Genomic DNA, 84564 nt, shown 5'->3' with positions numbered 1-84564 from the left:
GAGGGACGGGAGGGGTTTGGGTCTCTTTCGGGAAAGGGGTCGGGTGCGCCGCTCCCTTTCGCTCCGTTGGGCCCCTTGGCTTTCCTTCCCCAAAAAACCGCCGCCCCCTTGCGAACGCGGGGTGGCGATTTCGCGCGAAATCGCCGTAGCCGGGCGCCCGTCGGGGGGAGCGGGCCGGGACAACGCCCCGACCGCTGCTCGCACTTTCGGGCATTCGGGCGGCCCGAAGGCGAAGAATTTCCGCTCTGCACGTATCGACCCGGTTTCAGATCGGATTTCGACGGTGCCGAATCAGTCGAACGGTGGAATGGTGGGCCCCGCAGTTGATCAACCGAGGACACGACGATGGTCCGATATATCCCGCGGCGGCCGACCGGCTGCGCCCGGGACTCGTGAGTGCTTTGGAGCGTCATAGCAATCCAAAGCGCTCACGAGCGCTTGCGGACCACTGGCAGGTTCGGTGATCGACAGCGCACCCCACAGGTCCACTTAGGACACCAGTTCTGGTTTTGCGAGGTAGCGAACTTTGACTGCCAGGAAGCTCCACTGGTGGCGAGCCGCTGTGGTCACGGCGAGCGTCACCGGGCTGCTGACCGGCGCAGCCCACACTGCCCTCGGCGCCGGCCCGAATGCCACCCCCATGACCCCGGCCGCGCCCGACACCGTCGAGCAGCGCGCCTTCGAATCGGCCGCCGCCGAGTTCGGCATCCCGATGCCGCTGCTGATGGCGACCTCGTTCCAGCTCACCAGGTGGGAAGACCACAACGGTGAGCAGAGCGTGGCCGGCGGCTACGGCCCGATGCACCTGACCGACATCGACCCCGACGAGCTCCGCAGCGAGAACCCGAAGCTGCAGAAGCTCGGGGACCACCCGACGCTGCACACCCTGACCGAGGCCGCGGCGCTGGTGGGCCTCCCGCCGGAGCAGGTGAAGCGCGACCCGGAGCAGAACATCCGGGCCGGTGCCGCGCTGCTGGCCCAGCGCGCCAAGAACCTCGGCGAGGGAGACCTGCCGAACAACATCGGCGGCTGGTACCCGGCGATCGCCGAGCTCAGCGGCAGCCCGCAGGCCAGCGGCGCGCAGTCCTTCGCCGACGACGTCTACGACGTGCTCGGCCAGGGCCGCGCCCGCACCACGTCGACCGGCCAGCGGCTGGCATTCGCCAAGATCCCGGAGGTGTTGCCGGACCGGGATCTCACCGGCACCAACCTGAAGAACGTCAAGGACGCCCCGCTCGGCCCGAAGCCGGAGTGCCCGACCGAGCTGGACTGCCGCTACATCCCGGCGGCCTACGCCCCGACCGATCCGCAGGATCCCACCGGCGGCTACGGCAACTACGACACGGCGAACCGGCCGAAGGACGTCAAGATCGACTCCATCGTCATCCACGACACGGAGACCTCGTACCAGACGGCGATCTCGGCGTTCCAGAACCCGGCGCACGGCGCGGCGTCGCACTACATCGTCCGCTCCTCCGACGGCCAGATCACGCAGATGGTCCCCACCAAGGACATGGCGTGGCACGCCGGCAACTGGGACCGGAACATGCGCTCGATCGGCATTGAGCACGAGGGCTTCGCCGCCGAGGGCGGCAAGTGGTACACCGAGCAGATGTACCGCTCGTCGGCGGAGCTGGTGAAGTACCTGGCGGACAAGTACGACATCCCGCTGGACCGCGAGCACATCGTCGGCCACGACGACGTCAGCGCCGACAACCCGGCGAAGGCGGGCGGTGAGCACTACGACCCGGGCCCGTTCTGGGACTGGGCGCACTACATGAAGCTGCTGGACGAGCCGCTGGACGGCGACACCGGCGGCGACGACGTGGTGACCATCTTCCCGCGGTTCGACGCGAACCGGCCGGAGGTCGTCGAGTGCCAGAAGGACAAGCCCTGCCAGACACTTCCGGCGCAGGGCGCGAACTTCCTGTACCTGCACACCGAGCCGCGCGATGACGCGCCGCTGATCGGCTCGCCCACGGTGCACCCGGACGGCTCGCCGGGCACGACCAAGATCGAGGACTGGTCGGCCAAGGCCAACACGGGCCGGCAGTACGCGGTGGCGGAACGCTCGGGCGACTGGCTGGCCATCTGGTTCGACGGCAAGAAGGCCTGGCTGCGCGACCCGGGCGGCACGAACACGGCACCCGCCGACGGCGCCGACCTGGTCACGCCGGTCCGGGACCAGATCCCGACCTACGGCCTGTCGCTGCCGCAGCCGGGCGACTACCCGTCCGGCATCGACCCGCGCAAGATCAAGCCGCTGCCGTACAAGGTGCCGGCCGGTCAGGTGTACGTCGCGGGCGAGGAGACCAAGGCGCTCGACTACAACGTGGTCTACGACGGGCTGAACGACCCGGACAACCACGAGGTGATCGTCGGCGACGAGGTCTACGTCCCGATCTCGTACAACTACCGCTGGGTCTACGTGAAGGAATCGGACCTCAAGTCGGTCTGATGACCCCGGCGGAGCGCCCTGCCCAGCGGGGCGCTCCGCCGACCGCCTAGTGCTGCCCGTGCTCTTGCAGGTGGCGTTGGAGATCGTGCAAGTGCTCGTGCGTCTCGCAGATCACGTCGTCCTCCGCGCAGTGGTGGTGGTCCTGCTGCTGAAGAGCGAGCTGCGCCGCAGGCGCAGGACTGGCCGCGAACGCAGCCGGGGCGAGGCCGGACAGGAGTGGCACCGCCAGCAAGATGCCGAGCGATCCGCGCAGAACAGTACGCATCACCGATGCTCCTTCGGTTGATGTTCGCCGAGACTCGGAAATCTCGGCACTTTCCGAACCGAACGGCTGGAAATCGGCTCCGCCGACCGAGCCTACGTGCCCGCGCGGACCGAATCCCGAGCCCAAAGGTCCTTGACACCAGTCGTGTCCGATGTAGACATTCGACGCGATTTCCGGGATGCCCCATCCCCGGCACACTGGCGGGATGAGCGTGCGGCCCCTGGGACTCATCGGCTCGGCGGCAGGCGGCGCGGAGCGGATCCGCCCGGCCCTGATCGAACCGGCCATCGCGCGGGGCGCCCCGCCGATGACTTTCGCACCTGCTGTCGACCGCCTAGCGGTTCTGCCCGTGTTCGTGCGAGTGGTGCTCGTGCTCGTGCTCGTGCGCGTGCATCTCGCAGATCACATCGCCCTCCGCGCAGTCGTGGTGGTGCATCTGCTGAGGGGCGAGCTGCGCCGCCACCGCAGGCGCCGGACTGACCGCGAACGCGGCCGGGGCGAGGCCGAACAGGAGTGGCACCCCCAGCGCGATGCCGAGCGATCCGCGCAGAACAGTACGCATCACCGATGCTCCTTCGGTTGATGTTCGCCGAGACTCGGAAATCTCGGCACTTTCCGAACCGAACGGCTGGAAATCGGCTCCGCCAACCGAGCCTACGCGCCCGCGCGCGCCGAATCCGGAGCCCAAAGGCCCTGGTCCCCTGTGGACATCCACCGCGGTTCCCGGATGATCCGTCCCCCGACATACTGGCGGGATGAGCGTGCGGACCCTGGGACTGATCGGATCGGCGGCAGGCGGCGTGGAGCGGATCCGCCCGGCCCTGATCGAACCGGCCATCGCGCGGGGTTGGCGGGTCGCGGTGACGCTCACGCCCGCGGCCGGTGCGTGGCTGCGGGCGCTCGGCGAGGTCGAGCGGATCGAGCAGGTCACCGGCCTGCCGTGCCGGGTCGAGCCCCGGCTGCCCGGCGCCGGCCGCCCGCATCCGCCCATCGACCGCTACCTGGCGTGCCCGGCGACGGCGAACACGGTCGCCAAGCTCGCCCTCGGATTAGCCGACAACCAGGCCCTGACCACGCTGGGCGAGGCGATGGGGACCCCCGGGATCCCGGTGGTGGTGTTCCCGAAGATCAACGTCACGCAGGTCCGCCACCCGGCGTGGAAGTCGCACGTGGAAACGCTGCGCCAGGCCGACGTGCAGCTCCTGACGGGCGACGACTACTGGCCCCTGCAAGGCCCCAGGAGCGATCAGGCCCTGGAGATCCCCTGGCTCAAGATCCTCGACGCGGCGCTCGACGACTGAGCCCGACCCTCAGCGCCCGTGCTGCTGCATGTCTTGCTGGTGCTGGTGTTGTTGCTGGTGCTCCTGACAGACCCAGTCGTCCTGGTTGCACTGATCGGTCTGCTGCTGCGGGGCGAGCTGCACCGCCACCGCAGGTGCCGGAAGGGCGGCGAACGCGGCCGGGGCGAGCGCGGCGACTCCGAACAGGAGAGGCAGCGCCAGCGCGAGGCCGAGCGAACCGCGCAGAACAGTACGCATCACCGATGCTCCTTCGGTTGATTATCGGAGAGGCCCGCACAATCCCGCCGGACCCCGGTATGTTCCGACCGAATCGCTAGAACCCGGCTCCGCCGAAGAACTGTACGCGCGCACGAGCACCGGCCCCTGAGGCCAAAGGCCCTGGAAACCGGCCGTGAACGGTCGAGGCACGCACAAGTTGGGGTGACGCCAGTGGACGACGACTTGACGCTCGCGGACGTGGTGGACGGCGCCATCGGCAGGTGGCGGCGAATGCGGAGCGAGTCCGCCAGGCAGGTGGCCGACCGGGACTTCCGGACCTGGCTGTTCGAGACCCTCCCGGAGCAGGCGGCGAGCTCAGGCCCGTACGACCCGCGCGACCACGCCTTCGTCGTGTACGAGACCGTGACGGCGCTCTACCGCGCCGGCGACATCGCCGACTCGTTCCTGCTGCTGCGCTGGTACGGCGAGCATTACGCGCACCACCCGGACCCCGAACTGGGCGCGCGGGTGATCGACATGCTGACCGACCTGTGCGCCTACACCGGGCAAGCCGATGCGGCGGGCAACGCCGCCGCAGCCGGCGTCCTGCGCGACGTGGTGGACGCCGTCCGCAGGCCGGTGGACGTCCGGGTGGAGCGCGCGCTGTGCCGGGCGCTGGCGATCCACGCGCACCTGCGCGGCGATCACCTCGCGACAGGCAAGAACCTGTCGGGCAAACGCGAGGAACAAGCGGCGCTGTGGACGGAGATCTTTCGGCGGTACCGGCACAATACGGATCCTGAACTGCGCGGGAGAGCGGCGCAGGGCTTGTACAACACGGCGCTGGTGTCGCTCCAGGAAGGCGATGAAAGGGCCGCCCGGGAGAAGTTCGACGAGCTCCTGAAGTCGTTCGGCCGGGATCGGGGCGGGAATCCCGACGTGGACGAATGGCTCAGCCGGGCAGAGCACGCGGGCGCGGTGCTGGACGGGTTCGCGGTCGGCGAGCCCGAGCTGAACCTCGACTACCTGCGAAAGCAGCGCGATTGGGACCGCAGGAGGCGGCGCAGGGGCTTCGGCCTGCCGTGGCTGCTGGCGGGTGCCCCGCGGAACCACATGGCCAAACTCGTCCGCGCCGCCCGGGAGAAGCACCTGAGCTCGGTCGGCCAGGTCCGCAGCTGGCTGTGCTCCGGCGAACCGTTCGTGCTCCTGCTGCGCAACTTCGGCCTGGCCGAGGAGTCGGGCCTCTCGTCGACGCTCGCGTCGGCCCTCGAGGATCCCGGCGATCCGCAGGGCGACTACGTGCAGACCATCGTGTACCGCGACTGCGGTCCCGCACTGGCGGAACTGGAACTCGCGGTGCCGATGATCACGGTGGCCAGCACGAAGGCGGGCGAGCTGGAGCTGTCGTCCGCGTTCGGCCAGTTCGTCCCCAGGGCCGCCCTGTACCTCCCGGATGCCACGTGGTTCGAGACCGTCGCGAAGCTGATCCCGCTGGCCGCCCAGATCATCGTCTGGGCGGCGGAGCTGACCCCCGCCCTGGCCCAGGAGATCACCTGCCTGGAGGAACACGGCCGCACGGCCGACGCGCTGATCATCGTGGACGAACCGCCCTCGACGATGCAGAAGGCGTTCCTGCCGCGCAGCGGGAACGAGGTGCTGACGACGAACCACCCGGCGCTCGCGGCGTTCCCGAACGTGGTCGACGCACGCGAGTTCAAGAACCTGGGCGTCGCGGATTCCCCGCCCCTCCAACAACTTCTCAACGCACTGGAGGCGGCCCGCGCGGTCCCGATCGAGCAGCGCATCGAACGAATCAGGACCCACCTGGCCTAGGCGGTCGTTCCAGGATGGTGCGCGCGCACCCGTGAGCAGTGACCGTCCGGGCGCAGGGCGGGGCCAGGCACCGGGGCAGGCAGGGGCAGAAAGTCCTTGGTCCGGCCCGCTCACCGGGTGCAGTCTGGCGCTGTGCCCGGGGAGGACTTCGAGACGGCGCTTGCGGAGCTTGCGGATTTCCCGCTGGTGGAGGCGATTTTCGGCCGCCGCTCGCGGCGTTTCGCCCTGGGCGACGAGATCCCGGACGGTCCGCTCGCCTACCGCTCCAGGCGCGAGCCGATGCCGCTGACGGACCTGGAGCGGATGCTCGTGCTGAGCGCGATGGGCGGCACGACCGGCTGGCACTACTCGATCACCCGGAACGCCCGCTACGCCCCGCACGTCGCGAACTACGCCGGCGCCGCCGCCGGACGCACCTTCCCGTCCGCGGCCGGGGTCCACACCGCCGAGTTCTTCTTCACCGACGACTCCGGGCTCTACTTCTTCCCGACCCGCGACGCCGGCGCGCTGGTCGACCCGGCCGTCGAGGAGATCACCCCGGAGCTGGTGGTCGAGCGGCACCGCGAGCGGCTGCGCCGGCTCTCGCCCGGGCGGCTGTACCTGCCGGCGGAGGAGCCCTACCTGGAGGGGCACAACACCTGGTGCGTCAACGTTCCCGGTTCGCTGCTGGTCATCCCGGTGGCGGACATCGCCCAGCACCTCGTCGCCATCCTGTGCTTCTTCGCCCAGAACGGCTACGCGATCTACGACGACGTCAACGATCGCGAGATCCCCGGGCTGGCGGAGTTCGGCGGGCTGGTCGACGTCGAGGAGCCGTTCCCGCTCACCTTCGCCGAGCAGTACGGGCTGACCGAGGCGACGGCGGAGCTGGCTTCCGCCTGCTACGCGGGCGTGCTGATGCTGCAGGCGATGGGGCTCGGCGGCTGGATGTTCGACGGGATCGACCGATTCGCGATGCTCGGCGCCTCGGGCGATCCCGGCGTCCCCGGTCTCGGGTTCCGCTACGACGAGGACGAGCGCTGGCCGACCCCGAACCCCACCGGCCGGGAAGGCGTCTTCGAGGCCTGCTGCCCACCGCGGTACCGCGACATGGCGGCGGCGGTCGAGGCGTTCGCCGAACGCAAGTTCGGCCCCGGCGGGCCGTTCCACCGCGACACCCCGGGTGCCTGGATCGACACCCCGGGCTTCCGCGGCAGCGCCCTGGTGCACGACGCCGAGTTCAAGGCGTGCGTCGCGCTCCAAGCGCAGTACGTCCTGGACACCTTCGGGAAGTTCCCCGGGACGGTGCCGACGGTGTTCATCCTGAACTACGTCCAGGCCCACCACCTGGACCTGGACTTCTACGACCGCTTCTTCAAACCCGGCGCCTACCTGCACACCCACGCCACGCACATGCAGAAGTGGCACGGCGGAGGCGAAGATCCTTGACCACGAATCCCCGGGCCGACAGCCGCTGCGGATCGCGGGCGAGGAGCGTCAGGCCGGGGGGAAGTTCCACAGCTGGGTCAGCGCTCCGGACCGCTGGTCCATGACCGACCAGTAATTGCCGCCGGTGTTGAACGGAGTCACGACGCGGCCATCCGCTCGGGAACTGATCAGGTGTCCGCCGCCGACGTAGGGCAGCTCCCATTGCTGGTTGAGGCCTTGTGCGCAGCTCTGCTGCACGACCGCCGTCCTCCCGTCGGGCGCGTTGTAGTTGCCGACCGCGAGGCAGAGGTTCGTGTCGATGTTCCGGATCTGGTAGTGGCCGGCGCCGAGGGCCTCCGGCCGCCACAGCTTGCCGCCCGGAGCCTCCTCGACGGCGTTCGCCCAGGTGACGATGTTCTCGGCCTTGTTCGCACCGTATCCGGTCGGAATCAGCTTCTGACCGGAACTCACGTTGACGATCCGAACAGCGGTTTGGCGAACGTCACCGGCCCCCTGGCGCGCTTCGTCGGCCTGCGCCGCGGAGACGGCCCCGACAGCGGGGAGCAGGACCGTGGCCGCTGCTGCTGAAACGACCTGGAGGATTCGCGAATACATGAAAGCCCCTTCCTGATCTCATTCGGACACGAGCACTTCCGCCGTTGCCCCGCGCCGACGTTCCCGCCACCGCCGGGAAACCGCCGAACGAGCACGACCAACGGGTGTCCCCCACCCGCACGGGAACCAGTCCGCACGTGGACGTCCTGGTGCTCACCAGCGCGAGCACCATCCAGGCACTGCTGCGCGCGGACCTGACACCGGTGGCGGTTTCGCGCGAAACCGGCGCCCTGCACTCCAGGCGGCCAACGCCCCGCGCGTGCCCGCGCGGCATTCCGAGACGCCCGACGGCTGAACAGTTCAGTTCTTGCTGATATGTCACTGAGCGCTGTACTGTTCCGCTCATGCTGACGTGTGAGACGCGGGGCGCGGCGCTGGCCCGGCTGGGCAAGGCGCTCGCCGATCCGACTCGTTGCCGGATCCTGATCGCGCTACTCGACGGGGAGAGTTATCCGGGCGTGCTCGCCGAGCAGCTGGGGCTGAGCCGCTCGAACGTCTCCAACCACCTGGCCTGCCTGCGCGGTTGCGGGCTTGTCGTGGCCACCTACGAAGGCCGCCAGGTCCGCTATTCCCTGGCCGATGCCCACCTGGCGCGCGCGCTCGGCGAGCTGGTCCAGGTCGTGCTCGCCGTGGAAACGGATCAGCCGTGCCTCAACGACGCCCAGGCGGCGGCGATCGAGCCCGGGGTAGCGCGATGAGCGGGGATGTCCGGCGCGGGTCACCGGTAGAGCCGGACGGCTGCGTCGACGGCTGCTGCGCGGCGGACACCACGGCCGACTCGCAGCGACGCGCGGTGCTGGCCCGTCGGGTTCGGTGGCTGGTCGCCGCGACGATCACCTACAACGTCATCGAGGCGGTCGTGGCGATCTCGGCCGGAACGGCGGCCTCGTCGACGGCGTTGATCGGCTTCGGCCTGGACTCGGTGATCGAGGTCGCCTCCGCAGCGGCGGTGGCGTGGCAGTTCTCCGGCAGCGACCCCGAAGCCCGGGAACGGGCGGCGCTGAAGGTGATCGCGGTGTCGTTCTTCGCACTGGCCGCCTACGTCACGGTCGAGTCGGTGCGAACCCTGCTCGGCGCGCAGTCGGCCGACCACTCGACGGTGGGCATCGTGCTGGCCGCGGTGTCGCTGCTGGTGATGCCGTTCCTGTCGGCGGTCCAGCGCCGCGCCGGCCGGGAACTCGGTTCGGCCAGCGCGGTCGCGGATTCCAAGCAAACCCTGCTGTGCACCTACCTGTCGGGCGTCCTGCTGCTGGGGCTGCTGCTCAACAGCTTCCTCGACTGGTCCTGGGCGGACCCCGTCGTCGCCCTGGTGATCGCGGCGGTGGCGGTGAAGGAAGGCCGAGAAGCCTGGCGCGGCCACCACTGCTGCTGACCGCCGCCTCGCGCTCAGGCGTTGGTGATCGATGCGTCGTCATCGGCGCAGCACTGCGCCTCGGTCGCACCGAAGGTCTGGGAGTCGGCTTTGACGACGTAGACCTCCCAGGGTTCGCGGCCGGGCCCGTGGACCCAGACCTTGTCCTGGCGGGCGTAGCAGCAGGTGGTGTCCTCCTCGACGTCGGTGAACAGGCCGAGCGCCTTGAGCCGTTCGGTGGCGGCGTCGACCTGCTCGGTGCTGTCGACCTCGACGCCGAGGTGGTCCATCACCGTGTCCTGGCCCGCCTCGCCCTCCAGCAGGACGAGCTTCAGCGGCGGTTCGGCGATGGCGAAGTTGGCGTAGCCGGGCCGCCGCTTGGCCGGCTCGGCGCCGAAGAGCTTCGAGTAGAACGCGATCGATCCTTCGAGGTCACCGACCCGGAGGGCGAGCTGCATGCGTGACATCGCATCCCCTTGCTTAGATGTTCATCTAAATATACGACCACAGCTTGAACCTCTGTTTCGACATCTGTCAAGATAGATGCATGTCGAAACAAGGTCCCGAGGATGCGACCCAGTGCTGCTCGCCGGTGATGCGGGAACCGCTGAACGCGGAGCAGTCGGCCGAACTGGCCCGGGTGTTCAAGGCGATCGGCGAGCCGGTGCGGCTGCGGCTGCTGTCGCTGATCGCCTCGCACGCGGGCGGGGAGGCGTGCGTGTGCGACCTGACCGGGGCGTTCGAGCTGTCCGGGCCGACGATCTCGCACCACCTCAAGGTGCTGCGCGAAGCCGGGGTGATCGAGGGCGAACGGCGCGGGACCTGGATCTACTACCGCGTGCGCCCCGAAACCCTGCGGGCCGTCTCGTCCGTGCTGGTGCCGGCCGACGCCGAGGCGGTCACCGCATGACCCGGGCGGCGGAGGCCCCGGTGGCCGCGCGCTTGTCGACGCTGGACCGGCTGCTGCCGGTGTGGATCGGCGCGGCCATGGTGGCCGGATTGCTGGCCGGGCGGTGGATCCCCGGCCTCGGTCCGGCCTTGGACGCCGTGCAGGTGGACGGCATTTCGCTGCCGATCGCGCTGGGCCTGCTGGTGATGATGTACCCGGTACTGGCCAAGGTCCGCTACGACCGGCTGGCGACGGTCACCGGCGACAAGCGGCTGATGGTGTCCTCGCTGGTGCTCAACTGGGTCGCGGGCCCGGCGGTGATGTTCGCGCTGGCCTGGGCGTTCCTGCCCGACCTGCCCGAGTACCGCACCGGCCTGATCGTCGTGGGCTTGGCCCGCTGCATCGCCATGGTGATCATCTGGAACGACCTGGCCTGCGGGGACCGGGAGGCCGCCGCCGTCCTGGTGGCGCTGAACTCGGTGTTCCAGGTGATCGCGTTCGCCGGCCTCGGCTGGTTCTACCTGTCGGTGCTGCCGGGCTGGCTCGGCCTGCCGCAGGCCGGGCTGGACGTCTCGGCGTGGCAGATCGCCAAGTCCGTCCTGATCTTCCTGGGCATCCCGCTGGTGGCCGGGTACGCGACCCGCAAGCTCGGCGAACGCGCCAGGGGCCGGGACTGGTACGAAACCCGGTTCCTGCCGAAGATCGGCCCGGTCGCCCTCTACGGGCTGCTGTTCACCATCGTGATCCTCTTCGCCCTGCAGGGTGACCAGATCACCGACCGGCCCTTCGACGTCGCCCGCATCGCCGTGCCGCTGCTGGCGTACTTCGCGATCATCTGGGCCGGTTCCTTCGCGCTGGGCAAGGCGATCGGGCTGAGCTACGAGCGGTCGGTGACGCTCTCGTTCACCGCGGCGGGCAACAACTTCGAACTCGCGATCGCGGTCGCCATCGCCACCTTCGGCGCCACCAGCGGGCAAGCCCTGGCCGGGGTCGTCGGCCCCCTCATCGAGGTGCCCGTGCTGGTCGCCCTGGTCTACGTCGCCCTGGCCGTCCGCCGCCGGTTCACCGACCCCACCCCTGATCACCTGGAGCGATCGTGACCCGCACCCCCGAAGTCCTGTTCGTCTGCGTGCACAATGCCGGACGATCCCAGATGGCGGCAGCCCTCCTGCAGCACCACGCCCGGGGCGAGGTGGCCGTGCGCTCGGCCGGATCCGCCCCCGCGGAGACGATCAACCCGGCCGTCCTGACCGTCATGGGCGAGCTCGGCATCGACCTGTCGAACGAGATCCCCGCGAAGCTGACCACCGACGCCGTCGAAGCCGCGGACGTGGTGATCACCATGGGCTGCGGCGACGCCTGCCCGGTGTTCCCCGGAAAGCGCTACCTGGACTGGGAACTCGCCGACCCGGCAGGGAAGGGCGTCGACGAGGTCCGCACCATCCGGGACGAGATCGATCGCCGAGTCCGCCACCTCCTGACCGAACTCTGAGCCCGGCCTTCGGCGTTTTCCGTTGGTGGCCAACGACTTCGCGCGCCCCGTTGAGTCCAGGTTCGCCGATTCTTCCTCGCCTGCCGGTGTTTCCCGCCGAGCGCAGCGGCCGGCGGGGAGAGAGGCCCTACTTCGTGATCATCAATGTCGGCCGTTCGTGGCATGCTCGCGCCTCAACGCTCCGACGAGAGAAAGCGACGACATGACCCTGCTGGACGACCACGGATCAGCCCGCCCGCTTCCGCCCGACCCGCTGAGCCCGGTGCCGGAGGAGGTCGAGCGCGGTCTGGCGGCGTACCGGGCGGGCGATTCCCAGGAAGCGCGGACCCTGCTGACCGAGATCGCCGACGCGGGACGCACCGCCGTGTCCGGGCATGCCGCCATGGCGCTGGCGGGCATCGAACTCGGCGAGCACGGGCTCGGCGACTCCTGCCGGCAGCGGCTGAAGCTGGTCGCTGCGGGAGAAGACCCCTGGCTGGGCCCCTTGGCGGCCGTGATGCTCACCCCGGACTTCCAGTCGTGCACGTCCGCGGACTCCGGCCGAGTGCTCCTCGGGAGCCTCGCCGCTCAACTGACCGGCGCGCTGGAGGCGGCCCGGAACGGCTTCGAGCAGGCCGCCGACGTCCACGAGGGCACGGATGCCGGGGACGTCGCCAACATCCTCCTCGGCAACCTCCTGCTCCAGAGCGGTGACCAGGCCGCGGCCCTCGAGCCGCTGCGGAACGCGCGGCAGATGTGCGACGGCCTGTTCGCCGGCTACGCGGGTCACCTCGAAGGGCATGTGCTCATCGGGCAGGACGAAAAGGGACGCGCGGGCCAGGTGCTCAGCTACGCGCACAGGGAGTCCCACCCGGCCAGGGGCGGCGGCGAGGGACTGCACCCGTGGGTCGCCGTCCGGTTCGGCGAACTGCTGGCGGGCGACACGTGGCTGGACCTCGTGTACGACCAGATGGAGAACAGCGGCGTGAGCGAAGGCGTCGTGGTCCGGGAGCCCTTCGAGTCCGCCCTCACCTTCGCGGAGGTCAGCAATCCGGCACTCGCCGACATCGGATTGCACCTGTTCCCAGGGGATTTCGAACCGGTGCGCACGGCCCTGGATCGCCTGAAGACCTGGAGCGACGAGCGGTACGAGCGAGCCCGGAGGCTGGTGCTGACGCTCTACACCCACGTCGAGGACGGCCGGGACGAGGAAAGGACCCTAGGTCTGAAGGAGCTGCGGGAGACGCTGAGCCTCCCCAAGCCCCGCTGAGAGCGCTACGGGCGGAAGACCCCGGCAGCAAAGAACCCCAGGTCTGCGCCTGGGGTTCTTTGCTGCCGAGTCGCCCGAAGGGCGTGCACGTCGGCGGTGACGCCAAGAGGATGCGGGGGCCCGGTCCAGGACAGGCCCCCGCATCGGTCGCTACAGCCCGCAGGAGCCGCGGTCGAGCTGGAAGAACCTGGCGTTGGCCCAGCGGCACAACCACATTCCGACCATGACACCGGCGATCGTGACGAGAGCGGGCAGGTAACCGCTGGCGACCTGGATGATCGGGATCGCCGGGCAGCCACCCGAGATCGCCCAGCCGGTGCCGAACAGCACCGCCCCGGGGATCACGCCGCCGTGGATTCGCCCTGCCGTGCGGCGGACGCCCACCACGGCGAAGATCACCACGATGATCGCCACGGCCCCGGCGAAGGCGTACAGCATGCGGGGGTCCTGGAAGGTGAACATGCGGTTCAGCTCGGTGTAGTCGCCGAACCCGATGTTGGTGACGACGAAACCGAGAGCCAGCCCGGTAATGATGTTGGCGACGAGCACCGCGCCCCTGGTACGCATCAGATCACCTTCCACAGCAGGAACGAAACGACAACAGCGGTGCCGAAGAAGACGGCAGTCGCAACGAGGCTGACCGGACGCAACCGCCCGCAGCCGCTGAGTCCGTGGCCGGAGCTGCAGCCACCGGCCAAGCGAGTGCCGAAACCGACGAGGATGCCTCCGACGAACAGCACGCCGATCATGACGTTCGAATCGGCGGTGACGAGCTGGCGGAAACCCTCGCCCATGTCGAAGCGGACCTCGAACCGGCCTGCGACGACGGCGGCCACCCAGCCGCCGACGAAGATCGACAGGAGCAGGGCGGCCTGGGTGACCAGAGGCGCCGAGCGCACGGTCTGCGTCGTGCTCTGCTCGCGCGCCGCGGATCCGGCGTCCTGGCCGTGCGGCCGCGCGTCACCGCGCATCACGTCCGGCGAGGTGGGTGCTTCGGAGCGGGTCCCGAACTCCGCGGCGGTCGCCGCGGCGAACGCTTCCTCGAGGGCGCGGTCGTCGGCGAACTGGGCCTCCTGCCGCTCGATGCGGCGTTCGGCACGCCAGTGCAGGACGCGATCCCACGCCGAGGACACCCCGAAGGACCGATCCGTGATCAGCGTGTAGTTGATGGTGACCAGGGCGAGCCCGATCGCGCCCGCCCACCAGGGCCAGTAGTTGCTCATGCGGGGCCTCTCATCCACTCGGCGAGTCGGGTCCACCAGCGGCGTTTCGGGCCCTGCTCTCGCGCGGGCCGTGTTACCCGGTCCGAGGTCGGTGGGGTTCTTGGGACTTGCGGGGCCCGCGAAGGGGCCGACGGGGGTTGCGGGGGCTGCGGCTGTGGCTGTGGCCGTGGGGGCCGGGGGGACTGAGAGCGGAATGACGACTCGCGAGGCCTGGTCAGGTCTGGTCTCGGCGCCGGTTCGAACCAGGCCACGGTCTCCGGCGACTCGGAGATGAGCGGGGCCGGCGGGGTCGGTTCGGCCGTGGCGGACCGCTCGGCGGCCTTCCTGATGTGCCCCACGTCAGCGCCGTTCGGGAGCAGTGAGATCGGAACGAGCTGGCCCCGGGACGCCAACTTGTACCGGGCGCAATCACGCCACCTGTCATCGCTGTCGCAATAGGATTCGCGCCAGCCGCTCAAGCTTGCTCTTAACAACGGGAAGAGGGGGCAGGATTGGGCGTGGGAGCAGCCCATATCACTCCGATCTGACCTGCTCATACCGCCTGGTCGGGGTAGGCGATATGGCGCGATCTTGTCGTTCTTGTATTTGCGCGATCCGACCAGCGATCGCAGTGTGTAGCGGAATGCGACACACCGTAACGCGATCCCCCTCCGGGCTATTAATCCAGCGGATCCCCGAACTCGTTACTCCCGTTACGCGCCCGGCAAAAAGACGAATCTCAATCAAAAAGGCACGATGACCAGCGATTTTCCACACTGCTCACGATTAAATAACAAAATACCGGTGAATTTAGTTACTGCACCGTGATACGAGAGTTCTCAAACCGATGCCCGAACATGTGGAATTCGTCCTACTTCAAATCGCCCGGATATGCCACCCGCCCGCGGCCGAATTCGGGGGAGGCGGCAGGCGGTGAAGTCATTGCCGTGACGTCCTGACTCACCTGTCACACGCGCCCCTAACTGGTCAAATGTGGCACGCCGGACGAAGTCGCGGACTATTCGCCGGTCACCGACGGCATGGCCGAGGAACCTTGGTTCGCATTACCACAACCGACATGCGATTGCTTCGGGTGCATGATCGGTACGGCGCGACCTGGATCCCACGCCGCTCAGGCCATGGGCAGCGGCCGGATCGGCTCGGCCATCCGGTCGGGAATGCCTCCTCGACCGGATGGCGGTGGGATCAGCTCTGGCAGACTGGCGCATACCTACCCCTGGGCGCACCTCCGGTAACAGAGGGTGACGGCGGCTCGGGCAGCTACCGCAGGAAGGATCGGGCCAGTGCAGGAACTTGGCTCCAGCGCATTCGACCTCGCGTTCCGTGGCCGGCGAGTGGTTCGAGACCGGGCATTGGTGATGGCGATCGTCAACCGGACTCCCGATTCGTTCTACGACCGGGGTGCCACGTTCGAGGAGGACGCGGCCAAGGCGGCTGTCGATCGTGCCGTTGCGGAAGGCGCCGATGTGATCGATATCGGCGGCGTGACCGCGAGTCCCGGCGCGGAGGTCGATGCCGAGGAGGAGATCCGGCGGGTGCTGCCCACCGTCGAGTGGATCCGGGCAACGCATCCCGACGTCTTGATCAGCGTTGATACCTGGCGGCACGAGGTCGCCGATGCGGTTTGCCGGGCCGGCGCCGACATCATCAACGACGCGTGGGGCGCTGCCGACCCGCAGATCCTCGACGTGGCGGCGGCCTACGAGGCCGGCTACGTGTGCACCCATTCCAACCGCGTCCCCCGGGCGGAGCCGGTTCGCTCGGATTACGAGGATGTCGTCACCGCGGTGCTGGACGAGACGGTGCGACTGGCCGAGCTCGCCGAATCCAAGGGCGTCCCGCGCGGTGGCATCCTCGTCGACGGCACCGGATACGGGAAGAACACACCCGACCACCTGGCCCTGGTGGCGCGGGTGCAGGAGATCGTGAAAACAGGCTGGCCGGTGCTGATGGCGCTGTCGAACAAGACCTTCGTTCGCGAAAGCCTCGACCTCGACGTCGCCGACCGGGACGAACTCCTCACGGGCACGTTGGCGGCCACCGCGATCGCGGCCCGCGTCGGAGCAGCGATGTTCCGCGTGCATCAGGTTCTGCCGACTCGGCGCACGCTGGAGATGGTCGCCTGCATCAACGGCACGCGGACTCCGGCGCGAGAGCAGGAATGGATCTCGTGATGAAGCAGATCTGGCCAGAGCACGCCGACCTCGACGATCAGCGGCTCGAACGCCTCTACACGTACCCCGAGGGCCGCCGATGGCTGGTCGTCAACTACGTCTCCAGCGCTGACGGAGCCGTTGAAGTGGGCGGCCGCGCGCGCCGGCTCTCCAGCCCAGCCGATCAGAAGGTGCTCAAGCTCGGGAGCGATCTCGCGGACGTCCTGCTCGTCGGTGCCACGACCGCGATGGTCGAGGAGTTCCGCGGCGTGCACCCGGACGAGTCCACGCTCGAACTGCGTCGTCGTCACGGGCTCCGGGATGTCCCGCCGACCGCCGTGGTCACGACCGGAAGGTCCCTGCCCGTCGATGCTCCGGTGATCACCGAGGCCGCCACGCCGACCCTGGTGATCACCTGCGCCAGCGCGCCGGTGAAGAAGCAGAAGGCCTGGGAAGAGGCCGGTGCCGAACTGCTGATCGCCGGGGAGAACACCGTCGACCTCGCCGCCGCCACCGAGGCGCTGGCCGAACGCGGCCTGAACCGGATCGACTGCGAAGGCGGCCCGCACCTCTTCGGCGGACTCCTCGCCGCTGGGGTGGTCGACGAGCTGCGGCTGACGATCTCGCCGCTGCTCGTCAGCGGCGAGCACGGGCGGATCGCCACCGGACTGCCGCTCGACCCCATCGACATGGAGCTGGCCTCCGTGCTGACCGAAGACGGCGCGATGCTGGTGCGCTACCTCGTGCGGAACCGTCCGGCACAGCTCTGAATCGGCGCGGTCAGGCCGGCACGAGCTCGCACCAAGACGTCGATCTGGCCGAAAAGCATGGCAACCGGTCGGCGACCGACGAGGCGGCGATGCCCTGCGGGCCGAGTCGGGGTGTTTCCGCCGGGAGCGGAACCGCTGCCCCGGGGCGCGGGACCGGTGCCAGGATGACGGTATGGCGGACATCCTTCCCTTCCACCAGAAGCGCACCCGCATGCCGGATCGTGAACCGGAACCGCTGTGGCGCGAGGTGCTGGGCCGGAGCCTGCGTGCGACCAGGGAGGAGCAGGGTGGCCGCCTCGTCGACATCGCGGAGCGGGCCGGCATCTCGCCGCAGTACCTGTCCGAGATCGAACGCGGTCGCAAGGAGCCCTCGAGCGAGATGATCGCCGCGGTCACGGGTGCGCTGGGTGTCGACCTGGCCGACCTGCTCGCCGGCATCGCGGGCGACGTCCGGCAGCGCCGCGGCGCGGGTCCCGCGGTCGGGCGCCGTCCCGCGGGACCCGTGCTCATGGCCGCCTGAGACGCGATCTCAGGTTCGGTGGTCGAGGACGCGGTCCGCGAGCCCGTAGTCGACGGCGCCCGCCGCGTCCAACACGCGGTCCCGGTCGGTGTCGTGCCGCAGGTCCGCGACATCGCGACCGGTGTGCGCCGAGAGGATGTCCTCCAGCTGGGTGCGCACCCGCACCACCTCGTCCGCCTGGATGATGAGGTCCGGGATGGCGCCGCGGCCCTGCGCCGCGGGCTGGTGCAGCACCACCCGGGTGTGGGGCAACACGGATCGGTGCCCGGCCTCGCCCGCGGCCAGCAGCACCGCACCGGCCGCAACCGCCTGGCCGACGCACGTCGTCGCCACCGGCGCCTTGATGTAGCGCATCGTGTCGTACAGCGCGAGCATCGCGGACGGGTCGCCGCCCTCGCAGTTGATGTACAGGTTGATCTCTCGTTCCGGGTTGTCCGCCTCCAGGTGCAGCAACTGGGCGATCAACGCGTTCGCCACACCGGAGTCGATCGCGGTGCCGAGGTAGACGATCCGCTCCGACAGCAGGTGCGAGTAGACGTCCATGATCCGCTCGCCGGCCACGCTGCGCGTGATGACGTTGGGAATGGTGTAGGTGCTCATTCGCCGGCTCCCGTCGCCGCGCCGAGCCCCAGTTGGTGCGTGCGCACGGGCACGAGCTGGTCGAGGCTGTCGACGATGTGGTCGATGAAGCCGTACTCGCGTGCCTGCTCGGTGGTGAACCAGCGGTCGTGCAACGAGTCGGCGAAGATCCGTTCGATCGGCTGGCCGGTGTCCTCCGCGATGATCCCGAGCACCGTGTCCCGGGTGTGCCGCAGGTCGTCCGCCTGCACCTCCACCTCGACCGCCGATCCGCTGATCCCGGACGAGCCCTGGTGCATCAGGATGCGGGCGTGCGGGAGGGCGAAGCGTTTGCCGGGTGTGCCCGACGACAGCAGGAACTGTCCCGCACTGCACGCCAGTCCCAGCGCGAGCGTGGCCACGTCGCACGGCACGAGCCGCATCACGTCACGGATGGCCAGCATCGCGGAGACCGAGCCGCCCGGCGAGTGGATCCACAACGCGATGTCCTTGCGGGGATCCTCGCTCGCGAGGGACAGCAGCTGGGTGGCGAGCACTGTCCCGTTGTCGTCGTCGAGCGGGCCATCGAGGACCAGTACCCGCTGGCTGAAGAACCGTTCTCGGAGTCGGTGGTCGAACAGTGGCTGCTTCTCGTGATCCGTCATGCCCCGACAATGCCGCCACCCCGGTGCACATCTCCGGTTTCGCTGCTGTGAGCGGATCAGCCCTCAGCAGGCGGGCACCGAATTGTCCACTGTGGACATCGTGGGTCGGTTAGGGTCAGCCCGTGATCAATGTCTTGGCTGGGATCATCGGCGCGCTGCTGGGCTTCTCGGGCGCCTTGCTCGGGGCTTGGATCAAGAGCAGGGGTGAGCAGCGGAAGTGGCTGCGTGACCAGAAGCTGTCCGGTGCCGCAGAGATGGTCAGTGCGGCCACCAACATCTACGAGTTCCAGAGCGGCAGCAAGCACTGGCAGGCATCGTTAGAACCGAGCGAGTTGCGCGAGTGGCAGTCTCAACTCCAGAGAGGCCGCGCGGTCATTCACCTGCTGTGCACGCAGGAGACCCGTGATCACGCGAACTCCTACGTCCAAGCGTGCTGGCGAGCCAAGACGCCTGACAAGGAACACCACGACAAGACCATCGCCGCACTGCAGGCGTTCACCACTTCACTGCGCAAGGAGATCGGCGCATGAACCGGACGCCCAGGGGCCACCGCCAGGCACCCGGAGCCGACATCTCGATCCCACCATAGGGTGAGTGCGGCCAACGTTCGACACGATCGCGCGGCAGTATGAGAAGTTGCCATCATATTTCGGAAACATGCGTGGTGATGCACCGTGCGAGTCATGCCTGGGCGTTTGGCCAACATTGGGCTCATCAGCGCCTGCTGCTTGCTCGCAGCCGGTTGCCCCGCACCAAACGACAGAGACACGCCCTCGCCCGCACCGGAGGAAACCTCCGAGCCCGCAGAGGGCGGAGACCCCGTCGAGCCGTTGCCGCCTCCTCCTTTGCGCACCAAGACGCCGCCCAACGGCATTGTCCCCCCTCCGCCGGAGCCGACCCCCACCCAGACTCCGGGAGCCGACGGTGACGGCGAGCCCCCAGGCCCCGATACACCTCCGGATGAGGGGCCGCCCGCAACGTGATGCCCGCCATTCGTCAGGAGCCCGGGGACTCCGCGGTGCGCATGACTTCTCTCAAGCTGGTAGCCGCGGAAGCTTCTCTCCTCGCCGCTTTGATGTTCTACTTCGGAGCGATCTACACCGGCCGCTACTACGCCTATTTCCAGCTCTCCGCACTCGACATCGGGATGAGTTTCACGGACTTCGTAATCCAGAGCACCCGAGTGCTGACAGAAACGGTTGCGTGGCCGCTTATTTTTGCACTGGTCGTAATCAGCATTCCTGCTTCGCCGAGAACCCTGCCGTTGACCCGTCGCCTTTGGCGCGCAACCTCCTCGGCATGGACGGCGCTGGCCCGCTACCACCTCGCACTCGTGGTTGCCGGATTGGTCGTCTTCGCCGCCGGAATCATCGACTTTGAGGCGGTTTATCCATTCTATCCGCTGGCCTTCGCGCTAATCGCCGCGGGGCTGCTGCTGGGACAAAGTCGAGCCGCCCAGCGCGGAGCCCGCTCGAGAAACGCACTCGGCAAGGGAATTCCTGTCTTGGTCGCTGTCTTCTTCCTGGTCTGGGGAATTGCTTTGTTCGCAGGGCAGGAAGGCACACGACAGGCGGTGTACGACGCGCAACACATCGAAGAGCGAACCGAAGTAGTGGTTTTCAGCAGCCAGCGCCTGAGCCTGCGAGGCCCGGGGGTGGAGCCGAAAGACCTGGGCGAAGTGACCGACCTGCGCTATCGCTACACAGGTCTGCGGCTTCTCGCCGCACGCAACGGGCGGTACTTCGTGGTACCTGTCGGTTGGAACCCCAATACCAGCTCCACCTTCGTCTTCCGGGAAACCGACGATACGAGGATTGAGCTGAGACCAGGAGTTCGGGGAGCCTAGGAAATCCGTGTGGCAGTGGGTGACCGCCGAAGCCGTGCCGCGATTGGAACTGCAGATGATCTCCCGGGCAAGATGGCGACATGCTGGTCGACCACTTCCCCCTGCTCGGGCTGCGGCTGACAACGCCACGGCTCGAACTGCATCTGCCTTCGCCTGAAGAGCTCGGCGCTCTAGCCGACCTGGCCGCCGGCGGCGTCCATGACCCGGAGGTCATGCCGTTCAGCGTGCCCTGGACCGACCAGTCACCGGCCAAGGTCGCTCTGAGCGTCATCCAGCACCACTGGACGCAACTAGGCGACTGGACCCCGCAGGACTGGTCGCTCAACCTCACCGTGTTTCACGCCGGTGTAGTCGTCGGACAGCAGAGCATCGGGGCCCGTGACCTGTCCATCACCGGTGAGGTGCGCACGGGCTCGTGGCTCGGACAGCGCCACCAGGGACAGGGAATCGGCACCGAGATGCGCGCCGCGGTGCTGCACCTCGCCTTCGCCTGCCTCAACGCAGAAGCGGCGATCTCTGCTGCAGTTGAGGACAACGTCGCCTCCCGCACCGTGTCCACCAAGCTCGGCTACCAACCCGACGGGCTCCAACGCCGCGCCCTTCGTGGACAGTTGACAATTGAGCATCGACTACGCCTGACCCGAGCGGAGTGGGAGCGGCATCGCACCATCCCGGTCGACGTCGAGGGACTTGACCCGTGCCTACCACTACTGGGCCTCAACGCCACGTAGCCGAAGTGTCCAACATCAATTGACACCAGACAGACTGCGGCCTAGCCGTTGGCGGCGACAAAGGTGCCCCGACCATGGACAACCACGACCACCCCGCGTTCAGCAAGATCCACAACCGCTCGTCGCACAGCGCCGCGAGCCAGTGTCGATGACGCAAGATCACTACTTCGGCTGGGGCAGGAGTCGCGGGTAGCGCCGCGGCTCTGAAGTTCGTGGGCTCCGCCGAGTAGCGAGGAAAAGTGGCAATTCAGTGGCAACCGGGGCCCACCAACACGAAACCCCAGGCCGTTTGACCTGGGGTTTTGGTGGGTCGCCAGGGGATCGAACCCTGAACCCGCGGATTACGGGGCGACGCTTGCCGATGTTTGACGTTGGACGTCGGTAGCCCTCGTCAGCTGGTCGAATAACGAAAGAAAACGGCCATTGAGGATGGTCGCTCAGCGTCGTTTGTCGTTGTCTTGTGGGGGTAAAGTGTGGGCTCTGGGTGTGCACTGCTGGTCGAATGGCTGCCCGTCGATCGAAACTTCTGAACCTAGATGGCCCGGGGGCTGCACTGCTTCCGAATGCAGTAGCAGTCTCCCCCTAACGGCCGCAGGGGCGATCATATCGGGGGCGCCGACGTGATCCGAAGGGTTTCTAGCTAACCGATCACGCCTCACCCACATGGAGCACTGGCCACACGGCGATCTGGACGTTTTGTGGGGGAATCGAACCTTGAACCCCCGGGTCGCCCGTTCACAACGTCCCCCTACAGCTAGCCAAGGGGCGGGCCCAAGACATGCAGAAGCCCCCTGAACACCGTCAAATCGGGCCGCGATCCTTGACAGAGGTAGCAACTCTACGAGCTAATCGCCGATGCCCCGACTTCCAGTTACGAGTGCTTGATGGGCCGCTTGCCTCTAATGGTCGCTACAGCAGTTCCACAAAGTACTGTATGTTGGCGATGTGATTGCTCGTCGGAAAGGTTATGCAGTGGCTCAAATTGACGGCGGTGGATCCGCCCTTCGGCCAGCGGACATTGAACTCGCAGAAGCACTCAAGGACACTGCTGTCCGCGAAAAGTACAACGAGATACTGCAGATCCGCGACCTTCTCCGAGGATGCTTTATAGACAACAATTACGTAGTCCCTGACGCGCTTATACGCCCCATCCGACTCACCGAACTCGGCGAGCGCGTCCGGCAAGGCGTGCTCGATCGGCGTCGCCGCACAAAGCCTAATGAACTCAAAATGGCGGAATTCCTCGCCTTCGGATGCGCTGACGGATTATTCGTATCACTTGAATCCGATATAGACGCAATGCGAAAGGCCCTTTCCGTTGAAGCTAAAATGCGAAAAATACATTTCCCGTATATCTTCGGCCGAGAGCTTCACGACAACGCGGCACAGATGTATCCTGAGCGAACTAGACTCAATAACCGAGAAACCTTGAACCTACTTCGATCTCTTCCGATCGGCGTCTTTCAAGGGGGGCGTACAGTCGTCGGACCATTTGGATGTCTCGCCTCCGACGAGATGCGCGCGCTGCCATTATCCGACGATTATGAGGTTCCAGGATACCTCTGCTCAGACGAGACATGCGAAGCTATACACCCGATTTACCTCACGACTGGGGATACTGCGATCGCAAAGACACGCGGTGTGGTCGGGGATTACATCAGAGATCATTATTCTGGAGTAGCTAACGAGAACGCACGTCTCGTTACGGAAGCATGCATGGAACTCGATAACCCTTTCCGAATTCACTCTTACGAAGCTCTCATAGAAACGATTGCGGACGGGCTCACTCTCGACGAGACACGTATCGTATGCGACAGGTTGCTTCGTCGCAAGTTCCGCGAGTCAGATTCTCAGAACGATCTGTCGCGCAGGCTCGGCGTGGTTATAGGAAATCCTGCAGACTTTGTCGCTGCGCTCGATAAAGCAAGCCTACTGCAAGTGCTACTCCTACACAGGGACGCAGAAATCATGGAGGCCATTGACCGAGCGATCTACTCAGGCGGACTGGAAATCCCCCCTTACGAATTTCGGAACCGGAAATTCCTCCGTTGGACTCATGGCCAACACAGACTGCGGGCCGAAATCGGTACGCACGGCGTGCGTTTTACGGCTCCGGCACATACCGGTCTCGCCGCTAAGCAATTGCACCAACTTTTGCACCATCTTTACTACAGCTCCGGACTCTTCGATCCGAAGGATTTACAGTATGCACTCGACCAGCCAGATGGCCTAAGCGAGCAGGAGCTACTCGGTTTCGCAATACGTCAGCTCAGCCCCAAGTCTGCATTAAGGGACCTCGTACTCGGGACTCGCAAGTCTGCTTTAGCTGCAGCCAATTTCCTAGGTGTTATAGACGCCGATAGCATCGATCGCGACATGCTACTTGAGAGGATGCTTTGGAAGTTGGGCGTTGATACCACTGCGTCAATCTTTGTGGATTTGGAACGTATCGCGACTCAAGAATCTGAGTTGACGGAGATTCTTAAAGACCCGGCGGCAGCTGAAGAAACACTACGTGGATCCATATCAAATCTGTTCACCGCAACCGAGGACGCCCTGGCGCGCGCCCTTATATTCTCAACGTGGGCCTTGACAACTGATCATTATCTGGAATCTGACTCTTTCTGGTACGATCCCAACGTATCAGCAAGCCTTCTCGAATTTCTCGACATCCACGCACCGGTCCCCAACTCCGATTTCGCGCTTAAACGGAACGGCAAGAACACACTTGTTCCTCTGGCGTCCGGATTTGCACGACTAGCAAAGGCGCTTCGCGGCTTGCCTGAAAGTGACTACCAGCGACCAGCGCACCAAATTCCCGCAGAATGCCGCTGTACACCGAAGCCCTTTGCCTTTCCTTACACGATCCCGTTCCTCAATCTAACGACAGATGGCAGGGCATCCGTACTGCAATCACTCCAGGGCGTGAGCCAACTCCTCCAAGACTCTGCAGTCGTGAAAATCCGCAACGCCACACTCCATGGCAATAACGATTTCCCGACCAAATCTGAGATTGCGGTAGCGATTGAGCGAATCGCATCTTGGCGAGAAGGTGTGATTGCTAGCGGTATCTATCCGCAGGTATACCTGCTCGAGAGAGAGCATCGGGACTCCTTTGGCAGATCAGAATTGACGTATCGAAATGGCGCAAACAGCTTGCAGCTATACTTTCCGTCCTGGGCTGTTGCCCCTGGGATGCCAACTCGTGAATCGCGTATAGTCGCTATGCCTTCGGCGATTATATCTTCGGCCGGGCCTCTAAGGTTCAAGATCAGCAACAGACCAGGAGGGGACCCGTACTGGAAGGATTGGCCTAAGCGATGGCGAGTTGCCGCGAACTACACGAGCACTGAGCACAGGAGTACTACACCATCTGCCGATGAGGCCGGGGCGGCGGTAAACGAGTAGCCCTTCAAGAAGAAGTAGGCAGGCAACATATCTTCTCGTGGCGGTTACAGTCCCGGCTATACCAGCTTCGATAACTCCAGAAGCACTGATTATGTCACGGTGACGCCGCCGAAGAGTTACGACGGAGATTCCGAGGACTCGACCACAGCCAGGCAACCCCGTGTATGACGTTACGGCTCGATACCTGCTGGAGTAGTGAGGCGACGAACTCGGCTGCGCGCCCAGCACCGTTCTTCGACGGCTCGCCCAGCCGACCCAGTGAAGTCAGGACATCCGTGGTTCAAATCTCCATCTCGGCGGATTCTGCGGGGCCGCCTGCCTTCCGCTCGCGCCATGACGAGGCCGCCGACCTTTCCGCTCGCGCCCGGTCGCCACCGATGGCCGGCCGGGACCGGTGAGCGCAGCGAACCGCACGCCCGGCCGGCCATCAGCGGCTTGACCGGGCTCGCATACAGGAAGTCGGCGGCCTCGTCCTGGCTCGCATACAGCAGGCAGGCGGCCCCGCAGGGGCCGCCCTTGATGAAGTAGAGAAAGTTTAAACACACGTGGGCTAGGGCCCGACAAACTGCGGCCTAGCCGGAGCACCGAGACTTTGATTTCAAAGCCAACAAAGTAAGCGGTTGACACTGCGCGGATGCCGGTCTGGTCGGTAGCTTTCTGCTGCCTTCGAGGCGGCGGTTACTTTGCTTGACCCGGCGATAGGGGGAGTATGCCCTCGCGCTGCAGCACCTTTCGGATCTCGTCGAAGGCGGGGCTGATGTCCCCCTCGGGGAAGCGGATCTGCCCCAGCCCGGAGATGTTGGAAAACACCTCGCAGCCATCCTCAAGCAGAACGATCGCCTTCGTGAAGCCGAGCCTCCCCTGGAAGAGCCCAACCTCATGGACTACGTTTTCCCTGGCGCGCACCTTGCCCTCGGCAGTCTCGTCCTCTGCCGTCATCAAAAGGAACGCCATCCGAGCGTTGTCAAGCATCTCAGAGAGTCTCTCTTTAGTGCTCAGCCCGGCAGTTGGGGTGCGGTCGAATACCTCCCACTCAAGACCCTCATCTTGGAGCCACATGCCGAGCCGTAGGTATTCCCTCGACCTTCCGCCATGCCCGATGAAGATCTTGCTACCGAGCTGTATCAACACCGCCTCCGCGCTCGATTCGACCGCCTGGAGGTGGTGTCCCAGTCTCGTGCACACCTCAGCGAGACGTCGTGCGGCACTGTAGGGCGATCGCACGTGCATCAATTCGGCGATCACTTGTTGGTGGCCAGCCACCTGCCAGCCGTCCTCCGCAGCCTGCATATCCCGAACGGGGAACTGCCCACTGGTGACGTTCATCAGCGAGGCGCCAATCGCGTCAATCGGAGGCAGCGAGATCCGCTGGAGCTCCTCGCAGTTTTCCTTGAAATAGTCATCATGCGGTGGACTGACCCGCACCGCAGCCGAGCGTGCCCGATGAATAAGCACTTCCACCGGGCTCCTCGCGGCATCCGACACCTCTCGGGACGGAGCCAAGTCAGGGTTCCCTGCCAGCTTCTTAATACTGGCGACAACATCGTCAGAGTCGTACCGCTGCCAGTCGCCGATCGTGCCGTGAAACGCGCCTCGAAATCCCCATTCGCGGCTGAACTTTGCCCCGGCAGGCGGCACCTCGAAGTCCGCATAGTAGACGTTGGCCTGGTAACCGAGACTGGACTTAGACCACGACCTGCCGACCTGCTCAGCGGCGGATTTCAAGGCGGAAAGCGTCTCCGCGTCAAGGTCAGCCTCGCGCTGGGCGAGCAAGCTCGCCTCATCCGCAATCGATAGGAACTCCAGACTCAGATCCGTCATCGCTGCAGCCTACTCGGGGACCGGCGAAAAGAGATTGTGATCGACAACCTCATGGCAAGTCAGAGCGGTTTGCGGTCAGTGGAGCGCCAAGGTCCCGGGATCTTGACGCCGGCGGCGCCTTCAACTAGTCCCGGTCGGTGTCCGCGCAGGCCAGATGACGGGCTCCCGGCTACATGTCCTCGACCCGCGCAGGCCGTTGCAGCTCAAGAAGGGCACGGCCACGGTTGAGACCACTCGCATCGAAGGCAGGAGGAAGAAGCCTCCACGCGCGCTGACCCTGAACGAACGCGTTCAGGGGCTCGCTCAACTCGAATCGGATCAGAAGGCCGTCCGCTGGGACGTTCCGGACCTGTCCCGTTTCATGCTCGCCACTGGTGTTCGTATCGGCGAGGCACTGGCGGTTTACTGGCTCGATGTCGACCTAGAGGCGGAGGGGCGTTAGGGGCGACTTCAACGTGGTCCGGGTCAAGGGCAAAGGGTTGATCAGGAAGTCCACCAAGACCGAATACGGGGCCCTCGTGGGCGGTGGAGATGCTGCGTCGGCGCCTCGCCGAGACCGATGTCCCGGACGGCCCGGTGTTCCCGGACAGCCTCGGCAGGCTCCGTGACGCGTCGAATAAGCGGCGAGTGCTCCGCGAGACTCGGGGTAGTGACGGCTTCGCGTGGGTGACCTCGCATGTATTCCGCAAGACCGCTGCGACGATCTTGGATGCGGCGGGGCTGTCCGCGCGGCTGATCACCGATCAGCTCGGACACTCGCGGCCGTCGATGACGCAGGATGTGTACATGGGCCGGAAGGCAGTCAGCAGGCAGGCGGCGGACGCCTTGGAACGCGCCCTGAAGAGCTAGGCCCGCTCGAAAGGTGCACCAAAAGTGCACCGGACGATCACCAAACACGAAACCCCAGGCCGTTTGACCTGGGGTTTTGGTGGGTCGCCAGGGGATCGAACCCTGAACCCGCGGATTAAAAGTCCGCTGCTCTGCCAGTTGAGCTAACGACCCGCGTGCCCAAGGTTACAAGGTCCGGGCGATCTTGTGCGGTACCGGTCGCCGCTTCTTCGCCGATGAAGGTCACATCCGCACCCGCCTCGCCCTGCGGTGAGGGGTTCCCCCACCTCTCCGGCCCGTGACCAGAGCAGCGGCCGGAGGTGAACTTAGGTTCGGCGCCGAGGCGCTGCACCCGTTGCCGGCCGGTTCCGGGGAAGCCTGATCATGTGATTGCATCACTGCTGGTCAGGGAGTTTTGAAAACTTCTTTCGGCTCATTGACAACCTCGTCGGGCAGTACACGTCTTACGGGGCAAAGGGGAACGAAACAGCTTTACGAAGGGGTCAACAATGCAGCTCAACCGCACTCGGACGCTCGGCGCGATCTCCGGACTCGTCGGGGGCGCCCTCCTGCTCGCCGGATGCGGCCAGCCGGCTGCCGCGCCGCAGACCCCCCAGGGCACCACCGATGGCTCCGCGGCGGCCGCCGGGATCGCCCCCGGCGAGTTCCACCCCGGCCAGTCCGCCGGTGACGGCAAGTCGACGAGCGACTCCAAGCCCTCCGCCGGCACGACGGCCGGTGGCCAGGCGTCCGGCAGCGGTCAGCGCACCACCGGTGCCAAGTGCACCTCCAGCGACTTCAAGGTCGACCTGAACGTCCAGCCCGACCGCCCCGGCGTCCTGCTGATGGCCGTCACCAACGAGTCGCAGAAGGTCTGCGACCTGAACGGCTGGCCGACGGTCACGCCGCTCGACATGTCCAACAGCACCGGCGACGTGCCGACCCAGCAGGTCGAGATCCCGGGCGGCCCGACGGACTTCAGCCTCGACCCGGGCCAGACCGGCTTCGCCGGCGTGCTCATCGAATTCGGCGACAAGGGTGACTCGAACACCTTCGTCGCCACCGGCTTCCAGGTCGGCGTGCCGGGCGCCAGCGACGCGGTGAACGCCACCATCTTCGGCACCGACGGCACCAACACCGGGAACGGCGGGCTCTACGCGGAGTTCCCGATCAAGTCGATGAAGGTCGGCACGCTGCAGCCCGCCGCTCAGGGCGTCACCGTCTTCGACTGATCCTGGCGGGTTCGCCGGTCGGCGGCAGGGGAATAGGGGCTTCTCCGGGGGCGTTCCACAGGCGCCGTTGACGCTGACGTTAGGAGCGCTTCAATGCCGCTGACCGGCGAGTACGAACCCAGCCCGACGGAGTGGGTGCGCAACCAGGTCGAGGAGTACGAAGGCTCGGGCGGCACCAGGGGAACCACGATGCGCGGGCTGCCGGTGATCGTCCTGACCACCAAGGGCAACAAGTCCGGGAAGCTCCGCAAGACCCCGCTGATGCGCGTGGAGCACGACGGTTCCTACGCCGCCGTCGCTTCCCTCGGCGGGGCGCCGAAGCACCCGGTCTGGTACTACAACGTGCTCTCGAACCCGACCGTCGAACTGCAGGACGGGCCGACGCGCCGGGACTACGTGGCGCGGGAGGTCACCGGGGACGAGAAGGCGCTGTGGTGGTCGCGCGCGGTCGCCGCCTATCCGGACTACGCGGACTACCAGGAGAAGACCTCGCGCGAGATTCCGGTGTTCGTGCTGGAACCGGCTGCTTAGCAAGATCGGGGCGCGACGGCTCGTGCCGTCGCGCCCCGATCATCGCATCCACAGAGGACAGAATCCGGCTGGATCATCCTTGAGTGGCAACCACTTCCAGTAGCCACCGAGGTCAGGCCGGGGTGCAGGTGGCTCGGACCTGGGTCGATGCGATGTGGGCGCCTTCGCCGTCCGCGCCGCCCGCGTAGTCCTCGCCCCGGTCGTGCAGCTTCACCGAGATCTTGCCCTGGGTGATCTGGTACGACCCGAGGTCCATCCACTTGCCGAGGTTGGTGACCTGGTTGATGTCCTTCACACCGATCACGTTCGCCGCGCCCTGCTCGAACGAGTTGAAGATCGAGTAGTGCGCCTTGGTCGCGCCGACGTTGCGGCGGTCGCCGTCGTTCGGGATGTAGACCGACAGCGCGCAGGTGCCGGTCGTCAGTTTGCCCGACACGTCGAAGGTCCACTTCGCGGAGTTGCTGGGGCCGGATGCGTCCAGGTCGCCGGACATCGGCATCGCGTCGAAGGTGCCGCGGCAACGGCCGTCGGCGGCACCGCCGTTGCGGATGTACCAGCCCTCGCTGCCGTTCGAGTGGTAGCCGACCGCCTGGTACTGCTCCGTCGCGGTGTTCGAGCAGCCCGCCCCGGCGATGAGCGTGCCGCTCCCGCCGCTCGGCCCGCTCACCTTCGACTGATCCGGCGGGGGCAGCGGGTCCTTCCCCGTCTCGGCGGGCTCCTCGCCCTGGGCTGGGGGGACGTCGTTCCCGGCGGTCAGCTCGGGCCGCGGGGCCGGTGCCGGCACCGGTTCCGCCACGGCTTCATGCCCCGGCAACGACTCCACCGCGTCGATCGGAACGCCGTCCCCGGCCAGCCCTGGGGTGTCGTCGTCACCCGAGAACAGCACCGCGAGCACGAACGGCACGGAGACGAGGATCACCGCCGCAGCGGCCAGCGAGATCAGCGAAACCTTCGACGGCAGGCCGACGTCCTTGCCCGGCTGGGGCGGAACGTCAGCGGCGGGCGCCGGTTCCGGCCGCGCCGCGCCGGAAAGCGAAGCCAGCGGGACCTTTTCGTAGGACGGCTCGTCGGGTTTCGCCGATTCGACCGGAGTGCCCTCCGCCGGCACGTAGAGCCGCAGTTCCGGCGGCAACGAATCCAGAGAGCGGTCCTCGGGCGACCCAGCGCCCCCGTTCCGGTCAGTATCCGACGCCACACCTACTCCAGAAATCGGGGAAGGCGACGTTCCCAAAAGGGACACCGCGTTTCAGCCGTAGCCTATACTTTGCCCCGATCTGGGGGGAACCTGCCGCTGATGCACCTTTACCAGATGTAAACACCTGGTCGACAGCAACAGAAACGAAGGTCATGCACGACCTCATCTTCGTCGCGCTCGTATCGCTGTGGTGCTCGGTGGCCGTGGGCCTGCTCGGCGCCTGGATCCTGTGGTTCCTGCGGCGGGGGTCGCTCGTCGTGATGATGATGATGCTCGCGGTCATCACCGTCATCTCCATCGGTTTCACCTTCGTGGTGCTCGCATTCCTCGACCTTTTCACCGTGCGCGGCATGACCGCCGTGCTGCTGGCGTGCATTCCGACGGCCGCGGTGTCGGTGATGCTGTGCCTGCTGCTCGGCAGGCGGATCCTGCACGGCAGCCGGAACCTCGCGCGCGCCACCCGCACCATGAGCGAGAACGGCCGGTTCGCGGCGCCCGCCCAGTCCGGCTCGGCGGAGCTGGCCGTGCTGACCCAGGAACTCGCCGCGACCAGCGCCGCGCTCACCGCCTCGCGGGAGCAGGAGCAGCTGCTGGAGGCGTCGCGGCGGCAGCTCATCGCCTGGGTGTCGCACGACCTGCGCACGCCGCTGGCGGGCCTGCGGGCGATGACCGAGGCGCTGCAGGACGGCATGGCCCGCGACCAGGACCGCTACCTGGGCCTGATCCTGCAGGAGACGCAGCGGCTGGACCACCTGGTCGGCGACCTGTTCGACCTGTCCCGCATCCAGTCCAACTCGCTGACCCTGTCGCTGACGCCGGTGTCGCTCGCGGACCTGATCAGCGACGCGGTGACCGCGATCGAGCCGCAGGCCCGCAGCTGCGGCGTGCGGCTGGTGCCGGGCGGCATCGAGCCGGTCGCGGTGCGGGTGGACATCCGCCAGATCAACCGGGTGCTGGGGAACCTGCTGAGCAACGCCGTCCGGCACACCCACCCCGGCGGCGCGGTCACGGTGTGCGCGCACGCGGCGGAGGGCCGGGCGGTGCTGTCCATTTCGGACGCCTGCGGCGGAATTCCGGAGCCGGACCTGCACAAGGTCTTCGAACCGGGCTGGCGGGGAACCCCGTCCCGCCCGGCGGGCAAGGACGTCGGCGGCGGGCTGGGGCTGGCGATCGTGCGCGGCATCATCGAGGCGCACCACGGCGACGTCGCCGTCCAGAACGTCGAGGGCGGCTGCCAGTTCACCGCGTGCCTACCACTGGCCGGTTGAGACTCGACCCCGACGACCCCGCCGCAGTTTCCATTGAAACTGCGGGTCTTCGGCGTGTCGGACCCCGACTCGCCGGGGCCTGTGGACAACTTCCGCAATTTCAATGGAAATCAGAGGTCTGATTTCCATTGAAATTGCGGAGGACCGAACCTTGGGTGCCGCCGTGTGGGGCGTGGACGGGGCGTTGTCGGGCGAGGCGTTGTCGGGCGAGGCGTCGTCGGGCGGGGTATCGGCTGGGGATCAGGCGGCTGCTAGAAGGGGTTCCCGTCGGACGACTCCCAGTTCGATCGCCTTGCGGGTCAGCTCCGCCTTGTTGCGGACCTCCAGCTTGGCCCGGATCCGCTTGACGTAGGTGTCGACCGTCGCTCCGGACAGGCCCATCCGCCGGGCCGCCTGGGAATGCGTGTAGCCGTCGGCGATCCAGCGCAGCACCTCCTGCTCGCGCCGGGTGAGCACCTGCTGCGCGGGCTCGGCCGGGGCGCCGCCGCCGATCAGGGCTGCCCGGGAACCCGACGCGACGTACACCGCACCGCGCGCCACCACGCCGAGCGCGTCGTAGAACTCCTGGTCGTCGCAGCCGTCGCCGATGAAGCCCAGCGCGCCGGCCCGCAGCAGCTCCGGGACCTGCGCGGCGGCCTGCTCCGGCAGCACCACGAGCACCCGGTAGGAGCGGCTCAGCCGCGAAACGCAGTGCACCAAGGCGTCCGCCGGCAGCGTTCCACCGTAGGCGAGCACCGCGACATCGGAGGCGCCGGACAGGCGCTCGGGAGCCTGGTCGAGCAGCCGGGAGATCTTCTCCTGCAACTCGGGGCGGTCGGCGAACACGGTCACGTCGGACAGCACACGAACCAGCAACGTTCTTCACTCCCGGTGTCGCCGGTTCGCGCCGCGGCACAGACGTCTTCGGCTGTTCGTCGCGATTCGGCGGAATTGGTGGGGCTAGGGAATTTCCGACTAGCCCGCGGCCTCTCTGGCACCAGGAACGCTACCTGCGGAATGGCCGGGATCGAAGAGATTCCAACGGTCTGTAAACGTCAGTCGGACCTTGTAAGAATCTGTAAGGGTCGCGCGCCCGCGGTAATCGATCGCGCACTTTCGGTAATGCGCGACTGCACCGCACACTCTGGGCGCGGGAGTGAGTGTGCGGTGCAGCGCGTTCCCGGCCCGCGGGAGGAGCCGGGAGATCGGGTCACCAGCGGCGGTGCGCTCCGGTGCCGAGCGGCCGGATGGCCGGCAGCACGGCGGTCTGCGCCGCGGCGACGTCCGCGACGTGCGGGCGGGGCGCCGTGCGCATGGGCACGGTTTCCCGGGCCGGCAGGGGCAGGGCCGGGAGCAGCTGGGTGTCGCCGTTCAGCCGCGCGCCTGCGCGGCCGTCGAGCAGGTCGACGCAGGTCAGGTCGCCGTTGTGCGACTCGATCACGTCCCGCAGGGTGCGCCGGTCGGCCCGGGAGACCGGGAGCTGCCGACGCTCGGCGAACGCCGCGAGCGCCTGGGCGGCCGCGAGTTCGTCTCCGTTGTCCAGGTGGTTGGCAACCGCAGCGCTGAGGTTGTCCGACATTTCCGGTGCGAGGTGCAGGAACACCTCGTCGAGCTCGTCGAAGCCGTCCATCTCGGCGGGCATGATCACGCCCTGATCCCAAACGAACACGGTTTCCTCCTGAATTCGCCGACTTTCGTCAGGCGCTGCAGTCGATCTTCATCTGCGCCGCGGCGTGGTGCGCGTAGGTGGGGCCCTTGTCGGTCCAGTCCTTGCCGCGGGAGTGCAGCTTGATGGTCAGCCGTCCACCGGTGACCGCGAACCGTCCACCGTCGACCCAGCTGCCCTGCCGGCTGGTCTGGAAGACCCGGAAGTCGCCGGACGGGCCCTTGGTCTCGTCGCCCTGGTAGACGGTGTAGTAGCTCGGGTAGCCGCCGACGTGCTGCAGGTCGCCGCGAGGCACGAACACCGACACCTGGCAGCTGCCCTGCTTGACGTCACCAGTAGTGAACCGCCAGACCGCGGAGTTGTCACCGTCCCGGTTCGGGTCACCCGACATCGGCAGGGAGGAGTACGAACCGTCGCAACCGTCGGCCGCGTGCGCGCCGCCGCTGTTGAGCCAGCCCTGATTGCCGTTGGCGTAGTAGCCGGGACGGCTGAAGCTGCCGCTCCCGCAGCCGGGCCCGGCGAAGCCGGAGAAGACGACCGGGTGGGCGGCGGTGCGCGCGGGGTCTCCCGGAACGGCGGGCTGCACCTCACCGCGCGGGATCTCCCCAGCAGGCGGAGGAGGCACCGGCGCGCCGTCGTTCGGGCTGCCCGGCGGCGGGGGGCCTTGGACCAGGTTGCCGGCCGGGATGCCCGGCGGCGGGACCGGCTGCTCCTGCGCCATGCCCGGGATGAAGCCGGACTGCGCCTGGGCGTCGTCCTCGTAGGCCGCCGGATTCGGCAGGGCGCGCGAGGGGGTGTCGTCGTTCTGGAGGAGGCCCGCGATCAGCACCGGGACGGACAGCAGCACCAGACCTGCCACGGCCGCGGCGGCCACCACCGGCTTGGACACGCGGTTTCCGGGACGCGACGGGACGTCGGCGGTCTTCGCGGTCTTGGCGGCGGCGACGGGCTTGGCCTTGGTGGCCGTCGCCGTGGCGGCCGCGGTCGCAGCCTCGGCCTCGACCGCCGTGGCCTTGCCGGTGCCGGCGTCGGCGACCGGCTCGGACAGGGCGGACTCCTTGATGGCGGGCATCATCTCGGTGTCCGCATTGGACGTCCGCAGCTCGCGATCGGCAAGGTAGGCGACGCCGCTCTCGCTCGCGCCGTAGTACTTGTCCTGCTCCCACGGGTGGTCGCCCTCGGTGGACTGATCTTTGCTGCCGCTCGGGCTCATCTCTCGCTTCCCATCGGTCGAGTCTCTGCCGGCCGCTCCCGCCGGGTCGGGGTTGTGCGGTTCGCGCTGCGGAGCCGTCTCACCCGGAGCACCGACCGCGCCAGGGCCCCGGGCATTGAGCCTGGTCAAGATCGCGCTGCTCGACAAGTAACCGAATAAGGGACAGGGGCGTCAGGGAAGCGCACTTGCACGTTCGGATAGCGCAAGGGTTCCGGCCGGGCTGTGGCGCGGAGCCGACCGGATCGGTTGATCTTGGCGCATGGCCCTTTCCCCTTTGGACGGTCCGACCGGCGGCTACCGCAACGCCCCCACGTCGGCCCCGGAAGCCGGGTACGTCTTGGCCGCACCACCGGAGTGGACACCGGCCGGTGGTGTGCTTTCGGTCGACCAGACCGAGTTGCGGCGCGCCGTCGCGTTGTTCCGGGAAGCGGCGGCAGCCGCCGGACGCGCAGCGGGGAGGGCGCCGCGAGTCGCGGAGCAGGGCCTGCCGCCGTGGGGCGATGATCCGCTCGGAGCGGCGTTTGGCGGCGGCTACCGGGATCCGGCCGAGCAGGCGTGCACGGCGCTGGACGAGCTGGCCGGGCTGCTCGGCGACGTCGCCGAGCGGCTCGTCGCGGTCGGGCGGACCTTCGCCGAAACCGAAGCGCAGAGCGTCGAGCACGCCCGGAGGTGGCCGGCCGATGCCCGCGACTGACGTACCGGACGATGTCCAACGGCTGCTGGAGGTGCTGGTCGGCAACGACTGGCCGGAGGGCGACCCGGACGAGCTGCGGGCGATGGCCACCAGCTGGCGCGACGTCGCCGAGCACCTGAACGGCGCCGCCGATTTGGTCAACAAGGGTGCGGCGCAGGTTGCTCTCGCACTGACCGGAGAGACGGCGGAGTCGTTCCGCGCGTTCATCGCGCCGTTCCTCGGCGATGAGGGCTATGTGCGGCAAATGGCTCTGGCCGCCTCCGGCTTCGCCGACGCGCTGGACGGGATGGCGCTGGAGATCGAGACGCTGCGGATCATCATCATTGAGCTGCTGATCATCCTGGCCATCGACATCGCGGCGCTGATCGCGGCCGCGGTGGCCACCTTCGGCGCCTCGACAGCCGCCATCCCGGCGATGATGGCCGCCACCCGGGTGACGATCACGACGGTGCTGCGGCAGGCGATCACCCAGGTGCTCACTCACCTTGCGGCCTCGGTGCTGAACCAGGTCGGGGTCACGTTCTTCGCGCAGTTCATCCAGATCTGCCAGGGGAAGCGGAAGGGATTCGACGGCGGGATGCTGGCGATCGCGGCGCAGAACGGCGCGATCGGCGGAGCCGTCGGCATCGGGGCGGGAGCGCTCGGCAACGCGATCAAGGTCGGCGGCGCGAAGGCACTCGACGGCAAGGTGCCCGGTACGCACCTGTTCGACGGATCGCCCGCGAACACCTGGAAAGGCGCAACGGCCAGGTTCGGAGCCAACCTGCCGCTGAACGCGGGATGGGGCTCGGCCGTCGGCGCGGCGGAAGCGGCGGCGCAGGACGCCGCATCGGGCGCGAGCGGGGACGAGGTGTACGGAGCGGAGAACGGAGCGTTCATCGGAGCGGTGGACGCGGGGAGGGGAGCGTACAACCCGCACGGGAAGTTCTCGACGTCGACGAGCGTCTACCTGGACAAAGCCCTGAACCTCCCGTGGCGGGACAAGAGCACGCCCCAGCCCGCCCCGTCACATCCGAATCCGATCCCGACTTCGTCGGAACCGCCGAAGCTCCCGGAAACCCCGAAGGAAGACTGGACCGCCTGGACCGACGAAACCATCGAAGCGCTGAACCGCTAACCGTCGGCGCCAGAAGACCCGTGTGCATTTTGCGTCGCTATAGCAGCACAAAATGCACACGGGTCCCAACAAGGCAGAACGTTCACCGACCGGGAACGACCAGCCGCCTCAGCGCTCGAACCGGCCGTCCTTGACGGCGGTGATGAACGCCGACCACTGCGCGTGGTCGGTGGTTAAGTGCCCTGCTGCACGGTTCTTGCTGTCCCGTACGGCAGCACCATCGCTGATTCGGCCAACTTCGACGCAGTTCGTCTGGGCGCTGCTGTAGCTGGACTTGCGCCATCCGAGTGGTACGTACGGCACGGTCATGATGTCGTCTCCAATTCCTCGATGATATCGGCGATGAGCTCCGCTGAGGTTTCGCAGTTCATCGCGGCGTCTCTCACGTTGTCCACGGCTTTCTGGTACGCCGCCACGTCTTCCGGCTCGTGGAAGAACAGTGCCGCACGTCGATTTTCCAAATGCACGACGGTTGGTTCGTCCTGGCTGTCGATGAGCACGAACGGCCCCTCCAGCGCCGGATGCCATCCCGCGGTCGATGACACCACTTGGAGAGTCACATTGGGCCGGTCGGCGAAGTCCAGCAGGTGGCGGAGCTGATCGATCACTACGTCATGGCCGCCGATTATCTGCCGAATAGCTGGTTCTCCTACAAGAGCGAGCAGGTTCGCCGGGCGGCGACGGGTCAGCACTTCCCGGCGACCTACACGGACGAGCACGCGGGTTTCGATTTCGGCAGCGGGCACCTCGGCCGCGACCATGATGGCGCGGGCGTAGTCCGCAGTTTGCAGCAAGCCGGGCATCAGCAACGGCGCCACGTCGGTGATGTGCGTCGCGGAACGTTCGAAGTCCAACAGCGCGGCCATTTGCCGTTCGCGGTCGCCGCTGCGCACGGACAGCCAGTGCGGCGCGTTGGTGCCGCGAGCCATTTCGAGTAGTTCTGCCCGGTCCTTGCCGTTCACCCCGACAGCCGCGAGAACTGACGCGACGTCTTCCGGGACGGGCGAACGCATGCCGGTCTCCCAGCGCGAAATCGCACTGTGCGACATGTCCAACTTCTCAGCGAGCCCGCGGACGGTGAAGCCGGCCGCTTTGCGCGCTTCGCGCAGTCGTGCACCCAGCGCCTTTGCTTTTGGTGTCCCATTGGTGCCAGCCATGCACCACAGCATAAGTCGACACGCAGGGCGTTGATCTGTCGCTCTTTCGATACCTTGATCTCTTGGTGCCAATGGTGCCAGTGTGATGGCACCAAACGTTCGATGGCACCAAAGTTGATGGATTCAGATTCTCGGGAGGCAGTGATGACGACGTACAGGCCGTACCCCTTCCACTGGGTTCCGGCTGCTGGGCTGCGGCATGCGAGTACCGATCGGCGGCCTGATGCCGCTTTGGCTTATCCGACCGGGACTTCCGTGTCGACGCTGTGTCGGCAGAAGTTGTCGGCAGACAACTCCGAGCTCGCGTGGTTGTGGTCTACGTGCGGTGACTGTGACGTCGAGGCACACCGGATAGCCCGAACCCTCTACGTCCCTGCTACCGGAAGGACTTTCTGACGTGTTGGCCATGCTTCCCGGAATCGCTGGGATCACCGGTGTTGTCGCGCTCTACCTGATCACCACCTGCTGGAAGTCCTACCGGCCGCAGCACGCCGGTGGCGGCGAAGGCGCCCTGACGGTGTGGCAACTCATCGCCGACGTCGAAGCCGAGCGACAACGGGATCAGGGCGGCCGGCACCGGCTCCGCGAACCACAGCCGCCACCGTCCACATCGGAGGATGAGCCGCCGTCGCTGGAAGTTCAGAGGCGAATACTGGACGCCCTCAGGCGCCTCTGACGACACCAGACCCGGGCCCGGCCGCCGATGCCCCCGACCTGCGGCGAACGGGTCCTGCGGGCCGGTCGGCGCGACTCCCCTCCCCACGCGCCGACCGGCCACCCCACCTCCTGGCCAGCAGGCCCGAGCCCGTCGCGATTTTGCCTAAAATCGGAAAGCCCTGAACCCGACGGGGTGGGACAGGGGGGACCCCGATTTTGCCTAAAATTGGGAGTTTCTGGACCACGCGGGTGGGTTTCCGATTTTGCCTAAAATTGGAAACCTGGGCCGTGAGTGCGTTGGGGCGCTATGGCACCCCAAACACTCACGGAACCACGGCGCTTGCTACTTCAGGTCCGATCCCTTCGCGACGACGACCCCGTAGATGTCTCCGATCGTCGCCAGCGCGCTGTGGTGGATCTGCTCGGCGGACAGCTCGACCCCGGCTCCCGACAGTGGCCGCGTGGCACACGCGTCCGCGACGACCGTGGGCGAGTAGCCGCGCAGGAACGCGCCTTCGCTCGTGAAGGTGACGCACATGTGCGTCATGAACCCGACGATGATCACGTTCTTGCGGCCCGTCGCCGCGACCCTCTCCTCGAGATCGGTGCCGTGGAAGGAGTTCGGCGCGTGCTTCACCACGACGGGCTCACCGTCGACCGATGCCACGCGGGGGTGGATCTCGCCGATCTCGGCGCGGATGTCGTAAGGCGTGCCCTCGCCACTGTCGTGGACGACGTGGATCACCGGCGTCCCGGCCTCACGCGCCCGCGCCAGCAGCGCCGCAGCGGAATCCAAGGCCTCGCTCCAGCCCTGCAGCTCCATCACGCCACGGGTGTAGGTGTTCTGGTAGTCGACCAGGATCAGCGTGGCGTCGGCGAGGGTCGCCGGTGTTTCGCCGAAGCCGTTGAGCTGGCGCAGCGTCGTGGAAGCCATGGGCAAGAGCCCTCCTCAGGTGGGGTTTCGGGATCGCTCGGCGCCCTGGCGGCGCCGACGTGATCGACGCTACGATCGCGCCGAGGTGTCTGCAATGACGCCCGACTTGCAGATCTGGACATCGCGTTGGAGGGAGAGCCCGTGCCCGCGCTGAAGCGGCTGATCGTCATCGTCGTCTTCGACGGCGTCGACCTGCTGGACATCACCGGCCCGCCGGAGGTGTTCGCCCTGCTGCAGCGGGAGGTCGACACCGACACCGGCTACCGCGTGCTCCTGACCGCCGAGACCACGGATCCGGTCACCACCGCGGCGGGCGTGCGCGTCCTGCCGGACGCCACGTTCGACGAGGTCAGCGGCCAGCGCATCGACACCCTCCTGGTTCCCGGCTCGGTGCGCATCGACGCCGACCAGCGCGTGACCGCCCTGACGGACCCGGAGGTCACCGCCCGCGTCGAGCAGCTCGCCGGCACGTCGCGCCGCATCGCCTCCGTGTGCGTCGGCGCCCACATCCTGGCCGCCGCGGGCCTGCTCGACGGGAAGCGCGCCACCACGCACTGGTCGACCGCCCACCAGCTGGCCGCCGACCACCCCGCCGTCACCGTGGACGCCGACCCGATCTTCATCCGCGACGGCGCCGTGTGGACCGGCGCGGGCATCAGCTCCTGCCTCGACCTGTCCCTGGCCCTGGTCGCCGAGGACTTCGGCGAGCCCGTCGCGCTTCGCGTGGCCCGCCATCTCGTGATGTACCTGAAGCGCCCCAGCGGGCAGAGCCAGTTCTCCGTGCCCCTCGAACCGGTCTCCACCACGCGCCGGATCGAGGACCTGCGGCACTACATCACCGCCAACCTGACCCGGCCCATCGGCCTCGCCGAGCTCGCCGAACACGCCCGGGTCTCCGAACGCCAGCTCGCCCGCATCTTCAAGGCGGAACTCGGCATGACACCGACCGCCTACATCGAATCCGCCCGCGTCGAACTCGCCCGCAACCAGCTGGAATCGACCGACGCGACCCTGGACCGCATCGCCACCACCTGCGGGTTCGGCACCGTCGACACCCTCATCCGCGCCTTCCGCCGCCAACTGGCGACCACGCCGAGCGAATACCGCAGCGGCTTCCAGATGTCCATCTGACCGTCCGGCGCCTCGCGAGTGCGCGGTGTGGGGCGCCGTTTTCGCGCGAAACCGGCGCCCCGCAGGCGTGGAGAACGCCGGTTTCTCGCGAAAACGGCGCACAGCGCGACACTATGCTCCAACCATCACACGGGTGTCAGGGAGTTGGGCGTGCGCATCGGGGAACTTTCGGAGCGGACCGGCACTTCGCGGCGGTTGATCCGGTACTACGAGGAGCAGGGGCTGATCGTCGCCGACCGGTCCCCGAACGGCTACCGGGAATTCGCGGAGTACAACGTGGACCGGGTGATGCAGATCCGCGGGCTGCTCGACGCGGGGCTGCCGACGCGGATCATCAAGCAGATCCTGCCGTGCCTGGACAAACCCCGGGTCATCTACTTCCCCGACGCGACGCCGGAGATGATCGCGACCCTGGAGCACGAGCGGGACCGCATGACGGACTGGATCAGGTGCCTGACCAGAAACCGGGACGCGGTAGGGGAATACCTCGACGCGGTCCTCGAGTACAACCGCACCGGCGCAGCCCCGGAAGCGACCGGATAGCTCAGGCGTCGGTCGGCTGCCCCTCGTTCTCCATGCGGACCATCGCCACCCACTCGCGACGGGTCGGCGTCCGCGCCTCCGGACCGGATTCGGCGATGTGCGCCCGTAGCCCGGGAGGCAGCGCGATGCCGTGCTTATCCAGGTAGTACGTGGTCAAGTCCGACCAGATCCAACTGCCGTCGGTGCGCAGCCCGATCGGGACGATCGGCTCGCCATCGTCGGCGAACACATCGGGCACCAGGTCCTCGTCGTCGGTCAGCCGCTCCGCCGAGTTGAGGTAGGCGATCTGCCCGTCGCGTTCGGCTCCGGCCGGCTCGCGCTCTTCGCTCTCCTCGTCGAACTGCGCCAGCTCAACGGTCGGCTGCGGGCCGACGCCGTAGATCTCCCGCCCCTGCACCAGCGCCGGTGCGTGGTAGAAGGGGTCGAGCGGGCTTTCCGAGCGGAACACCTCGACCTGCGGGCCGGCGAGGCCGGCTTTCCAGAGCCGGTCCGCGAGCTCGGCCGCCATCAGGTGCGGGTGCAGGCCCTTCTCGGTCTCGACCAGGTGAATCAACCGGGCGGTCCGCTCGTCCCCGCCCTCCGGCAGCCGCCACACCTGCCACCCGGTGTGCTTGCCGGGCTGGGCCTCCAGGTACTCGCGGACGACCGCGGCGCAGATCTCGGCGACGTCGGCGTCGTCCTCCCGGTCCGCCCAGAAGTCCCAGGTCACCAGGGTGAAGTCCACCTCTTCGTCGAGCCGGGCGACCCGCGCGGCGGTCACCTCGTCGACGCCGTCGAGCAGGATCTCGCGGCTCTCCGGCGGCAACGACCGGCCCCAGTCCAGGAACACCTGAGCGATCAACCGCACGGCGTGCGACCACTGCCCGGCGGCCAGCCACTGCCGTGCCTGCCACACCACGTCGTCGGGCAGCATCGGCGAGAACTGCAACAGCAACTCGTGCCGAGCCAGGTCCTGCTCTTCCATTCCGAACCCCAAACCTCAAGTGCCTACCAACAGAGTTCCCGGTCCCCCGGCATCGGTTCAAGTAACCCATACCGGGACGCGCGCTTGCGCCACGTCGTCCGGCGTCGGCGCGATCAGCGGGTTCTGCCCCTCATCGGCGGCGATCCCCGGGAACCCGCACCGATCCCCCGGTGCCTCCGCTGCTTTCGCCCTCGCGCAGCGCTGCGCGCAGTTCCTTGAAGATCTCCGCGAGTTTCCTCGGATCGGGCTCGGGCCTGGAATCGATCAGCGTCTGGACGAGGCGTTCGCGGAACGACTGCAGCGACTCGCGGAACGCCCGCAGGTGGGCCTCGACCTCGGACGGGTCTGCCCCGGCGGCCCGACGTTCCATGACGAACGCCTTGATCTCCAGGTTCACCAGGCCCACGATCTCGTCATCCGCGATCTTCGCCCGCTGCGAGCGGCGTTCTTCCGCCGCGGGATCGTGATTCTGGCCCGCGGCGGGATCGGTCGCCGTGTTCGTCGCCGCCGTCGACGTGGACGGCCCCGCATGGTTGCTGGAAGATCCGGCGACCAGTTCCCGGTGCGTCGCCTCCCAGTCGCTTCGTGCGCGAAGCTCCGCGCGCAGCTTTGCGAGCAGTTCGTTGAAGCGCGCGTTGTCGACGTTGTAGACCGCGTCCGCGATGGGCTGCTCGTACCGCTTCAGGGATTCGTCGTCGACAACGTCCAGGAGCTGTTCGACCCGGCGCTCGCGAACGTAGCTCTGCACCTCCACTTCGATCAGCTGCTCGGCGACCTCGGGCATCTTCTCCTTGGCGTCAGGAAGCTTCTCCCAGTTCTGGGGATCTTCCGCCCAGTTCTTGCCCTTCTCGCGGTCCAGCCGATCCCACATCTCGCCGGTGAGCTCTTCGCCCCCGGTCAGCGTCTCACTCGGCTTGGCCATGAACCGCGGGTTCAGCACGAACTCGCCGAGCGCGTACGTCCGGCCGTCCCTGTCCGCGTAGCCCGCCTTGGTGGTCTCGACGCCGACGACGGCTTCCGGGTGGATGCCCAGCGGGAACGCGACCTCGCGCTCGTGGTGGAACCTCGTGGCCAGGCCGATGGTGTGGTTCACCGATATACCGCCGGGCGCGAAGATCGAGAACCGCAGCACCTGGTCGGCGCCCTTGATGAAGTTCGCAGCCCGCGTCGTGCTCACGTACATCGACGGCTCGTTCGCGGACACGTATTCCGGCAGCTCGACGTTGTCCCCGTTGGCGTAGGTGTTCTCCGGGTTCCTCGGCCGGAACCCGTGCCGGATGACCTCCGCGAGCGTTTCCCAAGCCCTGGCGACGCGGAACAAGATCGCGAGGTCCTGGCGGAACAGCGGGCGCGGGACGATCTTGCGGTAGATCTCCTCGACGAACTCCGGCGTCACCGTCGACCGGTCGATGGCCGCCACCTGCAGCAGGTCGGCCGGTCGTTCCGGAGTCGGCAGGTGCTGCTCGAACTCGACAGGTTGCGGCACGCCGACCTTGGTGGTGAACCTGAACAGACCTCCGTTGCCCGGATCGCCCGAGTACCAGCGGTACGCGCCGTCTTCCAGGCGGGCCACCATCCTGGACGGGTTCCCGGTGGCGGGGATGATCTCCACGATCCCGTTCGCGTGCGCGGTCCGCCGCCACTGCCCGTCCGCGCTCACCTGGACGACCTGGTCGCCCTGCGACTGCGGTTCGCCCCAGCTCTCCCACACCGCGTGCTCGAGCTCCGCGAACTTCTTCCGCGTTCCCCGCCCGACGGTCCGGGCTTCGAGGTGCGCCCCCGGTTCCGCGTCCGGGTCGTCGGCGTTCTCGTTCAGCTCCGCGACGCCGGTGTTCTCGTCGTAGGTGAACCTGACCCGGTACTGAGCCGGCTCGTCGGATTCGGTCTCCTCGTTGAAGCGCTTGCCCCGGTGCGCGAACTCCAGCGTCACCTGACCGCCTTCGCCGTCGGACCAGGTGCCGAGGTGCGCCGCGCCGACGCGGTCGAGGAGCAACACCAGATCGCCGGCCCGGAACCGCATGACTTGACCAGCCTCATTACCGCCGTACAGCAGCGGTTTCGGCGACTGCCACGGGCTCGAACCGCCGGGTTCGGTGCTCATCGCCGCCGTCGACGTTGACGGCCCGGAATCGTCCGCCTCGGTCGATGCCGGGGTCTGCGACAGCGCTGCCCAGATGTCCGTCGCCAGGTCATAGGACGCCGTCTCGGGGTTCCCGGTCGCCACTTCACCGGTTTGCGACCCGTTCGCGCCGTCCATCGGCTGCCGGCCGCCGCCGACCTCATCCGCGCCCTGCACCGGATCGTTGTGCGGCGTGGTCGGGGCGATCTCCTGCAGGACCATCTGCCCGTCGGTCGACACCACCCGGAAGCGGGTGCCCGCAGGGATCCCGACCCGGCCTTCCCGGACGAGGTGCGCCGACTGCCAGGCATGCCCCGGCGCGGGCCGGAACACCACAGTGCTGGTCGCGCCGATCACGCCCGAGGAGGCGAATGCGCTGGTCGGCAGGCTCACCTCGGCCCCGGGCTGGAGGTCGCCCAGCCAGCCTTCCCACCGGCTGGCACCCGAAACCTCGTCGCCGGTGAAAGCCGGGAACCGGCGCACGCCGTTGTTGACGAAGGCCTCGACCAGCATCGCGAGCGGGCGGCTCGCCCGGAGGTCGGCGTGGAAGTCCGGATATGCGGTGACGACGCCGTCCGAGGCCGCCAGGTGCGCCGCCGCGAGCTCCAGGTCGGACGTTTCGAGGTGCTCGGGAATCGACGGGGCACCGCCGAGAGTGGTGTCGAGGAACTCCTCGACCGCGAACCTGGCACGGCACAACTCGTTGCCGCCCCAGAGGTTCTGGAAGGTACCGGCGTCGCGCGGGCCGGGCCGGAATCCGTCCGTGATCCGGGCTTGGGCGAGCTCGACGTCGCGCCAATCCGGTCCCACGTCGTGGCGCCATCGCGCGAGCAGGTCGGTCACTTCTCCGGACGTCCAGTCCTCCGGGGTGCTCGACCGACCGGTCTGCCGCAGGTAGTACGCCCGGAACTGCGCGAGCGCGCCCATCCGGATGCCGTGCGACACGAGCGTCCGCAAGCCGTGGAAGACCGGGTCGTTCGCCAGAGCCCGACCGCCTTGCGTCTGCAGGTGCCTGGCGAGGCGCACCGGGTCCACTGCGGGGATCACGCCGTTGGCCACCAGCTGCTGGTGCACATCGGTCCACCAGGTGCCCTCGTTGAGCAGGAAGCCCCACGCGTCGCTCGGGGGCACCGCCAGGAATCCCTCCGGGCGGGCGGCGATGACCGACGTGGCGGCCCGCAGCTCCGGCCCGAGAACGCCCAGCCGCATCGGGTCGGTCAGCTGCATCTCGTGGGCCAGGAGGATCAGCGGACCGGCGTTCTCCTCGTCGATGCCGAGCTGCTGCGCCACATCCCGGAGCTCGTCCGGGAGGTGGCCGAGGTGCCCTGCGTAGGCGCCGAGCATCGCGAGGTCGTGACCCGCGTTGAAGTCGGCCGCGAGCTGGGCCAGGCGTTGCACCACGTCGGGGCCGGACCGGCGCAGATGACCGAGCCGGTCGCGGTCGGCCAGGGCCGATGCGAGCAGCGAGATCATCTGGCGAGCCGCGGCAGGGTCGTTCTCGTTCCAGGTCACGCCGACCGGAGTGGGCCAACCACCGTGCATTTCGAGCGTTGCCGCACGCAAGCGGTCGAACGGATCGGCGGATCCGCGGACCACCACGCTCAGCGAAATGGGATCCATCACGGCCGACGACGAGGTCGGTGCCACGGTGAAGACACCGAGCACCGCCAGCGGACCGGCCGCGCCGAGCTCGCCGGTGGCCGCTTCGCGCACCAGCTCGAACAGGAGCTGACGGTCCTGCGGCGACGGGAACCCCTGCAGGGCGGCGATGTCGCGCAGGTCGTTGATCAGCTGGTCGCGGATGTTGTCGTCGTGGATGTCCCGGAATGCCGGGAAGAACGGCCGCAGCACTTCGTAGGAGGTCAGCTGGAGGGCGCGCACCGCGGTTCGGATGGCGTCCGGGGTGTTGTCGATGTCCTCCCCGGGCAGCTGGGGGTGGAACTCCGCGTCGTAGACCGGCGGCTCGCCGACCGGGTTGGACGCCGGCGCCGCGGTGGTCACGCCGTCGAAGGCCGGCGGCTCTGCGTAAGCCGGCAGTTGATCCGGGCTGTCGGTCAAGGCGGCGAGCCGGCCGGCCTCGAGCTGCTGCGGATCGACCACTCCTGCCATGTCGGCGATCTCGGTCGCGAAGTACTCGGCGAGCAATGGCGGCGGGATCGGGGGCAGCTCCCGCAGCTGGGCCCGGACCACGTCGGCGGTCTTCCCGGCGCTGAAGCCGTCGGAGCGGATCCAGTCGGCGCCCAGGTGCGCGACGTAGAGCGGCTCGATGCCCAACTCGACGGCGACCGCCAACAGCCGCGCGGCGCCCGCGCCGTCGCCGGAGTCGAGGTAGTAGCGCCGGGCAGCGGCCGGGATCTCGTCCGGAACCCGTCGCAACGCCTGGCTCAGCCTGGCGACCTGGTCGAAGTCGAGGCCGTGGTTCTGGACCAACCGCCGGAGCCGCTCGACGTCGCGCGGCTCGTCGAACCACGACTGGTTCCGGAGTTCCTCGCGGACCGGCGGTTGCTCCTGCCACCAGGACTGCGTCCGCGGGCTGCCGCCCTCGACCGCCAGGCCCTGCCGCCACTCGCCGACCGTTTCCGAGGTGATCTCCCGGCCGCCGGCCGTCAGGAACTCCCGTGCGGCGGCGAACTCACCCGGTCCCGCCTGCGAGAGGTGCTGGAAGGCCGACAGGTCTCCCCGGTCGAGGCCGACGGCATCGGCCCACCAGTCGACGAGGCTGTAGACCACCGAGTTCTGGTCGATCGCATGGCTGAACCGGGCGAGCTCGAACCTGTTCTCCCGGATGTGCTCGCCCCAGCCGCGCGCCATCTCCTGGATCTGGTGGCTGTTGAAGCCACCGGCCGGCAGGCCCTGCTGGGCGATGAAGTCGCGCCGCGCCGACGGCGACATCTCGAGGTCGACCGTGGCGTGCGACATCGCCAGCAGGTCCCCGGCCCGGTAGAGCGCGGGCGGCAGGCCGAGCAGCCAGGCGGCGATGAGCGGCTCCGAGCGGTGGCGGCTCCGGTAGCGCAGCAGGTGGACCGGGTCGTGGCTCGGACGCCCGTCGCGAATGCCCGCGAGCAGATGCCCGAAGCGGTTCCCGGCGCGGGCGCCGGCCATGGTGAGCCGGTGCTCGCCGAGGTAGCGGTGCAAGTCCTCCAGCGCTCGCCGGTCGATGCTCGTGATCTGGTCGCGGAACGCCGTGAGATCCGCGGGCACCATGCCGAACTCGCCGAGCAGGTCGCGCACCCGCCCCGCCAGGGTCCTCGCGGCCGCGGGCAGGGAATCGGCGTCCGCGGGCAGCGGGGGGAATCCGGCCGAGTTCAGGTCGAGCAGTTCGAGGTCGGCGTGGTCGATCCCCAGCAGCCGCGCCGTCTGCTCGCGCAGGGCCTCGCGGAAACCGCCGTCCGCGAGATGATCGCCGGTCCCCCCGTAGTAGTCGTCCAGGTCGATCTGCTCCGCGCCCGGCATCGCCGGGCCGACACCGCCGTGGTCCCGCTCCACGGTGGAGAAGCTCAGCATGGAATGCCCGCTGTCGTCTTCCGACGCGGAGCTCTGCGGGGCGGCGCCGGGGAGATTCCGCACCCAAACCTCCGCCGCCTGCGCGATCACCTCGGAATCGAGGTTCCTGCCGCTCCGATCGCCCTGCTCGGATCGCGACAGCACCTGGTCGTAGAAGTCCCGCAGGTCGCCGGTCGCCCGGTCTGCGGGCAGCCTGCGCAGCCCGTTGTTCAGGAAGGAAGCGAAGCTCCGCAGCTCCGTTGCGACGGAGGACAGCGGTGTCGAAGCCTGCCGGAAGCCATCGAAGAAGATCCCGACCAGTGCGGAGTTCTCCGCACCCGGGATGAGTTGGCCCAGCCGGCTCCTGACGGAGTCCAGCAGCAGGTGGTCCGTGTGCGGGTCCAGCTCCGGCTCGGCGTAGACGTTCGACTGCGACGCCGCAGGGGCTTGGGTCTGCTCCTCGGTTTCCGGTCGCACACCGGCTGATTCGTCGCCGCCGGGCGATGAATCGTGCTGCGTGCTCGACTCCGCTGCCGGATCGGTGTGATCCTGCTCGGGCTCGTTTCGGGACCCGCCCGGCGCACCGGGGTTGTTCGCCGGCCGTTCGATCCCGGCCGTCAGCTTGGCCCGCAGGTCCGCTTCCAGCTGTGCCTTCCGCTCGGAGTCGCCGGTGTGCAACGCGTCGGCGTAAAGCCGCACGAATTCCTCGTACGCGCCGATCGAGTTCAGCGCCCGGTCCCGCTGCGCAAACGAGCTCGGCGCCTGATCCTGGTCGGCCTCCGCGATCTCCTGCATGATCTGCGTGTAGCGCTCGCGAGCGGTTTCCAGCAGGCGCACGGGCATCTTGCCCTTGTCGAGACGCAGCTTCGCGTCCGCTTCCAGCGGCGCCTTGTCCGACGTGCTCGGCCCGGACTGCGAACCTTCGTCGCCGCGCGGGCGCTTGGGCTGCGGGGTGTCGTCGTCCAGTGGCCGCTTGGCCGGCGGGGCCGGATCCGGCTCGGTTCGGCGCTGCTCGGCCCACTCCCGCAGGACGTCGCCCGGGGACCTGCCCTCCTGGCGTGCGCGGGCGAAGAACCCCGCCGGGTCGCTCGCCCACGGCTGCGGGGTCCCTCGCTGTTCGGCGAGGAATTCCAGCAGCAGGGGGCGCTGCTGGACACCGAGAGCGTGGGCGTCGAGCAGGGCCAACAGCCGTGCGACGCCGCCCCACCCGCTGATGTCCGGAAGGTGCAAGGCGAGCTCGGGGCCCATGCCCAGCTGGTCCGCCCACCACGAGAGGATCATCCGCGCGGCCGCATCCTGATCGCCATTGATCAGGTTGGTCAGCGACGTGCCCTTTGCTCGCAGGTGTTCCTGCAACGCCGGCAGTTCCCGCGAATGCACCCCACCCGGCTGCAGCAGGGCCGCCAGCCGGGCCAGCGCCGGCCCGTGGGTTGCGCCCACCGGCAGGCCCGCGCGCAGCAACCCGGCTCGGACATCCGCTACCCACTGGTCGACAGGCCGGTCCTGGTCGGCGAACTCGCGCAGCTCCACGCGGAAGAACCCGAGCTGGCACAGCCCAACGCCGAGGTGCCGGGCCGCGTCGAACAGGAACGCCCCACGCCCATCGGGGATCCCGGCCTCATCGGCCACGGCCAGCAGCTCCCCGGGCGCCCGGTTGTGCCGGCGCACGTAGTCCAGCAGTGTGTCGGTGATGCCCACGCCGAGGCGGTGCTGGAGCCGCGACATCGCCGCGATCGCGTTCGGGTGCACCGAATCGAGTCGGCGCCTCGTGATCAAGTCTGTGACGAGGTCGTGCAGGCCGGCGCGCAATCCATCCGGGTCATCCGGATACGCCTGATCGTCCAAGCCCTCCAGGTACTCCTGCTCCGGCACCAGTTCCGTCCAGCCGCCCCGGTCCGCGTACAGGCTGGCCAGTTGCACGGGATGCGCGTTCCCCAGCGCGTAGAGCACCTGCATCAGCGGACGGGCTCCGGGGCCGGACCTGGTGGCCTCGTCGAGGATCCCGAACAGCGTGCGGCGGCGCTCGCCGTCGTGCGCGCCGAGCAGCGCAGCGAGGTGGTGCAGGTCCTGGCGCAGCCTGGCGTGGTCGGCGTCGCCTGCGCCGTCGAACGCCGCCTGGAACGACGTCAGCTGCCGCGGGTCGAGGCCCAGCTCTCCCGCCAACTGCGCCGGGATGCTCACGGGCATCGGCTGCGGGTCGACCGCCGGAGCGTCCAGACCCGAGTTCGAGTAATCCGGCAGGGCGGTCGGCGCGGGGGCTGCCTCCTCGTCATAGGGCGGCGGGTTGGTCGCGGCGAGAGATTCGTAGGGCGGCGGGTTCCGGAACCAGTTGTCGACCCGCGCCGCGAGGTCCTCCTGGGAGAGCTCCACCAGGTCGATGTCGGCATCGACCATCGACTGGAGGAAGGCGTCGAGCTCGGGCCCGAGCGCATCCACGGGCAACCTGCCGAACCGGCCGAGAACGTGCTGGACGACCTGCTGCATCCCGATCGAACCGGCGAGCAACGCCGGCACGGTGCTGTCGAAGTGGGTCATGATCTGCCGCAGCCGCAGCAGCACCGCCCGGCCCGAGATCTGCTCGCCCAGGTCCACACCGTGCAGGAACTCGTTCACCGCGGCCCAGTCCGCCGGAGTGCGCAGTCCTGCGTCTCGCAGCACCCCCTGCGCCTGGGTGAGGAAGCTATCCGACAGAGCCTCGTGGTTCTGCCCGTGCGAGCGGACCAGGATGTCCAGCACCTGCAGGTCGCCGCCGAACAACGCCACCAGCCTCGCCGGTTCCATCCGGAGACCCGCAGCGGCGCGCAGCAGGGTCAGCGGGCGGATTTCGAATTCGCGGGCCAGCGCGGGGATTTCGGCCGGCACCCGGCCCAGGTCCTGCCGCAGCGAGAACACCAGGTTCTCGATGGTTGCCGCCTCTGCCTGGTCGGCGAGGCCCTGCAGCAATCGCTCCAACCTGCCGGCGGCGGACCGGTGCTGCTGCCACTGCTCCAACCGTTGCGCGCGGAGGTCGGTGTCGGCGCGGAGATCCGCCACGGTGTTTCCGCGCGATTCCAGGAAGTCCGTGAAGTCCGCCAGTTCGCCGGCGTTCACGATGCCGGTGCCGGCGAACCAGGACAGCTCGTCCAGCTCGAGGTCCAGCGCCTCCACCCAGGTCCGGACGTCCTGCACGGCCACGGCTTCCGGCAGCTCGGACGGGCTCCGGCTCAACCAGGACAGGTCCAGCTCGACGCCCTCGCCGAACGCTCGCTCGCCGAGCAGGCGCAGTGCGAACCTCGGCAGAACGTGCCAACGCTCGGCGGCGCGGTGGATCATCGCCGTCCAGTCCTCGCCGCGTCCCCGGGCCGTGTCCACCGCCCACGTCGCATGGGTGAAATCACCGGGCTCCAGGGCCAACGCCCGCATCTGCACGGTGAGCTCGGCGACGGTCAGCCCTGCGGGGACGGGAGTTTCCGGGTCCAGGTTCCAGCTCCAGCGCGCCACGACGTCCCGCAGCGCCGCCGGGTCGGAGCGCAGGTTCGCCGGCTCGTAGCCGTGCTGGTACAGGTATTCGGCGAACTCCCCGAGTTCGGTGTCGTCCATGGACTCCGCAAGACCGCGGAACGCCGCCAGGTCGGCCGGCGCCAGGCCGTGTTCGCCGAGCAGCTCCCGGATCTCGTCCGGCTCGGAATCGGCGGCCAGCACCGCGAGGTCCCCGACTGCGACCCCGAGCTGCTCGGCCGCATCCTCCCTCGCCTGCTGCTCGCGGAAGTTCCGCCACTCCTCGACGAGGCGCCGCTGGTCGTCGGCCGGCAGTGCGCTCCAAGCCGGCAGATCAACGCCTTCGTCGGGCAGGTCCTCCCACTGGAGATACCCGTCGAAGTCCTCCCACTCGTCTCGGGTGAGACCGTGCTGCCGCGCCGCTGCCAGGAAGCCGTCCAATCCCTCGTTCAGCCCGAGGCCGTGGAGCTCCCGCAGCAGCGCTCTCGTCATGCCGTCCTGGTCCTGGTGCAGCCGGCGGAGCTCCGGCACGAACTGTTCCAGCAGCTCCGGGCGGACGTGCAGGGCGACGGCCAGCACGGCCACGTGCCGGTTCGACACCTCCCAGCTCTCGGCCAGCTGCTGAACGCTGTCCGGCACCTGCTGGATCGCGCCGAACCACAGCATCAGGTTGGCGGCAGCCTCGGTGCCGGGCTGCGTGTGCAGCTCCTGGAGCAGGTCCAGCGCCGATGGCAGGTCGAACCAGTCGCTGCCCGGCGGCACGTGCTCCCGGGCGCCCGGGCCGAAGAACGGCTCGATCAGGTCTTCGGGCGCCGAGATTCCCGCGATCAGCGCCGACAGGCCCGGGATCTGCAGGTCGGCCGGGCGCAAGCCCAGGCCGGTCAGCCGGGGCAGGTCCGCTGGCGTGAACCCGGCCACCGCCAGCCGCTGCCACAGCGTCGTGTCGGCCGCCTGGAACCAGGTCTCGTTGAACAACGACAGGCCTTGCGGGGGGAGATTCATCCGGCTCAGCCAGGTGTTGATCGTCCCCCAGACGACATCCGCACTGACCGCCGGATCACCGCTCATCATGGCGATCTCGGCCCTGGCCGCGCGAAGCACTCCGGGCGGCACGCCCAGCCGCACGGCGATCCGCAGCAGATCCCCTGGCGGCAGGCCGGTTTCCGCGCCGACCCGGGCCAGCTCGGCATCGGTGTCGCCGATCGGCCCGTGGCTCTGGGCATACCGCGCCAGCGCCGACCATTCGTCGTTGGGCAGCCTGTGGTGCTGCGCCGACCCGGCGATCGCCTCCGGTGTGCTGCCCGCGTCCCGCAGCGCCGCGAGGTCTGCCTGGGACAGTCCCAGTCGCCAGCGGGCCACCGTGTCGCGCCCGGCCACCAGCCCTTGCTCGCGCAGCTGGTCCGGCGAGATGCCGTCAGCACGCAGCCGCTGGGTGAAATGGGCCAGGTCGGCACCGGTGAGCCGGTTGCCGAGCCCGGTGAACCAGGCCAGGTCGGCCCGGCGCAGCCCGGCGTTGGCGAGCAGGTAGTCGACTGCGGCCCGCCGGGCGCGCGGGTCTGCCTGCGCGGTCGGGTCGTCGACGACGACCAGCGCATCGGCCGCCTGCTGCTGCGCGTCCGGCTCCTGCTGGTTCGCGGTCATTTCCTGACTTTGAGCGGCGAGGTGGCTGCCGGCACCGGCCGGTGTTTCCGCGTCCGCCGCGATGTAAATCGCGTCTGTGGCCGTCGGCGTCACCTCCACCAGATCCAAGCTTTCGAGCCAGTCGCTCAGAACGGCCGGTTCCGCATTGGAGGAGGAGCCCTGCAACGACGCCGCGCCGGACTGGCCCGTGTCCTGCTGGTCACCGGAGTCCGTCCATGGGGTACCGGTCGAATGCTGGCGGCGGGAACCACCCGGCGTCCCGGGGACGGAACGCGGAATCGGAGCGGAAAGCCGGTGCCGCAGCCCCGATTCCAGCCGGCCCTGCAGCGGGACGTCGCCTTCGCGCAGCGCATCGCGGTACTCCCGCACGAACCTGTCGTGCTCGCGAACCGAGTTCAGCGGCACATCCCGGGCGAAGACCGACCGATCCGCCAGCACCGCCGCCATGATCTGCTGGTATTTGGCCTCCGCGGCGTCGGAATGCGCATCCGAGCGGTCCTGCTGACCGCGAATCGTCCAGTGGCCGATCGTGCGCTCACTGCTGGCGAAGTCGTCGGCGTTGAACAGCGCGTCGAACGTTCCCGCCTCCTCGTCTGCCAGCCCGTACCGGTGCAGGTCACCGACCTCGGCGTATGCCGGGACGAGATCGACATCCGTGCCGGTGTTCCCGGTCGGTTGCCGCTCCTCGGGGTTCAGGGTGTGCAGGATCGCGTCTGCCAAGCTCTGGTCCGGCTCGGCCGCGACAGGGACGTCATCGGCGGACTCCGCCGGCGAATCGGCAGTCCGGTCGTTCGGGTGCGGGTCCTCGATGTCGCCCGGATTCCCGGTGGTTTCGGCGCCTTCCGGGTGCTGCGCCGCTTCGTAGGCCGGGGGAGGGTACGGCGGGGGGCCGGCTTCGCCGCGCTGCGGCAGCCGGTCGAGGTAGTGGCGGTCCAGGTAATCCGCCCAGCGCGATGAATCGGTCAGCCCACGGGCGTCCAGCAGGTCCCGCAGATCCGCCAGCCCCGTCCACCGGTCCTCGATGTCGAACGAGACCGCCGCGTCGTTGTGCAAGAACGCCGCCAGCGGGTGCGGATCCGCGCCGAGCTCTGCGGCCAGCCACGACAACGTCCGAGCATCCAGCTCGTTCGCGTCCGCCGCGCGCGGCAGCTCGTCGGGAACCCGGCCGAGGGCCTGGCTCAGCCTGCCCAGCAGGGCCGCGTCGAGGTCGTGGGTGAGCACCAGGTCACGCAGCCGCTGGGTGTCCCGTGCGGGGTCGAACCAAAGCTCGCCCCACAGCTGCGGGAAGTTCTCGCGGGACCACGCCTCGTGCTCGGCGCCCTCGTCTGCCAGGTGTTGCCACCATTCCCGGACCGGGTGGTCGCTCCGGCCGGGGTTCGCATCGAGGTATGCGCGGAAGCTCGCCAGCTCGCCGGGGCCCACGGCCGGCAGCCCGCGGAAGAGCCGCACGTCCCCCGGCTGCAGGCCGGCCAGCTTCAGCCAGCCCGCGATAGCGCGGGCGCCGGCGTTGTACGGGCTGTTCGCATTCCTGTCCGGCCAGGAAAGCCGAACTTCCGGGAAGCTCACCCCGAGCCAGGAGAGCCGAAGCTCCGGGAAGACGTCGGCGCTGGAAGCCGTCGTGAGCTTGTGCACCTCGTGCGGTGGGATTCCCCAGTTGTGCGCTGCGGTCCACAGCTCATCGCGGGGCGGTCGCCCGTTGTTGCACAGCCAGTCGACCCCCCGCACCAGATCCGCGCGGTCCGCTGCGTTCAGCCTCCGCGCATTCGCGAAGGCGGCCATGTTCTCCAGGTCGGAGGAGCGGTGCGTTCCCGGGGGCAAGCCCAGCTGCCAGCTCGCGATCAGCGGACGCAATCCGTGCCGCTTCGGGTGGTGGGCGATCGAGATGGCCTTCATGACGTTCGGCCATGCTCGGGCCGCGTGGCCGAACCGGCCGCGGCGCGTCCCGTCCACGTTCATCCCGTGCTTGGCGAGGTACTCCTTGAAGGCGTGCAGTTCCGCACGGCCCAACCGCGCGACCTGGCCGCGGAACGCTTCGAGATCCTTCGCGCTCAGCCCGGGCTCGCGGAACAGGTCGGCGGGATCCGGGCTCAGCCCGGACTCGCGGAACAGCTCGGCGACCTGTTCCGGGTAGGGCCCGCCGACCGGAGCCGTCTTCAACAGGTCCGGATCCTGGGTGCTCGGCTCCGCCGACGCCTCGGCCTGCGGCGAGGCGGTCACATCGCCCGTGGGGTCGTCGTTCGCGGCTCGCGCGGCGATCTCGTCCCGCAGTGTGCGCGTCCACGCATCGACGGGGTCGGCGCCGTTGGCCACCAGCGCATCCACCCGTAGCTGCGCGTTCGCGGCCGCGCCCAGCTCCGCCAGCGACTCCGATCTGACGCCCAGCCGGCTCGCGACACGCCCGCTCACGTCATCGAAACGCCACCGAACCCGCACCTTGGAGTCCTGCGCATGGTCGTCCGAGGGCGCCCGCCGCGACGAGTCGCCAGGGCCTTCGTCGCCGCGCGGACGCAGCGCGTCGTGCTGAGCGGTCAACGACGACGATGCCCAGTTCGGGTTCCCGCCGGGCCCCCTCACCTGCTCGTGGTCCGGTAGCTCTTGGAACTGCTGCTGGCGCGGGCCGCTGGGCTTCCGCAGCCTCGCCTTCAGCTCGTCGACCAGCTGCGCCTTCTCGGCTTCGCCCTCGGCGCCCACGAACTTCTCGATGAACTCCTTCTTCGCGGCATCGAAGATGCCCATACCGAGCTTGCCGGACTCCCGCAACTCGGCCAGCGCCTTGAAGTACTCCGCCTCGGCGTGAGAAGCCTCCGCGACGGCCGGGCTCACGGCCTGGTTCTGCGGCACGTCGGGGTGACCGGCCAGCAGGTCGTCGAACGGCCCGCCGACCGGCTGCGCCGGACGCTTGCCGAGCGCCTTCTCGCTCGGCCCGGTCGTACCGTCCTGCTCGGGCGTCTCCGGGATTCCGGTGTCGGACTCCTCGTCCACCTCGACGATCGTGGAAAGCCTGTGCGAGGTGACCGACGGCTGTTGCTCGATGCTCTGGTGCAGCAGGCCTCCCGGCACGGGCAGGCCGAGTTCCAGGGCCTCTTCCAGGCTGAACGTCAGCGTGATGCCCGCCGGCCTCTTCGCGGTCTGCTCGTACGGCGGCTTCGCGCCGCTGCCGCGCTCGATGGCCGTGACCTTCGACGTGTAGAAGACGTCGAAGGCGAACGCGACGAGCTTCTTGGGGCCGTCGTCGGTCCGGCTCTGCAGGTCGAGGCCGTCGAGGGTGTCCGTGGTGGCCGTCTCGCTGCTGGACAGGCCGTTGTCGGCGCTGAAGTAGGCGAATTCCTCCGGGTTGTCGCCGCGGAGCAGCGTCGTGTCGCCCAGTCCGGCCTGGCGGCCGTTGGTGCGTTCCACGACCGATTCCGACGTGCCGGTGAGGTACCCCTGCATCCGCTCGTTGCGGGCCGTGTCGATCGTCCCGCGGAACTTCGCGTTGTACAGCCCGGCCTTCAGCCCGATGTCGAAGTCGGTGGCGAGGAACTTCTCCCCGTTGGCCCGCTTGAACCCGGTGAAGTCCGACAGGAATTCCTTGATGTTCGGGCGGAGCAGCTGATCGGAGGTCAGCGTGTCCAGCTCGATCCACAGCGGGCCGAGCTTCCGGCCGAAGCGCTTGGCGATCCGCTGGTCGTGGTTGGTGTTCTCCCCGTCGCGCTCGGTGGTTCCGCCGGGGCCGGTGGCGATGCTCGCGAGGGATTGCACGACGTTGCCGGCCAGGAAGTCGGCCAGGCCGTCGCGAAGCACCTCGACCGCCACCACCGTCGAGGATTCGAGCACCTCGGCGGTGTGGTCGACGTCTTCGGACGTGGGTTTCGCACCGATCTCCAGGCCGCCGGCGCCGACGGGCCGGGACGAGACGCCGAGCAACTCCGCCGGCAGCCGCAGCTTCACCGGCACGTCGAGCGTGCTCAGCTCGTCGGCCAACTCGACCAGCCCCGCGTCGGGGTCGCGGAACGTCCTGGCCGGCCACGCCCCGTCGCTGATCGTGGTGAAGAAGTACGGGGGCTTGCGGTAGGACAGCACCTCGAACTTCAGCCGCACGTTCATCGACACCCGGACGTTCGCGGCGTCGAGCTCGCGCCGGTCGCCGCGCTGCACCGCCGTGGACGACGACAGTTCGCTGCCCCTGGTCCGGCCGCTGAAGCCGATGGAACCCTGCGGACCGGAGGTGGCGTTGTCGCTGCTGGTCTTCAGCAGCATGTTGTAGCTGAGGCCGACACCCACCGACTTCGTCGAGCCGTGCTGCAGCTCGGAGCCGGACGACGCGGAATGTTCGGCGAAGAAGCGGCGGCCGCCGATCTCCTCGACCCACGCCTTCTGATCCCACTTCGCCGAACCGCCGTCCTGGCCGTGGTTCTCGCCGATGACCTCCTCGACCGAGATGCGGATGGCGCCGACGCGGTCGCCGAACTTGAGGTTGTGGCCGAACGGGATGATCAAGCCGCCGTTGAGGATCTCCCGCTGCACCGCCTTGTGGGACAGGTCGAAGGCGAGCTGCAGGGTCGGCTTCGTGGCGCCCGGTTCGCGGACCGGGGTGCCGCTGGGCAGCACGTCCGGCGCCACTGCGGCGAGGACCTTGAGCACGTGCTCTGTCAGCGCCTTCGAAGCGAGGTTCTCCAGGCCGATATCGGCGTTCAGCGCCTCGCCGATGTTCGCCAGCACCGGCACCGGGCGGAGCTCGCCCTTCGGCTGCGCGTCGACGGTGCGCAGGCCGCTCTTGAACGCGTCGTAGTCGGCCTGCGACATCACGCCGAGGACGCTGCCGCGCTGCAGGACGAGTTTGGTCTCCGTCGCGCCGCCGACCTGGTAAGGGGCGAGGAACTTGTTGCGCTGCGCGCTCCCCTGGTGGAGCTGGTGGCTGTGCACGGTGATCTTGACGAGCGCGTCGGCGCGCACGTAGACCTGCTCGGTGTCCTCGCTGCCGTAGGTCGCCTTGTGGCCGCCGCTGAGGAATCCCTGCTCGCCGGCGTCCCGCCGCGCGGAGAACTCCAGGTTGCCCTCGACGTTGAACAGGCCGCCCTGGAATCCGCCGCCGGCTTCGAGCCCCTTGCCGCCGCCCGCCTGCATGCCCCGGTTGACCGAGGTGCTGTGCTCGAACCGCACCGGGTTGCCGGGATCGACCTGGCCGACCTTCTCGGGGTTGTGCGTCGTGATGTCCACGATCACGGTGTTCTCCCTGTTGTAGAACAGGAAGCTGCCGCGCTTGATGCCGTTGGCGACCAGCTGGTGGGGCTTCGCGAAGGCCGCCTGGAGCGTGGTGTTCAGCCGCTGGTCGTCGAGGTCGGCCACGAACTTGGGCCGGTGATCGCCCCGCACGTTCTCGACGATCCACCGGTCCAGGCGCGACTTGGCCCCGAGCGAGGCCTGCTGCTGCATCCGGGGCGAGAACTCCCGCAGGAGATCGGCGATCTGCTTGGTGTCGCCCTGCAGGACGTGGATCCGGTCCGGGTCGATCGCGTCGCCGAGGTCCTGCAACGATTCGCTGTCCGGCGAGAGGATCTCGGTGGTACCGGGCTGGATGGCCGCGACCAGCCCGGGGTCGGCCAGGGACTTCGGGACGTCGTACTGGGCGACGGTTTCGATGGTCGTGTCGCGGTTGCGCAGCACCTTGCCCTTGCGGCTGATCTCGACCTCGACGTCCAGGTCGAACCGCTGCAGGAGGCGCGTGCCGGGCCCCTTGTAGCCGATCTTCTCGATGTCGGAGTACTCCGCCGAGGCGGTGCTGGAGACGTGGCCGATGCCCTTGGCCTTCTCCGTGAAGTTGAAGCTCGCCCACAGGTTGCCGCCGAACTTCGAGAAGTCCAGGAACGACTGGAAGCGGGCCCGGAGGGTGAGCGCCTCGCTGATGGCGCTCTCGTACTTGGACTTGGTGCCCAGCCCCGCGGTGCTGCGGTGCGTGCCGGCCAGCCGGGCATCGACTCCCTCGGTGCGCAGCACGTCCCCGTGCTTGCCGGTGACGACGACCGAGATCTGGTAGCCGTCGACGAGCTCACCGGACACCCGGTAGGCGGTCTTCTCCTTGTCCGTCGCCCGCTGGTCCGCGCTCTCCTGCAGCTTCTTGAGGATCGCTTCCGCGTCCTCCGGCGAGAGCTCGAGTCCGGTGTCGCGCTCGTACATCGCTGCGAAGTCCTGCAGCGCCGCGAGCGGCTTCTTGTCGCTGTGGAACGCGAACTCCCGGTCGCCGACCTCGAAGGTGGTCGAGATCGGGTTCGATTCGATCTTCGCGAATTCCAGCACAAGCTTGGCCGGGCCGAGCTTGCGCACGAAGTCCTGCAGCTTCTGCAGGCCTTCGGCGCGTTGCACGTCGGACAGCCTGGTGTCGCTCGACAGGGCCGACGTGCCGGCGCGGAGCACGTGATCGGCGACGTGATGCGAATCGATCAGCTTCCCCATGTCCGACAGCGGCCCGCTGCGAGCCAGGGCGGCGAGGTTCTGGAGGTGCTGCCGCTGCTCGGTGCTCGGTGACGGATCGGGCAGCGGGGCCAGCGGCTTCGACGGCACGCCCTGGAAGGCGTCCACCACGATCTGCTTGAAGTCCGGGATGTCGTTCTCGCGCACCGCCAGGACCAGCATGAGCGGGGCGTTGCGCTTGAACTGCTCGACGGCGGCCCCGCGATTGGTGCTGGTCGACATCGAGAAACCCATGTCCAGGGTCACGACGAACAGCCCGTGCGGTGCTCCGCTCTGCGCCTTGAGCTTCCAGGCGTTCTGGTACAGGCCGCGCCGGGCCAGCTCGTGGCTCCACTGGGCCTTCACGACCCCACGCCCGCCGACCTGGACCGGCAGGACCTCCATCAGCATGCTCACCTTGCGCAGGACGTGGGAGTCGAGGCCGATGGCGAAGCCGGAGGTCGCGCTGTCGCTGAAGAAGAGCGCGGCCCCGTCGCGGTGGGTGGTGCCCGAGTGGGTGTAGTCGGTGATGGCGATCTGCTCGACGGCCAGCATCCGCGGCCGGAACTCGACCTTGGCGTCGACCCGCATCGTGTTCGGCAGCAGTGTGTTCCGCAGCAACCGCAGGGCCGGGTCCACCGGCTTCAGCGACTTGGGCAGCACCGGGCTGTTCTGGTCGACCGGCACCACCGCCGGGACGTGGATCTGGTTGTACGGGGAGAACAGGGAGAGGTAGAAGTCCAGCAGGCCATCGCTGGACAGGCGGGCCCCGATCTCGTCGATCAGCTGCTCGGCGTGCGGGAACAGGTCGGCGAGGTGCTCGAGCACGGGCACCCGGACGTTTCCGCTGCCGCTGACGGCCACGATCCGGGCGGTCAGGTTCTGCAGCTCGAGCGGGATGACCGGCGGCCGCACGCCCGGAGCCGCCCCGAGCGCCCAAGAGGCGTCCATCCGGGTACCGAGCGCTTGCTCCGGGAAGCCGAACTCGATGCTCAGCGGCTTGGCGATCCCGGCCGGACCCTCATCTTCCGGGACCGGCACGGTCAGCGCATCGACGAACTCCGCGCTCGTGACGCCCTTCTCCGTGACGGTGGCGTGCAGCTCGAATTCGGCCGCGAAGAACTCCGTGATCTTGCCGAGCTTGCGCTCGTGCACCAAGCTTTGCGAGCTGGCCACGCCCCTGGTGTTGTTCCCGGTGTGGGTCAGCTGCGCGGTGAACGACACGAGTTCCTGGCCCGGCGCGGCGGCGCTGAGCTCGCCGGCGCTGATCCCGACCGACTGGGTGTGGCTCGTGCTGATGGAGCTCTTGCTGCTCGGGTTGCTCTCGAAGCTGGCGCCCTGCACCGAGACGGCGCCCGCGGAGAGCTTGCCGACCCGGCTGAAGCTGCCCGCGACCGGCCGCAGGGTCAGCCACAACTTCCGGCCCCCGGACAGCGGCACCAGCAGCTTGTCGGTGTGCGAGCCGTCGGTGTGGGAGCGCAGGAATCCGATCACGCCGGTCTTCCGCATGACGCGCGTGAGCGTCTGCGCGATCGCCTCCCCGTCCTCTTCTCCGTTGAGGCGGGCGGCGGCACCGGGCAGCGGGGCGTTGAGCAGCTCGCTGCCGCGCAGCTTCTCGGCGATCGACTTGACCAGCAGGTCCTGGGCGCTCTCGCTGTGCTTCGCGTCGACCGGGAAGTCGCCGACCTTGGTCACGTTGGCCGCGGAGGAGATGAGCTGGTACTTGCTGAACTCGACCGGCCCCGGGGTGCGCTCCTCCTCCGGTGCGGTCTCGGTGTTCGCGGCTTCCGATTCCGGGATCTCGTCCTGCGACCCGGAATCGTTCGCCGGTTCGTGCTCGGTGACGGTCGCGGCAGTCTGCTCGGAGTTCTCCGGCGCCTCGGAGTTCGCGCCGTTCACCGGCTCCTGACGCTGCACCGGGCGCTTGCCCAGCGCCTTCTCGCTCAGCTCGCCCGGCTTCAGCGGCAGTGCCTTGCTCAGATCCGGCTCGCCCGGCGTCGGCGGCAACGCCTTGTCCAGGTCGGCGAACAGGTGGGCATCGCGCATGGGCACGTCGAAGACGTCGCTGCCCTCGTAGAACCAGCTCCGCTGGTAGGGCGGGCTGAATTCCCGCTGCCCGCGCATGCGGTGCCGGACCTGGACGTCCCACTTGGCGTCCGCCAGGAACTCGGCCCACTCGGCCTTGGAGATGCCCTCGCCGGCATCCATCTTGACCTTGAACTGGCCGCCGTCCCGCGCGGTCTCCTTCAGGTACAGCAGGTTGGTACTGGCGACCGAGGCCAGCTGCCCGGCCTGCGACGCATTGCCCAGGCCGGCCTGGAAGCCCAGACCGTCGATCTCGGCGACGTCCTCGGTCATGTTCCGCTGCTGCTTGAACTGCGCCCGCGGCACGTCCCAGGACAGCTGGAACTTCGGGCCGAGCAGGTGCTTCTTCAGCCGGATCTCGTACTCCACGGCCCGGCCGCGCCCATCGGGGACGGTGATGTTGAAGACGTAGCCCTCGCCCAGGAACGACTTCGCCTTGCCCAGCAACGAAGTCGGGGACACGGCGGTGGTCACCGTGAGCCAGCTCATGCTGCCTTCGCCGACCCAGCGTTGCGTCGGGACGTGGATCCCGTCACCGTGGGAGAGCGCGCCCTGCATGGTTTCCACGATCTTGTGCGCGATGTCGTTGGGCAGCGCCTTGGCCAGCTGGAACGACGCCAGGTCGTGCGCCGCCTGCGTGACGTCGCGGCCCTCGGGTTCGGTGGCCGCCTCGCCGGGCACGACCTCCTGCCCCGCAACGGGCCCGCCGGACTTGCTGTTGCGCAGCGCGGTCGGGAACTCGAAGGTCGCCGTGCCGCCGAGCGTTTCGGTGACCGCCTTCTTCCGCGACGGAACGTCCCAGAACGTCTTCGGCAGCAACTTCTTGAGCAGCTTGGGCCCGTCGTCGAACGTCGAGGTCAGCGCGATCGGCAGCGCGGACATCTCGTGGAGCTCCAGCACCACCCGAACGCCCTTGCGCACGGCGGTGTTGGGCCCCGGGCGGGTGCGGTGCTGGGTGACGTCGGAGGTGCCGGTGGAGACTTCGTTGCCGCTGGCGGAGTTCACGCCGGCGGACAGCGTCTGCCGAACGGTGTTCCCGTTGGCGTCCACGGGCAACGCCGGGTTGGGGTTGAACCCGGCGAACGCCTTGGTCTGGTGGGTGCTCTGCTCGTCCTCGGCGGACCCGCCGGAGAGCTCCACCGACCCTCCGGGCTTGCCGGACATCTCGACGACCTGGGCGGCCGGGTCCTCCTCGATCTTGAGGGTGACCGAGCGGTACTTGTTGCTGAACCAGCCGGACCGCGGGAACTCCCAGGTGTACCCGCCGTTGGCGGCTTCCCGGAGGACTCCGAGGTTGTTCGCCTTTTCGAGCTCCTGGACCGCTGGGAACGGCGGGGCAGGCCGCCGTTGCGCGGTCGGCCGACCTTCCGCGGCCGGCTGCCAGTACGGGACCAGGTCGGGGAACTTCTTCCCCACCTGCTCGATCACCCAGTCCGGGACCTGCTGCCCGGGCTCCGGCTCGAAGTCGATGAGCTTGACGTCCTTGTGCAGCGGCGACTTGCCGATGTCGCTCAGCACCGGGATGGGTTCGTGGACCGGGGTCTCGTGGATCCCGTCGGTGTCCGGCACGAGCCAGAGCGCGCTCTGCGGGAACAGGACGGTCTGGTCGGCGTGCCCGGCCCTCGGGTCGTACGGGTCGAACGCGTCACCCTTGACGTTCGGCTGGCCGAACAGGTGCCGGTACGAGTCGTACTCGGTCCTGCTGACCAGGTCCACCACGTACACCTTGTACCGGGTGTGGATGCCGGGAGCCGTCGACTTCGAGTTGCCGGTCTGCGTGGTCTTGTCGCCGACCTCGCCCTGGTGGCCGTAGCCGCCGCCCAGCGCGCCGACGCCGACCAGGGCGGTGGCCACGATCTCCCCGGTGCCGGTACCGGACTTGCCGGAGTGCACCGACTGTTCCGCGGTGGTGGTCGACGTGCTGGTGATCGCGTCGATGGTCTTGACGTAGCGGGCGTTGACCGCCTGGTACCGGCCGGAGGCGATCTCGATCTTGTCGTACACCGCGCCGCGGTTGACCCCGGTCACTTCCCGCTGCGCGCCCTTGAACTTCGAACTCGCCGCCAGGTGGTGGAACTCGGGCCGCAGCGCCGACGCGTGCTCCGGTTCCTTCGGCTTCCGCCCGAGGCGGTTGAGGAACCGCGCCCCGGACCCGCCGATCACCTTGGCCTGCAACTTCCCGAAGGCCTTGTTCTCCTGCGCGTAGGTGTCGACCGACGCGAGCAGCATGCCCTTCGGCGCCGGTTCCAGCGCGCCCGGGTTCTCCTGCACGTAGGTCTGCACCGCCTCCGCGCCGATCACCGGATCGCCCGGCCGCATCTGCTGGTAGGCCTCGACCAGCGCCTCCGGCACCGCGTAGTCGGCGCGCGCCTTGGCCCGGACCTCGCCGAGGTCGGTCGAAGGCCGCAGGTCGGAGGGACGGACGGCGGCCTTGATGCGCTGGCCGAGGGACCGGTGCCTGATCTCGGTGACGTCCGCGACGAAGGTGACTTCGCGCCGCACCTTGGTGGCCGGCCCCTTGAGCTGGACCTTGGTCTCGGTGCCGGCCCCGGACAGGTCTCCGCTGATCGCGTTGGCGCTGTAGCCGCCCTGGACCCCGACCGCCGCGCCGCCGTGCATCGTCTTCAGGTAGCCGTCGCCCAGCTTGATGCGGAGGAGCGCAGCGATGGAGAAGGCACCGCCGAGGGTGTTCTTGAGCCTGCGGCGCTGGCTCGTTCCCTCCGTCAGGGTCCCGGAGATGATCGACTTGTCGGTCTGCTGCTCGGACACCACCTTTCCGAGCACGGCGTGGACGCCGACCTGGTAGGCCACGCCGTCGGCGACCTCGATGGTCACCGCGTAGGGCTTCTTCGGGACCTCGCCGTCGCGGTGGGCCATGTTGCCGAACTGCAGCGCCAGGTTCGACCAGTCGAGCTCGCCGAGCTGCCGGTCGATCTTCCGCAGCGTCGCGGCCGTGGGCTCCCCCGGCAGCCGTTTCACGATCGCGTCGCGAACACCGGTGATGAGCTCGTCGGTGTCCTTCAACGAGATCAGGCCGGACAGCAGCCCGTTGCCGGCCACCGCCTTCTCCAGGGCGTTCAACCGATCCGGGCTGGGTGGCTGGGACACCTCCGGCGTCCGCTCCGGACGCGGCACGCGGTCGCGCGCGCTCTGGAGCGCCTTCTCGAACGCCTCGACGTTCTCCTTCGCGACGGCGATGAATTCGGTGCCGTCGACCGACTTCAGGGTCAGCTCGGTGAGGCGCTCCGCGCCGAGCTCGTGGGCCTCCAGGTCGACGATCCGGCGGACGTCGAGCTGGTAGATCGCGAGATCGGTGTCGGTCTCGGCCTTGCTCTTCTCGCCCCACGACGCCTTGTCGGTGATGATCTCGTTGCGCTTGGGCCCGGCGGTGATGGCGCCGTCGGGACCGATCTCGCCGCCCAGCGGCATCCCGTCGACGGTCTGCGGGGCGCGAACGCGCAGCCCGGCCTCGGCGCTGCTGCCGATGCTGCTCTCGTGCATGGATTCGAACAGCCGCCGGACGTTGACCCCGGCCGGCAGCTCGACCGTGCCGAGGGACTTCCAGTCGAGCACCTCGTTCTTGATGTGCAGCTTGACCGAGGGCGGCTCGGTGGTCGGCCGCAGCGGATTGCGCGGGAGGATCTGCCCGTGCGTGGCGTGATGGGTGATGGTGCGGCCGTGCACCAGGCCCTTGACGGAGCTGTCCAGGAACGTGGCCTCGGAGAGGCTGTACTCCAGCGCCTTCCGCAGCCTCTTGTTCTCCGTCACCCAGGACGGCAGCTCCGGGCTGGTGAAGACCGTCTTCTGCAGGTCGCCGAGCTCGATGCCGAAGATGCCGGTGATCAGCCCCGACAACTCGGTCGGCATCGGCACCGGATCGCCGGTGCGGGTGTTCGCGGTATCGCCCAGGTCCGCCGGCCGCATGTCCATGAGGAACGCGTCCGAGTACACCGCCCGGAAGGTCCCGAGGTGCTCCGCCCCCTTGGAGCCCTGGTCGTCCTCCCAGGTCAGATCGGCGCGGACGTCGACGTACTTCTTGGGAAAGCCGAACTTCAGCGTGTTCGCCAGGGCGTCGGCGAACCGCTCGCCGTACTTGTGCACGCGGTCCGCGCCGAACTTGAACACCGGCAGGACGTGCGCGACGTAGGAGGCGATGGACAGTCCCACGCCGACGACGAATCCGGTCGGCGCCTGACGTCCGATCTCGATGCTGGTCTCGTTCTGGTAGCTCTCCTCCTGCGCGGACTTCTGCGGATCGGTGTCGGGGAGGACCGCGTTGGAGGGAACCTCCAGGACCTCGGAGCGCACCATCTTCAGGTGCAGCCCGCGCCGGTCCTCGACGATGCCGTCCGCCGTCTGGCGCACCGTGTCGAGGTCGAAGTGCCAGCCCTGCGAAAGCCGTTCCAGCACACCCTTTTCGCCCAGGTTGAAGGCCGCGTCCGTCAGCTGCCGGTGCAGTGAATTGCGCGTGGTGTCCTCGCCGAGCGGAACCTTCTGCACGATCGTGTCCACGAACTGCTCCACGACCTGGCCTCGGTCGCGCACGTTCGACGGCCCGGCCGGCACGCCGAAGACGGAGACCAACCGGGAGAACTTCGAAACGATCCCGCGCGTGGCCAGGTCGAACGGCACCTTCGCCGCCTGCTTCGGTTCCGGCGGAGCCGCCGGCAACGGCTTCGTCACCGGTTCGGTGGGAGTGGTGACGATCTCGCGCGATTCCGGTTCGGCCGCGCGCACCGGCATGGTGGCCGGTTGCGTGTACTCGGCGAGTTGGTGGGTCTTCGTCCCATCGCCGAACTCCAGGTACTTCATGGCCGGCGGAGGGAGGTCTACGGGGGATTCCCTGAACGTTCCGCCCGCGGCGGGAACCGTCGAGACGTCCGTCACGGACTTGACCATTTCCGCCAGTCCGGGGCGGGACGCGAGGTAGCCGAGCGCAGCGGTCCAGATGACGTCGGGCTGGTCGTGCTTGGCGACCGTTTCCGCCACCAGCGTCAGGTGCAGGTCGCCCTGCCTGTTGTACAGCTCGCGCACCAGCGTCTGGACGACCTGCTTGGTCAGCTCGACGGTTCCCGCTTCGTCCTGCAGGGTGATCTTCGGCTTCGGTGAGTCCGTCTGCGCCGGGGGCGTCGAGTCGAACCACGAGGATCCGCTCTGGAGCTTCTCGTCGGAGACCTCCGGGAAGCCCGTCCTGTTTGCCAGGCCGATCTTGGTGGCCAAGGCGTTCAGCAACATCTCCGGCCCCGTCCGGAGCATGACGGAGTACCGGCGGGGCAGCATGTTCGGGACGTTGTAGTAGGTCCCAGGGCCGAGTCCGTCGATGAATGCCAGCGAATCCGGGTACAGATCTTTCTGCGTCTTGCGGTAGTTCTCGGCGATCAGATCCAGGTAGACGTCCAAGACCGGGTGCCCCGCCGGCGCCAGGACGAGGTCGTTGCCCGCCTGCGCACCGCTCACGTGCAATCCGTACGCCTGCACCGTTGTGAAGTTGCCGAGAACCTTTTCGAAGAATTCGTTGCCGGTCTTGTACTCGCCGTCGCTGTAGACGCCGCCGAAGCGCCGAAGCAGCTCCAGCCGCACGATGTCGCTCGCGGCGGCGTAACCCGTCCTGGTTCCCTTCGCCAGCTCGGCCAGGAACTGCGTCTGCAGCTTCATCGGCCAGTCGCTGTTGAACTCCTCGTGGACGTTCACCAGGACGACGCCGTGCTCCTTGGCCCAGGCCACCATCCGCTGCGCCGCCGGGTCGTCGAGCCCGTTGCGCGACACGTCCGTGAACAGCACGGCCCGGCCGCCGCTCTCCTCGAGCTCCGCGGCCGAGTCCTGGAGGTTCTGCATCATCTCCGCCTGGCCGCGCGAGTCCCCGACGAGCGGACCGCCGAACCAGATCGAATACCGGACCTTGGGCAACTCCAGCTTGTCCGGCAGCGGGGGCAGACCATCACCGGCCGCGGCCTGATCGACGGCATCCTTCGCGGGCGCCTTACCTGCGGGCTCGGTCCACGCCTCCGGGTCGGCGGGCTCGTGCTCCGCCACCTGCACGGAGCTGTCGGCGATCGCCTCCGGAGCGAACTTCTCGCTGGTCAGCTCGCTGGGCGGGGCGGCCAGGTCCAGCATCTCCAGCCGACGGATCTGCTTCGGAGTGCTCAACCCCCGGTAGTCGTGGCCGGCGGTGAAGGACGGCGGCTGCTTGGCCTGCAACAGCCCGAACAGATCCGGTTCCAGGACGGACGACGAAGGCAGGTCCTGCGGCGTGACCTCCTGCAGCCTCGACCTCACGCGCTGTGCCTCGGCCTCGACGTCGACCTGCCCGGTGGGAGTGGTGTCGAGCTGATCGGCCTGCTGGGAGCCGAGGTCGTCGGTCTCCAGCGGTGATGTCTGATCGACCGCCTCCGGCTCGGCGGCATCGGCCGGGGCAGGCTCGCCGGGTTCCGGCGTGGCTTCGCTCGTCTCCGTCGTGTTGTCCGGGGCGCGCCGCAGGCCGGCACCCGAATCCTCGACGAGCTGCGCCGGGTTCTGGTTCGACGAGATGCCTTGGAGCGCGCCGGATTCGAGTGCGATCTGGTAGACCTGCTTCAGGTGCCGGTCCAGCACCGTCGCCTGCGGGCCCGGCTTCGAGCCCATGATGTTGAATTCCGAGTCGCGTACTCGGGACTGCCCCTCGGAGCGGTTGAAGACCGGCGCATCGACATCGGTGTGCGTGAAGACGGCCTCGTCCGGGAGCCCGAAAGCGTGCAAGATCTCGTGGGCGAACAGCTTCGGATCGTCACCGATGACCCACTGGTCCTGCTTGGTCTTCGGCTTGGCCGGCTTTCCGCCGTTCTCCGCCGGCTGCCGCTGGGGCTCGACCAGCTTGACGACCATGTGGGCACTGCCGCGGTCTTCGGTGAACTCCACGCGCGCGTGGAACTGCTCGCCGGATTCGAACCGGTAGCCGCGGTTGGCGACGAGGTTCAGAGCGGATTCCGCCGGGCCCCGCACCGCTTTGCGCTGCGCTTCCGAGCCGTCGAGGTAGATCTTGTGCGTGAACTCCAGGACGGGCTTGCCGCCGACCTGCATCTGCCGCAGGTCGTACGCGATCACCCCGGTGATGTGGTCGAGCCGGATCGGCGGCCGGTTCTGCAGCTCCTCCCGGTGATCGTCGCCGAGCATCTCCAGGAGCTTGGCGGACGGGCCGGAGTCCCCGGGCTTGCCTTCGATGACGTCGTACGCCGCGTTGACGACCTTGGCCGGGCTGTGCTTCGCCCGCTCGTCGGTCAGCTGCTTCTCGGTCAGCGGCTGGTCGGCCTTGGGCGGTTCCAGGTCTTCCGGGCCCCGTTTCCCGCTCTGCTCCTCGACCGCTCCGTCGGAGTCGTCGACGATCGACGTCGCGCGGTCGTCTTGCTTCTGATCGCCCACGAGCTGGTTGCCGGACCCGTCCGGCTCGGGAGCAGCAGTCGACACCGGACCGGCTTCGGTCGCGTACTTGTCGTAATCGTCGAGGGAAACCTTCGGGTCGTCGAACGCGGACCAGTTCAGATCGGGGTTGTACTGGCCGTTGGAGGAGTCGGTGCTCGTGGGGATCTTCGGCGCCGCCTCGGTGACCTGCGAGACCGGGTTCTGCTGACCGGTGCTCCGTTGGCCGGGATTCGGCTGTGCTCCGGGGTTCTGGGGGTTCGGCGCAGCACTGGTCGACGTGGTCGCCGGGCCCGTGCTCGTCGTCATCGAGCTTGGCGGAGCAACGGCGCCAGACGAGAACGCGACCTGGTGGTCGCCGCTCGAACCGCTGCCGGACAGCGGCTCGCCGGTCACCGGATCGATCAGGTCCGGGTCGGCGTCGAAGTGGGAATCGCCGTAGTCCGAACCGGCATCCGACATCCAGTCTGCGTAACTGCCGGTGCCGAGCAGGGGCTGGGTCTCGATGTTCGCGGCGCCCTCCAACACGTCCAGCGGATCGTCGTCGACCACAGTGGACGTGTCGGAGAGGACCGAGCTGTTGTCCCCGAAGTTGCTCGACTCTGTGCTGATCGCACTTCCGGCTCCCGACGAGCCGCCGGCACCGGTGTCGACCGGTGCGATGAGGCTGTTGCCGCCGGAGTCGAAGAAGTTCTTCATCATCAGCGGGAGGGTCAGGTTGTTCTGGAGCAGCTGTTCCTTGACCTTGTCGGCGACCAGCGTTTCGCCGAGCATCTCGGCGGCGCCGGAGACCGCGCCACCGGTGAAGCTCTCCCAGCTCGGGTCCCATTCCTCACCGTTCACGGCGCTGCCCGCACCGTCGCCCAGGAAGCCCTGGAGACCGAAGATCGGCGAGCCCGCCACCGAGCCGATGATGTGGGACGACACGCTGCCCCGGACATTGTTCAATCCACTGTGGATCGAGTCGGAGTATCCCTTGGTCAGCGCGTTGAACGCATTCTCGCCCAGCTCTTTCCGGTAGGGATGCATCGCTGTGGCCAAGCCGAGCTCGAAGCCGCCCTGACCCGTCTTGCCGGCGTTCTTCGTCACCGCCTCGCCGAAGGCTTCCCCCGCGTTCTTGGCGCCCTCCTTGCCCAGAGCACCGGTCAGGTGCTTCTCGAACGCGGTGTTGACCGCCTCCTTGAACCGGAACCCGGCACTGGCGGTCAGGGACTGGAGCCCGCCCTTGCCGATTCCGTGCGACGCGCCGTTGCCGAACCCGGTCAGGAAGTGGGTGCTGAAGTTCTTCGTCGTCGCCGCCAGGTCGTCACCCAGCTTCGGGAGCGACTTGGACAGGCTTTCCGTCGTCGACGTGCTCGTTTCCTTCAGCGACTTCGACAGGGCAGTGGCCTCGATGTCGCTCGATGCTTTCCCGAACTGCTTCGTGATGCTGTCGGCGGCGTGGTCGCCGACGTTCAGGAGCTTCTTGCTGAACTCGGAGGTGAGGTTGAACTTGCCGAGCCCCTTGCCCAGGTGCTTCACCGCGGTCTTGCCCAGCGCGCCGGCGGCCATCGAGGCCACGCCGCCGATCGAGCCGGACACCGCGGCGCCCTTGAGCGCCCCGGTGGTCAGGTCCTGGTTCCAGCCGTGCTGCAGGCCCTGCTTGATGAGCTCGGACTGGATCGCGAGGTCCAGCAGCCACCCGGCGACCAGCTCGAACGCCAGCGACATGATGGTGGCGACGATCAGCTGCACCAGGAACCTCAGGATCGTGCTGGTGATCGCGCGGATGACCGGGATCTTCAGCAGCGATGCCCCGCCGGTGGCCCACGCCATGGCGATCGCGCCGGCGATCTCGATCGCCATCAGGATCAGCTGGCCGATCGCCTGGGCCTTCATGTACCTGACCTGCGAAGAGGTCTGGAACAGGAAGTCGCCGAACGAATCGGCGGCCGCCGCCACCTTCTCCAGGGTGCTCAGGCCGCTCGCGTCACTGGTGATGTACTGCCTGGCGTACTGGCCGAACTCCTCGGCCGCGTCGCCCGCGAAACCCGCGTTGATGGCGGCGACGTAGTCGTTCAGGTGGCGTTGCAGCGATCGCAACGCTTCGGCGGCGGCCTTGTACTCCCCGTCGAGATCCTTGAGCTTGTCTTCGTCGGCCTGCGGCCATTCGGAGCCCGTCAGCCCGGCGAAGACCTTGGCTCCCTCCGGGTCGAGGTACAGCGACACAGCTGACACCCTCCCCGTTCAGCCACCCGCTCCCGCACCTGGGAGCACCCTGTCGAAACCTTGAGAAATCGAGCTCCAGAGCCGAGCACTAACCCCCGAAGGACTTGTTCGCGTTGTGCACGTTGTCCTGTTCGGTGTTGTCCGTCATGTTGTTGAACTTCTGGCCGTTCTCGCTGGTCTGCTGCAACGCCTCTTTGAAGGTCTTGCTCAGGTCCCGGAAGTTCGCGAACAGGTGAACACCGTTCTCCTTGACGCTGTCGGTGATGTCTCCCTCGCTGCCCGACGCCGCCATCGTCTCGGCCTCCAGGCGGTCCGCGTAGGAGATGAACTTCTCCATGTCGGCGGTCGCCTCGCCGAGCATCGGGAAGTCCTTCCTGAGCTGCTCGGTGACGACGAACTTACTTCCCATTGCCGCGCTCCGGGTTCAGCGAGTCGGTGACGTCCTTCTGCATCTCCATCAGCGGCGCCAGGAACTCGCTGAAGGGCGACGCGCCGCCCAGCGATTCGCGCAGGTCGGCGATGTCGCCCAGCTGCGGCGCCATGGTCTCGTTGACCTGGTGGAGCATGTCGGCGCGGGCCTGCTCCACGACCTTCACGACGGCGTCGGCGAGCTCGGCCCGGGCCATCGTCCGGTACCGGTCGTCGTGGAACTCCAGTTTGGACAGTTCGCCGCCGGCCTTGACGGTGGCGCTGACCATCCGGTCCTTGGCGCGGGCCGTGGCGGTGCGGCTGAGCAGGTCCTGCTCGGCCTTGCGCATCTCCTGCTGCTTCTCGGTGATCTGCGCGAGCGCCTGTTCCATCTGCGCCTGCAGGTTGCCGAAGTTCACGGTATGCCTCCCATCACGCGTTCAGCGGCCGATGGCGGTGGTGAAACCGCCTTGGCTGCCCCATTTCTCCGGGTCCTCCGTCAGCCAGGTGTTGCGCTGCCGCTCCTTCTCCTGTCCGCCGGCGGCCCCACCGCCGCCCATCGGCGGTGGCATGACCGGAGACTGCCCGTTCGCGCCGCCGCGCCCCCTCGGCCCGGTCTCGGTGTCCGGCGTCGACGGCTTGCGCAGCGTGTCGTCCAGAGCGGAGCTGTTCGTCGTCGAACGCTTCGCCGGATCGCCGATCTCCGGAGGACCGACGGGCCCGACGGTCTTCGACCCGAACGGGCCGTTCAGCGGAATCCTGTTCTTGAACGGCCCGCCCGCCGGATCGACGGCACCCAGGAACTTGCCGTTGGGACCGAGGACGTGGTTGCCCTTCGGGTCGAGGACCTGGCCGTGCGGGTTGACGGAGGATCCGTACGGGCCGTAGAGCGGCCTGCCGTCCGGGCCGGTGGCGAACGACCCATCGGGGTTGCGCAGCATCTGGTTCGGCCGGATCGCGGAGTCCGGGTCCACCTTGATCGGCTTGCCGTCCGACCCGGTGAGCAGCGTGCCGTCCGGCTTGGTGATGGTGCCGTCGACGTTGATCTTCGAGCCGTTCGGCACCGTCAGCGGGGTGCCGTCCGGCCCGCGCGCCACCGAGCCGTCCGGGTTGAAGACGGAGCTCTGCCCGCCCGGGTTGTCCGGGTCGTACGTCGTGCCGCCGAGCGGGTTGTTGTTGCCGAAGCCCAACGATCCGGGGCCGGTGAAGTACGACGGTGGCGGGACGTTCTTGTCCTCGTTCAGCGAGTTGGTGCCGGTGCCGTCGCCGCCGGTCAGGTTCTGGGTGAGCTCCTTGTTCTGGTCCTCGACCTCGTCGAGGTTGTCCAGGTCCTGGGAATCGGAGTCGTCCCCGGGCTTCTCGTCGCCACCCGGTCCGTTCCCGTCCGGCGTGAGGTTGGTCTTGTTCAGCTCGTCCTGCTGCTGCTTTTCGAGATCGTCCTGCTGCTGCTTGTAGTCGTCCTGCTGCTGCTTCTGGAAGTCGCCCTGCTGCTTCAGGTTGTCCTGCTGCAGCTTCTGGTTGTCCTCCTGCATCTGCTGCAGCTTCTGCTTGAAGTCGTCGTCCGCGCCGCCGCCCGAGGCCGGCTGGTACGTGGCGGTGATCTGGCCCATCCGGACGTTGGGGAACCCCCGCGGGATGTGCTCGAACTTGCCGTTGGCCGTGCCCATGGCCTGCACGGCCGGGGTGTCGAGCTGCTGGACGAAATCCGAGTTCCACAGGTCCTTGGCCGCCCGGTCGAGCTTCTTCTTGAACTCCTCCGACTCGACCGACACGTCGGAACCGCCGGCGGTGATCTTCCTGACCTCACCGGAGGAGGAGTAGGTCATCATGAGGTTCATGCTCCGCAGTGCCTCGGCCACTGCCATCCGGGGGCTGCTCAGCGAGAACGCCTCTTTGTTCTCGAGATCCGGGCGCCAGGCGGTGAAGGCGTTGAGCAGCTGGAGGGCGTACTGCGACAGGGTGTCCTTGGCGGTCTGCAGCTGTTGGATCATCCTGGGGTTGGCGACGTCTTCGCCGAATCGCCGCAGCTTCTTGACCGCGTCCTCCAGCTTGCTCTGGTAGGTCTTGGCCGCCTCACCGGAGAAGCCCTGACCCGAGCCGACCGACTTCGCCTGGGCCTCGAAGTCGGCGGCCCACTGGTTGATCGCGGTCTGGGTGTCCTGCAGCTGCTTGACGTAGAAGTCGACGCTCGGCTGGCTGGCGACGACCTGGTTCCCGGCCGTGTTCTCGAACGGGGCGATGGTCGCCACCGGGTCCAGGATTTCCTTGCCCTGCGCGAGGATCTGGCTCCAGGTGCTCCCCGCGCCGAACTGCGAGTAGTCGAGGTTCACCCCGATGTAGAGGTAACCGTAGGACGATCCCTGTGCGCCTTGGTCGGCCCCGACCTCGAGCGCCGACGACTCGAACTTGAACTTCAGGTACACGTCCCAGGTGTTCGCGGGGTCACCCGGCATCTTGTCGCCCAGCGTTCTGCTGCCCCCGCGAGCCTGCTGCAGGTAGTCGACGGTGGAGATCCAGGACGGCGAGTCGTTCCCGGCGAAGGCGTCGCGGTCGGCGACCTTGAAGTGACTGGGCACGAGGGCCTGGAGCGCTTGTTCCCAAGCAGCCGACATTTCCGCTCACTCTCCTACTACGTGCCCACGGTCGCCGACCGCGACGATTGCCAACCGACCGGACCAGCGGTCAGAAGGAGTTCTCCGATTTCTTGGTGTTCTCGTCCTCGGTCTTGTTGACCGTGGCCTGCAGCTTTTCCAGCTCATCGACCCAGCTCGGCATCCAGTCCTTGACGAGCGTCTGGAGCTGGTTGTCGATGTTTCCGGCGAACTCCCCGGCCCGCTGCGTCAGGGTCTGCGCCTGCGGCAGGAGACCGACCAACAACTTGCTGTAGCCGTTGCCGGTCTTGCCGCCGTCCAGATCCTTGCTGTTCTGGGCGAACGTCGAGAGGTTCTTCATCGGGGTGGAGTTCATCCACTCCGTGTAGAACTTGTCGAGGAAGGTCTTCTGGTCGCCGATCGCCGCGTCTGTGATCTCGAGCTTGTTGGTGTCGCTGTTCGTCATGACACTTCACCTCGCCGTCATCACATGAAGTACTGGGCGGCGACCTTGTCGACGTCCTTGTACGCCTCGGTGACGTTGTCGAGGAGCCCCGAGCCCTCGTGGAACTGCTGGATCATGTTCTTCTGCTCGGTGTCGATCATCTGCTGCGCGCTCTGCCACGAGTCCTTCCAGTGACCGGACAGCGCGGGGTCCTGGATGATCCGGTTGACGATTCGCTGGATCTCGTCGATGTGCTCGTTCAGCGTCTCGGTCTGCTTGTACATCATCGCGACCAAGGCGGTGGATTCGTTCTTGTCGACTTGGAGATCAACCATTTCGGTTCCTCACAGGTATTCGGCTCGGAGCGGATCAGTTGTGCGACTGGCTCAGGACGCTGTAGATGCCCTGTCCGAACTTGGCGGCCTTGCTCTGGTTGTCCTCTTCCGCCGCCTGGATCTGCTTCTTGGCGGCACCGAGGTTGTTGATGACCTCGTCGACCTTCGCCTTGATCTTGTTGTAGCTCTGGGTCCACGCCTCGATCTGCGTGCCGAACGTCCGGCCCGCCGAGGACTGCATGTAGCCCTGCAGCTGCTGGTTCATCTGCTGGACGCTCTTGGCGGCCTGATCCATCGAGTCGACGTGCTTGACCAGGCTGCTGGTCAGTTGTTGCTGCTTCGCCTCATCGTGCGCAAGGCTGTTGGGCGAGCTCACCGATTCCTCCAAGGTTTTCGAAGCCTCTGGCAATCACGAAACTAAGACCACCGACCCGCGCCAACCACATCCCAGAACAGGGACATAGCAGGGGATTCAGCACTGCGGGGCGGCCGGGACCTGCGGGATGGTGGTCGCCGGGAGGCCGGCCTTGGCCGGGTCCAGGGCGGGGCCGGTGGGCAGCTGGTCGACGAGCATCGACGGCATCCCCACCGGATTCGCCGGGTATCCGAGCGCGGTCGCCACGTCCACCGACGGCACCGGGTATTTGACGCCGTTGTCGGCCACCAGGTACATCGTCGGAGCCTGGGCGCCGCCCATGGGTGCGGCGGCGACGAGAACGCCGCTGCCGGGCTGCAGCGCCACCCGGTCCGGCCGGGAGCAGGTCAGCGTGACCCCCGGCTGCGCCTGCACCGGGTTCGCGGTGTCCGTGATCTCCTTGGGCACCAAGGACATGCCCCGCACCACCGGAGGGCCGGCGGCGGTGGAGACGCACAGGGCCTGCTCGTCGTCGTCCGGCACCAGTTGCGGCGGCGTCTCCGGGAACGCGCCGTCGCGCGTCAGCTCGTCCTTCGCCGCGGCCGGGGCCGAGTGCGCCGTGATGTCGCTCGCGCCGATCCGCCGCGGCTCCACCGGCTTCCCGCCGTAGGCGACCTGCTGCGTCCGCGGGTCGCCCCGCAGCAGCTTGAACAGCGTGTCGGTGAGCGGCACCAGCCCGGCCTGGGTCAGCAGGTAGGGCTTGTTGGCGGCATCGAGGAACAGCTGCCCGACGACGCTCGGCGCCCCGCTGAGCTGCGGTCCTGCGGTGCCGCGACCGGCCACCTCCGGCGCCACCAGGTCCGGCCCGGACGGCAGCGCGTTGAGGAACCCGGCGGGCACCTTGATCGGGTCGGTGGTGCTGTAGCCGAGCGCGGCGGGGCCGGCGGTCTGGGTGTCCATCCGGAACTTCTGCCACTTCCAGGCGAGGAACACCGTGCCGTCGGGCCCGGCGACCAGGGCACCGTCCTCATCGGTCACCGGCTCGCCACCGGCCTCGCCGACGAGCATCGTGAAGTCCCGCCTGCCGCCACCGGTGGGCGCGGCGCAGGTCAGCCACGGATCGGTGCTCAGCGCGGCGGCCGACGGCAGCCCGTCCGGCGCGCCGGGAATCCCGATCGGCGCCCCGCGCGGCGTGCCGAGCAGCGAGTTCTCGGTGACGGTGTGCACCGACAGGTCGGCGCCCGCGATGAGCCGGGCGGACGCCTGGTTGAGCACCGGGTGCAGCTCGCCGTTGAGGAACAGCCAGCGCGCGCCGCTCTCCTTCTCCACGACGAGCGCGCCCGGCACCTTCCAGGCCGTGGCACCGCCCTTGTTGATCATTCCGAACAGGAACGTCCCGATCCCGATCAGGACCGCGACGATGATGCCGATGGCCAAGCCGCGCGACGTTCGCCGCTGCGGCGTGTCTGAAATATCCGGATCGGCCCGCAGCATTCCCGCGCTGAGCCGCCCCATGACGAACATGTGCGCCTGAACCTGATCCCGCCGCGACTGCACACTCCCACGCCCTCTGCTGCGAAGAACCCATCAACTCAAACCGTTCACCGAGGTCCGCGACCATCCGAACGGGTGAACTCCAACGCAATTTCAATGGAAATCGAAGGTCCGATTTCCATTGAAATTGCGGACCAACACACCCCTAGCCGTTGATCGCGCGGATGAGGCCGAAGACTCCTAGCACCGTCAGCATCAGGGGGAGGAGGCTCACCGCCAAGAGCACGTGCAGGATGTCTGCGGCCCGTCCCCAATACGGGACCATGCGCTTGCCCGGCACGACCCAGCCCGCGACCATCAGCGCCACACCGAGCAGCGCCACGCCGACGAACAGCAGCAACCGTCCGAAGAGGTCCTGCTGCGCGAGCACCAGGACCAGCACGGTGCAGCCGAAGGCGCCGGGGATCACCACCGAGAGCCGGTGCCAGATCCCGCCCACGTCGCGGCCGTGCAGCAACAGCACCGCGCTGAGCACGCCGGCCATCGTGTACGTGGACCAGTCCGGCTCGGTGAGCAGGCCGGTGATGGCCGCCGCGCAGACCAGCCCGACCGCCAGGTACAGGGCGGTCATGTAGTTGTCGGCGATTTCGGTGCGGTCGAGCACGTTCCGGCTCGGGTGCGACTCGATGCCTTCCTGCAGCTGCTCGGAGTTCGTCGGCAGCGGCGGCATTCGCAGCCCCGCGACGCGGAACGCGAGTCCGGGGATGAAGGCACCGAAGATGACCGCGATGACGGCCGTCGCGGCCATCGCCTCCGCCATCGAACCGGTGAGCAGCATCAACAGCGCGGTCACCACGCCGAAGACGCACACCACCAGCACGCCCAGGAACGCGTGCGCGTGCGTGCCGGACGCCGCCAGCGCCAGGACCGCACCACCGGCGGCGGTCGCCGAGGCCGCGAGCAGCGCCGCCATCCCGGAAGCCTCCGGGCCGGGCGCGAGGAACCCGGCGAGCGCCAGGAACGGCACCGCCGCAATGCCGAAAGCGGTGCCCGCGAACGCATCGCCGACGGCCCGCGAAGCCGAACCGGCCGCCGCCAGCAGCAGCAGCGAGACGACGCCCGCGGCCACCGATCGCACCAGCGAGTCGCCGGGCAGCAACAGGCCGAGCCAGATGATCCCGGCCACCACCAGCGTCAACGCGTGCAGCAGCCGCTTGGTCCCGGTCGCCGTCCAGGACCCGGCGCGCTCCTGCATCCCGGAGGCGATGCCGTCGACGAGGTCGTCGAAGTGCACCGCGGGCATGGCTTCCTGCCGGGAGCGGAGGTAGAGCGTCTGCCCGTCGTGCAGCCCGAGGGCTTCCGGGGTCGCCTCCTCGTCCAGCGGCTCGCCACCGACCTCCTGCAGCAGCCAGCCACCGTGGTCCAGGCCGGCTTCTTCCACCTGCGAGCCCGCATAGCTGATGATGGTCGGCATCAGGTCGATCAGCGGAACATCGGTCGGTACCGCGAGATCGAAGTTTCGATCAGGTGCCCGGATGGACAAACGGCACAGTCCCGCAACTGCGCTAGTGCTCACGCCGGTTCACGCTCCCTTTCCGGAGGTTTTCGCTTCAACGGCAACGTCGGGCACCGGACCCATGCTTCGGTGCCCGACGTCGTCGAGAACCGCCTCGAACACCGGGGGACAGTTGCGTCCGAGACTGGAGCGACGACGCTGGCAGGTTCGCGATGACGAAGCGCGCCGCCGTCCTGGCAAAACCATAAAGCGGAATTCGGTATTAGTGCTGTCGCCGATTTACGTGACCTGAAAATCCCGGTCCCCGGTGGAAGTCTGCCGGAGTCGCAAGTTTTCCCGAGCGGGAAGGGAAATCGCGTGAGCGTCACGCTGTTCCGTCGCCTTGAGCGGCAATCGGGGCCACCGATGCCGACTGGCGAGCTCACCCTCCAAGAACCACCGGAGCTGCCCGAGAAGCAGAGCGGGTTCTCCGGGATGATCACCTATCTGCCGATGGCGCTGAGCTCGCTGGCGATGGTGATGATCTTCCTCCGCCCCGGCATGGGCGGCGGCGGCGAGATCATGTACTTCGCCATGGGCATGATGGTGCTGGCCGCGCTCGGCATGCTCGCGGCGAACTTCCTGCGCGCCGCCTCGGAACGCAAGCAGCAGGTGACCGGCGCGCGCCGCGACTACCTCCGCTACCTGGGCCAGATCCGCCGCCAGGTGCGCAAGACGGTCGTGGAGCAGCGCCGCGCCCAGACCTGGCGGCACCCGGAGCCGACCGCCGCGTGGTCGCTGGTCGGCACCTCCCGGTTGTGGGAGGTGCGCCCCGAGCACCCGGACTTCGGCGAGGTCCGCATCGCGGTCGGCGAGCAGCAGCTCGGCACCCGGATCACCGAGATCAACACCAAGCCGGTCGAAGATCTCGAACCGCTGTCCGCGCACGCGCTGCGCCGGTTCATCCGCGCCTACGGCACGGTGCCCGACCAGCCGGTGCCGCTCTACCTGCGCGCCTACGCCCGGGTTCTGCTGCGCGGCGACGTCGACGTCGCCCGCGCCATGGTCCGCTCGATGATCACGCAGCTGGCGGTGCTGCACGCACCGCAGGACCTGCGGATCGTGATCCTCGGCCGGGAGCTGGACCACTGGCAGTGGACGAAGTGGCTGCCGCACTGCCTGCACCCGACCGAGACCGACGGCGCGGGCCCGGTCCGGCTGGTCGCCGAAACCGCCGGTGAGCTGGAAGGCCTGCTCGGCGAGGAGATCGCCGGGCGGCCGTACTTCGAACGCGACGCCCAGGTCGGGCAGGGCGAGCCGTACGTGCTGGTCGTCCTGGACGGCGCGCAGACCGCACCCAACAGCCGGCTGGCGACCAGCGGCTACCGCAACGTCACCGTCATCGACCTCGGTTCCGCCCTGGACTGGCAGACCGATCCCCGCACCCTGCTCATGCGCGTTTCCCCCGACAACGCCGAGCTGGTGCGAATCGGGCGGGCGGGCAAGGAAGACCACTCCCCGATCGGCCGACCGGATGCGCTCAGCCTCCTTCGCGCCGAGTCCCTTGCCCGCCTGCTCTCCCCCTACCGGCTGGCCATCTCCACCGACACCACCGAGCCGCTGACCTCCGACTTCGAGCTGACCACCCTGCTCAACATCAACGACCTGCACGGTTTCGACGTGGCCAAGCTGCAGGCCCAGCGGAAGTCGGGCAACGCCCGGCTGCGGGTGCCGATCGGCGTCACCGGCGACGGCACGCCGATCGAGCTGGACATCAAGGAGTCCGCGCAGGGCGGCCAGGGCCCGCACGGCATGCTCATCGGCGCCACCGGTTCCGGCAAGTCCGAGCTGCTGCGCACCCTCGTGCTGGCGCTCGCGCTGACGCACTCGTCGGAGACCCTGAACTTCGTGCTCGTCGACTTCAAGGGTGGCGCGACGTTCCTCGGCCTGGACGAGCTGCCGCACACCTCGGCGGTCATCACCAACCTCGCCGACGAGGCGTCGCTGGTGGAGCGCATGAAGGACGCCCTGCACGGCGAGCTGATCCGCCGCCAGGAGCTGCTGCGCAAGGCCGGGAACTTCAGCTCCGCCACCGAGTACGAGAAGGCGCGCGCCGACGGCGCCGACCTGGATCCGCTGCCGACGTTGTTCGTGGTGGTCGACGAGTTCAGCGAGCTGCTGGCCGCGCACCGCGAGTTCATGGACCTGTTCGTGATGATCGGCCGCCTCGGCCGAAGCCTCTCGGTGCACCTGCTGCTGGCCTCGCAGCGCCTCGACGAGGGCCGCATGCACCAGCTCGAATCGCACCTGTCCTACCGGATCGGTCTGCGCACCTTCTCCGCCATGGAAAGCCGTGGCGTGCTTGGTGTTCCGGACGCGCACCAGCTGCCGTCGCAGCCCGGCGCCGGCTACCTCAAGACCGGTGTGGACAGTCTGACCCGGTTCAAGGCCGCCTACGTGTCGGGCACCTACCGGCAGGCCCGGCGCGAGGTCCGGCAGTCCGTGGTGGAGCGGCAGATCGTCCCGTTCAGCACCTCCTACATCCCGCCGCGCGAACTGCCCGTGGCCCACGAACCCGAGGAGCAGCAGGACGAGGGCGGCGCATCGCTGCTGGAGACCGCCGTGCAGCGGCTGGCCGACGAGGGCGGCCGGCCCGCGCACCGCGTGTGGCTGCCGCCGCTGGACGCCTCGCCGACGCTGGAGGAGATGCTGCCGCAGCTGACGATCGACCCGGCCCGCGGGCTGAACACGGTCGATGCCGCGCAGCGCAACCTGCAGGTGCAGGTCGGCGTGATCGACCGACCCTTCGAGCAGCAGCGCGAACCGCTGCTGGCCGACCTCTCCGGCGCGGGCGGGCACGTGTTCATCGCGGGCGGCCCGCAGAGCGGTAAATCCACGTTGCTGGCCACCCTGATCACCGGGCTCGCGCTCACCCGCACCCCGCGCGAAGTGCAGTTCTACGGCCTGGACTTCGGCGGCGGCACGCTGTCGTCGCTGAGCGGGCTGCCGCACGTCGGCGGCGTCACCGGCCGGCTCGACACCGAGCGCATGATGCGCACCATCAACCAGGTCACCGCCCTGCTGGAGGACCGCGAACAGCGCTTCGCCCAGCTCGGCGTGGACTCGATGGCCACCTACCGGCGGCGGCGCGCGGCGGGCGAGCTCGCCGACGAGGAGTACGGCGACGTGTTCCTGGTGGTGGACGGCTGGGGCACGATCCGCCAGGACTTCATGGACCTGGTGCCGCAGTTCGCCCTGCTCGCGTCGCGCGGCCTGAACTACGGCATCCACCTGATCATCACCGCGACCCGCGCCGGCGAGGTCACCGGCGGCCTGCGCGACCAGCTCGGCACCCGGTTCGAGCTGCGGCTGGGCGACCCGGTCGAGTCGACGATCAACATGCGGGCCGCGGCGACGGTGCCGAAGATCCCCGGTCGCGGCCTGACCGAGGACCGGGCCCACTTCCTGGCCGGCCTGCCGCGCCTCGACGGCGCCGGCGACACCTCCGAGGGCACCCAGGAGCTGATCTCGACGATCGCATCGTCGTGGAACGGCCCGGCCGCGCCGCAGGTGAAGATGCTGCCGCCGGTCCTCGACGTCGCCGAACTCCCGGCGCCGCGCGGCCGTCTGCAGATCCCGCTGGGCCTGTCCGGCGACGACATCGAGCCGCTGTGGCACGACTTCACCGAGCACCCGCACCTCATCGTCGCCGGTGACGACTCGACGGGTAAGACGAACCTGCTGCAGCACATCGCCCGCTCTATCACCAGGCAGTACACCCCGGACCAGGCCCGGATCACGCTGGTGGACTTCCGCCGCGAGCTGTTCGACACCGTGCCGGAGGAGTACCGGCTCGGCTACGCGGTGTCGAAGGACATCGTGCGGGAGGCGGTGGCGGGTTCGTCGCGGGCGATGCGGGAACGCGTGCCCGGCCCGGAGATCAGCCCGGCCCGGCTGAGCAAGCGGGACTGGTGGCACGGCCCGGAGCTGTTCTTCATCGTCGACGACTACGACATGGTGAGCACGGACCCGCACGACAACCCGTTCGTCCCGATCCTGGACTGCCTGGCTCAGGGGCACGAGATCGGCCTGCACGTGATCGTCGCGCGCAGCGCCAACGGCCTGGCCCGCGCCTCCTACGACCCGCTGCTGCGGCGGATGCAGGAGGTGAACACGCCGGCGGTGCTGCTGTCCTGCCCGCCGTCGGAAGGCCCGGTCTTCCACGACGTGCGCCCGCAGAAGCTCCCGACGGGGCGGGCGCAGTACATCACCCGCCGCAAGACGTCCCTGCTGCAGACGCCGCACCTGAAGAACCCGGCATAACGACGCCGGTTCGTGGGGCTCCCAATTTTAGGCAAAATCGGGAGCCCCACTACGTTCCAGGCGTCTCCCGAGGTCCGGAGGGTCCCAATTTTAGGCAAAATTGGAAATCTCTGGCCCGCTCGTCCCGACGTCTCGGCCTGGCGAAGATCGGGGGCGATTCGGTTGCCCGTTCGGGCAGCGGCGCTGGCCGGGCTCCGTACCGGATAGTCTTCGGCTCTGTCGGGATTGAGCGGAGGCGGGCGGTGGACAGCGGACCTTCCGGCGCGGGCCAGGGCGCGGTGCGCCGGCATCGGGTGCTCGTGGTCGAGGACGATCCGATGATGGCCGAGGTCATCGCCAGCTACCTCAACCACGCCGGGATGCTGGTCGCGGTGGCCAGCGACGGCGTCATGGCGCTCGACGGCTTCGCCGCCTTCAACCCGGACCTGGTGATCCTGGACCGGATGCTGCCGCGCCTGGACGGCACGCACGTGTGCCGCAAGCTCCGCGAGCAGAGCTCGGTGCCGATCATCCTGGTCACCGCGCTCGGCGAGCAGGACGACCGGATCCACGGCCTCGAACTCGGCGCGGACGACTACGTCACCAAGCCCTTCAGCCCCCGCGAGCTGGTGCTGCGCGCCCAAGCGCTGCTGCGCCGCTCGGCGCCCGCGCAGCAGGCGCCGCCGGAACCGCCGTCCCACCTCCAGCGGATCGAGGACCTGACGTTCGACCCGACGACCCGCCAGGTCGCCAAGGCGGGCAAACCGCTGCGCTTCACCGGCCGGGAGCGCGACCTGCTGGAGTTCTTCTTCGCGAACCCGGGGACGACGTTCCGCAAGGACGAGCTGATGCAGCGCGTCTGGCAGTGGCAGGTGGGCGACTCGTCGATGGTGAGCGTCTACGTCCGCCGCCTGCGCGAGAAGATCGAAACGGACCCGGCAAACCCGACGATCCTGATCACGGTCTGGGGAGTCGGCTACCGCTTCGGCCCGACCCAGCCATAAGGCGACCTACCAGCGACGAAGCCCCGCGACGAAAGCCGCCCACTGCCCCTGGGAGAACACCAAGGTGCCCCCGTCGCGATCCTTCGTATCCCGCACCCCAACCAGGCCGGGAGCCAAGGCAACCTCGACGCAGTTGCCTTCAACCGCACTGTAGGAAGACTTCAACCAGCCCACCTCAACGCACTCCGACTGGCTCCCGCTGTAGGAGGACTTCGACCAGCCCACCTCCACGCAGTCACCTTCTGCACCGCTGTAAGAGGACTTCCGCCAGCCGGCTAACTCAGGAGTCATGTCGCGCCTCGCTCTCGTACTGCCGCACGTACTGGTTCAGTATCTCCCGCGAAGTAGCCGGGTCGGACGCCTGCGTTTCGAGCAATTTCACTGCATCCAAGAACAAGCTGACGTCTTCAGGCGCATCGATGAACGCACCCGAACGCCGTGCCTCCAGGTACACCACGGGGCGAGACTTGACGAACTCGTACAGCACGAACGCTCCGCTCAGCCCTGCATGCGCACCGAGCGATCGAGCGAGGACCTGCACGGTTACGTTCTCGGCCGCGCTAGCGGAAACGACGTAACGAAGCTGCTCCGCCATGACGCTCGGACCGCCAACAGGCCTCCCGAACGCTGTCTCATCTATGTAGAGGCGCAGCTCGACCGGATCCCGCTGGGTAAGAATGCCCTGCCGCATCTGGCGAATCGCAACGCGTTCCTCAAGTACAGCGTCTTCGACACCGGACGATTCCATGATCTGCCGCGTGTACGCGCGAGTCTGGAGCAAGCCGGGTACCAGGTTCAGCGACACGTTGGTGATGCGCTTGGCTCGCTGCTCCGCGTCGATGAGCGCCGTGAGCTGCTGCGGCAGGTCTCGGCCGAGCTCCCACCATGCGGGTTCGCGGATGTCGCGGGCCATCTTCAGCAGGCGTTCGCGATCTTCGCCCTTCATCCCGAGAACGTCGAGCATCGCTTCGACGTTCTGCACCAGGATTCCGCGTCGCGCGGTTTCGATCCGGCTGACCTTCGCCTCGGACCAGCCCAGCACGCGAGCCAACTCCCGCGCGGTCAAGCCCGCAGCGTTGCGAGCGGCCCGAAGTTCCTTCGCTAGAGCGCGTGCCCGTGGGGTGTCCGACATGGGCACAGCTTACGAGCGCCCTACCACCCGTTTGATCTCCCTCTTTCGTGCAATTGATCACTTTGCCCAACCTCAGGCAAACTTGCCTAAACCGTTCCAGAAAGCGAGGTCTCGATGTCCGACTACTTGACCTACGTCTGGCGCCCGGTCACGGGAGGCCGCCACGCTTTCCCCATCGCAGCAACGAAAACCCCGGCGGGTCTGCCGGCAATGGCGTTCTGCGGAGCAGAAGCGGACGCAGCAGAGCTGCACGACCGCTCCGAAGTGGACTGGATCCGCGAAGACACCTGCATGCACTGCTGGCACG

General features: G+C 68.1%; 60 protein-coding genes and 1 tRNA gene. 31 read left to right on the top strand and 30 right to left on the bottom strand.

Translation table 11 applies throughout. The features are described from left to right. Positions 1-526: 526 nt before the first annotated feature. Positions 527-2458: an N-acetylmuramoyl-L-alanine amidase gene (locus AC07EQ_RS37155; RefSeq protein WP_478392499.1), complete on the top strand. Its 1932-nt coding sequence runs from the start codon at positions 527-529 to the stop codon at positions 2456-2458. Between the two features lie 46 nt (positions 2459-2504). Here AC07EQ_RS37155 and AC07EQ_RS37150 read toward each other — a convergent pair whose 3' ends face one another. Next, positions 2505-2723, bottom strand: a complete 219-nt coding sequence (locus AC07EQ_RS37150) for a hypothetical protein (RefSeq protein ID WP_478392498.1) — start codon at positions 2721-2723, stop codon at positions 2505-2507. Between the two features lie 334 nt (positions 2724-3057). Continuing rightward, positions 3058-3285: a hypothetical protein gene (locus AC07EQ_RS37145; protein ID WP_478392497.1), complete on the bottom strand. Its 228-nt coding sequence runs from the start codon at positions 3283-3285 to the stop codon at positions 3058-3060. 193 nt (positions 3286-3478) lie between these two features. Between AC07EQ_RS37145 and AC07EQ_RS37140 the strand changes: the two genes are divergently transcribed. Continuing rightward, a complete protein-coding gene (locus AC07EQ_RS37140) occupies positions 3479-4024 on the top strand; it encodes a flavoprotein (protein ID WP_478392496.1) in 546 nt (181 codons plus the stop codon). 9 nt (positions 4025-4033) lie between these two features. Here the strand turns inward: AC07EQ_RS37140 and AC07EQ_RS37135 are convergent, their stop codons facing one another. Beyond that, on the bottom strand, positions 4034-4261 hold the full coding sequence (locus AC07EQ_RS37135) for a hypothetical protein (RefSeq protein WP_478392495.1): 228 nt from the start codon (positions 4259-4261) through the stop codon (positions 4034-4036). A 192-nt stretch (positions 4262-4453) separates the two neighbouring features. On the opposite strand from AC07EQ_RS37135, the gene AC07EQ_RS37130 reads away from it, so the two are divergent. Then, positions 4454-6055, top strand: a complete 1602-nt coding sequence (locus AC07EQ_RS37130) for a hypothetical protein (protein WP_478392494.1) — start codon at positions 4454-4456, stop codon at positions 6053-6055. A gap of 117 nt (positions 6056-6172) precedes the next feature. Next, positions 6173-7483 carry a hypothetical protein gene (locus tag AC07EQ_RS37125; protein ID WP_478392493.1) on the top strand — a complete coding sequence of 437 codons (1311 nt, stop codon included), beginning with the start codon at positions 6173-6175 and terminating at the stop codon, positions 7481-7483. Positions 7484-7531: 48 nt separating this feature from the next. Here the strand turns inward: AC07EQ_RS37125 and AC07EQ_RS37120 are convergent, their stop codons facing one another. Continuing rightward, positions 7532-8077 carry an RICIN domain-containing protein gene (locus AC07EQ_RS37120; protein ID WP_478392492.1) on the bottom strand — a complete coding sequence of 182 codons (546 nt, stop codon included), beginning with the start codon at positions 8075-8077 and terminating at the stop codon, positions 7532-7534. Between the two features lie 344 nt (positions 8078-8421). On the opposite strand from AC07EQ_RS37120, the gene cmtR reads away from it, so the two are divergent. Together cmtR and AC07EQ_RS37110 are read left to right on the top strand one after the other, a co-directional pair. Beyond that, positions 8422-8775 (top strand): Cd(II)/Pb(II)-sensing metalloregulatory transcriptional regulator CmtR, encoded by a 354-nt coding sequence (cmtR, locus tag AC07EQ_RS37115; RefSeq protein WP_478392491.1) that lies wholly within the window; start codon positions 8422-8424, stop codon positions 8773-8775. After that, complete coding sequence (locus tag AC07EQ_RS37110; RefSeq protein ID WP_478392490.1) at positions 8772-9449, top strand: cation efflux transmembrane domain-containing protein; 678 nt, start codon at positions 8772-8774, stop codon at positions 9447-9449. The genes cmtR and AC07EQ_RS37110 overlap by 4 nt, the downstream gene beginning before the upstream one ends. Positions 9450-9463: 14 nt before the next feature. On the opposite strand, the gene AC07EQ_RS37105 is transcribed toward AC07EQ_RS37110, so the two are convergent. Then, positions 9464-9895 (bottom strand): ArsI/CadI family heavy metal resistance metalloenzyme, encoded by a 432-nt coding sequence (locus tag AC07EQ_RS37105; RefSeq protein WP_478392489.1) that lies wholly within the window; start codon positions 9893-9895, stop codon positions 9464-9466. An 80-nt stretch (positions 9896-9975) separates the two neighbouring features. Here AC07EQ_RS37105 and AC07EQ_RS37100 point away from each other — a divergent pair, with 80 nt between their 5' ends. The 4 genes from AC07EQ_RS37100 to AC07EQ_RS37085 all read left to right on the top strand — a co-directional run bounded on the left by AC07EQ_RS37100 (position 9976) and on the right by AC07EQ_RS37085 (position 13058). Then, on the top strand, positions 9976-10338 hold the full coding sequence (locus tag AC07EQ_RS37100) for an ArsR/SmtB family transcription factor (RefSeq protein ID WP_478392488.1): 363 nt from the start codon (positions 9976-9978) through the stop codon (positions 10336-10338). Next, positions 10335-11417, top strand: a complete 1083-nt coding sequence (arsB, locus tag AC07EQ_RS37095; protein WP_478392487.1) for an ACR3 family arsenite efflux transporter — start codon at positions 10335-10337, stop codon at positions 11415-11417. Before AC07EQ_RS37100 ends, arsB begins: the two co-directional genes overlap by 4 nt. Continuing rightward, positions 11414-11809, top strand: a complete 396-nt coding sequence (locus AC07EQ_RS37090) for an arsenate reductase ArsC (protein WP_478392486.1) — start codon at positions 11414-11416, stop codon at positions 11807-11809. Before arsB ends, AC07EQ_RS37090 begins: the two co-directional genes overlap by 4 nt. A 202-nt stretch (positions 11810-12011) precedes the next feature. After that, complete coding sequence (locus tag AC07EQ_RS37085) at positions 12012-13058, top strand: hypothetical protein (RefSeq protein WP_478392485.1); 1047 nt, start codon at positions 12012-12014, stop codon at positions 13056-13058. 150 nt (positions 13059-13208) lie between these two features. Here the strand turns inward: AC07EQ_RS37085 and AC07EQ_RS37080 are convergent, their stop codons facing one another. Together AC07EQ_RS37080 and AC07EQ_RS37075 are read right to left on the bottom strand one after the other, a co-directional pair. After that, entirely contained in the window at positions 13209-13625 is a 417-nt protein-coding gene (locus AC07EQ_RS37080) for a YeeE/YedE thiosulfate transporter family protein (RefSeq protein WP_478392484.1), read from the bottom strand. Then, positions 13625-14281 (bottom strand): YeeE/YedE family protein, encoded by a 657-nt coding sequence (locus tag AC07EQ_RS37075; RefSeq protein ID WP_478392483.1) that lies wholly within the window; start codon positions 14279-14281, stop codon positions 13625-13627. Before AC07EQ_RS37075 ends, AC07EQ_RS37080 begins: the two co-directional genes overlap by 1 nt. A 1358-nt stretch (positions 14282-15639) precedes the next feature. On the opposite strand from AC07EQ_RS37075, the gene folP reads away from it, so the two are divergent. The 3 genes from folP to AC07EQ_RS37060 all read left to right on the top strand — a co-directional run bounded on the left by folP (position 15640) and on the right by AC07EQ_RS37060 (position 17724). Further along, complete coding sequence (gene folP, locus AC07EQ_RS37070; RefSeq protein WP_478392482.1) at positions 15640-16455, top strand: dihydropteroate synthase; 816 nt, start codon at positions 15640-15642, stop codon at positions 16453-16455. Beyond that, positions 16455-17204, top strand: a complete 750-nt coding sequence (locus AC07EQ_RS37065) for a dihydrofolate reductase family protein (RefSeq protein WP_478392481.1) — start codon at positions 16455-16457, stop codon at positions 17202-17204. The genes folP and AC07EQ_RS37065 overlap by 1 nt, the downstream gene beginning before the upstream one ends. A 172-nt stretch (positions 17205-17376) precedes the next feature. Next, a complete protein-coding gene (locus tag AC07EQ_RS37060) occupies positions 17377-17724 on the top strand; it encodes a helix-turn-helix domain-containing protein (RefSeq protein WP_478392480.1) in 348 nt (115 codons plus the stop codon). A 9-nt stretch (positions 17725-17733) separates the two neighbouring features. Here AC07EQ_RS37060 and AC07EQ_RS37055 read toward each other — a convergent pair whose 3' ends face one another. After that, a complete protein-coding gene (locus AC07EQ_RS37055; RefSeq protein ID WP_478392479.1) occupies positions 17734-18324 on the bottom strand; it encodes a ClpP family protease in 591 nt (196 codons plus the stop codon). After that, positions 18321-18947 carry a ClpP family protease gene (locus AC07EQ_RS37050; RefSeq protein ID WP_132495539.1) on the bottom strand — a complete coding sequence of 209 codons (627 nt, stop codon included), beginning with the start codon at positions 18945-18947 and terminating at the stop codon, positions 18321-18323. The genes AC07EQ_RS37055 and AC07EQ_RS37050 overlap by 4 nt, the downstream gene beginning before the upstream one ends. A gap of 122 nt (positions 18948-19069) precedes the next feature. Between AC07EQ_RS37050 and AC07EQ_RS37045 the strand changes: the two genes are divergently transcribed. The 4 genes from AC07EQ_RS37045 to AC07EQ_RS37030 all read left to right on the top strand — a co-directional run bounded on the left by AC07EQ_RS37045 (position 19070) and on the right by AC07EQ_RS37030 (position 24932). Beyond that, a complete protein-coding gene (locus tag AC07EQ_RS37045) occupies positions 19070-19477 on the top strand; it encodes a hypothetical protein (protein WP_478392478.1) in 408 nt (135 codons plus the stop codon). A gap of 494 nt (positions 19478-19971) precedes the next feature. Then, on the top strand, positions 19972-20793 hold the full coding sequence (locus AC07EQ_RS37040) for a hypothetical protein (RefSeq protein ID WP_478392477.1): 822 nt from the start codon (positions 19972-19974) through the stop codon (positions 20791-20793). An 80-nt stretch (positions 20794-20873) separates the two neighbouring features. After that, on the top strand, positions 20874-21524 hold the full coding sequence (locus AC07EQ_RS37035) for a GNAT family N-acetyltransferase (protein WP_478392476.1): 651 nt from the start codon (positions 20874-20876) through the stop codon (positions 21522-21524). A gap of 972 nt (positions 21525-22496) precedes the next feature. Further along, entirely contained in the window at positions 22497-24932 is a 2436-nt protein-coding gene (locus tag AC07EQ_RS37030) for a hypothetical protein (RefSeq protein WP_478392475.1), read from the top strand. A gap of 678 nt (positions 24933-25610) precedes the next feature. Here AC07EQ_RS37030 and AC07EQ_RS37025 read toward each other — a convergent pair. Beyond that, complete coding sequence (locus AC07EQ_RS37025; RefSeq protein ID WP_478392474.1) at positions 25611-26753, bottom strand: TIR domain-containing protein; 1143 nt, start codon at positions 26751-26753, stop codon at positions 25611-25613. 154 nt (positions 26754-26907) lie between these two features. Here AC07EQ_RS37025 and AC07EQ_RS37020 point away from each other — a divergent pair, with 154 nt between their 5' ends. Together AC07EQ_RS37020 and AC07EQ_RS37015 are read left to right on the top strand one after the other, a co-directional pair. After that, on the top strand, positions 26908-27195 hold the full coding sequence (locus AC07EQ_RS37020) for a hypothetical protein (RefSeq protein ID WP_478392473.1): 288 nt from the start codon (positions 26908-26910) through the stop codon (positions 27193-27195). 89 nt (positions 27196-27284) lie between these two features. Next, positions 27285-27602: a tyrosine-type recombinase/integrase gene (locus AC07EQ_RS37015; RefSeq protein ID WP_478392472.1), complete on the top strand. Its 318-nt coding sequence runs from the start codon at positions 27285-27287 to the stop codon at positions 27600-27602. Positions 27603-27679: 77 nt separating this feature from the next. Here the strand turns inward: AC07EQ_RS37015 and AC07EQ_RS37010 are convergent. Further along, a tRNA-Lys gene (locus AC07EQ_RS37010) sits at positions 27680-27755 on the bottom strand. A 335-nt stretch (positions 27756-28090) separates the two neighbouring features. On the opposite strand from AC07EQ_RS37010, the gene AC07EQ_RS37005 reads away from it, so the two are divergent. Both AC07EQ_RS37005 and AC07EQ_RS37000 read left to right on the top strand, forming a co-directional pair. After that, positions 28091-28813: a DUF4232 domain-containing protein gene (locus tag AC07EQ_RS37005; RefSeq protein WP_478392471.1), complete on the top strand. Its 723-nt coding sequence runs from the start codon at positions 28091-28093 to the stop codon at positions 28811-28813. A gap of 93 nt (positions 28814-28906) precedes the next feature. Further along, complete coding sequence (locus AC07EQ_RS37000; RefSeq protein ID WP_478392470.1) at positions 28907-29344, top strand: nitroreductase family deazaflavin-dependent oxidoreductase; 438 nt, start codon at positions 28907-28909, stop codon at positions 29342-29344. A gap of 112 nt (positions 29345-29456) precedes the next feature. Here AC07EQ_RS37000 and AC07EQ_RS36995 read toward each other — a convergent pair whose 3' ends face one another. Further along, the gene (locus tag AC07EQ_RS36995; protein WP_478392469.1) at positions 29457-30476 is read right to left on the bottom strand and encodes a hypothetical protein; all 1020 of its coding nucleotides are present in this window, start codon (positions 30474-30476) and stop codon (positions 29457-29459) included. 215 nt (positions 30477-30691) lie between these two features. On the opposite strand from AC07EQ_RS36995, the gene AC07EQ_RS36990 reads away from it, so the two are divergent. Next, positions 30692-31807: a sensor histidine kinase gene (locus AC07EQ_RS36990; RefSeq protein ID WP_478392468.1), complete on the top strand. Its 1116-nt coding sequence runs from the start codon at positions 30692-30694 to the stop codon at positions 31805-31807. Between the two features lie 240 nt (positions 31808-32047). Here the strand turns inward: AC07EQ_RS36990 and AC07EQ_RS36985 are convergent, their stop codons facing one another. From AC07EQ_RS36985 to AC07EQ_RS36975, 3 genes are all read right to left on the bottom strand, one after another. Beyond that, positions 32048-32662, bottom strand: coding sequence for a response regulator transcription factor (locus tag AC07EQ_RS36985; protein WP_207954896.1), 615 nt, complete (start codon positions 32660-32662; stop codon positions 32048-32050). Between the two features lie 334 nt (positions 32663-32996). Beyond that, positions 32997-33455, bottom strand: coding sequence for a hypothetical protein (locus tag AC07EQ_RS36980; RefSeq protein ID WP_478392467.1), 459 nt, complete (start codon positions 33453-33455; stop codon positions 32997-32999). Positions 33456-33483: 28 nt separating this feature from the next. Further along, positions 33484-34665 (bottom strand): hypothetical protein, encoded by a 1182-nt coding sequence (locus AC07EQ_RS36975; protein WP_478392466.1) that lies wholly within the window; start codon positions 34663-34665, stop codon positions 33484-33486. Positions 34666-34924: 259 nt separating this feature from the next. Here AC07EQ_RS36975 and AC07EQ_RS36970 point away from each other — a divergent pair, with 259 nt between their 5' ends. Then, on the top strand, positions 34925-35359 hold the full coding sequence (locus AC07EQ_RS36970; protein WP_478392465.1) for a hypothetical protein: 435 nt from the start codon (positions 34925-34927) through the stop codon (positions 35357-35359). Next, positions 35346-36476, top strand: coding sequence for a WXG100 family type VII secretion target (locus AC07EQ_RS36965; RefSeq protein ID WP_478392464.1), 1131 nt, complete (start codon positions 35346-35348; stop codon positions 36474-36476). Before AC07EQ_RS36970 ends, AC07EQ_RS36965 begins: the two co-directional genes overlap by 14 nt. A gap of 108 nt (positions 36477-36584) precedes the next feature. On the opposite strand, the gene AC07EQ_RS36960 is transcribed toward AC07EQ_RS36965, so the two are convergent. Beyond that, positions 36585-36785 carry a DUF397 domain-containing protein gene (locus tag AC07EQ_RS36960; protein WP_478392463.1) on the bottom strand — a complete coding sequence of 67 codons (201 nt, stop codon included), beginning with the start codon at positions 36783-36785 and terminating at the stop codon, positions 36585-36587. After that, the gene (locus AC07EQ_RS36955; RefSeq protein ID WP_478392462.1) at positions 36782-37633 is read right to left on the bottom strand and encodes a helix-turn-helix domain-containing protein; all 852 of its coding nucleotides are present in this window, start codon (positions 37631-37633) and stop codon (positions 36782-36784) included. The genes AC07EQ_RS36960 and AC07EQ_RS36955 overlap by 4 nt, the downstream gene beginning before the upstream one ends. 102 nt (positions 37634-37735) lie before the next feature. Between AC07EQ_RS36955 and AC07EQ_RS36950 the strand changes: the two genes are divergently transcribed. After that, positions 37736-38029 carry an HC3 family zinc finger protein gene (locus AC07EQ_RS36950; protein WP_478392461.1) on the top strand — a complete coding sequence of 98 codons (294 nt, stop codon included), beginning with the start codon at positions 37736-37738 and terminating at the stop codon, positions 38027-38029. Between the two features lie 10 nt (positions 38030-38039). Continuing rightward, the gene (locus tag AC07EQ_RS36945) at positions 38040-38309 is read left to right on the top strand and encodes a hypothetical protein (protein WP_478392460.1); all 270 of its coding nucleotides are present in this window, start codon (positions 38040-38042) and stop codon (positions 38307-38309) included. 324 nt (positions 38310-38633) lie between these two features. On the opposite strand, the gene AC07EQ_RS36940 is transcribed toward AC07EQ_RS36945, so the two are convergent. After that, on the bottom strand, positions 38634-39224 hold the full coding sequence (locus AC07EQ_RS36940) for a cysteine hydrolase family protein (RefSeq protein WP_478392459.1): 591 nt from the start codon (positions 39222-39224) through the stop codon (positions 38634-38636). Positions 39225-39365: 141 nt separating this feature from the next. Here AC07EQ_RS36940 and AC07EQ_RS36935 point away from each other — a divergent pair, with 141 nt between their 5' ends. Next, positions 39366-40355 carry a GlxA family transcriptional regulator gene (locus AC07EQ_RS36935; RefSeq protein ID WP_478392458.1) on the top strand — a complete coding sequence of 330 codons (990 nt, stop codon included), beginning with the start codon at positions 39366-39368 and terminating at the stop codon, positions 40353-40355. 150 nt (positions 40356-40505) lie between these two features. Further along, positions 40506-40898 (top strand): MerR family transcriptional regulator, encoded by a 393-nt coding sequence (locus AC07EQ_RS36930; RefSeq protein WP_478392457.1) that lies wholly within the window; start codon positions 40506-40508, stop codon positions 40896-40898. 1 nt (position 40899) lies between these two features. Here the strand turns inward: AC07EQ_RS36930 and AC07EQ_RS36925 are convergent, their stop codons facing one another. The 10 genes from AC07EQ_RS36925 to eccD form a co-directional block, all read right to left on the bottom strand. After that, a complete protein-coding gene (locus AC07EQ_RS36925; protein ID WP_478392456.1) occupies positions 40900-41862 on the bottom strand; it encodes a hypothetical protein in 963 nt (320 codons plus the stop codon). A gap of 130 nt (positions 41863-41992) precedes the next feature. Then, the gene (locus AC07EQ_RS36920; protein ID WP_478392455.1) at positions 41993-70696 is read right to left on the bottom strand and encodes a scabin-related ADP-ribosyltransferase; all 28704 of its coding nucleotides are present in this window, start codon (positions 70694-70696) and stop codon (positions 41993-41995) included. A gap of 88 nt (positions 70697-70784) precedes the next feature. Beyond that, positions 70785-71105 (bottom strand): hypothetical protein, encoded by a 321-nt coding sequence (locus AC07EQ_RS36915; RefSeq protein ID WP_478392454.1) that lies wholly within the window; start codon positions 71103-71105, stop codon positions 70785-70787. Next, positions 71095-71523, bottom strand: coding sequence for a YbaB/EbfC family nucleoid-associated protein (locus AC07EQ_RS36910; protein WP_478392453.1), 429 nt, complete (start codon positions 71521-71523; stop codon positions 71095-71097). The genes AC07EQ_RS36915 and AC07EQ_RS36910 overlap by 11 nt, the downstream gene beginning before the upstream one ends. A gap of 21 nt (positions 71524-71544) precedes the next feature. Next, positions 71545-73716 (bottom strand): hypothetical protein, encoded by a 2172-nt coding sequence (locus AC07EQ_RS36905; protein WP_478392452.1) that lies wholly within the window; start codon positions 73714-73716, stop codon positions 71545-71547. Between the two features lie 70 nt (positions 73717-73786). Then, the gene (locus tag AC07EQ_RS36900) at positions 73787-74161 is read right to left on the bottom strand and encodes a hypothetical protein (protein ID WP_478392451.1); all 375 of its coding nucleotides are present in this window, start codon (positions 74159-74161) and stop codon (positions 73787-73789) included. 20 nt (positions 74162-74181) lie between these two features. Beyond that, positions 74182-74475, bottom strand: coding sequence for a hypothetical protein (locus AC07EQ_RS36895; RefSeq protein WP_478392450.1), 294 nt, complete (start codon positions 74473-74475; stop codon positions 74182-74184). 34 nt (positions 74476-74509) lie between these two features. Further along, positions 74510-74851: a hypothetical protein gene (locus AC07EQ_RS36890; protein ID WP_478392449.1), complete on the bottom strand. Its 342-nt coding sequence runs from the start codon at positions 74849-74851 to the stop codon at positions 74510-74512. Positions 74852-74947: 96 nt separating this feature from the next. Continuing rightward, complete coding sequence (gene eccB / locus AC07EQ_RS36885) at positions 74948-76387, bottom strand: type VII secretion protein EccB (RefSeq protein WP_478392448.1); 1440 nt, start codon at positions 76385-76387, stop codon at positions 74948-74950. A 142-nt stretch (positions 76388-76529) separates the two neighbouring features. Next, positions 76530-77900, bottom strand: coding sequence for a type VII secretion integral membrane protein EccD (eccD, locus tag AC07EQ_RS36880; RefSeq protein WP_478392447.1), 1371 nt, complete (start codon positions 77898-77900; stop codon positions 76530-76532). 345 nt (positions 77901-78245) lie between these two features. Between eccD and eccCa the strand changes: the two genes are divergently transcribed. Beyond that, positions 78246-82142, top strand: coding sequence for a type VII secretion protein EccCa (gene eccCa / locus AC07EQ_RS36875; RefSeq protein ID WP_478392446.1), 3897 nt, complete (start codon positions 78246-78248; stop codon positions 82140-82142). A gap of 242 nt (positions 82143-82384) precedes the next feature. Beyond that, the gene (locus tag AC07EQ_RS36870; RefSeq protein WP_478392445.1) at positions 82385-83125 is read left to right on the top strand and encodes a response regulator transcription factor; all 741 of its coding nucleotides are present in this window, start codon (positions 82385-82387) and stop codon (positions 83123-83125) included. Positions 83126-83131: 6 nt separating this feature from the next. Here AC07EQ_RS36870 and AC07EQ_RS36865 read toward each other — a convergent pair whose 3' ends face one another. Together AC07EQ_RS36865 and AC07EQ_RS36860 are read right to left on the bottom strand one after the other, a co-directional pair. Further along, complete coding sequence (locus AC07EQ_RS36865; RefSeq protein WP_478392444.1) at positions 83132-83416, bottom strand: DUF397 domain-containing protein; 285 nt, start codon at positions 83414-83416, stop codon at positions 83132-83134. Beyond that, positions 83406-84257, bottom strand: a complete 852-nt coding sequence (locus tag AC07EQ_RS36860) for a helix-turn-helix domain-containing protein (protein WP_478392443.1) — start codon at positions 84255-84257, stop codon at positions 83406-83408. Before AC07EQ_RS36860 ends, AC07EQ_RS36865 begins: the two co-directional genes overlap by 11 nt. 114 nt (positions 84258-84371) lie before the next feature. Here AC07EQ_RS36860 and AC07EQ_RS36855 point away from each other — a divergent pair. Continuing rightward, a partial coding sequence (locus AC07EQ_RS36855) for an HC3 family zinc finger protein (protein ID WP_478392442.1) occupies positions 84372-84564 on the top strand: 193 nt, incomplete at its 3' end.

This window comes from Saccharopolyspora sp. NPDC045839 (assembly GCF_056431645.1).
The sequence above is the reverse complement of the archived record's forward strand: the minus strand, read 5'-3'. Positions and strand labels throughout refer to the sequence as shown.

Bases quoted from the DNA above. Each gene is read 5' to 3' on its own strand.
- AC07EQ_RS37065 (WP_478392481.1), top strand. From the start codon at position 16,455: ATGAAGCAGATCTGGCCAGAGCACGCCGACCTCGACGATCAGCGGCTC.
- folP (WP_478392482.1), top strand. From the start codon at position 15,640: ATGGCGATCGTCAACCGGACTCCCGATTCGTTCTACGACCGGGGTGCC.
- AC07EQ_RS37145 (WP_478392497.1), bottom strand. From the start codon at position 3,285: ATGCGTACTGTTCTGCGCGGATCGCTCGGCATCGCGCTGGGGGTGCCA.
- AC07EQ_RS36970 (WP_478392465.1), top strand. From the start codon at position 34,925: ATGGCCCTTTCCCCTTTGGACGGTCCGACCGGCGGCTACCGCAACGCC.
- AC07EQ_RS37055 (WP_478392479.1), bottom strand. From the start codon at position 18,324: ATGAGCACCTACACCATTCCCAACGTCATCACGCGCAGCGTGGCCGGC.
- AC07EQ_RS36950 (WP_478392461.1), top strand. From the start codon at position 37,736: ATGGCACCAAAGTTGATGGATTCAGATTCTCGGGAGGCAGTGATGACG.
- AC07EQ_RS37020 (WP_478392473.1), top strand. From the start codon at position 26,908: ATGACGGGCTCCCGGCTACATGTCCTCGACCCGCGCAGGCCGTTGCAG.
- AC07EQ_RS36940 (WP_478392459.1), bottom strand. From the start codon at position 39,224: ATGGCTTCCACGACGCTGCGCCAGCTCAACGGCTTCGGCGAAACACCG.
- AC07EQ_RS36860 (WP_478392443.1), bottom strand. From the start codon at position 84,257: ATGTCGGACACCCCACGGGCACGCGCTCTAGCGAAGGAACTTCGGGCC.
- eccCa (WP_478392446.1), top strand. From the start codon at position 78,246: ATGCCGACTGGCGAGCTCACCCTCCAAGAACCACCGGAGCTGCCCGAG.
- AC07EQ_RS36965 (WP_478392464.1), top strand. From the start codon at position 35,346: ATGCCCGCGACTGACGTACCGGACGATGTCCAACGGCTGCTGGAGGTG.
- AC07EQ_RS37140 (WP_478392496.1), top strand. From the start codon at position 3,479: ATGAGCGTGCGGACCCTGGGACTGATCGGATCGGCGGCAGGCGGCGTG.
- AC07EQ_RS37100 (WP_478392488.1), top strand. From the start codon at position 9,976: ATGTCGAAACAAGGTCCCGAGGATGCGACCCAGTGCTGCTCGCCGGTG.
- AC07EQ_RS37005 (WP_478392471.1), top strand. From the start codon at position 28,091: ATGCAGCTCAACCGCACTCGGACGCTCGGCGCGATCTCCGGACTCGTC.
- AC07EQ_RS37150 (WP_478392498.1), bottom strand. From the start codon at position 2,723: ATGCGTACTGTTCTGCGCGGATCGCTCGGCATCTTGCTGGCGGTGCCA.
- AC07EQ_RS36975 (WP_478392466.1), bottom strand. From the start codon at position 34,665: ATGAGCCCGAGCGGCAGCAAAGATCAGTCCACCGAGGGCGACCACCCG.
- AC07EQ_RS36955 (WP_478392462.1), bottom strand. From the start codon at position 37,633: ATGGCTGGCACCAATGGGACACCAAAAGCAAAGGCGCTGGGTGCACGA.
- AC07EQ_RS36945 (WP_478392460.1), top strand. From the start codon at position 38,040: ATGCTTCCCGGAATCGCTGGGATCACCGGTGTTGTCGCGCTCTACCTG.
- AC07EQ_RS36915 (WP_478392454.1), bottom strand. From the start codon at position 71,105: ATGGGAAGTAAGTTCGTCGTCACCGAGCAGCTCAGGAAGGACTTCCCG.
- AC07EQ_RS37000 (WP_478392470.1), top strand. From the start codon at position 28,907: ATGCCGCTGACCGGCGAGTACGAACCCAGCCCGACGGAGTGGGTGCGC.
- AC07EQ_RS36895 (WP_478392450.1), bottom strand. From the start codon at position 74,475: ATGGTTGATCTCCAAGTCGACAAGAACGAATCCACCGCCTTGGTCGCG.
- AC07EQ_RS37050 (WP_132495539.1), bottom strand. From the start codon at position 18,947: ATGACGGATCACGAGAAGCAGCCACTGTTCGACCACCGACTCCGAGAA.
- AC07EQ_RS36925 (WP_478392456.1), bottom strand. From the start codon at position 41,862: ATGGAAGAGCAGGACCTGGCTCGGCACGAGTTGCTGTTGCAGTTCTCG.
- AC07EQ_RS37085 (WP_478392485.1), top strand. From the start codon at position 12,012: ATGACCCTGCTGGACGACCACGGATCAGCCCGCCCGCTTCCGCCCGAC.
- cmtR (WP_478392491.1), top strand. From the start codon at position 8,422: ATGCTGACGTGTGAGACGCGGGGCGCGGCGCTGGCCCGGCTGGGCAAG.
- AC07EQ_RS37105 (WP_478392489.1), bottom strand. From the start codon at position 9,895: ATGTCACGCATGCAGCTCGCCCTCCGGGTCGGTGACCTCGAAGGATCG.
- AC07EQ_RS37035 (WP_478392476.1), top strand. From the start codon at position 20,874: ATGCTGGTCGACCACTTCCCCCTGCTCGGGCTGCGGCTGACAACGCCA.
- AC07EQ_RS36960 (WP_478392463.1), bottom strand. From the start codon at position 36,785: ATGACCGTGCCGTACGTACCACTCGGATGGCGCAAGTCCAGCTACAGC.
- AC07EQ_RS37060 (WP_478392480.1), top strand. From the start codon at position 17,377: ATGGCGGACATCCTTCCCTTCCACCAGAAGCGCACCCGCATGCCGGAT.
- arsB (WP_478392487.1), top strand. From the start codon at position 10,335: ATGACCCGGGCGGCGGAGGCCCCGGTGGCCGCGCGCTTGTCGACGCTG.
- AC07EQ_RS37120 (WP_478392492.1), bottom strand. From the start codon at position 8,077: ATGTATTCGCGAATCCTCCAGGTCGTTTCAGCAGCAGCGGCCACGGTC.
- AC07EQ_RS37110 (WP_478392490.1), top strand. From the start codon at position 8,772: ATGAGCGGGGATGTCCGGCGCGGGTCACCGGTAGAGCCGGACGGCTGC.
- AC07EQ_RS37040 (WP_478392477.1), top strand. From the start codon at position 19,972: ATGACTTCTCTCAAGCTGGTAGCCGCGGAAGCTTCTCTCCTCGCCGCT.
- AC07EQ_RS37075 (WP_478392483.1), bottom strand. From the start codon at position 14,281: ATGAGCAACTACTGGCCCTGGTGGGCGGGCGCGATCGGGCTCGCCCTG.
- AC07EQ_RS37080 (WP_478392484.1), bottom strand. From the start codon at position 13,625: ATGCGTACCAGGGGCGCGGTGCTCGTCGCCAACATCATTACCGGGCTG.
- AC07EQ_RS37015 (WP_478392472.1), top strand. From the start codon at position 27,285: ATGCTGCGTCGGCGCCTCGCCGAGACCGATGTCCCGGACGGCCCGGTG.
- AC07EQ_RS36900 (WP_478392451.1), bottom strand. From the start codon at position 74,161: ATGACGAACAGCGACACCAACAAGCTCGAGATCACAGACGCGGCGATC.
- AC07EQ_RS36865 (WP_478392444.1), bottom strand. From the start codon at position 83,416: ATGACTCCTGAGTTAGCCGGCTGGCGGAAGTCCTCTTACAGCGGTGCA.
- AC07EQ_RS36990 (WP_478392468.1), top strand. From the start codon at position 30,692: ATGCACGACCTCATCTTCGTCGCGCTCGTATCGCTGTGGTGCTCGGTG.
- AC07EQ_RS36905 (WP_478392452.1), bottom strand. From the start codon at position 73,716: ATGTCGGCTGCTTGGGAACAAGCGCTCCAGGCCCTCGTGCCCAGTCAC.
- AC07EQ_RS37025 (WP_478392474.1), bottom strand. From the start codon at position 26,753: ATGACGGATCTGAGTCTGGAGTTCCTATCGATTGCGGATGAGGCGAGC.
- AC07EQ_RS37135 (WP_478392495.1), bottom strand. From the start codon at position 4,261: ATGCGTACTGTTCTGCGCGGTTCGCTCGGCCTCGCGCTGGCGCTGCCT.